Source organism: Mesorhizobium sp. B2-4-19, from assembly GCF_006441315.1.
In the GTDB taxonomy this organism is placed as follows: Bacteria; Pseudomonadota; Alphaproteobacteria; order Rhizobiales; family Rhizobiaceae; genus Mesorhizobium.
Genome location: NZ_VFUV01000009.1, coordinates 112645 through 225618, shown reverse-complemented (window position 1 = coordinate 225618; position 112974 = coordinate 112645). Strand labels below are relative to the sequence as shown.

Annotated in this window: 105 protein-coding genes, 4 tRNA genes and 2 pseudogenes (2 of these 111 cut by a window edge); 62 read left to right on the top strand and 49 right to left on the bottom strand. The window is 63.0% G+C overall.

The annotated features are described in order from the left end of the window. Positions 1–303 carry the 3' portion of a TerB family tellurite resistance protein gene (locus FJ546_RS17810; protein WP_027046940.1) on the top strand. Its footprint begins 129 nt before the window's first position, so 303 of the gene's 432 nt are visible here — the last part of the coding sequence; its start codon lies beyond the left edge, outside the window; it ends in the stop codon at positions 301–303. A 14-nt stretch (positions 304–317) separates the two neighbouring features. On the opposite strand, the gene FJ546_RS17805 is transcribed toward FJ546_RS17810, so the two are convergent. The 5 genes from FJ546_RS17805 to FJ546_RS17785 form a co-directional block, all read right to left on the bottom strand. Further along, complete coding sequence (locus tag FJ546_RS17805) at positions 318–1940, bottom strand: dipeptide ABC transporter ATP-binding protein (RefSeq protein ID WP_140890516.1); 1623 nt, start codon at positions 1938–1940, stop codon at positions 318–320. Next, positions 1937–2806 (bottom strand): ABC transporter permease, encoded by an 870-nt coding sequence (locus FJ546_RS17800; protein ID WP_140890515.1) that lies wholly within the window; start codon positions 2804–2806, stop codon positions 1937–1939. Before FJ546_RS17800 ends, FJ546_RS17805 begins: the two co-directional genes overlap by 4 nt. After that, positions 2803–3750, bottom strand: a complete 948-nt coding sequence (locus tag FJ546_RS17795; protein ID WP_140890514.1) for an ABC transporter permease — start codon at positions 3748–3750, stop codon at positions 2803–2805. Before FJ546_RS17795 ends, FJ546_RS17800 begins: the two co-directional genes overlap by 4 nt. 251 nt (positions 3751–4001) lie before the next feature. Beyond that, positions 4002–5480: an ABC transporter substrate-binding protein gene (locus tag FJ546_RS17790; protein WP_140890513.1), complete on the bottom strand. Its 1479-nt coding sequence runs from the start codon at positions 5478–5480 to the stop codon at positions 4002–4004. A 124-nt stretch (positions 5481–5604) separates the two neighbouring features. Beyond that, positions 5605–6882 carry an acetylornithine deacetylase/succinyl-diaminopimelate desuccinylase family protein gene (locus FJ546_RS17785; RefSeq protein WP_140890512.1) on the bottom strand — a complete coding sequence of 426 codons (1278 nt, stop codon included), beginning with the start codon at positions 6880–6882 and terminating at the stop codon, positions 5605–5607. A gap of 220 nt (positions 6883–7102) precedes the next feature. On the opposite strand from FJ546_RS17785, the gene FJ546_RS17780 reads away from it, so the two are divergent. The 3 genes from FJ546_RS17780 to FJ546_RS17770 all read left to right on the top strand — a co-directional run bounded on the left by FJ546_RS17780 (position 7103) and on the right by FJ546_RS17770 (position 10303). Beyond that, the gene (locus tag FJ546_RS17780; protein WP_095772917.1) at positions 7103–7534 is read left to right on the top strand and encodes a L,D-transpeptidase; all 432 of its coding nucleotides are present in this window, start codon (positions 7103–7105) and stop codon (positions 7532–7534) included. A gap of 284 nt (positions 7535–7818) precedes the next feature. Beyond that, complete coding sequence (locus FJ546_RS17775; RefSeq protein ID WP_246686875.1) at positions 7819–9084, top strand: ATP-grasp domain-containing protein; 1266 nt, start codon at positions 7819–7821, stop codon at positions 9082–9084. Between the two features lies 1 nt (position 9085). After that, entirely contained in the window at positions 9086–10303 is a 1218-nt protein-coding gene (locus FJ546_RS17770) for an NAD(P)/FAD-dependent oxidoreductase (RefSeq protein WP_140890510.1), read from the top strand. Here the strand turns inward: FJ546_RS17770 and FJ546_RS17765 are convergent. From FJ546_RS17765 to FJ546_RS17720, 10 genes are all read right to left on the bottom strand, one after another. After that, positions 10288–11121 (bottom strand): class I SAM-dependent methyltransferase, encoded by an 834-nt coding sequence (locus FJ546_RS17765; RefSeq protein WP_246686874.1) that lies wholly within the window; start codon positions 11119–11121, stop codon positions 10288–10290. The two genes, FJ546_RS17770 and FJ546_RS17765, sit on opposite strands and share 16 nt — an antisense overlap. A 151-nt stretch (positions 11122–11272) precedes the next feature. Continuing rightward, positions 11273–12259: a lipid A biosynthesis lauroyl acyltransferase gene (locus FJ546_RS17760; RefSeq protein ID WP_181167979.1), complete on the bottom strand. Its 987-nt coding sequence runs from the start codon at positions 12257–12259 to the stop codon at positions 11273–11275. A 13-nt stretch (positions 12260–12272) separates the two neighbouring features. Beyond that, the gene (locus FJ546_RS17755; protein WP_019858646.1) at positions 12273–13301 is read right to left on the bottom strand and encodes a zinc-binding dehydrogenase; all 1029 of its coding nucleotides are present in this window, start codon (positions 13299–13301) and stop codon (positions 12273–12275) included. 36 nt (positions 13302–13337) lie between these two features. Continuing rightward, on the bottom strand, positions 13338–14609 hold the full coding sequence (locus FJ546_RS17750; RefSeq protein WP_140890507.1) for a beta-ketoacyl-ACP synthase: 1272 nt from the start codon (positions 14607–14609) through the stop codon (positions 13338–13340). Positions 14610–14655: 46 nt separating this feature from the next. Beyond that, complete coding sequence (locus FJ546_RS17745; protein WP_140890506.1) at positions 14656–15846, bottom strand: beta-ketoacyl-ACP synthase; 1191 nt, start codon at positions 15844–15846, stop codon at positions 14656–14658. Between the two features lie 56 nt (positions 15847–15902). Beyond that, a complete protein-coding gene (locus tag FJ546_RS17740) occupies positions 15903–16184 on the bottom strand; it encodes an acyl carrier protein (protein WP_140890505.1) in 282 nt (93 codons plus the stop codon). 169 nt (positions 16185–16353) lie between these two features. Continuing rightward, complete coding sequence (locus tag FJ546_RS17735) at positions 16354–17499, bottom strand: slipin family protein (RefSeq protein WP_181167978.1); 1146 nt, start codon at positions 17497–17499, stop codon at positions 16354–16356. Positions 17500–17860: 361 nt separating this feature from the next. Beyond that, positions 17861–17928: transfer RNA gene (locus FJ546_RS17730), tRNA-Asn, on the bottom strand. A gap of 1 nt (position 17929) precedes the next feature. Then, positions 17930–18005 (bottom strand) — tRNA-OTHER (locus FJ546_RS17725). Between the two features lie 229 nt (positions 18006–18234). Further along, the gene (locus tag FJ546_RS17720; RefSeq protein WP_140890504.1) at positions 18235–18783 is read right to left on the bottom strand and encodes a histidine phosphatase family protein; all 549 of its coding nucleotides are present in this window, start codon (positions 18781–18783) and stop codon (positions 18235–18237) included. A gap of 316 nt (positions 18784–19099) precedes the next feature. Between FJ546_RS17720 and FJ546_RS17715 the strand changes: the two genes are divergently transcribed. From FJ546_RS17715 to FJ546_RS17705, 3 genes are all read left to right on the top strand, one after another. Then, complete coding sequence (locus FJ546_RS17715) at positions 19100–20050, top strand: AEC family transporter (protein WP_140890503.1); 951 nt, start codon at positions 19100–19102, stop codon at positions 20048–20050. A 201-nt stretch (positions 20051–20251) separates the two neighbouring features. Then, positions 20252–21709: an NAD-dependent succinate-semialdehyde dehydrogenase gene (locus tag FJ546_RS17710; RefSeq protein WP_095787463.1), complete on the top strand. Its 1458-nt coding sequence runs from the start codon at positions 20252–20254 to the stop codon at positions 21707–21709. Between the two features lie 90 nt (positions 21710–21799). Next, positions 21800–22822, top strand: coding sequence for an aldose epimerase family protein (locus FJ546_RS17705; protein WP_140890502.1), 1023 nt, complete (start codon positions 21800–21802; stop codon positions 22820–22822). A 12-nt stretch (positions 22823–22834) separates the two neighbouring features. On the opposite strand, the gene FJ546_RS17700 is transcribed toward FJ546_RS17705, so the two are convergent. Continuing rightward, the gene (locus FJ546_RS17700) at positions 22835–23755 is read right to left on the bottom strand and encodes a sugar kinase (protein ID WP_140890501.1); all 921 of its coding nucleotides are present in this window, start codon (positions 23753–23755) and stop codon (positions 22835–22837) included. A gap of 151 nt (positions 23756–23906) precedes the next feature. Here FJ546_RS17700 and FJ546_RS17695 point away from each other — a divergent pair, with 151 nt between their 5' ends. Together FJ546_RS17695 and FJ546_RS17690 are read left to right on the top strand one after the other, a co-directional pair. Then, entirely contained in the window at positions 23907–24356 is a 450-nt protein-coding gene (locus FJ546_RS17695) for a FixH family protein (RefSeq protein ID WP_140890545.1), read from the top strand. Between the two features lie 7 nt (positions 24357–24363). Continuing rightward, a complete protein-coding gene (locus tag FJ546_RS17690) occupies positions 24364–25563 on the top strand; it encodes a cytochrome-c peroxidase (protein ID WP_140890500.1) in 1200 nt (399 codons plus the stop codon). Positions 25564–25608: 45 nt separating this feature from the next. Here FJ546_RS17690 and FJ546_RS17685 read toward each other — a convergent pair whose 3' ends face one another. After that, positions 25609–26061: an Lrp/AsnC ligand binding domain-containing protein gene (locus tag FJ546_RS17685; RefSeq protein ID WP_140890499.1), complete on the bottom strand. Its 453-nt coding sequence runs from the start codon at positions 26059–26061 to the stop codon at positions 25609–25611. 163 nt (positions 26062–26224) lie between these two features. On the opposite strand from FJ546_RS17685, the gene putA reads away from it, so the two are divergent. Next, entirely contained in the window at positions 26225–29833 is a 3609-nt protein-coding gene (gene putA / locus FJ546_RS17680; protein ID WP_140890498.1) for a bifunctional proline dehydrogenase/L-glutamate gamma-semialdehyde dehydrogenase PutA, read from the top strand. A gap of 12 nt (positions 29834–29845) precedes the next feature. Here putA and FJ546_RS17675 read toward each other — a convergent pair. The 5 genes and pseudogenes from FJ546_RS17675 to FJ546_RS17660 all read right to left on the bottom strand — a co-directional run bounded on the left by FJ546_RS17675 (position 29846) and on the right by FJ546_RS17660 (position 33935). Further along, positions 29846–30126 (bottom strand): annotated as a pseudogene (locus FJ546_RS17675) (antibiotic biosynthesis monooxygenase). A gap of 59 nt (positions 30127–30185) precedes the next feature. Then, on the bottom strand, positions 30186–30719 hold the full coding sequence (locus FJ546_RS31635) for a TonB family protein (RefSeq protein WP_246686873.1): 534 nt from the start codon (positions 30717–30719) through the stop codon (positions 30186–30188). 95 nt (positions 30720–30814) lie between these two features. Further along, positions 30815–31174, bottom strand: coding sequence for a hypothetical protein (locus tag FJ546_RS31630; protein WP_246686872.1), 360 nt, complete (start codon positions 31172–31174; stop codon positions 30815–30817). A 124-nt stretch (positions 31175–31298) separates the two neighbouring features. Beyond that, positions 31299–31741: pseudogene (locus tag FJ546_RS17665) on the bottom strand (hypothetical protein). 4 nt (positions 31742–31745) lie between these two features. Continuing rightward, positions 31746–33935, bottom strand: a complete 2190-nt coding sequence (locus FJ546_RS17660; protein ID WP_140890497.1) for a TonB-dependent hemoglobin/transferrin/lactoferrin family receptor — start codon at positions 33933–33935, stop codon at positions 31746–31748. 201 nt (positions 33936–34136) lie between these two features. Here FJ546_RS17660 and hemP point away from each other — a divergent pair, with 201 nt between their 5' ends. The 5 genes from hemP to FJ546_RS17635 all read left to right on the top strand — a co-directional run bounded on the left by hemP (position 34137) and on the right by FJ546_RS17635 (position 38389). Further along, positions 34137–34343, top strand: coding sequence for a hemin uptake protein HemP (gene hemP / locus FJ546_RS17655; RefSeq protein WP_140890496.1), 207 nt, complete (start codon positions 34137–34139; stop codon positions 34341–34343). Between the two features lie 124 nt (positions 34344–34467). Further along, positions 34468–35529 (top strand): hemin-degrading factor, encoded by a 1062-nt coding sequence (locus FJ546_RS17650; RefSeq protein WP_140890495.1) that lies wholly within the window; start codon positions 34468–34470, stop codon positions 35527–35529. A gap of 11 nt (positions 35530–35540) precedes the next feature. Further along, positions 35541–36443, top strand: a complete 903-nt coding sequence (locus FJ546_RS17645; protein ID WP_140890494.1) for a hemin ABC transporter substrate-binding protein — start codon at positions 35541–35543, stop codon at positions 36441–36443. Positions 36444–36454: 11 nt separating this feature from the next. Further along, on the top strand, positions 36455–37558 hold the full coding sequence (locus tag FJ546_RS17640; RefSeq protein WP_140890493.1) for an iron ABC transporter permease: 1104 nt from the start codon (positions 36455–36457) through the stop codon (positions 37556–37558). Positions 37559–37597: 39 nt separating this feature from the next. Then, positions 37598–38389, top strand: a complete 792-nt coding sequence (locus FJ546_RS17635) for a heme ABC transporter ATP-binding protein (protein ID WP_140890492.1) — start codon at positions 37598–37600, stop codon at positions 38387–38389. Positions 38390–38448: 59 nt separating this feature from the next. Here FJ546_RS17635 and rirA read toward each other — a convergent pair whose 3' ends face one another. Continuing rightward, entirely contained in the window at positions 38449–38910 is a 462-nt protein-coding gene (rirA, locus tag FJ546_RS17630) for an iron-responsive transcriptional regulator RirA (RefSeq protein ID WP_140890491.1), read from the bottom strand. 313 nt (positions 38911–39223) lie between these two features. On the opposite strand from rirA, the gene FJ546_RS17625 reads away from it, so the two are divergent. The 3 genes from FJ546_RS17625 to FJ546_RS17615 all read left to right on the top strand — a co-directional run bounded on the left by FJ546_RS17625 (position 39224) and on the right by FJ546_RS17615 (position 41806). Next, positions 39224–40519 (top strand): DUF445 domain-containing protein, encoded by a 1296-nt coding sequence (locus FJ546_RS17625; RefSeq protein WP_140890490.1) that lies wholly within the window; start codon positions 39224–39226, stop codon positions 40517–40519. Positions 40520–40621: 102 nt separating this feature from the next. After that, positions 40622–41050 carry a phasin family protein gene (locus FJ546_RS17620; RefSeq protein ID WP_140890489.1) on the top strand — a complete coding sequence of 143 codons (429 nt, stop codon included), beginning with the start codon at positions 40622–40624 and terminating at the stop codon, positions 41048–41050. A 258-nt stretch (positions 41051–41308) separates the two neighbouring features. Beyond that, positions 41309–41806: a MaoC family dehydratase gene (locus tag FJ546_RS17615; RefSeq protein WP_095772891.1), complete on the top strand. Its 498-nt coding sequence runs from the start codon at positions 41309–41311 to the stop codon at positions 41804–41806. A gap of 138 nt (positions 41807–41944) precedes the next feature. Here the strand turns inward: FJ546_RS17615 and FJ546_RS17610 are convergent, their stop codons facing one another. Continuing rightward, on the bottom strand, positions 41945–43405 hold the full coding sequence (locus FJ546_RS17610; protein WP_140890488.1) for an MFS transporter: 1461 nt from the start codon (positions 43403–43405) through the stop codon (positions 41945–41947). Positions 43406–43533: 128 nt separating this feature from the next. Here FJ546_RS17610 and FJ546_RS17605 point away from each other — a divergent pair, with 128 nt between their 5' ends. After that, the gene (locus FJ546_RS17605; RefSeq protein ID WP_140890487.1) at positions 43534–44424 is read left to right on the top strand and encodes a LysR family transcriptional regulator; all 891 of its coding nucleotides are present in this window, start codon (positions 43534–43536) and stop codon (positions 44422–44424) included. A 2-nt stretch (positions 44425–44426) separates the two neighbouring features. On the opposite strand, the gene FJ546_RS17600 is transcribed toward FJ546_RS17605, so the two are convergent. Then, positions 44427–45845: a PLP-dependent aminotransferase family protein gene (locus FJ546_RS17600; RefSeq protein WP_140890486.1), complete on the bottom strand. Its 1419-nt coding sequence runs from the start codon at positions 45843–45845 to the stop codon at positions 44427–44429. Positions 45846–45952: 107 nt separating this feature from the next. Here FJ546_RS17600 and FJ546_RS17595 point away from each other — a divergent pair, with 107 nt between their 5' ends. Next, a complete protein-coding gene (locus FJ546_RS17595; protein ID WP_140890485.1) occupies positions 45953–46816 on the top strand; it encodes a DMT family transporter in 864 nt (287 codons plus the stop codon). A gap of 21 nt (positions 46817–46837) precedes the next feature. On the opposite strand, the gene FJ546_RS17590 is transcribed toward FJ546_RS17595, so the two are convergent. Together FJ546_RS17590 and FJ546_RS17585 are read right to left on the bottom strand one after the other, a co-directional pair. Further along, a complete protein-coding gene (locus tag FJ546_RS17590; protein ID WP_140890484.1) occupies positions 46838–47878 on the bottom strand; it encodes a zinc-dependent alcohol dehydrogenase family protein in 1041 nt (346 codons plus the stop codon). A gap of 206 nt (positions 47879–48084) precedes the next feature. Beyond that, on the bottom strand, positions 48085–48546 hold the full coding sequence (locus FJ546_RS17585) for a helix-turn-helix domain-containing protein (RefSeq protein ID WP_140890483.1): 462 nt from the start codon (positions 48544–48546) through the stop codon (positions 48085–48087). 100 nt (positions 48547–48646) lie between these two features. On the opposite strand from FJ546_RS17585, the gene FJ546_RS17580 reads away from it, so the two are divergent. Next, positions 48647–49891 carry an MFS transporter gene (locus FJ546_RS17580; RefSeq protein ID WP_140890482.1) on the top strand — a complete coding sequence of 415 codons (1245 nt, stop codon included), beginning with the start codon at positions 48647–48649 and terminating at the stop codon, positions 49889–49891. A gap of 3 nt (positions 49892–49894) precedes the next feature. Here the strand turns inward: FJ546_RS17580 and maiA are convergent, their stop codons facing one another. After that, positions 49895–50545: a maleylacetoacetate isomerase gene (gene maiA, locus FJ546_RS17575; protein WP_140890481.1), complete on the bottom strand. Its 651-nt coding sequence runs from the start codon at positions 50543–50545 to the stop codon at positions 49895–49897. Between the two features lie 11 nt (positions 50546–50556). Next, positions 50557–51255: a fumarylacetoacetate hydrolase family protein gene (locus FJ546_RS17570; protein ID WP_140890480.1), complete on the bottom strand. Its 699-nt coding sequence runs from the start codon at positions 51253–51255 to the stop codon at positions 50557–50559. Between the two features lie 228 nt (positions 51256–51483). Here FJ546_RS17570 and FJ546_RS17565 point away from each other — a divergent pair, with 228 nt between their 5' ends. Beyond that, the gene (locus FJ546_RS17565; RefSeq protein ID WP_064984109.1) at positions 51484–52167 is read left to right on the top strand and encodes a response regulator transcription factor; all 684 of its coding nucleotides are present in this window, start codon (positions 51484–51486) and stop codon (positions 52165–52167) included. 33 nt (positions 52168–52200) lie between these two features. Here FJ546_RS17565 and FJ546_RS17560 read toward each other — a convergent pair whose 3' ends face one another. Next, a complete protein-coding gene (locus FJ546_RS17560) occupies positions 52201–53541 on the bottom strand; it encodes a hybrid sensor histidine kinase/response regulator (RefSeq protein ID WP_140890479.1) in 1341 nt (446 codons plus the stop codon). A gap of 18 nt (positions 53542–53559) precedes the next feature. After that, positions 53560–54765, bottom strand: a complete 1206-nt coding sequence (locus FJ546_RS17555; RefSeq protein WP_246686871.1) for an FIST signal transduction protein — start codon at positions 54763–54765, stop codon at positions 53560–53562. 245 nt (positions 54766–55010) lie between these two features. Between FJ546_RS17555 and FJ546_RS17550 the strand changes: the two genes are divergently transcribed. The 4 genes from FJ546_RS17550 to FJ546_RS17535 all read left to right on the top strand — a co-directional run bounded on the left by FJ546_RS17550 (position 55011) and on the right by FJ546_RS17535 (position 60071). After that, positions 55011–55511, top strand: coding sequence for a (2Fe-2S)-binding protein (locus tag FJ546_RS17550; RefSeq protein ID WP_140890478.1), 501 nt, complete (start codon positions 55011–55013; stop codon positions 55509–55511). A gap of 113 nt (positions 55512–55624) precedes the next feature. Beyond that, complete coding sequence (locus tag FJ546_RS17545; RefSeq protein ID WP_140890477.1) at positions 55625–57973, top strand: xanthine dehydrogenase family protein molybdopterin-binding subunit; 2349 nt, start codon at positions 55625–55627, stop codon at positions 57971–57973. A 12-nt stretch (positions 57974–57985) separates the two neighbouring features. Beyond that, complete coding sequence (locus tag FJ546_RS17540; RefSeq protein ID WP_140890476.1) at positions 57986–58783, top strand: xanthine dehydrogenase family protein subunit M; 798 nt, start codon at positions 57986–57988, stop codon at positions 58781–58783. Between the two features lie 265 nt (positions 58784–59048). Beyond that, the gene (locus tag FJ546_RS17535) at positions 59049–60071 is read left to right on the top strand and encodes an acyltransferase (RefSeq protein ID WP_140890475.1); all 1023 of its coding nucleotides are present in this window, start codon (positions 59049–59051) and stop codon (positions 60069–60071) included. A gap of 1 nt (position 60072) precedes the next feature. Here FJ546_RS17535 and FJ546_RS17530 read toward each other — a convergent pair whose 3' ends face one another. From FJ546_RS17530 to FJ546_RS17520, 3 genes are all read right to left on the bottom strand, one after another. Beyond that, entirely contained in the window at positions 60073–60570 is a 498-nt protein-coding gene (locus FJ546_RS17530) for an SRPBCC family protein (protein ID WP_140890474.1), read from the bottom strand. A gap of 61 nt (positions 60571–60631) precedes the next feature. Continuing rightward, positions 60632–61120: a GNAT family N-acetyltransferase gene (locus FJ546_RS17525; protein ID WP_140890473.1), complete on the bottom strand. Its 489-nt coding sequence runs from the start codon at positions 61118–61120 to the stop codon at positions 60632–60634. Beyond that, on the bottom strand, positions 61117–61875 hold the full coding sequence (locus tag FJ546_RS17520; protein WP_181167977.1) for a copper homeostasis protein CutC: 759 nt from the start codon (positions 61873–61875) through the stop codon (positions 61117–61119). Before FJ546_RS17520 ends, FJ546_RS17525 begins: the two co-directional genes overlap by 4 nt. A 272-nt stretch (positions 61876–62147) precedes the next feature. Here FJ546_RS17520 and FJ546_RS17515 point away from each other — a divergent pair, with 272 nt between their 5' ends. Further along, positions 62148–62603: a carboxymuconolactone decarboxylase family protein gene (locus FJ546_RS17515; protein WP_140890471.1), complete on the top strand. Its 456-nt coding sequence runs from the start codon at positions 62148–62150 to the stop codon at positions 62601–62603. Positions 62604–62700: 97 nt separating this feature from the next. Here FJ546_RS17515 and FJ546_RS17510 read toward each other — a convergent pair whose 3' ends face one another. After that, complete coding sequence (locus FJ546_RS17510; RefSeq protein ID WP_246686870.1) at positions 62701–63186, bottom strand: cupin domain-containing protein; 486 nt, start codon at positions 63184–63186, stop codon at positions 62701–62703. Positions 63187–63392: 206 nt separating this feature from the next. Here FJ546_RS17510 and FJ546_RS17505 point away from each other — a divergent pair, with 206 nt between their 5' ends. Beyond that, positions 63393–63593: a hypothetical protein gene (locus FJ546_RS17505; protein WP_140890470.1), complete on the top strand. Its 201-nt coding sequence runs from the start codon at positions 63393–63395 to the stop codon at positions 63591–63593. 506 nt (positions 63594–64099) lie between these two features. On the opposite strand, the gene FJ546_RS17495 is transcribed toward FJ546_RS17505, so the two are convergent. Together FJ546_RS17495 and FJ546_RS17490 are read right to left on the bottom strand one after the other, a co-directional pair. Then, the gene (locus tag FJ546_RS17495) at positions 64100–64285 is read right to left on the bottom strand and encodes a hypothetical protein (RefSeq protein WP_140890468.1); all 186 of its coding nucleotides are present in this window, start codon (positions 64283–64285) and stop codon (positions 64100–64102) included. Positions 64286–64491: 206 nt separating this feature from the next. Next, complete coding sequence (locus tag FJ546_RS17490; RefSeq protein WP_140890467.1) at positions 64492–64707, bottom strand: hypothetical protein; 216 nt, start codon at positions 64705–64707, stop codon at positions 64492–64494. Between the two features lie 584 nt (positions 64708–65291). Here FJ546_RS17490 and FJ546_RS17485 point away from each other — a divergent pair. The 3 genes from FJ546_RS17485 to FJ546_RS17475 are packed head-to-tail and all read left to right on the top strand — an operon-like array spanning position 65292 to position 68487. After that, a complete protein-coding gene (locus FJ546_RS17485) occupies positions 65292–66356 on the top strand; it encodes a hypothetical protein (RefSeq protein WP_140890466.1) in 1065 nt (354 codons plus the stop codon). After that, complete coding sequence (locus FJ546_RS17480) at positions 66353–67420, top strand: serine/threonine-protein kinase (protein ID WP_140890465.1); 1068 nt, start codon at positions 66353–66355, stop codon at positions 67418–67420. Before FJ546_RS17485 ends, FJ546_RS17480 begins: the two co-directional genes overlap by 4 nt. Continuing rightward, positions 67417–68487, top strand: a complete 1071-nt coding sequence (locus FJ546_RS17475) for a serine/threonine-protein kinase (protein WP_140890464.1) — start codon at positions 67417–67419, stop codon at positions 68485–68487. Before FJ546_RS17480 ends, FJ546_RS17475 begins: the two co-directional genes overlap by 4 nt. 309 nt (positions 68488–68796) lie before the next feature. On the opposite strand, the gene FJ546_RS17470 is transcribed toward FJ546_RS17475, so the two are convergent. Together FJ546_RS17470 and FJ546_RS17465 are read right to left on the bottom strand one after the other, a co-directional pair. Further along, positions 68797–69249 carry a gamma-glutamylcyclotransferase family protein gene (locus tag FJ546_RS17470; protein ID WP_140890463.1) on the bottom strand — a complete coding sequence of 151 codons (453 nt, stop codon included), beginning with the start codon at positions 69247–69249 and terminating at the stop codon, positions 68797–68799. A 74-nt stretch (positions 69250–69323) separates the two neighbouring features. After that, positions 69324–69398 (bottom strand) — tRNA-Asn (locus tag FJ546_RS17465). 221 nt (positions 69399–69619) lie between these two features. Between FJ546_RS17465 and FJ546_RS17460 the strand changes: the two genes are divergently transcribed. From FJ546_RS17460 to FJ546_RS17440, 5 genes are all read left to right on the top strand, one after another. After that, positions 69620–69907: a hypothetical protein gene (locus tag FJ546_RS17460; protein WP_095772873.1), complete on the top strand. Its 288-nt coding sequence runs from the start codon at positions 69620–69622 to the stop codon at positions 69905–69907. Between the two features lie 483 nt (positions 69908–70390). Next, positions 70391–70464: transfer RNA gene (locus FJ546_RS17455), tRNA-Cys, on the top strand. 91 nt (positions 70465–70555) lie between these two features. Continuing rightward, the gene (locus FJ546_RS17450; RefSeq protein ID WP_140890462.1) at positions 70556–71224 is read left to right on the top strand and encodes a protein-L-isoaspartate O-methyltransferase; all 669 of its coding nucleotides are present in this window, start codon (positions 70556–70558) and stop codon (positions 71222–71224) included. A 165-nt stretch (positions 71225–71389) separates the two neighbouring features. After that, positions 71390–72790 carry a TolC family outer membrane protein gene (locus FJ546_RS17445; protein ID WP_181167976.1) on the top strand — a complete coding sequence of 467 codons (1401 nt, stop codon included), beginning with the start codon at positions 71390–71392 and terminating at the stop codon, positions 72788–72790. A gap of 304 nt (positions 72791–73094) precedes the next feature. Next, the gene (locus tag FJ546_RS17440) at positions 73095–73934 is read left to right on the top strand and encodes a PopZ family protein (RefSeq protein ID WP_140890460.1); all 840 of its coding nucleotides are present in this window, start codon (positions 73095–73097) and stop codon (positions 73932–73934) included. A gap of 59 nt (positions 73935–73993) precedes the next feature. Here the strand turns inward: FJ546_RS17440 and FJ546_RS17435 are convergent, their stop codons facing one another. Beyond that, positions 73994–74626, bottom strand: a complete 633-nt coding sequence (locus tag FJ546_RS17435; RefSeq protein ID WP_140890542.1) for a VOC family protein — start codon at positions 74624–74626, stop codon at positions 73994–73996. 264 nt (positions 74627–74890) lie between these two features. Here FJ546_RS17435 and FJ546_RS17430 point away from each other — a divergent pair, with 264 nt between their 5' ends. The 4 genes from FJ546_RS17430 to FJ546_RS17415 all read left to right on the top strand — a co-directional run bounded on the left by FJ546_RS17430 (position 74891) and on the right by FJ546_RS17415 (position 82115). Beyond that, positions 74891–77674, top strand: a complete 2784-nt coding sequence (locus FJ546_RS17430) for a valine--tRNA ligase (RefSeq protein ID WP_140890459.1) — start codon at positions 74891–74893, stop codon at positions 77672–77674. A gap of 360 nt (positions 77675–78034) precedes the next feature. Then, positions 78035–79282, top strand: a complete 1248-nt coding sequence (locus FJ546_RS17425; RefSeq protein WP_140890458.1) for an OmpP1/FadL family transporter — start codon at positions 78035–78037, stop codon at positions 79280–79282. Between the two features lie 291 nt (positions 79283–79573). Beyond that, complete coding sequence (gene ilvD, locus FJ546_RS17420) at positions 79574–81298, top strand: dihydroxy-acid dehydratase (protein WP_140890457.1); 1725 nt, start codon at positions 79574–79576, stop codon at positions 81296–81298. Next, positions 81285–82115, top strand: coding sequence for a tetratricopeptide repeat protein (locus FJ546_RS17415; RefSeq protein ID WP_095787497.1), 831 nt, complete (start codon positions 81285–81287; stop codon positions 82113–82115). Before ilvD ends, FJ546_RS17415 begins: the two co-directional genes overlap by 14 nt. 48 nt (positions 82116–82163) lie before the next feature. On the opposite strand, the gene FJ546_RS17410 is transcribed toward FJ546_RS17415, so the two are convergent. From FJ546_RS17410 to erpA, 4 genes are all read right to left on the bottom strand, one after another. After that, positions 82164–82481: a hypothetical protein gene (locus FJ546_RS17410; protein WP_181167975.1), complete on the bottom strand. Its 318-nt coding sequence runs from the start codon at positions 82479–82481 to the stop codon at positions 82164–82166. Between the two features lie 92 nt (positions 82482–82573). After that, positions 82574–83368 (bottom strand): exodeoxyribonuclease III, encoded by a 795-nt coding sequence (gene xth, locus FJ546_RS17405; RefSeq protein ID WP_140890456.1) that lies wholly within the window; start codon positions 83366–83368, stop codon positions 82574–82576. Between the two features lie 7 nt (positions 83369–83375). Continuing rightward, complete coding sequence (locus FJ546_RS17400; RefSeq protein ID WP_140890455.1) at positions 83376–83768, bottom strand: VOC family protein; 393 nt, start codon at positions 83766–83768, stop codon at positions 83376–83378. A 4-nt stretch (positions 83769–83772) separates the two neighbouring features. Beyond that, positions 83773–84120 (bottom strand): iron-sulfur cluster insertion protein ErpA, encoded by a 348-nt coding sequence (erpA, locus tag FJ546_RS17395; RefSeq protein WP_019858570.1) that lies wholly within the window; start codon positions 84118–84120, stop codon positions 83773–83775. A gap of 76 nt (positions 84121–84196) precedes the next feature. Between erpA and FJ546_RS17390 the strand changes: the two genes are divergently transcribed. From FJ546_RS17390 to FJ546_RS17330, 13 genes are all read left to right on the top strand, one after another. Next, positions 84197–85411 carry a deoxyguanosinetriphosphate triphosphohydrolase gene (locus FJ546_RS17390; RefSeq protein ID WP_140890454.1) on the top strand — a complete coding sequence of 405 codons (1215 nt, stop codon included), beginning with the start codon at positions 84197–84199 and terminating at the stop codon, positions 85409–85411. 60 nt (positions 85412–85471) lie between these two features. Continuing rightward, the gene (argS, locus tag FJ546_RS17385; protein WP_140890453.1) at positions 85472–87229 is read left to right on the top strand and encodes an arginine--tRNA ligase; all 1758 of its coding nucleotides are present in this window, start codon (positions 85472–85474) and stop codon (positions 87227–87229) included. A 103-nt stretch (positions 87230–87332) separates the two neighbouring features. Beyond that, positions 87333–90704 carry an SPOR domain-containing protein gene (locus FJ546_RS17380; RefSeq protein ID WP_140890452.1) on the top strand — a complete coding sequence of 1124 codons (3372 nt, stop codon included), beginning with the start codon at positions 87333–87335 and terminating at the stop codon, positions 90702–90704. A gap of 151 nt (positions 90705–90855) precedes the next feature. Then, the gene (nagZ, locus tag FJ546_RS17375) at positions 90856–91875 is read left to right on the top strand and encodes a beta-N-acetylhexosaminidase (RefSeq protein ID WP_140890451.1); all 1020 of its coding nucleotides are present in this window, start codon (positions 90856–90858) and stop codon (positions 91873–91875) included. A gap of 63 nt (positions 91876–91938) precedes the next feature. Further along, positions 91939–92742 (top strand): ScpA family protein, encoded by an 804-nt coding sequence (locus FJ546_RS17370; protein WP_140890540.1) that lies wholly within the window; start codon positions 91939–91941, stop codon positions 92740–92742. Next, on the top strand, positions 92739–93503 hold the full coding sequence (gene scpB / locus FJ546_RS17365; RefSeq protein WP_140890450.1) for an SMC-Scp complex subunit ScpB: 765 nt from the start codon (positions 92739–92741) through the stop codon (positions 93501–93503). Before FJ546_RS17370 ends, scpB begins: the two co-directional genes overlap by 4 nt. A 180-nt stretch (positions 93504–93683) precedes the next feature. After that, entirely contained in the window at positions 93684–93905 is a 222-nt protein-coding gene (locus FJ546_RS17360) for a twin-arginine translocase TatA/TatE family subunit (protein ID WP_140890449.1), read from the top strand. Positions 93906–93935: 30 nt separating this feature from the next. After that, the gene (gene tatB / locus FJ546_RS17355) at positions 93936–94682 is read left to right on the top strand and encodes a Sec-independent protein translocase protein TatB (RefSeq protein ID WP_140890448.1); all 747 of its coding nucleotides are present in this window, start codon (positions 93936–93938) and stop codon (positions 94680–94682) included. Further along, a complete protein-coding gene (tatC, locus tag FJ546_RS17350) occupies positions 94679–95554 on the top strand; it encodes a twin-arginine translocase subunit TatC (protein ID WP_140890447.1) in 876 nt (291 codons plus the stop codon). The genes tatB and tatC overlap by 4 nt, the downstream gene beginning before the upstream one ends. 104 nt (positions 95555–95658) lie before the next feature. After that, complete coding sequence (serS, locus tag FJ546_RS17345) at positions 95659–96963, top strand: serine--tRNA ligase (RefSeq protein WP_140890446.1); 1305 nt, start codon at positions 95659–95661, stop codon at positions 96961–96963. Next, positions 96963–97721, top strand: a complete 759-nt coding sequence (surE, locus tag FJ546_RS17340; RefSeq protein ID WP_140890445.1) for a 5'/3'-nucleotidase SurE — start codon at positions 96963–96965, stop codon at positions 97719–97721. The genes serS and surE overlap by 1 nt, the downstream gene beginning before the upstream one ends. Then, on the top strand, positions 97718–98371 hold the full coding sequence (locus tag FJ546_RS17335; RefSeq protein ID WP_140890444.1) for a protein-L-isoaspartate(D-aspartate) O-methyltransferase: 654 nt from the start codon (positions 97718–97720) through the stop codon (positions 98369–98371). Before surE ends, FJ546_RS17335 begins: the two co-directional genes overlap by 4 nt. A gap of 282 nt (positions 98372–98653) precedes the next feature. Continuing rightward, positions 98654–100201, top strand: coding sequence for a peptidoglycan DD-metalloendopeptidase family protein (locus FJ546_RS17330; RefSeq protein WP_140890443.1), 1548 nt, complete (start codon positions 98654–98656; stop codon positions 100199–100201). A 109-nt stretch (positions 100202–100310) separates the two neighbouring features. Here the strand turns inward: FJ546_RS17330 and FJ546_RS17325 are convergent, their stop codons facing one another. After that, positions 100311–101201, bottom strand: coding sequence for an NAD-dependent epimerase/dehydratase family protein (locus FJ546_RS17325; RefSeq protein WP_140890539.1), 891 nt, complete (start codon positions 101199–101201; stop codon positions 100311–100313). A 111-nt stretch (positions 101202–101312) separates the two neighbouring features. Between FJ546_RS17325 and FJ546_RS17320 the strand changes: the two genes are divergently transcribed. Continuing rightward, positions 101313–102134: an AraC family transcriptional regulator gene (locus FJ546_RS17320; protein WP_140890442.1), complete on the top strand. Its 822-nt coding sequence runs from the start codon at positions 101313–101315 to the stop codon at positions 102132–102134. Between the two features lie 27 nt (positions 102135–102161). Here FJ546_RS17320 and FJ546_RS17315 read toward each other — a convergent pair whose 3' ends face one another. Then, a complete protein-coding gene (locus tag FJ546_RS17315; protein WP_140890441.1) occupies positions 102162–103052 on the bottom strand; it encodes an ATP-binding protein in 891 nt (296 codons plus the stop codon). 288 nt (positions 103053–103340) lie between these two features. Here FJ546_RS17315 and yajC point away from each other — a divergent pair, with 288 nt between their 5' ends. The 6 genes from yajC to FJ546_RS17285 all read left to right on the top strand — a co-directional run bounded on the left by yajC (position 103341) and on the right by FJ546_RS17285 (position 109014). Continuing rightward, the gene (gene yajC / locus FJ546_RS17310) at positions 103341–103682 is read left to right on the top strand and encodes a preprotein translocase subunit YajC (protein ID WP_010909882.1); all 342 of its coding nucleotides are present in this window, start codon (positions 103341–103343) and stop codon (positions 103680–103682) included. Positions 103683–103733: 51 nt separating this feature from the next. Next, on the top strand, positions 103734–106283 hold the full coding sequence (secDF, locus tag FJ546_RS17305; RefSeq protein WP_140890440.1) for a protein translocase subunit SecDF: 2550 nt from the start codon (positions 103734–103736) through the stop codon (positions 106281–106283). 24 nt (positions 106284–106307) lie between these two features. Further along, positions 106308–106703 carry an Mth938-like domain-containing protein gene (locus FJ546_RS17300; RefSeq protein WP_181167974.1) on the top strand — a complete coding sequence of 132 codons (396 nt, stop codon included), beginning with the start codon at positions 106308–106310 and terminating at the stop codon, positions 106701–106703. Between the two features lies 1 nt (position 106704). Next, on the top strand, positions 106705–107556 hold the full coding sequence (locus FJ546_RS17295; protein WP_181167973.1) for a phytoene/squalene synthase family protein: 852 nt from the start codon (positions 106705–106707) through the stop codon (positions 107554–107556). A gap of 79 nt (positions 107557–107635) precedes the next feature. Continuing rightward, on the top strand, positions 107636–108064 hold the full coding sequence (locus FJ546_RS17290) for a hypothetical protein (RefSeq protein ID WP_140890438.1): 429 nt from the start codon (positions 107636–107638) through the stop codon (positions 108062–108064). Beyond that, a complete protein-coding gene (locus FJ546_RS17285; RefSeq protein WP_181167972.1) occupies positions 108064–109014 on the top strand; it encodes a sterol desaturase family protein in 951 nt (316 codons plus the stop codon). Before FJ546_RS17290 ends, FJ546_RS17285 begins: the two co-directional genes overlap by 1 nt. Before the next feature lie 5 nt (positions 109015–109019). On the opposite strand, the gene trmFO is transcribed toward FJ546_RS17285, so the two are convergent. The 3 genes from trmFO to FJ546_RS17270 form a co-directional block, all read right to left on the bottom strand. Next, positions 109020–110438 carry a methylenetetrahydrofolate--tRNA-(uracil(54)-C(5))-methyltransferase (FADH(2)-oxidizing) TrmFO gene (gene trmFO, locus FJ546_RS17280; protein ID WP_140890436.1) on the bottom strand — a complete coding sequence of 473 codons (1419 nt, stop codon included), beginning with the start codon at positions 110436–110438 and terminating at the stop codon, positions 109020–109022. 567 nt (positions 110439–111005) lie between these two features. After that, positions 111006–111146 (bottom strand): DUF1127 domain-containing protein, encoded by a 141-nt coding sequence (locus tag FJ546_RS17275; RefSeq protein WP_019858543.1) that lies wholly within the window; start codon positions 111144–111146, stop codon positions 111006–111008. A 49-nt stretch (positions 111147–111195) separates the two neighbouring features. Next, positions 111196–111336: a DUF1127 domain-containing protein gene (locus tag FJ546_RS17270; RefSeq protein ID WP_013531315.1), complete on the bottom strand. Its 141-nt coding sequence runs from the start codon at positions 111334–111336 to the stop codon at positions 111196–111198. A 234-nt stretch (positions 111337–111570) separates the two neighbouring features. Here FJ546_RS17270 and FJ546_RS17265 point away from each other — a divergent pair, with 234 nt between their 5' ends. Further along, positions 111571–112689, top strand: coding sequence for a DUF2157 domain-containing protein (locus FJ546_RS17265; protein ID WP_140890435.1), 1119 nt, complete (start codon positions 111571–111573; stop codon positions 112687–112689). Beyond that, a protein-coding gene (locus FJ546_RS17260) for a GDYXXLXY domain-containing protein (protein WP_140890434.1) crosses the window boundary here: on the top strand, positions 112686–112974 show its 5' end (the start). 296 nt of this gene lie beyond the right edge of the window; the window shows 289 of its 585 coding nt (coding positions 1–289); the start codon lies at positions 112686–112688; its stop codon lies beyond the right edge, outside the window. The genes FJ546_RS17265 and FJ546_RS17260 overlap by 4 nt, the downstream gene beginning before the upstream one ends.

Below are 112974 nucleotides of genomic sequence, written 5' to 3'. Positions count from 1 at the left end.
ACGGTCAGCGAGAGCGAGATGGTTGCCTTTCGGCGGATCTGCAAGGACGCCTTCGGCATTCAGGAAACCAGCATCGACGCCGTCATCGAATATCTCAACGAGTTCGGCTACGAGACCAATGGCTCGCAGGCGATTGCGCTGTTTCGCGACCTCGATGTCGAACGGCGCAAGCAACTGGCCCAGCACATGGCTGAGATCGCCAAGGCGGATTCGCAACTGGCCGAGAGCGAGGTGCGCCTCTTGCGCCGCACGCTCGACCTGCTCGACATCAGCCCGGTCGATGTGGTGAAGCCGGAAGAGTAGGTTCGTTCACGCGCTCACCCCTGCTCCTGCATCTTCCGGGCGATCGCCCGATGCAGGTCCGGCGCGGCAGCGACGAGCGCCTGTGCCGCGTCTGATTGCGGATGATCGAGCACCTCGCTCGTCTTGCCGCGCTCGACGATCTTGCCGTCGTGCATGACCAGCACCTCGTCCGTGATGGCGCGGGCGACAGTCAGGTCGTGGGTGATGAAGAGATAGGCGATGCCGAGCTTCTGGTTGAGTTCGGCGAACAGATCGAGGATTTGTGCGCGGATCGAGACATCGAGCGCCGAGACCGGCTCGTCGGCGACGATCAGCTTGGGGCGGGTGATGATGGCGCGGGCGATCGACAGGCGCTGGCGCTGGCCGCCGGAAAATTCGTGCGGGTATTTATCCATGTCGCGCTGGTCGAGGCCGACCTCGTGCAGCGCATGTGCAACGATCTCGCGGCGCTCGGCGCGCGTCGGTTTTTTCTCCAGCACGTGCAGCGGCTCGGCAACCAGTTTCTCGACCTTCTGGCGCGGATCGAAGGAGCCGTATGGGTCCTGGAAGACAACCTGCATGTCGCGCCGGGCGGGCTTCAATTCGGCTTCGCTCTTGCCGGTGATGGTCTCGCCGCGAAACCGGATCGTGCCCGAACTCGGCCGATCCAATGCCAGGATCATGCGCGCGAGTGTTGACTTGCCGCAGCCGGAGCGGCCGACCAGCGCCACCGACTGGCCCGGCTGCATCGACAGCGAGACATCGTCGACGGCGCGGATAGGGGCTGCCCGCTTGAGCAGGGAGGTGCGCCGCCCGGAATAATCGCGGGTCACGCCTTCGACCTGGATCAGGGGCTTGCCCTGACTTGTATCGTGCGTTCTGGCGCGTGCCGGCACATGCATCGAGGCCTGCGCCAGCTGGCGTGTGTAGGGGTGGAGCTGTTCGGACAGCGTGCGCGCCGTGTCGCCCGCCTCCATCACCTCGCCGCGGCGCAGGATGGTGATGCGATCGGCCATCTCGGTCACCACGGCGAGGTCGTGCGAGATCAGGAGCAGACCCATGCGGCTCTCCGCGACAAGGTCGCGCAGGAGGTCGAGGATCTGCGCCTGCAGCACCACGTCGAGCGCCGTCGTCGGCTCGTCGGCAATCAAGAGCTTCGGCTTCAGCGCGCAGGCGATGGCGATGACGACGCGCTGGCGCTGGCCACCGGAGAGTTCGTGCGGATAGCGCGACAGCGGGAATTTCGCTCGCGGCAGGCCAACGCGGTCGAGCATTTTTCGCGCCCGCTCTTCAGCCGCCGCGCGGGTAACCTTGGTGTGCCAGCGTATGCCTTCGGCGACCTGTTCGCCGATGGTCTTCACTGGATTGAGGGCTGTCATCGGCTCCTGAAACACCATGCCGATGTCGTCGCCGCGCAGCGCGCACATCTGGTCCTCGGTTGCCGCGAGGATGTCGATGCCGTCGAAGGTGACGCGCCCGGTGGCGCGCGCCGCATGCGGCAGAAGCCGCATCACCGTCAGCGCCGTCATCGATTTGCCGGAGCCGGATTCGCCGACCAGCCCCATCACCTCCCCGGGAGCGACGGAGAGTTCCATGTCTGTCAGGATCTGCGTGTCGCCGATGGTCAGCGACAGACTGTCGATTTCCAGCAGGCTCATCGCTGCCGCCGCGATTTCGGGTCGAGAATGTCGGCGATGCCGTCGCCCAGGAGATTCAGGCCGAGCACGGTGATGACGATCGCCATGCCGGGGAAGATCGCCATCCACGGCGCCACCACCATGCGCGTCTGGGCGTCGAACAGCATGCGGCCCCAACTCGGCATTGGCGGCTGCGCGCCGAGACCGAGATAGGAAAGCCCGGCTTCGGCCAGGATGCCAAGCGCGAACTGGATGGTGCCTTGCACCAGGAGCAGCGTGGCGATGTTGGGCAGCACATGTTCGATCGATATCTGTGTGCTGCTTTTTCCCGCGGCGCGCGCGGCCAGGATGAACTCGCGCGGCCAGATCGCCAGCGCTCCGGCGCGGGCGACGCGGGCAAAGACCGGGATGTTGAAGATGCCGATGGCGATGATGGCGTTGACGGCGCCCGGCCCGAAGATGGCTGTTATCATGATGGCCGACAGCAGCGCGGGGAAGGCGAACACGAGATCGTTGACGCGCATCAGCGCCTCGTCGACGAGGCCGCCGCGCGCGGCTGCAAAAGCGCCTAGCGGCACGCCGACGCCCATGCCGATGCCGACGGCGACCAGCGCCACGGCGATCGAATTGCGGGCGCCAACCATGATCATCGACAAGATGTCGCGGCCGAAATGGTCGGTGCCGAACCAGTGTGCCAGCGAGGGGCCTTGCGTCTTGTCGGCTATGATCAGCTTCGTCACATCGTAAGGCGTCCAGGCATAGGAGAGGGTCGCCATCGCCAGGATGAGCACGGTGATGACGAAGCCGGTGACAAAAGCCGTGTTCCGGAACGCCTTGGCCAGGATGCCGCTGAGCGTCTCCTCGGGGATGTCGATGTGCAGGGTCATTGCCGGCTTCTCAGGCGGGGATCGACGACCGCGTAGGAAAGGTCGACAATGAGGTTGACGGCAATGACGGCGGCGACCAGCAGCATGACGACGCTTTCGACGACGATCAGGTCGCGCTGGGTGATCGCCTGGAACACCAGCCGGCCGAGGCCTGGCAGATAAAAAACATTCTCGATGATGATGGTGCCGGCGAGCAGGAAGGCGAATTGCAGGCCAAGAATGGTCAGGACCGGGATCATGGCGTTGCGCAGCGCATGCCGCCACAGCACGGTGCGGTAGGGCAGGCCCTTGGCGCGGGCGGTGCGGATATAGTCCTCGTTCAGCACCTCGATCAGCGCCGAGCGGGTGACGCGCGCCAGGATCGCCGCCTGCGGCAAGGCAAGCGCCACCGCCGGCAGCAGCAGCGATTTCAGTGCGGGCCATATGCCGGCGCTCCAGCCGGGAAAGCCGCCGGCCGGCACCAGCCGCAGCCAGACGGCGAAGACATAGATCAGCATCAGCGCGAACCAGAAATTGGGCACGGCAACGCCAAGCTGTGCCGCGCCCATTGAAATCGTGTCGCCGGCCCGGCCGCGCCGGCTGGCGGAAAACAGGCCGACCGGAATGGCGATGATCGTGGAGAGTGCAAGGGCGATCAGCGCCAGCGGCAGCGACACGGCAAGCCGTTCACGCACGAGATCGATGACCGGCACCGAATAAGTGTAGGAGCGGCCGAAATCGAGGCTGAGCAGGCCGCCGGCCCAGTGCAGGTAGCGCAAGAGGAAGGGCGCATTCAGGCCCATCTGGTTGCGCAAGAGCTCGACCTGATCGGCGCTGGCATTCATGCCCAGCATCAGCCGCGCCGGGTCGCCCGGCAGGATTTCCAGCACGGCGAACACCACGATGGAGGCCAGCACCAGCGTGGCAAGCGAGATGGCGAGGCGCTTGAGGAGGTAGGCGGTCATGGACACGGGACGACAGATGTATCGTCATCCTGGGGCGAAGCAGGAGCGAAGCTCCATCGCGTAGACCCCAGGATCGATTCCGTGACAGAGGTCGAACAGCGCGACGGTCCAGAACCAGCCTCGCGCCTCACTGTTTCCACTGCAACGTCTCCCAGATTCTGCACCGCGAGGGCGCTCGTAAGCCTCGGAATGGATCCCGGGTCTGCACAGTCGCTGCGCGCCTGCTCCGCCCTAGGATGACGAAACGAACCTCACTCGCTCCACTTCACCTTGGTCAGGTCGTTGGCAGGTATCGGTGCGCTTTCCCACAACCCTTGCAGCTTGGCATCCCAGACTCCGACCTTGGGCAATTCGTAGAGGAAACCGACCACGGCATCGTCGGCCAGGATCTTCTGCGCCTGGGCATACAATTCCTTGCGTTTGGCCTCGTCGGAGGTCAGTTCCAGATCTGCGATCACCTTCTTGAAGGCAGGGTTGTCGTAATTGAAGTAGTAGTCCTTGCGGGCGTAGATATCGATGTCGTTCGGCTCGGTATGGGAGACGATGGTCAGGTCGTAATCCTTCTTGGTGAACACCTGGTCCAGCCACTGCGCCCACTCGACAGGGATGATCTCGAGGTTGATGCCGACGTCGCGGAGTTCCGAGGCGATGATCTCGCCGCCGAGCCGCGCATAGGACGGCGGCGGCAACTTCAACGTAGCCTTGAAGCCGTTCTCCAGTCCTGCTTCCTTCAGCAGTTCCTTGGCCTTGGCCACGTCGTGCGGATAGCGGCCGGTGAGGTCAACATAGTATTTGTTAGCCGGCGACATATGCGAGCCGATCGGCAGGCCGAGCCCGGCCGAGGCGCCGTCGATGATCGCCTTGCGGTCGAGCGCGTAGGAGATCGCTTGCCTGACCTGCAGCTTGTCGAAGGGCGGCTGTTTGTTGTTGATCGACAGGATGGTCTCGCCTTCGGTCGCGCCGACCACCACCTTGAAGCGCGGATCATCCTTGACCTGGGAGACGCTGTCGGGATCGAAGAAGGGGAAAGCCTGTATGTCGCCGGAAAGCAGCGCCGGCACCGCCGCCGCGGCATCGGGAACGATGCGGAACTCGACCTTTTCGAGGAAGACAGGGGCGCCCCAGTAGTGATCTGATTTCAGCAGCGTGATCGATGAGCCCTTGGCCCAACTCTCGAACTTGAAGGGGCCGGTACCAACAGGCTTTTCCTTGTTGGTGTCGGCGGATTTCGGCGACACCATCACCGCGTCGCCCCAGCCCATATTGTAGAGGAACGAGCCTTGCGGGTGGGTCAGCGTCACCTTCACGGTGGCGGGGTCGACCACGTCGACCTTGTCGATGGCGGCAAAGAGCTGCTTTTGCGCGTTGACGGAGTTTTCCGCGCGGGCACGGTCGAGCGAGAACTTCACGTCGTCGGCGCTGAAATCGGCGCCGTCGTGAAATTTCACGCCGGCGTGCAGCTTGAAGGTATAGACCTTGCCGTCATCGGAAATGGTCCAGCTTTCGGCGAGATCCGGCAAGACTTCGCCATTGGGGCCGATCCGGGTCAGGCCCTCGAACACATTGGCGTAGGTGACCTCCCTGATTGCCGCGGCCGCTCCCGCCGTCGGGTCGAGATGCGGGGGTTCAAGCGGAATGCCGATGACGAGATCGGTCCGGGCGGCAAACGCCGAAGTGGCGGTTGCGACCGCCAGCACGGCAGCGGCCAGAAGGGTCTTCCAAAGTTTCATCGCTGAACTCCCCATGTGCTCAAATGCTCAAGCCTGGGGATAGAAGCGTGATTTCGCACGGGAGTAAATTGCGTTTCGTGCTGCCGCGCCGCGCCTGGAGAAATGTTTTTGCGCCGCGGGCCGATCATCCGGTTGTGCCGCGCAGCAGCACGTTGAGGCCGATCGCCATCACCTTGGCCGATTCCACCATGTCCTTTATGCCGACCCACTCGTCCGGCCGGTGGGCGAGGTCGAGAATGCCGGGCCCATAGGCGATGCAGTCGTAGATGTGGCCGATGCGGGCAATGTGCTTCTGGTCGTAGGTGCCGGGCGAAATGACGTAGTCGGGCTCGCGGTCGAAGATCGCATGAATGCCTTGCGCCACCGCTTTGACCACCGGCGCGTCGCGCTCGGTCATCAGCGGCAGCACTTCCATCAGGTCGCGGAGCTCGTAATCGAATTTTTTGCGCTCACGCTTCAGCCGTTCCAGAATGCCGGTCACTTCGCCTTTGACCGTGGCGAGGTCTTCCTCGAGCAGGAAGCGGCGATCGATGGTCAGCCTGCAGGAATCGGGCACGTTGGGCGAGGGTAGGCCAGGCCGGAAATCCTCCGTCTGGCCGCCATGGATGGAATTAATGTTCATGGTCGAGCGCCTGGCGCCCTCGGGGACGACCGGCATGCGCGTCATCTTGCGGTCGAGAGCCGGGAACAGTTCGTCCTCGAAAGCTTGTAGCACGGCGCCCATATGGCGCACCGCATTGTCGCCGAGAAACGGCATCGAGCCATGCGCGATCTCGCCCTTGGTCTCGATCTCGGCCCACCAGACGCCGCGATGGCCAAGGCAGATGCGGTCCTTGTTCAACGGTTCGGGAATGATCACGTGGTCGACCCTGGGTCTCGAGAAATAGCCGAGCCTGGCCAGGTGGGCGACACCGCCAAAGCCGCCGGACTCTTCGTCGACGGTGCCGGATATCTCTATGGCGCCGGGAAAGTCGGGATAGACGTCCATGAAGGCTTCGGCGGCGATGATCGACGCGGCCAGGCCGCCCTTCATGTCGCAGGCGCCGCGTCCATAGACCCTGCCGTCCCTGACGATGCCGGCAAAGGGATCGACGGTCCAGCCGTCGCCGGCCTCGACCACGTCGATATGCGAGTTGAAGTGGACGCAGGCGCCCGGCGACCGGCCGTCGAAGCGGGCCACGACATTGACGCGCGGGTAGCGATCGGTGTCGCCGGGCGTGCCTTCGGCGCGGATGAATTCGATTTCAAAACCACGCTTCCTCAGCCGCGCGCCGACAAATTCGGCGCATGGCCGGTAGGCTTCGCCAGGCGGATTGATGGTCGGGAAACGGATCAGGTCAGCGGTCAGCGCGACGACATCGTCGCGCCTGTCATCGATTGCTTGAAGGAGTCGCTCGTTCATCAGGGGAGTTGAGCAACGAACGACGTTGCATTGCAAGCCCGCCGGCAATCAAGCCGGTGCGGCGTGTCGTTGCGGCAACTATCGCGGGAAATCGTTCAAATTCGCTGCTTTGGATTGGCGAATTGATCAAGGAGTGTGTGCTAGTTGTTCACTGCCATTAAAAAGGTGAAAAACAACGTGATGGCAAGAAGGCAAGGGGCAATCAAAGGGGTTTGATCGCATGAGGAAGTTCTTTCTCGTAGCAGCGGCGATGTTGGCAACCGCGCTGTTTGGTACACCGTCCGCAAGTTACGCGGCGATGTTGGAAGCCAATATCGACGTGTCGTCGCAGACGATGACGGTACGGTACGGGTCGGAGGTCTATCGGTGGGTCGTGTCGACTGCCCGTCCGGGCTATTTCACGCCGCGTGGCACGTATCGGCCGCAGCGGACCGCGCGGATGTGGTATTCGCGCAAATACGAAATGTCGCCGATGCCTTATTCGGTGTTCTTCCATGGCGGCTATGCCATCCATGGGACGGGCGCCGTCAGGCAACTCGGCCGTCCGGCCTCGCATGGCTGCGTGCGGCTGCACACGGCCAATGCCGCGACGTTCTATGCCATGGTGCGGGAAGTGGGCTTCGGCAACACGCGCATTGTCGTGACGAACTAGCGGCACGCGCGAATTCTCGTTGCCGGGCCGAAGCCCGGCGCGAGACATTCTACTGACGGCAACAACAGTCGGCCAAGGTTTTGCCTGTTCCGATCCGGACGGCTATTGCCGAGGGGTAAGCGGTGTGCTTTCCATGCCAGTGTCTGACCGAGGACAATCGGCAGTATCGGGCGGTTTGAGTTATTAGGATTAGCTTAAATATTGCCGGCTGATCAATCGGTTCGCCGGGAAACCTGCCATTGCGTGCCGTTTGCTGGAATTGACAGATGCATCCCCAGTCACAGATGGACGATCGTCTTCCCAGCCGGCCCGCCGGGGTGCTCATTCTTGGCGGGGCGCACGGGACGCTGGCGCTGGCCAGAAGCTTCGGCGCTCGGAAAGTGCCTGTCTGGCTGGTGAGCAACGATACGCCGTTGCCCAGCTTTTCGCGATATGCCCGGCGGACAATGACGTGGCCCGGCCCCGACGATGGTGGTGCCGTCGCCTTCCTGCTCGATCTGGCCAAGGTTCATGGGCTGGGCGGTTTTCTGCTGATCGCCGGCGGCGATCCAGAAGTTCGCTTCGTATCGCAATCGATCGACCGGTTGTCCGCCGCGTTCGACGTGGTGCTGCCGCCTTGGGAGCAACTGAAGTGGGTCTGTGAAAAGCCGCTGCTGTATCGCCGGGCGGGCGAACTGGGGCTTGCCGTTCCGCTGACCTATGCGATCAGCTCGCTCGAGCAGGCAGAGGCAGCCGAACTTCGCTTTCCCGTGATCCTGAAGCCGAATATGGGCGGGCGCAGCCGTTTTGCGCGCGCCAAGGCCGTTCTCGCCAATGACAGAGCATCGTTTTTGGCAGCCTATGGCTGGGCTGCTGAAGAGATCGGCAGCGACAATGTCGTGGTTCAGGAGATGATACCGGGCGGAGGCGAGGGCCAGTTCTCCTACGCTGCGCTTTGGAATGAGGGCGCGCCGGTGGCGGAGTTCACCGCCCGCCGTACACGGCAATATCCGGTCGATTTCGGCTACACCAGCACCTTCGTGGAGGTGGTCGACGAACCGCAATTGATCGACGCCGCGCGCCGGTTGCTTGGATCGATCGCGCATCACGGGCTGGTGGAGGTCGAATTCAAGCGCGATGCGCGCGATGGCTCGATGAAGGTGCTCGACGTCAATCCACGGCCCTGGACATGGTTTGGGCTGGGTGCTGCCGCTGGCGTCGATCTCGGCGCCATGCTTTGGGCGATCAAATCGGGCCAGCCGGCAAAGACAGCTTCAGCGCGGCCCAACACGTCGTGGATGTATCTGGTCCGGGATATTGTGGCGGCCGGCCGGTTGATCTCGAGCGGCCGGTTGGCAAAACGCGCCTATTTCAGTTCATTCGCCAAAGTACGCGCATGGGCGACATTCCAGGCGAATGACCCGATGCCGGGCCTGATCGACGTGCCGTTGACGGCCTGGAGAGTGCTGACGCGACGGATACTTTCCGCAATCTTAACCGGGAAATGTTTAGGACGGCGGCGTGACGGAGTGAGTTCCACGGCTGCAGAACCAGACAGGCGAGACCGCTGATATGACCGTTTTCACGCCCAGGGTCGACTGCGAGGTGGCCGTGATCGGCGCTGGTCCTTTTGGGCTGGCCGTGGCTTCCGCCCTCAAGCAAGCGGGCGTCGATACACTTCCCCTCGGTGGCGCGATGTCCTTCTGGCGCGACCATATGCCGAGAGGCATGAGGCTGCGCTCGCCCTGGCACGCGACCTATATCGGCCACACCAAAGGTCCGCTGTCGCTCGATTCCTATGCCAAGGTCCTTGGAATCTCGCCACGCGAACCGCTGCTGCTCGAAAACTTCGTCGACTATGGATTGTGGATCCAGGCCCTGACGGTTCCGGATCTGGATACCCGCAAGGTGGACCGCGTCGAGAAGGCGAATGGCGGATTTCGTCTGGCACTGGCCGATGGCGATGCCTTGAAGGCGCGCCGCGTCGTCGTTGCCACCGGCCTGATGAACCAGCAACTGATCCCGGCTGTCTTCAAGGGCATCCCAAAAGAACTTGTCAGCCATGCCAGTGACCATACTGGCTATGAGGCCTTCAGCGGCAAGCGCGTCGCCGTCATCGGGCGTGGGCAAAGCGCCTGCGAATCCGCCGTTCTGCTCAAACGAAACGGGGCCGAAGTCGAGCTCATCTGCCATGGCGACATCCATTGGCTGGGCTATCGGGCGCTGTCGGGAAAGCAGAGCTGGAGCCTGCGCGACTTCCTGTCGGAGCGGCTCGCATCGCCGTCCAGGGTCGGTCCGTTTCCGATTTCCTGGCTGGTCGAGGTCCCAGGCCTCGTGCACCGGTTCCCGGAGCCAGCCCGGGCAGGGCTCAACAAGCGCAGCCTCGGCGCCGGTGCGACGGGCTGGCTGAAGCCGGATTTCGACGGGATAGAGATCAGGGCCGGCAGCAGGATCATCAGCGCATCCGCCAAGGACAATGGCATCGAACTGCGGTTCGAGAAGGATGCCGCCACCTTCGATCACGTTCTGCTCGGCACGGGCTACCGGATCGATATCGCCAAGCTCGGTCTGTTCGCGCCCGACATGTTTGCCGCGATTGCGCGCCGGGAAGGGTTGCCGCTGCTTTCCGCGGGGTTCGAATCCAGCATCCCAGGCCTGCATTTCGTCGGCGCGAGCGCGGTCGGCAGCTTTGGCCCGCTGATGCGGTTCACCGCCGGCACGCCGTTTGCCGCGCGCACCGTCGCGCGGGTCATTCAGAGAGCGAAAGACAGACGTTACGCTGCTGCCTGAAGCCGGAAGACCGCATAGTCGATGGTGCGGACCGCATCGAGGAAGCCAGGCATCGCCGGCACGGACAATTCCCGGAACATACCGGTCTCGCGGATGGCCGGCCTTGCCCAATCGATGGCGCGGTGGCTCGAGCTGCCATAGACGATGAAGCAATCCCGCGGGTGGCGTTCGAGCGACGATACGAGATTCTTCAGGACGATATCGAAGACTTCCCGTGAGAAGGGATTGTAGAAATAGACCACCAGCCGCGCTTCGGGGAAATCATACGCCGCCGCATCGGCCTCGACGACGCTGAGCGTCAGGCATTGCTGCGACGGGTCGCGGAAACGCTCGATGTTGCTCCGGGCTATGTCCACCAGTTCGCGTGCGAACTCCACGCCGATGATCTCGGCGAACGGATATTGCGAGGCCAGCAGCAGCGTTCGCGACTTTCCGGAGCCGATGTCGATGAATGTATGGTCGTGGAGATCGCGGGGCAGCGACTTCATGATGAAGTCGAAGGTTCTGGGCGACGTGCAGACGGCTTCATTGCCCATGGCGCGGTGCGGCCCGACGACATTGAGGGCGCCGAGCTGGATCGAGCCGGCCGTATCGACGCCGTGCCGGCGATCCCATTTCCGGGCGAGACGGTCGGCGAGCATATGCCTGATGTTGCGCTGGACAAAGCCAAGACTTGCGCCGAGCCCATGCCGGCGGATGAGCCTTAGCGGCTCCAGCAGGCCATGCTGGCGGAGATGGGACCATGCCCGGCCAAGACGGCCGAAGGAACGATCTTCGAGGCCATCCCGATCCAGGCGCGGCATTTCGATATTCGTCATGCCACGGGCTCCATCCCAGTCGATGAACATCTCGGTGGAGTATGTGCGCCCTGGTCGTTTAAGATTCCCTGACCAGCAATGTTACGAATGTCTGGATCCCAGGCCCATCGGTACCAGAAATGGCTGGCGCCAGACACTTCAGGGGAGATGGTCAGCCGTTCGCGGCCGGCGCCTTTGCCTGCGCCTGCTTTTTACGCCGCCAGTTGCTGATCTCCCACCTTTTGTGGAACCACATCCACTGGCCGGGATCCTCGCGCACCCAGCGCTCGACCACGTCGTTCAGCATCTGGGTGGTGGCGTGGACGTCGACGCTGCCATCGGCGGTGCGCGGCAGGACCAGTCTGTCCTCGATTTCGAGGCGGAAGCGGTTGCCTGGCAATCTGATGCAACGCGCCGGATAGACGTCGCAATCATAGTGACGGGCAAGCGTGCCGAGCACACGGTTGCTCTGGCAGGGGCGGCCGAAGAAGGTCGTGTCCAGGCCGTTCGAGAATTTCTGGTCGACAAGGACGCCGATATTGCCGCCGTTTTCCAGCACTCCGGCCAATGCGAAGGAGGCGCCGGCCATCGATGGCAGCAGCGCCCCCATGGTCGAGCGCCGCGTCGAAAGGATGTAGTCGGCAAGGTAGGGGTTGTTGGGCGGACGAAACAGCGCCGTGATGTTCATGCCGAAGGTCGCCGCCGCCACCGGCAGCAGCTCGAAATTGCCGAGATGGCCGGTGAAGACGATGTGCGGTTGCTTCTCCGCGGCGATCTCGACGAAGTGTTCTATTCCCTTGACCTCGACGCGGCCGGGCTTGCTGGCGGCCGGGTCATAGTCGAACAGGGCGTCGAGGAAGATGTATTCGGCGGCAAGGCGGGCCATGTTGCCCCACATATCGGAGGCGATGGCCTGGATTTCGTCCTCGGTCATTTCCGGATAGGCCTTGCGCAGATTGTCGATGGCGACCTGGTGGCGTCCGACCCTGGGACCAATGAAGCGGGCGACACGGTCGGCGAAATTCAGCGCGCTGTCGACCGGCAGCAGGCGCAGCACCGAAATGATGATCATCGCCGCACGTGCAACCAGCCAGTAGTTCAGCTGGCGCAGTTGCCTGCCGTAGCGAAATCTGAGATCGCGGCGGAACTTCTTGAGCACCGAAGTCAAGGCCTCAGGCGACGCGCAGGATGATCTTGCCGAAGACGTCGCGGCCTTCCATGCGCTTCAGCGCTGCGTCGATATCGTCGAAGCCGACTTCGGTGTCGATGACCGGCGCGACCTGTCCCGCCGCCATTTTCTGCATGGCGTTGGCCATGTTCTCCATGCGGCAGCCGAAGGAGCCGAGCAGCTTCAATTGCTGCTGGAAGAGCTGCATCAGGTTGATCTGCGTCGACACGCCTGATGTAGAGCCGCAGGTCACCAGGCGGCCGCCGCGCTTCAGGCACAGCATCGAGCCGGCAAAGGTGTCGGCGCCGACATGTTCGAATACGACATCGACGCCCTTCTTCTTGGTCAGCTTGCGCACGACGCCTTCGAAGCGGTCTTCGCGGTAGTTGATGACGTGGTCGGCGCCGAGCGCCTTGGCCTTGTCGATCTTGTCGTTGGAACCGACCGTGGTGATGATGGTGCAGCCCATCCGCTTCGCCAGCTGGATCGCCGCCGAACCGATGCCGGAGCCGCCTGCATGGACGAGGATGGTTTCGCCGGGCTGCAATCTCGCATTGTCGAACAGCATGTGCTCGACCGTGCCGAAGGTGACGGGGGCCACCGCGGCGCCGATGTCGCTCACGCCGGGCGGGGCGGGGACCAGCAGGCGCGCCGGCAGGTTGATCTTCTCCTGGGCAAAACCGTCGAGATGGAAGCCGTGGACACCGGAAACATGTTCACAGAGATTGTCGCGGCCTTCGCGACAGGCGCGGCAAAGGCCGCAGGTGCGTGCGCCGTAGATCGACACCAATTGTCCGGGCAGCAGGCTGGACACGCCGGGACCAACCGCCTCGACCTCGCCGGAGGCTTCGGCGCCGACAACCAACGGCAGCTTGCGCTTGGCGAAGGCCATGCCGCGCCAGCCCCAGACGTCGATGTGGTTCAGCGCCACCGCCTTGATGCGCAGCGTGACTTCGCCAAGCGCGGGTGGCGGGGGAGGCGGCAGGTCCACCGTTTCAAGACGGCGGTCCTCGATAAGTTGCAATGCGCGCATTGGGCCTGTCGGTTCAGTGGGGCTGAAAAAGGTCGCTTAGACCGGTTCCCGCGCCATGACAAGGCAAGTGTTCTGGCCGCCGAAGCCGAAGGAGTTCGACAGAACGCTGCGAACCTCGGCATTGCGCTTCTTGTTCGGCACCACGTCGAGCACGATCGCCGGGTCGGGATTGTCGTAGTTGATGGTCGGCGGAATGACGCTTTCGCGCATCGTCATCAGCGAGAACGCCGCCTCGACGGCGCCCGCCGCGGACAGTGTGTGGCCGATCATCGACTTGTTCGACGACACCGGCATCGAGCCGATGCGCTCGCCGAACACGGTCGACAGCGACAGGTGCTCCATCTTGTCGTTTTCCGGCGTCGAGGTGCCATGGGCGTTGACGTAGTCGATCTCGTCCTTGCTGAGGCCCGCATCCGCAAGCGCGGCGCGAACCGCCGCGATTGCCGGCGAACCGTCAGGCTTGGAGCGGGTGCGGTGGAAATCGTCGGCCTTTTCGCCGCAGCCGCGCAGGATGCCGAGCACGGTCGCGCCACGGGCCAGGGCTGCTTCCAGCGATTCCAGCACCAGCGCGCCGGAGCCCTCTGCCAGCACGAAGCCGTCGCGGTCCTTGGAGAACGGCTTGGAAGCCTTTTCGGGAATGTCGTTGTGGGTCGACAGCGCCGACAGCAGCGAGAAACGGATCAGCGCCTCGGCGGTCGCCGAGCCGTCCGCGCCGATCGACAGCGCCCGGTCGCATTCGCCGCGGCGAATCGCCTCGACGCCGAGCTGGATGGCTGTGGCGCCCGAGGCGCAGGCGGTCGACAGCGTGATCGGCAGGCCGCGCGTGCCGAACCGGTCGGCGAGCCGGTCGGCGATCGAGCCGAACTGGGTGGTCTCGAAGATCTCGAGTTCCTTCAGTCCGCGCGCCACCCGCAGCAGCCTTTCGGCGCCGGCGTCCTGTTTGTCGGAATTGTAGAGCGAGAAGCGTTCGTGCCAGTCGAGTTCGACCGGCGGCGAGGCGAGGAAGAGAGGCCCACCGAAATCGCTGGAATCAAGGCCGGATTCGGCCACGGCTTCATGCGCGGCGGTCTCGGCCAGCTCGTAGGTGAGAGGGCTGGCGCCCTTCGAGCTTGAGTCCAGGAAGTCGACCATGCCGGAAATGCGGGTGTTGAGGTGGTCGACCGGAAAGCGGGTGATCGGGTGGATGCCCGACTTGCCCGAGGTCAGCGCCGCCCAATTGTCGGCCTTGCCGACGCCGAGCGAAGTCACCACGCCGATACCGGTGACGGCGACGATCGGCCTGCCCATGTGATCTCTGAAATTGGTCATCGGAGCCCTCGAGCGGTTTATCTCTGCAGCATGGCGAGTGCCCGCCTTACGCTGATTTGACCAGCGCCATGCCCTCGAATTGGTGATAGCCGACCGCCGTTGCAAGGACGCTTGCGGGAATGCCTTCGAACGGCTTCTCGGCCGCGGCATCAAAGACGGGATAGGCGGCCTTGCGGTCGACGGCGAGTGCCGCCAGCGCCACGGCGAACGGAAACTGCGCTTCCTTCATATGCCCGGTCAGCGTCGAGAAGCCGCGCGCGGCGATTGCCTCGACGGCATCGAGCGCTGTTTTCTCGGCAGTGGTTGCGGCATGCGCGCCGGACGCGCCCGACATGGCGAGCAGCCTGCCGTTCGGCAGCGCCGCCTGGCTGAGCAGTCCGGCGATTTCGGCGTCGAGTTCTCCGCGCGACCGCCTCGCCCGGCCGGAGACGACCGGACCGAGCTCGGCATAGATCTTGCGCTCACGGCTCATTGCGTGTTCGCGCTGTTCCAGCACCAGGAAGGCGCCGCCGGAGCCGGAGACCACGCCGCCACCCTCGGCACCCTGCCTTTGCCAGACAGGCTTCCAGGGCCCGCGATGCAGATAGCCGGCAAGCTCGTAGCCGAGCAGCATATCGGAATGTTCGGTCTGGAAGGCGCCGCCGACCAGCACATGCGTCGACTGGCCCGAGCGGATCCGCGCCGCGGCCGTCTCGACGGCGGAAACGCCGGCCCCTTCCTCGCCCATGAAGGTGCGCGAGGAGCCCGTCACCTTGTGGACGATGGAGATGTTGCCGGCGAGCAGGTTGGAAAGCTGGGCCAGGAACAAGGTCGGCCGCAGTTCGGTGGTCAGCTTCTCGTTGAGCAGCACATCGCGGTCGTTGCGGCTTTCCGAAGCGGCGAGGATGGCGGAGTCGACCGCCTCGTCGCGCTCGCCGCCGCCGGCGGCCACCACCATGTCCATGGTCGTGCAAAGCTCGTCATTGCCCTTGATGCCGGCATCGTCGAGCGCCAGGCCGGCGGCATAGGTGCCGAGCCGTTGCCATGTCTCCATCTGCCGCTGGTCGCCGCGCTTGGCGATCTGCAGGTTCCAGTCGATCTCCGGCAGCGGATGAACGGTATAGGGCGCGAAGCGCGCGGTTTCGAGCACCGGCTGCAGGCCCGGTTGCGCGAGCTTCTGCCAGTGGGCGTCAGGGCCTTCTCCCAGCGAGGAGACAAGGCCGATACCAGTGATGACGACGTCGCGGGGGCTACTCATGGGCGGCTTTGTGGGTCAGGCGGCAAAGCGCGTCAAGGTCGCGCGCTCAACTGACGTCAGGCGGTCTTGACTGCGACGAGCGCGTCGATCTTGGCGCACAGGTTCTTCATGACGAAGTAGTCGTCGGTCGAAGCCTTGCCGTCATTGACTTCCTGGGTCCACTTTTCCAACGGCACCTTGATGCCGAATTCCTTGTCGATGGCAAAGACGATGTCGAGGAAATCGAGGCTGTCGATGCCGAGATCGTCGATCGTATGGCTCTCGGGCGTGATGGTGTCGATATCGATCTCGCTGGTGTCGGCAATGATCTTGGCGACTTTGTCGAACGTGGTGGACAAGGGCTTTTCCTTCTTTGCGGGCGGAATCTGTCCGCATCCTGTTTGGGCGCTGTCTAATCGGTTTTTCCCGGCAGGAAAAGGCCTGATAGTCCGGGCGCAGATGGGAAGCGTGCCCAAGAAACGCAAGAAGGGCCGCCGTCAACCCGGCGGCCCTTCCCATTACGTCAGGTTAGTCGTTGTCACGGAGCTTGACCAGATCGTTCAGCAGCCCGCCCGTTCCGTTGTGGACGGTCAACCGCTCGACCTTGCCGGCGATGGTTTCCAGAGCCTCGAGTTCCTTCAGCCGCAGCATCACCGGGTTCTCCGCCATCACCCTGGCCGTGTTGAGCAGGGAACGCGTTGCGTTTGTCTCCTCGCGGCGGCGGATGATGTTGGCCTCGGCCTGCTTTTCGGCCGAAACCACCTGGTTGAGGATCTCGCGCATCTCGCCCGGCAGGATCACATCCTTGAGCGCGATATCGCTGACCTCGACGCCGATCTCGGCCATGTCGGCACGGACCTTGGCCACGGCTTCCTCGTCGACCGTCACCTTCTTTTCAAGAATCTGGTCGAGCGTCAGCGCGCCCAGCGTCTTGCGGAAGGCGTATTGCAGGGCGCGATAAAGGGCCTCGGAGAAGTCCTTCACGGCGCTCACCGCCTTGACCGGGTCGACGACCCGGTATTCGGCGGCGATGTTGACGCGGATCGTCACGCGATCCTTGGTCAGCACTTCCTGCCCAGCGACGTCGAGCGACTGGCGCTTGAGGTCGACGACCTTCACCTGCACCAGGCGTCCGACATTCCAGAAACCGTGCACGCCCGCGGCAAGCGTCCGGACCAGGACACCGTCCACGAACAGCAGGCCGGCCTGGCCGTCGACGACCGGATGGACGGACATCAGCTCCGCCTTCCGGGCCTGGCCGAGCCGGCGCATGACCGCCGGATCGATGGCCAGATCAGCCGAAGTGTCGACCGTCGTCACCGTCCACGGCCCGGCATCGGTCCACAGAACCAGCTTGCGGTCCGGCGCCAGAACGGCATGCAGGTTTCCGTCACGCTCAATGATGGCGACATCCGTGCGCCCGGTGCGAGCGACGGTGAAATGACGCGCGGCCACATCCGGGAGCTTGTCGAACAACGCCTTCTCGTATGCCGAAACGAATTCCGGGTTCTTCAGATCGTACCGTGACACGTCCAGGCTCCCGCGCCGGTTGGCGAGCCAGTGCTCGCCCGGCATCAGGACGGCCTTGATCTCACCCTTGTAGAGGGTGAGGGCACGTTCGTTTTCCCTTACGAGGACGCGCTCGCGTCCAAGAACCTTATCGAGAACAGTCATTGTCTTACTCCTGTCGGGCATGGCCCCATGCGAGGCGTCAACTCATGCGTCGATCTTCCCTTCGTTTCTCGTTTCACATCGTCTTCCGGGCACGAATGATCCGGAGACCGGTGGCATCGATCCGTGGCGGGCCTTCGGGAGCGGATCGTGGGGCAGCGAAGCGGGCGCCGGAGGTCGAAGCCTCCCTTGCCGGCGACACTGCGCCTTGATCGTCACCGCGGACCTGGCCGCGAACCGATGGCGTCGGACCTTTCGATACGGCCCTGGCCGAAGGCTTCGGCCGTCCGTCAGGTCTTCAGCATTCCCGGTCCCCGGACCGTTTTTGGATAACACCACCCAAAGGTGTCGGCTTATCAGGCCGTTGGAGAAGGAATCGAACCTTCGACAGTCAGATTAACAATCTGATGCTCTAACCAAACTGAGCTATCCGTGGTGCAGACAGCAGGATTCGAACCTGCGACCTCCGGATCCAAATCCGGCGCTCTCCCAGACTGAGCTACATCCGCGATCCCAACCCCCAAAGCGGCGCCGTATACAGCGCGGCAAAGCCGCCTGCACGGGCGGAGACGAAAGCTCCAACCGTTGTGCTCACTTCGGTTCTCGTGACCGGGAGCGCGGCTATAAGGCCTGCGACGGGTTGTCGCAAGCGGCATTGTCACGGCCAATTCGCGGCTTCTTTCGGCTGTGGTATTTCGGCAACATGTTCTGCCGCGCCCGGGATGGAACGCAGTGGCCTCAGAAGGTGACGCGGCCGAGCACGCGCAGACCGTCGCCCTGCGGCTCGACGACCAGGGCCTCGCCCTCGCGCGGGGAAACACCGGTCAGCGCCACGATGTCTTCCAGATGGGTGACCATGACCAGATTGTCGGAGCCGGAATAGGCGCGGATTTCCTTCATGATGGCGGCGATCTGTGCTGCCTTCTGCGCATCGTCGCCCTTCAGGAGATCAAGCGGCGCAAACAGTTTCGGCTCGGCCTCGAAGGCGATACGCGCGGTGTCGAGACAGCGGCAGTAACGGCTGGACAGCACGCGTTCGATCGGCGCGGCGCGAGCGGCAAACAAGGCGCCGATCTTGCTTGCCTGCTGCTTGCCGCGCGCCGACAGATTGATCTGGGTGGCACAGCTGTCGATGTCGAAATTGGCCGGATCGGTGGTGCCGGTGACCATGGCATGGCGCAGCAGCACCACATGGCCGCCATCGCGCAGCAGCGCCCAGCCGGCATCCGTGGCATGGGCCGCGACGGGAACGGCGAGCAGCAACAGGGCCAGGGCAAATCGGATCATCGCAGTCCTTCCAGGGGCCCGACATCGGGTTCCGGCCATTCGCATATAGGGATCGGAACGCCGGCACAAAGACAAGCGGGCGTCGCAGATGTCCCAGCCTCACTTTTTGGCGATTTGCTTTTTCACCAGATCGATCTTCTGGTCGGTAAGCGGGATGGGAATGGTGTAGCCGGAGATTGCGTCCTGAGGTTTCGACAAAGTTCATTTGCCGTTCGTGTCCGCCCTGATACTCCAACCCCCCTATAGCGTTGGCAGCATACCATGATCAAATTCGGGCGCGATTGCGCCGTGCGCATGGCTCGCCTATCCCTGAAAAATGTCACCGCTTACAGAAACCGTGCTTTTCGTCTTCAGCCTCGTGGCGCTCGGCTATCTCGCCGGGTTGACCGGCTATCTCAGACCGGCGAGCGGCGAGGGGATATCGGATTTCGCGGTCTCGGTGGCAATGCCGCTGCTTCTGTTCCAGACCATGGTGAACGCTGATTTCCACGGCGTCGCTCCGTGGCCGTTGTGGGGAGCCTATTTCACAGCGGCAGCAATCACCTGGGCTGCCGGCCATCTCGTCACCACCCGGATCTTCGGGCGCGACGCGCGCGCGGGCGTCGTCGGGGGCGTATCGTCGGCCTATTCCAATGTCGTGCTGCTCGGCGCTCCCTTCATCCTCGGCATATTCGGCCCGAGCGGCTTCGAAGTGCTGTCGCTGCTGGTCTCCGTGCATCTGCCGGTCATGATGATGGCCTCGATCGTGCTGTTCGAGATGTTCGGCCGCGGCGGTGTCGAACATGTGCATCCGCTGCGGGTGCTGCGCAGCTTCCTGCGGCGGCTGTTCATCAACCCGCTGATCATCGGCATTCTGCTCGGCCTGGCGTGGCGGCTGAGCGATGTGCCGCTGCCTGGCCTCGTCATGCGGCTGGTCGATGCGCTGGCGCACACGGCAGGGCCGGTGGCGCTGTTTGCCATGGGGCTCAGCCTGCGCCGCTTCGGCGTTTCCGGCAATGTGCGGCCGGCACTGGCGCTTTCGGCGCTGAAACTGTTCCTGATGCCGGCGCTGGTTCTTGCCTTCGTCTGGCTGCTTGGCCTGCCGCCGATGACCGCCAAGGTGGCGGTCGTGGTAGCGGCGCTGCCGTCCGGCATCAACTCCTACCTGATCGCCGTGCAGTTCAACACCGGCCAGGCGCTTGCATCGAACCAGATGACCATCGCCACCGCCTGCGCCGCCGTCACAACGGCTTTCTGGCTGACGATTGTCGTGCATGTCTTTGGCTAGGCGATGCGCAAATCCAGGCGAGGCGGCAAAGCTTGCTCTCGTCCCGGGCTGGCCCAACCCCTATATGCCATCTTGCGATTGCTTGCGGGCCTTGCCCTAGGTAAAGAGCAGTGGCTCCGGCGTGCCGGCTTCAAATCATGGCGCACGCTCACCGAAGATTTCACAGACCGGCCCGTCAGTGCGCCGAACGGAGGATAGACCATGCTTCAGAAAACCAGCCATTTCATGCGGCAGGCCAATCTCATCAATGGCGAATGGGTACAGGCCGATAGTGGCCAGACGGTCGACGTCAACAACCCCGCCACCGGCCTCAAGATCGGCACCGTGCCGAAATCAGGCAAGGCCGAGACCCGCCGCGCCATCGAGGCCGCGGACGCCGCCTTCAAGACCTGGCGCAAGACGACCGCGCTCGAGCGTTCGAAGCTCTTGCGCAAGCTGCATGACGCGATGATGGACAATCAGGACGTGCTGGCCGAGCTCTTGACCATCGAGCAGGGCAAGTCACTGTTCGAATCGAAGGGCGAGATCGGTTCGGCCGCGGCCTACATTCTGTGGTTCGCCGAGGAAGGCCGCCGCACCTATGGCGACGTCGTGCCTTCGCCATGGGCGGACCGTCGCATCCTGGTGACCAAGGAACCGGTCGGCGTCATCGCCGCCATCACACCGTGGAATTTCCCGTCCTCGATGCTGGCCCGCAAGCTCGGTCCCGCGCTCGCCGCCGGCTGCACCGCCGTCGTCAAGCCGGCCTCGCAGACGCCTTATTCGGGTCTTGCCTGGGGCGCGCTTGCCGAGGAAGTCGGCTTCCCCAAGGGCGTCGTCAACATCCTGACCGGTTCGGCCAGCGAGATCGGCGACGAGATCTGTGCCAATCCGCTGGTGTCGAAGATCACTTTCACCGGATCGACCGAAGTCGGCAAGCTCCTCATCCAGAAGTCGTCGGTCACCGTGAAGAAGGTGTCGATGGAGCTTGGCGGCAACGCGCCGTTCATCGTCTTCGACGACGCCGATATCGACCGTGCCGTCGCCGGCGCGATCACCGCCAAATACCGCAATTCCGGCCAGACCTGCGTCTGCACCAACCGCTTCCTCGTTCAGGCCGGCGTCTATGACAAGTTCGTCGAGAAGCTGGCCGCAGCCAGCAACGGGCTGAAGGTCGGTTCCGGCCTCGAGGAAGGCGTGCAGCAGGGACCGCTGATCGACGAGAAGGCGGTCGAGAAGGTCGAGGAACTGATCGCAGACGCGACCTCGAAGGGCGGCAAGATTGTCGCCGGCGGCAAGCGTCATGCGCTCGGCGGTTCGTTCTTCCAGCCGACGGTGATCGCCAACGCGACGCCCAAGATGCGCTTCATGAAGGAAGAGATTTTTGGGCCGGTCGCTCCGGTGTTCAAGTTCGAGACCGAAGCGGAAGCAATAGCGCTCGCCAACGACACCGAATTCGGCCTTGCCTGCTATTTCTACACCGGCGATCTCGGCCGCGCCTTCCGCGTCATGGAGGGGCTGAAATACGGCATGGTCGGCGTCAATGAAGGCCTCATCACCACGCCGGAGGCGCCGTTCGGCGGCGTCAAGGAATCGGGCCTCGGCAAGGAAGGCGGACATCAGGGCATCGAGGATTACCTCGATACCAAATATGTCTGTATCGGCGGCCTCGGCCTCTGATACCTTGTCCCTGAAGTCGGCGGGCCTGGCCCGCCGCCCTGGGTCGAGAAAACCAGCCGAAATCCTTTGGATCAACTGACGTTTGCGGGCATGGCGATGAGGGACGGCGAGGTTTTCGGCACGACGCAGGCGGGTGAGCCGGTACGCCGCTTCACCATCAGGGGCGGCGGCCTCACCGCCAACATCATCGGGCTCGGCGCCATCATCCAGGATTTGCGGCTGACCGGCCATGATGCGCCGCTGGTGCTCGGCTACAGCACGCTGGAAGCCTACGAAGCCGACAACGCCTTCTTCGGCGCGGTGGTCGGCCGCTACGCCAACCGCATCCGCGACGGCCGCTTCACCATCGGTGGCAACCGCTACCAGACCGAGCAAAATTTCCTCGGCAAGCATACGCTGCATGGCGGCTCGCAGGGCTATTCGCATCGGCCGTGGGCGGTTTCGCTGCACGGCCGGGACTTCGTCACGCTGACGCTGCACGATCCCGACGGCGCGATGGGATTTCCCGGTGCGCTCGACGTCACCTGCACCTACCGGCTGAAGATCCCCGGCACGCTCAGCGTCGAGCTGACGGCGACCTGCGAGGAGCCGACGCTGTGCAATCTCACCCAGCACTCCTATTTCAACCTGGATGATGGCGGCGCCGGTGACATTCTCGACCACAGGATGATGCTGAACGCCGGTGCCTATCTGCCGGTCGACAGCGACATGATCCCGACCGGCGTGGTCAAGCCGGTGGACGGCACGCCCTTCGATTTCCGCCAGGCGCGGCCGCTGCGCATGGAGACCGAGGGCGAGCAGCTCCCCTACGACCAGAATTTCTGCCTCGCCTCGGCGCGCGGGCCGCTGCGGCAAGCGGCATGGACGCAAGGGGCGAGCTCCGGCGTCGAGATGGAGGTCTGGACCACGGAGCCAGGCGTTCAGCTCTACACCGGTCAGTATGTGACGCCGCGCAAGGGGCTGGAAGGCCGCGACTACAAGGCCTTTTCCGCCTTCTGCCTGGAGCCGCAAATCTGGCCGGATGCGCCGAACCGGCCGTATTTCCCGCAGGCAACGCTCTGGCCGGGTGCGATTTATCACCACGTGACGGAATACCGTTTCCGCCTTCCATAGGTCTCCAGGCGGCTAGTTTTCGAACGCTGCCCGCAACGTCTCGAATGGCGCCAGGGCGCCGCGGACCTGGACCACGGCGGCGGCGACGCGATGCGCCCGGCTTGCCGCTTCGCGCGGGCCATGGCCGGCAAGTCGCGCCGCGAGGTAGCCGCCATTGAAGGAGTCGCCGGCGCCGGTGGTGTCGACGGCGGCCGCGACATGGATCGCCGGCACGTCATGCAATGTTCCGCTCTCGGCAATCAGCGCCGGCTGTTCGCCGTTCTTGACGACGACTTCGCCGACCCATTGCCTGAGCCGCTCGGCGGTCGCCAGCGGCGTTGCATCCTCAAACAGCATCTGCTCGTCGGGGAAGGTCGGCAGGGCGATGTCGGTGACGCCGAGGGCCTCGACGATCGCTGCCTGCGCGCTTTCGCGGCTGCGCCAAAGCCGTGGCCGATAATTGGGATCGAAGGCGATCAGCGAGCCAGCGGCGCGTGCCTTGGCCACGGCTTCCAGCAGTGTTTTGCGTGCGGCATCGTCCAGAATTGCCAAAGTGATTCCGGAAAAGTACACAAGCGCCTGATTTTCAAGATTTTTCGACAGTGCGGCGGGATCCGAGGCAAGCTGCCGGGCGGCGGCGTCGCCGCGCCAGTAGGTGAAGGAGCGCTCGGCACCTGTCAGGGTGATCGCATAGAGGCCGGGCCGCGCGCCCGGTATTATCGGACTGGAACCGATGCCGATGCCGTTTTCGGCGAAGAAGCCGATCTGGCCTTGCGAAAAGGGGTCGTCGCCGAAGGCCGAGACATAGGTCGCCGGCCGGTCCTCGCTCAACGCGTGCAGCGCCCATAGCGTGTTGAACGTGTCGCCGGCAAAACCCATGCGCCAGTTCGGCCCGGTCTGGCCCGACAGTTCGAGCATGCATTCGCCGATCGAGGCGACGCCGTTTCCCGCCATCTGCAATCCTCCACTGATTTCGGTGCTGTAGCTTTTTGCCGGCGGCAGCGCCATGCTTGGCAAGCAGGCTTTTTTGCGCCACAGCGTTTTCCCACAGGCTGGCGGGACGCGATCCGCCCGGCCGAGCGTTATCCGCAGAAGAGGAACCGGTTTGGCATCGATATGGCGTTATCTTTTGGCGGGTCTTGGTCTGGCTGCTCTGCTGGTCGGCGTCCTTGCGGTCGTCTATCTAACGGCGCCGCAAAGCGCGCAGCTTGCTGGCCCGGATGTCTCGCGGACGAAGAAAACCGACAACGGGCTTTACATGGCAAGTTTCGTACCGGAACGGGGCGTGGTGCGGCAGGGCGAACTGGAATCCTGGCTGCTGACGCTGAAAACAAAGACAGGGGCTTCGGTGGAGCGAGCTGCGATCGCCATCTCCGGCGGCATGCCGCAACACAATCACGGCCTGCCGACCAGCCCCCAGGTGACCGACTACCTCGGCGATGGCCGTTACCGCATCGAGGGGCTGAAATTCACCATGAGCGGCTGGTGGCAACTTCGGTTCGCCATCTCGTCCGGCGCCGGCTCCGATACGGTGCTGTTCAACGTGGTGCTGTGAGCGGCCGATGAAGCGCCTTTTCTGCTTTCTGGCGCTGATGATCGCCGTGATCCTCGTCGGCTGCGGCAAGCCGGATTTTTCCGACGCCGAGAAGAAGACCATCACCTCCCTGGCGTTGAACACGCTGACGTCGCTGAAGCCCGACACCACCAATCGCTTCGCCGACGTGCCGGCCGCCGCGGCCCTTGGCTCGACGCTGTTCTTCGATCTGGGCATGAGCCGCGATGGCACGGTGTCATGCTCGACCTGCCACAAGATCGACCGCCAGTTCCAGGACGACTTGCCGCAAGCCGTGGGCGTCGGCCGCACCAACCGGCGCACCATGCCGCTGGCCGGCGTGGCGCGCGATCCGTGGTTCTTCTGGGACGGCCGCCGCGACAGCCTGTGGGCGCAAGCGCTGACGCCGCTGGAAAACCCGCTGGAGCAAGCAGGAAACCGTACTGCCTACGCGCACTACATCAAGGCACGCTTCGGCGAGCGCTATGAGCGCATTTTCGGACCGCTGCCCGATTTCGCCGGCATTCCGTTGAATGCCAGTCCGCTCGGAAACGATGCCGAAAGGGCTGCTTGGAACGCGATGAGCGATGCGCAGCGCGACGCCATCAACCGCGTCTTTGCCAATATCGGCAAGGCGATCGCGGCTTTCGAACGCTCGATCGAGCCGGCGCAGACGCGCTTCGACCGGTTTGCCCTGGACCTTGCCACCGGCGCCGAACCAAAGGGCGATGCCGTCTTCACGCGGGAAGAAATCCTCGGGCTGAAACTGTTCATCGGCAAGGCCAATTGCGTGACCTGCCACAATGGCCCGCGCTTCACCGACAACGGTTTTCACAACACCGGCGTGCAGCCCGTCGCGGACCTGCCGCCGGATCGCGGGCGCGTCGACGCGGTGGCACAGGTCGAGGCCGATCCGTTCAACTGTTTTGGCGCCTATCGTGACGGCGACGTCAGCGCCTGCGGCGAGCTGCGCTTCATGGTCAAGGATGCGCCGGAATTGGTGCGCGCCTACAAAACGCCGTCGCTGCGCGGCGCGGCGACGCGGCCGCCCTATATGCATGCCGGGCAGTTTTCGTCGCTCGACGAGGTGGTGGCGCATTACGCCAAGGCGGCGGCGAGTTTGGGGGGGACAACCGAGATCCATCCGCTGCAGCTGTCGGATCGCGAACGCGCGGCGCTGGTGGCGTTTTTGAAGACGCTGTCGGAGTAAGCTCTTGTTTGACCGAAAACCGGCATCCGCTTTTCGGGATCATGGTCAGCGATCCTTCACCGTCTCCATCGCCACGAAGGTCGAGGTCTGGGCGACGTGGGGGAGCGCCGAGATGCGCTCGCCCAGCACGCGGCGATAGGCGGCGATGTCCCGGGTGCGGACCTTCAGCAGGTAATCGAAGCTTGACGCCATCATGTGGCACTGCTCGATCTCCGGCACGGCCTGCACCGAGCGATTGAAAGCGTCGAGCGCGGCGGAACGGGTATCGGACAATTTCACCTGGACGAAGGCGACATGGCCTTCGCCCATGCGCTCACGGTCGATGATCGCCTGGTAGCCCCTGATAAAACCGTCCTTCTCCAGCCGCTTGACCCGCGCCTGCACCGGCGTCTTCGAAAGACCGACCTTGGCCGCGAGTTCCGACATGGAAAGCCGGCCATTGCTCGCCAGCGCCGACAGGATGTTCCGGTCGATGCGGTCCAATTGGTCTTCTGTCATCAAAATCACAGTCCAAATTCCGAAAGATCGATAGAATGATAGATCGATCGGACTATCTTGTCGATTTCTTTGGACCGATTGGAGTCCCCGCCTGTGCTAGCTTGCGCCATTCGGCCCGGTGACCGCCGGCCCGCTCCCTGATGTTCGTTCCACGGGACCCGCCATGCCGCTCGACACCTTCCGCCAGCAGATCCGCGCCAACTATCTTCCCGACGAAGACGAGGCCGTGAAGCGATTGGCCGAGGCGACAGGGCTTTCGGCTGCGGATCGCGATACGATCTCGGCGCGAGCGGCCGATCTGGTGCGGGCGGTGCGCGGCTCGTCCGATCCCCGGCTGATGGAAGTTTTCCTCTCCGCCTATGGCCTCTCCACCAAGGAAGGCGTGGCGCTGATGTGCCTGGCCGAGGCGCTGCTGCGCGTGCCCGACACCGAGACGATGGACGATCTGATCGCCGACAAGATCGCGCCGCATGACTGGTCCGCCCATTCCGGCGGCTCAAGCTCGATCTTCGTCAACGCCTCGACCTGGGCGCTGATGCTGACCGGCCGCGTGCTGGACGAGGGCGAGGCCGGCATCGAAGGCACGCTGCGCTCCATGGTGCGCAGGCTGGGCGAGCCGGTCATTCGCAAGGCGGTGGCCGCCGCCATGCGCGAGATGGGCGAACAGTTCGTGCTCGGCCGCACCATCGCGGAAGCCGTCAAGCGCGGCCGGCCGATGACACAGAAGGGCTACCTCTATTCCTTCGACATGCTGGGCGAGGCGGCCCGCACCGAGGCTGACGCACTGCGCTACCACAAGGCCTATGCCGACGCGATTTCCTCGCTCGATGGCGGTTCCAACGGACCTGACATCAGGCAGAACCACGGCATTTCGGTGAAGCTCTCGGCACTGCACCCACGCTACGAGGTGGCGCAGAAGGACGAGATGCTGCCTGTCATGGCCGAGCGGCTGCTTTCGCTGGCGCTTGCGGCCAGACATTCGCGCATGGGCCTCAACATCGACGCCGAGGAGGCCGACCGCCTCGATCTGTCGCTCGATGTCATCGAGCGCGTGCTGGCCGAGCCGGAACTCGCCGGCTGGAACGGTTTTGGCGTGGTCGTGCAAGCATATGGGCCGCGCGCGGCCTTCGTCATCGACTGGCTCTACGCGCTGGCCAGGAAATACGACCGCACCATCATGGTCCGGCTGGTCAAGGGCGCCTATTGGGACACCGAGATCAAGCGGGCGCAGACGCTCGGACTGGCCGGCTATCCCGTCTTCACCCGCAAGGCCAACACCGACGTCTCCTACATGGCTTGCGCGAAGAAACTGCTTGGTATGACCGACCGCATCTATCCGCAATTCGCCACCCACAACGCCCACACCGTCGCCGCCATCCTGTCGATGGCCACGAACCGCGATTCCTTCGAATTCCAGCGCCTGCATGGCATGGGCGAGGCCCTGCACGAGACCGTGCGCCAGGCCGAAGGCACGCGCTGCCGCATCTATGCGCCGGTCGGCGCGCATTCGGACTTGCTGGCCTATCTGGTCCGCCGGCTGCTTGAGAACGGCGCCAACTCCTCCTTCGTGCACCAACTGACCGACGAGGATGTCGAGCCGGAAGACATCGCGCGCGATCCGCTCGAAACGGTCGAAAGCCAAGGCCCTGCCGCCAATCCGGCGATTGCCAGGCCATCACAGATTTTTGGCGCGGGCCGCCGCAATTCCAGGGGATTCGACATCACAGACACGGTGACGCTGGCGGCCATCGACAAAGCCAGGGCGGCGTTCGCCGGGCCGGACCGATGGCACGCCAAGCCGATCACGCGGGCTGCCGGCTATGGCAAGCCACGTCCGGTCGTCAATCCGGCCAAGCCCGATGAAGTGGTCGGAACGGTCCACGAGGCCGCTGCCAAGCAGGTCACGATCGCCGTGCGCATTGCTGTGGAAGCGCAGCCAGCCTGGGCAAAGCGCCCCGTTGCCGAACGCGCCGCCATCCTCAACCGCGCCGCCGACCTCTATGAGGCCAATGCGGTCGAGTTCTTCGCGCTTGCCACCCGCGAGGCCGGCAAATCGCTGGCCGACGGCGTGGCGGAAGTGCGCGAAGCCGTCGATTTCCTGCGCTACTATGCCGCCGAGGCGGCCAACGCCGAGGCGGGCACGCAGGCGCGTGGCGCCATCGTCTGCATTTCGCCGTGGAATTTTCCGCTGGCGATCTTCACCGGCCAGATCGCGGCAGCACTGGTTACCGGCAATTCGGTCATCGCCAAGCCGGCCGAACAGACGCCGCTGATTGCTTTCCGTGCCGTCGAATTGCTGCGCGAAGCCGGCGTGCCGGAAGACATCATCCAGCTGCTGCCGGGTGATGGTTCATCGGTGGGCGCGCCGCTGACCGCCGATCCGCGCATTGCCGGCGTCTGCTTCACCGGCTCGACCGAGGTCGCCAAGCTGATCGAAAAACAGCTCGCCGAGACCGCGGCTCCCGACGCCATGCTGATCGCCGAGACCGGCGGTTTGAACGCCATGATCGTCGATTCCACCGCGCTGCCCGAGCAGGCGGTGCGCGACATACTGGCCTCGGCCTTCCAGAGTGCCGGCCAGCGCTGTTCGGCGCTGCGCGTGCTCTACGTGCAGAAGGACGTCGAGAAGAAGATGCTGGAGATGCTGAAAGGCGCCATGGAGGCGCTCAACATCGGTGATCCCTGGCGGATTTCGACAGATGTCGGTCCGGTGATCGACGATGAGGCGCAAGGTGCGATCCGCGACTATTGCGTCAAGAAGGGCCTCGAGGGCCGGCTGATCGCCAAGCTCGAGGCGCCGAAGGACGGGCGCTTCGTCGCGCCGCATGTCTTCCGGGTCAAGGGCATCGAGGAGATGGACCGTGAGGTGTTCGGGCCGGTGCTGCACGTCGCCAGCTTCGACGCCGATGAGATCGATGCTGTCATCGCCGCCATCAACCGCAAGGGCTATGGCCTGACCTTCGGCCTGCACACCCGCATCGAAGGTCGCGCCCAGCATTTCGTCGACGGCATCCACGCCGGCAACATCTATGTCAACCGCAACCAGATCGGCGCCGTCGTCGGATCACAGCCTTTTGGCGGCGAGGGGCTTTCCGGCACCGGTCCGAAGGCTGGCGGCCCGCATTATCTGCGCCGCTTCCGCAAGGGGCCGGAAGCCGGCACGGAAGTTGGCGATGGCCATAAGGTGACGGCGACCGAACTGGCCGACAATCTGCCCGATCCGACCCTCGGCGGCTGGTCGACGCGCCCGGACCGGATCGCCATCCTGAGGAAGCATCTGCGCGGCAAGGGCGCTGCCGCCATCGGCGCCGCCGCTGGCATCGATTTCGGCCAGGTCGACCTGCCCGGACCGACGGGCGAGGCCAACACGCTGTCGCTGTCGCCGCGCGGGCGGGTGCTGTGCCTGGGTCCGGATGCCGACACGCTGCTGGCCCAGACGATCCAGGCGCTCGCCGCCGGCAATGCGGTGCTGGCCGTGGCGCCTGGGGCGCCGGCCGCGCTCTCGGCGTTGACCGGCAAGGGCTTGCCGCTGGCGGCAATAGATGGCCGCCCCGATCCGGTCGAAGCGCGTTCGCTGCGCGTCGATGTCGTCGCTTTCTCAGGCACAGCGGAGGCGGCGCGCATCGTGCGCAAGGTCATCGCCGACAGAACGGGTCCGATCGTGCCGCTGGTCAGCGAGGTGCTCAACCCGGCCGCCTATGCGCATGAGCGCGCGGTCTGCGTCGACACCACGGCCGCGGGCGGCAATGCCAGCCTGCTTGCCGCGGCCTAGTTCAGCCCATTCTCAGGCGCCTTCGACGACCAAAAAGCCCTCGAACTGCGGATGGCCGAGGACCTTCGTCGTGCCGAATTCCTGTGCGCGGCGCGAAAATTCTCCGACTTGGTCCAGGCGACGAAATCGTCTTGGCGCGCCCACACCCGTGTGCGAGGCAAACAGCCTTCGGTCGCGCTGACCGGGCCGCGCAGCAGATGGAATTCCCGAAAACCCTTCATCTCGGCAAGGCTGGAATCGCGGTTCTTCCACACCGATTCGAAATCGGCTTCCGAGTCGTTCTGCATGTACATGGCGTTCCTTTCTGAATTGCTCGACTGCTGCAATTGAAGGATGCGGCGAGGCATGGCTCTCAGAACGGACCGATCGCGCCGGTGAATTCCAGACTGTTGCCAACCTTTGGCGGCATCGGAGGGAAAGGGGCCGCCTTGCGAACGAAACCAAGCACGATCTGGTCGAAAGTTGCCGAGCCCGAGCTTTCGACGACACGCAGCTCGTCTATGTTGCCCTGCCTGCCGATGACGAAGGTGACAACGGTGTTGGTGCGCGCCGTCGCTTGCAACGAAGGCGGCACTGCTCGATACACGCGGCCAAGTTTGCTGATGACGTCGCTTCGGTAGCTGGATTCAGCGGTGGAGCCTGCCTCGTTCTGCCTTTTGCCCTTGCTGGCGGCCTGCGCCAGCCGGTCCTGGCCGTCTGCCGTGCCGCGCTTCTCGTCTGCTGCTTTTGAAGGAGCGGCGGCCGGAGTCGGCCTGGCGCTGGGGATCGGCGGCTGGTTCGGAACGGCGACAGGCATCTCGGCGCTCTCGGCCTGGACGCTCGGCTGTGCCGGTGTTTCGGTCCTGGCGGCCACACTCTGGTTGTCACGGCGCGGGGTCGCCGCCACCAGTATGTCCGGCGTGGCTGCTGGCTGTTTGATAACTTCCGGCAAAGGTTTGGGAAGCGGCTTGGCTGGTTCCTGTGTGGGCTGAGAAGTTCGCTTCACGGTTTGCTGCTCAGGCTGCGAGGGTTTGTCGGCGGCACCGGTCTGACCGACGGCTCCGGCTTGGTCGGCTGCGGTTTCGGCTCCAGCGTGACATCGATCGCCGCTGGATCCTTGTCCAGGGCGCTGCCAGCCACCTTGTCGCCTGTGTGATCGCTGCCTTCCGGTTGCTCCGTATTCGCGAAATCGAATGTGCCGGCGGGCGAGATCAGAAAGAATGCCGCGACAGCGGCGTGAAGCAGGCCGGAGACGACAATGGCAACGGGCCATCCGGCCACCGGCCGCGCGACTGCAAGCGGCTCTGCCGGCGCTATCGCCAGCTCGTTGCCAGCCTCGGGGAGGGGGTTGATTTCCTGCATCTCGCGGGCCGGAAATTGCAGCGGCCGGCGGGCAAAAGTCAAATCAAGATCGCTGATCCATGGCCAGCCGGCAGCCAGGCCATGGTGTCTCGCGTGAATGCGGGATGCAGTCCCAACGCCGTTCTCAGACGCCGAAAGCGATGCCGGTCTTGGTGTCCGTCTTCAGCTTGCGCATGCAGGCAGCCGGTTCGACGCCGGCGCCTGCGCATTCGGTCGCGCTGTTGATCAGCACGCGGCTGACCTTGGTGCAGTCGGTGCCGGCGAGATCAAAGCGCGTCACCTTGGTCTTGCCAGCCGGCAGGTCCTTGAAATCGAGCACGGTCAGCCGGTCGACGACGCCCGCCTCATTGAACAGCGCGATCTCGAACGCCGTCTTGGCGAGGTCGGCACCGAGATTGTTGTTGACCAGGAAGGTCGCCGGCAGCCCTTGTCGGAAGGCTGCGCGGCATTGAGCTCCAGGATCAGCGCGGGGACCGGCGCGGACCCTTCCGCCCGCGCCGGAACCATCGCAAGCGACATCGCCAGCGTCGAGGTCAGCAGACGAAGCGATGTCATCAAGCCCGTCATGCCATCAGCCTCCAAACCGCATGGTTGCCGCCAGTTTCAGCGTTATGCCCGGCTCATAAACCGCAACCGTCGTGCTGCCATTCAATGGGTTGGCGTATTTGACGTCGAACAGATTGTCGGCGCGGAAATCGACTTTCAGATTGTCGGTCGCCTGATAGCTGGCGAAAGCATTGACCAGTGTATAGTCCTCGGCCACCGCGTTGCCCTTTGGTTTGCCGTTGTACTGAACCTCACTACCAACGGTCAGCTTGTCCTCGAGGAAGCGCAGCCCGAGCTGGGCGGTGACCTGCGAGGAGGGGATGGTGGCGAGATCGGCTTCTACACCCTTGTAGGAAATGGTGTGGCCATTGGTGATCGAGGCCGAAAGCCCGGCATAGCCCCAGCCGGCTTCGTAAACGCCTTCCAGTTCAAAGCCGTCGATCTTGGCCTGGGCGAAATTCTGATACTGGAAGCAGATCGGAATGCCGGGCCCGAACGGGCAGCCGCTGCCTGGAGCGAACGGCGAAAGGGTCACGCCATCGATATAATCGTCGACATTGTTGTGGAAGTAGGCCGCCTTGACGCGAAGCGCGTCGCCGGATTCGAAGATGTCGTTCTGCTTGTAGTTGACGCCGAATTCCGTCGTCTTGCCGGTCTCGGGCCGCAGATTGGGATTGGGCAGGAACGGGAAGGTGACGCCCGCCGGATGGTTGCCGCTGATCAGCGTTTCCGTCAGCGACGGCGAGCGATAGCCTTCGGCGTAGGTGCCGTAGAATTGCAGGCCCGCAAGGCTGGCGCTTTCGAACGGCGAGACGCCGACGGTGATGCGCGGCGACAGCCGGTCGCCCGATGTCTCGCGCGTGCTGTCCTTGAGGCTGTAATTGTCGTAGCGCAGCCCGGCGATGACCTCGAGCCAGTCCCAGGTGAGCTTGTCCTGGACATAGGCGCCAGACACGTTGCGCTTGCCCGAAGGCGTGTAGAAACTGTCGCCGCCGGCCGTACCGCCGGTCTTCACATTGTCGCCGACCCAGTCGCCGCCATAGGTCAATTCGTGGGCGATCCCGCCTGTTTCGAAGCGCGATGTGTTCCAGATGTCGACACCCGTGGTGTCGACGCCGAAAGTCGATTGCGACCCCGCCGGCAGGACGGTGGGAAGACCCGTTACGGGATCAAACCGTTTTTGCGGAACAAGGCTGGTCAGGTCGAGATTGGTCTTGTTGTAGGAGGTGTTGATGTGGAGATCGAGCCAGCTCTTGTCCTCATCCGTGATGTTGTAACGGGCGGTGAAAGTGTTCGACTTCAGGTCGACATCGTTGACCGGCACGCCGCCGCTGGTTTCGTCCCAGCTGTCGCTTGAGCCGACCCAGCCCAGCTTCAACTCGCTGTTCTCCGTCGGCCGTATGCTGGTCTTGAGCAGGCCGCTCAGGACGTCGAAGCCGGTGCCGTTGACGGTGTCGCCGTCGCCATCCTTGTAGTTGCCGTAGTTGCGGTAGATGATGTTGCCGAGCGCGTCCCAGTTCTCGTTGAAACGGTAGGCGCCGGTGGCGCTGGTGGTCCAGCCCTTGCCGTTGCTCTCATAGCGTCCGGTTACCGAAGCGCCCCATGTTTCCTCCGGCTTGAGGAAGTCCGCCGCGTCCTTGGTGTCGAAGAAGACGACGCCGCCGATGGCGCCCGAACCATAGGTGTTGGCGACCGGACCGCGGATCACATCGACGGATTTGACGAGCTCGGGGTCGATGTAAAAGGTCGACTGGGTGCCATGGTCCGAACGCTGGAAATCCTGGCGCGCGCCGTCCACAATGACCGCGACGCGGCCGAAATCCTGCAGGCCGCGAATGTTGATGCTGGTGCTGACGCGCCTGGCGTCGGCCTGTGTCGCGACACCGGGCACACCCAACAGCATCTCGTTCGGCGTCGTCGCCATGCGACGGGCGAGTTGCTCCTGGTCGACGTGGCTGGCCGAGGCCAGTGATTCGATAGCCGTTTCGCCGGTACGGCTGATAACCAAAATCTTGTCGAGCAGCGTTGCGCCCGCGGGGGCGGCTTTTTCCTGGTCAGCCTGCTTCGACTGATCCGTCTGCTCGCCTGCCGACTGCGTTGCCTGTTGGGCATGCGCCGATGGCGCCGACAGGGCGATCGCTGCCACGCTCGCCAACAAAGCCGCCACACCGTTTGCCGTCGACCAGCCGCGCAATTCCCAGTTCAAAAACCCCATGCCCCAACTCCAGATTCCAGGTTTCATGCTGGCTGGCCCGGGGCTTGCTGGCATTTTTCATCGTGTCCGGGCGTCTTAAATGTTGACTCGTTTACTCCGGTATTGCACTGACTAATAAACATGATTATTCAAGTCAAGAAATGAATCGGCAATTTCACAACGCCTAGCCAGATGCCCGGCACAGGAAAGGGATCGACCCAGATGAACACGCACAATCCCAACGAGTTTCGCTATCGCGTCCGCCATTCCGATGATGCCTCCGCCCGCTTCGATCGGATCCCGCTGGCGGTGCGAACGCTCTCCAGCAACACGCTGTTCCAGGGCGAGCACGAGATCGGCATCGAGCATCACGGCGCGCTCTACCGGCTGAAGATCACCCGGCAGGGCAAGCTCATTCTCAACAAGTAAGGCAAGAGCGGTTCACCGTTTCACGGAAACGCCGAACCACTCTATCTCTTTGTTTCAACGCAATTCCGGACGGAAAACCGTTTCACACTTTTCCTGGAATTGCTCTAGGCGGTAGGGACGAGACATGGACCAGCGCGTAAAACCCGCCCCGCACGAAATCCGGCGGGCACGGACAGAAAATCTGAAAACGCGCGAGCGTGACCTGGCCGACCAACTCGGCATTTCGGAAGCCGAGTTGGTCGCCGCGCATTGCGGCGATGGCGTCGTTCGCATCGAACCGCGCGTCAACGAGCTCTTGACCGGTCTCGAGGCGGTCGGCGAGGTGATGGCGCTGACCCGCAACGAAAGCGCCGTGCACGAAAAGATCGGCGTCTATGACAAGGTCGTCACAGGCAACCACAATGCCATGGTGCTTGGCGAGAACATCGACCTGCGCATCTTCCCGAAGGTCTGGGTGCATGGCTTTGCCGTGGAAAAGCGCGACGGCGACGAGATCCGCCGCAGCCTGCAGTTCTTCGACGCGGCGGGCGAGGCGGTGCACAAGGTGCATCTGCGGCCGGCCTCGAGCCTCTATGCCTACCAGAAGCTGGTCGCCTCGCTGGAATCGCCCAACCAGGAACCGACGGCCGATATTTCAGGGCCAATCTCCGACGATCAGAGCGAGGCCGGGGCATCCAGCGCCAACCCCAACGATCTGCGCGACCGCTGGAGCCGGCTGACCGACGTGCACCAGTTCTTCGGCATGCTGAAAACGCTCAAGCTCAGCCGCCGTCAGGCGGTGCGCATGGTCGGAACAGACTATGCCTGGCTGCTCGACAATGACGCGGTCCGCGCCATGTTTCATCATGCCGCCGAAGGCGAGATGCCGATCATGTGCTTCGTCGGAAACCGCGGCTGCATCCAGATCCATTCCGGACCGGTCAAGTCGATCAAGCCGATGGGACCGTGGATCAACGTTCTCGACGAGACCTTCCACCTGCATCTGCGCACCGACCACATCCATGAAGTCTGGGCGGTGCGCAAGCCGACCAAGGATGGCCATGTCACCTCGCTCGAGGTCTATGCCGCCGATGGCGAGATGATCATCCAGTTCTTCGGCAAGCGCCATGAGGGCGAAAGCGAGCGCGACGATTGGCGGTTCCTGGCTGAGAACCTGCCGCGCGTTCCAAGCCCGACGGCAGCGTGAGGAACAGTGTGATGCGGTTTTTCCCGACTCTGCCGGCCATGCGCCGATCGATATTTGCCCCAATCGTCGGCCTTTCTCTTGCCGCGGTGCAGCCGGCCGGCGCCACCGAGGACGTCTCGGTCTTCTCCGATCCGTCGAAGATCGCCGCCATAGGTGGTTCGATCACCGAAATCGTCTATGCGCTTGGCGAGGAGAAACACCTGGTGGCGCGCGATTCCACCAGCAATTATCCGAAAGCGGCGCTTGCTTTGCCCGATGTCGGCTATATGCGCGCCCTGTCGCCGGAAGGTGTTTTGTCGGTCAATCCGACCGGCATCCTGGCGCTGCACGGCAGCGGCCCCAAGGAAGCCGTCGATGTGCTGAAGAAAACCAGCATCCCCTTCATCGAAGTGCCCGAACATTATAGCCGCGACGGCATCCTCGAGAAGGTCCGCATCGTCGGCAAGGCGCTTGGCGTCGATGCCAAGGCAGAGGTTCTGGCCAAGGAGCTCGATGCCAAGCTGACGGCCGCCGAAAAACAGACGGCCTCGATCAAGGAGCGCAAGCGCATCCTGTTCGTGCTGTCGATACAGGGCGGCAAGATCCTGGCGGCCGGCAGCGAAACCGCGGCTGACGGCATGGTCAAGCTGGCGGGCGGGGTCAACGCCGTTGGCGGTTTCTCCGGCTACAAGCAGATGTCCGACGAGGCAATCATCACCGCCGGGCCTGACGTGATCCTGATGATGAGCAATGCCGGGCCACCGGTGCCGGATGACGAATTGTTCGGCAACCCGTCGATCGCCTCGACGCCGGCCGGAACCGCGCGCAAGCTGATCCGCATCGATGGCGGCTATCTGCTCGGTTTCGGGCCGCGCACCGCCGACGCCATTCACGACCTCGCCGTCTCGCTCTATGGCGCGCAGGTCACGGACTGAGCGGGCGGATCATGGTCGATCAATCGATCGCCGGCCCGGTGAAGATGATGGCGAATGCATCCCAGGGCGACCGCTCGGGCCGCGCCCGCATCGTCATCCTGTTGCTGTGCCTCGGGCTCGCGGCCGCCATGCTTTTGTCGCTCACGTCAGGGGCATCGGATGCTTCGGCTGTCAGCGTCCTCAAGGACTGGCTGCTTGGTGCCATTCCGCGCGATGCGGCGCTGAGCGCCCGTGACGGCCTGATCATCTACGACATCCGTTTGCCGCGCATCATCCTCGGCATGCTGGTCGGCGCGGCGCTCGCGGTCTCGGGCGCTGTCATGCAGGGCCTGTTCCGCAATCCGCTGGCCGACCCCGGCCTGATCGGCGTTTCCGCCGGCTCCAGTCTCGGCGCGGTGGCCATCATCGTGCTTGGCACCACGGTGCTGGCGCCGTTGACGACCTTGCTCGGCACGCTCGCGCTGCCGCTGGCGGCCTTCTTCGGTGGCCTTGCCTCGACCTTGGTGCTTTATCAGGTCGCCACGCGACGTGGCCAAACCTCGGTCGCCACCATGCTGCTCGCCGGCATCGCGCTGGCAGCTCTTGCCATGGCGCTGACCGGCATCCTCATCTTCATGGCCGACGATCGCCAGCTGCGCGACCTGACGTTCTGGTCACTCGGATCGCTTGGTGGCGCGACATGGGCGAAGATCAGTTCCGTCGGACCGGTTATCATACTGGCGCTGGCGGCGATGCCTTTCCTGGCGCGCGGCCTCAACGCGCTGGCGCTGGGCGAGGCGACCGCCGGCCATCTCGGCATACCGGTGCAGCGGCTGAAATACACGGCGATCCTCGGCGTGTCGGCTGCGGTCGGCGCCTCCGTCGCGGTCAGTGGCGGCATCGGCTTCGTCGGCATCGTCGTGCCGCATCTGCTGCGCCTGCTGATCGGTCCGGACAACCGCTATCTCTTGCCGGCTTCGGCGCTGCTTGGCGCCTCGCTGCTGCTGTTGGCCGATGCCGTTGCGCGCACCATCGTGGCGCCGGCCGAATTGCCGATCGGCATCGTCACCGCGATCGCGGGCGCGCCGTTCTTCCTGTGGATCCTGTTGCGCAAGCGCGGCGTGATCGATCTGTGAGACGTGAGTTCGGCGAGACTTGGGACCTGTGAGGCTTTGATGATTGAGGCAAGGGATGTTTCCGTTGATATCGCCGGCAAGCGCATAATCAGTGGTGTCGATTTCGACGCGCGGCCCGGCGAAATAGCGGCGATCGTCGGCCCCAACGGTTCGGGCAAGACGACCTTCCTGAAGGCGTTGTCGGGCGAGCTCGCCTATACCGGGCGCGTCGCTGTCAACGGCCGAAACCTTTCGTCGATGAAGCCGGCCGAGAGTGCGGTGCGTCGTGCGGTGCTGCCGCAGGCGACGACGCTGTCCTTCCCGTTCACGGTGCGCGAGGTGGTCAAGCTCGGCCTTGTCGGCGGGCGCTCGGGTGCCTTGCCGGGCGAGGACGCGCGGCTGCCGGAGCGGGCGCTGGCGCGTGTCGACCTCGACGGTTTTGCCGGGCGTTTCTATCAGGCGCTTTCGGGCGGCGAGCAGCAGCGCGTCCAGCTGGCGCGCGTGCTGTGCCAGGTCTGGGCGCCGGTGCTCGACGGCAAGCCGCGCTATCTCTTTCTCGACGAGCCGGTTTCCAGCCTCGACATCAAGCATCAGCTGATCATCATGAACATCGCCCGCGACTTCGCCAAAAGGGGCGGCGGCGTGGTCGCCATTCTGCACGACCTCAATCTGACGGCCATGTATGCCGACCGGATCTTCGTCATGCATCGTGGTCGGCTCGTGGCCACCGGTTCGCCACAGGATGTGCTGAGTGATGAGCTAATCGAAAAAGTGTTCGATTGCCGGCTCAGGGTTGGTGTGCTGCCGGCCGGCAATATGACGTTCGTGTTGCCGCAATCCGCGGTCTGTTGATATTCAGGTGAGGCCTGACCTGAATCTCAACAGACCCACCCAGACTTGGGCAGACTTGCTCAGGCGGCCGGGGCGCGGCGCTCCAGCATGTCGATGCCGAGCAGGTTGCGCACATTCGGCCTTGCCGCCACCATATCGGCGACGGTGTAGCGGGCGAGCACCGCGAAGAAGGCGTTGAGGGCCTCGCGCAGCGCTGAATTCAGCGCGCAGCTGTCAACCAGCGGGCATTCGGCGGCATCGTTCTCAAAGCATTCGGCCATGGCGAAGCTTTCCTCGGTAACGCGCACGACGTCGAAGAGGCTGATCGCCTCGGCGGCGCGGCCAAGCCGGACGCCGCCATTCCTGCCGCGCACCGTCTCGACCAGTCCATTCTCAACCAACGGCTGCAGGATCTTGAACAGGAATAGTTCCGACACCGAATAGGCGGTCGCGATTTCGGGAATGCGGCTCAACCGGTCATTGTTGGCGGCGCAATACATCAAGATGCGCATGGCATAATTGGTCTGGCGTGTAAGCCGCATTTCGTCCTCACTAGGCGCCGGCGCGGTTCAACCACGCCTGATTCCTGAAACTTGGCCGCCACGGTTCTGGTCCCGGAGTTTCGGAATTCGCCGCGCTGGCCTTGACCCGAATATGGCCTATACCTTGGAACAATTCCAGACTAGCCGGACGTCATAGATGAATATTCTCGTCAACTTTATGTGCGCAGCCCCGGCAAAACGGGAGGAAAACCGGCCGCTACGGGCATTCCGGCTGATGAAACCCTAGATAGGGCCGAGATCGACCAGAGATCGACAAGAGGTCGACCAGAGATCGACAAGGAGCAGTTCATCCATGTCCCAATCGGCTTCGTCCCTGGCGCCCGCCCGTTTCGATACTGACGCGACCGCCAAGCTCTCGGCGTTGCGTCGCACCAAATTCATCGCCACGGCCGCGCTGGCGCTTTGCGTGCTGGTGTTCGCCTTGGCCAAGTCGTTCGAGAACTCCCATCCATGGCTGGGGTTTGTCGCTGCCTTCGCCGAGGCGGCGACCATTGGCGGCCTTGCCGACTGGTACGCGGTGGTGGCGCTGTTCAGGCGGCCGCTCGGATTGCCGATCCCGCACACCGCCATCATCCCGGAAAACCAGAACCGCATCGCCGACAATCTCGGCCGCTTCATCGAGGCCAACTTCCTGGCGCCGGAACCGGTGCGGGAAAAGCTTGCCGAGGTCGATTTTGCGGCACTTGTCGCCGACTGGCTGACCGATGCCGAACGCGCCGCCGGCCTGTCGCGCTTCGTCGTGCGGCTGGTGCCGCAGACACTCGCCGCCGTCGAGCAGTCCGGTCTGCGCGGCTTCGTCACCAGCCGCATGCTCGAGCAGATCGAAAAAGTGCCGCTGGCGCCGCTGGCGGCGGAACTGCTGTCGGCGCTGACCGACGACCGCCGTCATCAAAGACTGTTCGACGAGTTCATCAAGGTGGTCGGCCGCTTCCTCAACGACGAACAGGCCCTGGCGACGATGCGCGAGAAGATCCGCGAGGAGTTGCCGTCGCTGTTCAACCTGTTCCGCGCCGACGCCTATCTCCTGAAGAAGATCGTCGCCTCGGCGGGCTCCTTGCTTGACGAGGTGCGGGCCGATCCCGACCATCCGATGCGCGCCGAGTTCGATCGTTTCGCGCAAGGCTTCGTCGAACGGCTGCGGACGTCCAAGCAATATGCAAAGCGTGCCGAGAAGATGAAGCACGATTTCCTCGCTCGACCCGAAGTCAGGGCGCTGGCCGGTGACATGTGGGAGAGCCTCAGCCTGTTTATCGAGCAGGATGCCAAGGCGCCGAATTCGGTGATCCGCGCGCATCTCGCCAACATGTTCGTCGAGGTCGGCCGCCATCTCGCCGGCGATGCGCAGATCCGGGCCGACATGAACCAGGGGTTCGTCGTGGCGCTGGCCTCCTTCGTCGAAAGCCAGAAGAGCGGCGTGTCGATATTCATCGCCGATCAGGTCAAGCGCTGGGATCTGGCGCAACTGACGCGGCTGATCGAGATGAACATTGGCCGGGACCTGCAATATATCCGCTTCAACGGCATGATCATCGGCGGGCTGGCGGGTATCGTGCTCTATACGGTCGAGCTGCTGCTCCCGGTCAATTGATGCGCCTCGATCGTCAGGCCCGTCTTCGAAATGGACAGGCGGCAGCCGGGTGCTATGCTCCCTGCGAGGGTACCCGCATCCGCGGCAAAGGGAGAAGACAGCATGGCCAAGCTACCGGAATCCGATTCCTTCATGGATATGTTCGGCAGGTTCGGCCGCGACCTGAAGGTGCCCAATGTCGATGTCGAGGCGATCCTTGCCCATCACCGCAAGAACCTCGAAGCCTTGGAGAGATCGGCGCGAGCCGGTGCCGATGGCGCGACCTCGCTGTTGTCGAGGCAGCGCGAAATGCTGCAGGACACGCTGCGTGAAATTGCCGACATGGCGCAGAGCTACCGGGCGCCGGGCAACCCGCAGGACCTGATGGCCAAGCAGACGGAGTTCGCCAGGAAATCCTTCGAGGCCGCGCTCAAGAATGCCGGTGAAGTGGCTGAACTGGCTCGCAAATCCGGAACCGAATCAATCGAAATCCTGCGCGCGCGCATCAAGGAGGCGATGGAGGAAATCCGCGCCGGCTACGGGCAGAAATAGGCTTCCGCGTCCTGTCGTTTCGTCTTCGGCGGGACATGCCGGTTTGCGATTTCGCAACCCTGCGCATAGTTGCATCCGCGCCACGTTGTAAGCGTCGGCGCCCCTGGAAGGTCCGAAAATCCGAATTCGGCCTGCCATTGCGCGGCAAGGCATGGCACGGTTCAGCCGCAATTCGACGGAACCGATTCACAAGGGGTGAATTGACAGGGGCCATCCGTTCGTGGTCCGGAGGCACGGCAAGCGATCGGGAAAGCAGGAATGAACGAAGTACGGCCTAAAACGCCGCCGACCTATGAGCAGTTGAGAACGATGTCCGGGCAGGAACTCGGCGTCTCGGAATGGACCACGGTCGATCAGGACCGTATCAACCAGTTCGCCGAATGCACCGGCGACCACCAATGGATCCATGTCGACCCTGAGCGCGCACGGCGGCAAAGCCCGTTCCGCACCACGATCGCGCACGGCTATCTGACATTGTCGATCATCGGCGCGTTGGCGCTCGGCATGGGCATAGTGCCGGAAAACACCCAGGCCGCCTTCAACTATGGCTTCGACAAGGTGCGTTTCCTGGCGCCGGTCAGGGTCGGCGCCCGCATCAGGCTGCGCACCGTCCTGCTTTCCATGGAAGACAGGGGGCCCGGCCAGTATCTGATGAAGGCAGCCAATACGGTCGAGATCGAAGGCGAGGAAAAGCCGGCGCTGACGGCCGAAACGCTGGTCATGCTCTACGAGCGCCGCAAACGGGCAGGGGCCTGAGCGTTCGTCCAAGCCCGCCGCCGGTTCCCATACCGCTGCCCCAAATTGACGTTGCAGGCATCCGCCTGCGCGCCGTTCAGTAGCAGGCCGGGATCGGCCCGGCAACCTTAGGCAGTACCGGCGAACGTCCAAACCGGGTCAGGCAATCCCGGGCTGGGTACGGCCAGCAAAGCGCAGCGAGAACAGCGCGAGCAGCAGTGCTGCCAGCGCCAGGGCCGTTGCCGTCTCAAAGGTGACCTGCATGCCTCGGGCGGCCGCGGCGGCGCTCAGAACATCCTGTCCTGTTCCTTGGCGAGCGCCGTTGGATGCAACCGCGAAGATGGCGCCCATCAGGGACGCGCCGGTGACGAGGCCGAGATTGCGCGACAAATTGAGCAGGCCTGAAATGACGCCGCGCTCGCCGGCGCCGACACCGCTCATGACGGCCGCATTATTGGACGTCTGGAACAGGGCGTAGCCGAAGCAGGTGACAGTGATGGGAACGACATAGCTGGCAATGCCGAGTTTCGTCATGGCGAGCGACAGCAGGAATGTGCCCGTGGCGAGGCTGGTGAGCCCGGCGACCATCATCCGGCGGGCTCCGAAGCGATCGGAGAGCCGTCCGGCCAACAGTGCCGACAGGGTCGAGACAAGCGGCCCGGTCGAAAGCACCACGCCGACCATCGCGGCATCGAGTGCCAATCCACGCGACAGATAGAACGGAGCGACCACCAGGGTCGCCATCATCACCGTGGCGACGATGAGGCTCATGACCAGGCTGGCGCTGAGCCGCGGATCCCGGAAGCTGGCGAGTTGGACCAGGGGGTTCTTCACCCGCTTCTGGGCTATGGCGAATAGACCGATGCCGAGAGCGGTGGCGGCCAGCAGGCCGATGTTGAGTGCACCGAAATGGCCCTGGCCAAGCGTCATGGCCAATGCATAGGCGGCCAGCGTCAGCGCCAACAGGACAGTGCCCATCGCGTCGAACTTGCCTTGAGCGGCCTGCGCGTTCTTGTTGCCGGCTGGCAAGGCACGCCAGGCGAGGGCGAAGGTCAGGAGGCCCAGCGGGACATTGACCAGGAAAATCGCGCGCCACCCGAGGCCGGCGATCAGCAGGCCGCCGAGCGACGGGCCGAGCGTCGTGCCGATCGCCGACATGGCGCCCAGCAGGCCCATGGCGCTGCCGGTCCGTTCCTTGCTCACCGTCTCCGCGACAAAGGCCAGCGTCAGCGCCATCATCAGCGCCGCGCCAAGCCCCTGCACGGCCCGTGCGGCGATCAGCAGCCAAAGCGTCGGCGCCAGGCCGCAGAGCACTGATGCCGACGTGAACACAGCGATGCCGCCAAGCAGCAACGGCCGGCGCCCGAACATGTCAGCCAGCCGCCCGGCGCTGACGATCAACGTGGTGATAGCGAGGAGATAGGCCAGAACCACCCATTGCACGGCCTGGAACGACGCCCCGAACGTCTGCATCAGCGAGGGCAGCCCGACGCTGGCAATGCTGGTTCCCAGCGACGACAACAGCGTGGCGAGCGACAGGCTTGCCAGCGCCCAGCCGACGGATTGCTTCTGTTGCGAGGCTGATATCGGCCCTTCCCGATCTTGTGCGGCGAGTGCCATGCGATCTCCTTTCCGTTCGCTCCGAAAGCGGAGCCGATGGAGATCTAGTCTTGCGGCTGATATGGCGGAAGGCGCAGCATTTGCATCATATCAGTGCACCAGACGCCACATCATGCTAAGATCCGCCGATGACGACGCCCGATCTCAACCTGCTCTTTGCTCTCGACGTGCTGCTGGCGGAAGGCAGCGTGGCCCGCGCGGCACGCCGTCTGCGTCTCAGCCCCTCGGCGATGAGCCGGACACTGGCGCGGCTGCGCGAAGCAACGGGCGATCCTTTGCTGGTCCGGGCCGGCCGCGGCCTAGTGGCGACGCCGCGCGCGGAGGAATTGCGCCGCCAAGTCGGTCCTGTCGTCCAGGACGCGGAGGCGCTGCTGCGCCCTGCCGAATTGCTTGATCTTTCAAGTCTGGACAGGGTCGTGACGCTGCGCACCAACGAAGGCTTCGTCGAGGAGTTCGGGCCTCGCCTGGTCGCCCGCATCGTGGCCGAAGCGCCGGGGGTGCGGTTGCGTTTCGCGCCGAAGTCCGACAAGGATGTGATGTCGCTGCGCGACGCGGCGATCGATTTGGAAATCGGGGTTGCCGGCGAAACCGGGCCCGAAGTGCGCATCCAGGCGCTGTTTCGCGACCGCTTTATCGGCGCTGTCCGATCAGGCCATCCCTTGAGCGAAGGCACGGTGACGCCCGAGCGCTATGCGGCGGGCCGGCATATCAGTGTTTCGCGGCGCGGCCGCGAGAAAGGACCGATCGACGAGGCGCTGGACGCGCTTGGCCTGCAGCGGACGGTCGTCTGCATGGTCTCGGGTTTCTCGGCCGCGCTCGCCATGGCGCGCGCCTCGGAACTGATCGCCAGCGTGCCCGAGCGGCACACGGCCGGCGCGCGCGCCGGCATGCACAGCTTTCGGCTGCCGGTCACGACGGTGGAAGTCACCATTTCAATGCTTTGGCATCCGCGCCTCGATGCCGATCCGGCGCAACGCTGGTTGCGCGACTGCGTGCGTCAGGTCTGTGCGGGGGGCTGAGATCAGCGCGCCATCGCCGCCTCGATCACCTTGAAAATCCGCTGGTCTTCGCACTGCGCGACGTTGAAGCGCAGGAAATGGCTGGCCGTCTGCGACAGGCTGAACGCATTGCCGGGCGCCAGCACGACGTTGTCGGCAAGCGCCCGGCGGGCGACTTCGGCCGCGTCAACGCCATGGGGGAGCCTGCACCACAGAAACAGACCGGCCGGCTGGTCGATCCAGGGCGTGATGCCGATCGCCTTCAGCCGGGCGCCGGTCACGGCCATGGCGCGCGCCAGCCTGGCGCGCAGCAGATCCATATGCTTGCGATAGCTGCCATCCTTCAGCAGCGTCAGCACCAATTCGGCGGCCAGCCGTCCGCCGCCGAAAGTGGTGGCGATCTTGAGGTCGGTCAGGCCCTCGATCCAGTCGCGGGGCGCGGCGATGAAACCGCAGCGCACCGACGCCGACAGCGTCTTGGAGAAGCTGCCGATGTGGACGACGCGGTTCAGGCCATCGAAGGCCGCCAGCCTCGGGGCAGGGGCATGTTCGAAATCGGCGAAGATGTCGTCCTCGACAATGGTGAGGTCCGACTGGTCGGCGAGCTTCAGCAAACGGTGCGCGGTGACCGGCGACAGGATCGCGCCGGTCGGGTTGTGGATGGCGGAGTTGGTGATGTAGAGGCGCGGCCGGTGCTCGGCGAGCGCCTGCGCGAACAGCTCGATATCGGGTCCCGACGGCGTGTAGGGAACGCCGACCACCTTGGCGCGATGGGCGCGCAGCAAAGCGTGGAAATTGAAATAGCAGGGATCGTTGACCAGCACCGTGTCGCCAGGTTCGATCAGGAACCGGCATAGAAGATCGATGGCCTGCGTGCCCGATTCCGTCAGCATGATCTGTTCAGGCGAGACTTCGATGCCATGCCCGGCCATGCGCCGCGCCAAGAGTTGCCGCAGTGGCGGCAGCCCAAGCGGCGTGCCGTAGTCGGCAAGAGCGACATCATCGGCGCGCGCTGCCGTGCGGAGTGCGCGCCGCAGCCCGGCCTGCGGCATCCAGGAGGCCGGCAGCCAGCCGCAGCCGGGTTTCAACACCTCGTCGCCGGCGTCCAGCGACTGGCGCGAAACCCAGAGCGGATCGACGGCACGGTCGAGCCGGGGACCGATCTCGGCCAGGGACAACGGCGCCAGCGAGCCGGCGGCGTAGAAGCCCGAGCCCGGCCGGGAGCGGATCGTGCCTTCGGCGGCGAGCCGCTCATAGGCCTCGACCACGGTGGATTTGGACACCTGCATGGATTGGGCGAAGGCGCGGATCGACGGCAGCCGGGCACCCGGCGTCAGGCTGCGCGCGGCGATCCGCTGGCGAATGGCCGCCATGACGCTTTCGACCAGAGTGGGGGCACCCAGGGTTCGCGCGCTATCAGTTTCCAAGGCGAGGTCGGTCATCTGTACTGCTCAATATACCATTACAGTTTCGTAGAATTGTACCGCATTGTCTCTGGTCGCGCCATGGGAGTCTGCCCGATAGAAGGCGAAAGCAATGGGAGCCTGGAATGGACAAGACCGCGAGCGGCTGGGTGAACGGATTTATCGGCGTGCTGATCTTCAGCGGCTCGCTGCCGGCGACGCGTGTGGCGGTCATGGATTTCGATCCGACATTCGTGACATCAGCCCGGGCCGCGATTGCCGGATTGCTTGGCCTGGCAATGCTGCTGCTGTTCCGGGAGAAACGTCCGCAGCGCGGCGATCTGGTGTCGCTGGTGATCGTGGCGCTGGGCGTGGTCGTCGGCTTTCCCTTGCTGACGGCATTGGCGCTCAAGCACATCACCTCGGCCCATTCCATCATTTTCATCGGCCTGTTGCCGCTGGCGACCGCGATCTTCGGCGTGCTGCGCGGTGGCGATCGGCCTCGTCCGGCGTTCTGGCTGTTTTCGTGCGTGGGCAGCGCGCTGGTCGCCGGCTTCGCGCTGACGCAGGGCGTGACCGCGTCGCCGGTCGGTGATGGCTTGATGCTCGCCGCCGTCGTCGTCTGCGGCCTGGGCTATGCCGAGGGCGCCGCGCTGTCGCGCAGGCTTGGCGGCTGGCAAGTGATCTGCTGGGCGCTGACGCTGTCGCTGCCGATCATGCTGGTGCTGACTTTCGCGACCCTGCCGCCATCCTTTGCCGGTATCGGCTCCAACGCCTGGATCGGGCTCGCCTATGTCTCGCTGTTCAGCATGCTGATCGGCTTCGTCTTCTGGTATCGCGGCCTGGCGCAAGGCGGCATTGCCGCGGTAGGACAGTTGCAGCTGCTGCAGCCCTTCTTTGGCCTGGCGCTCGCGGCAAGCCTGCTGCACGAGCAGGTCAGCCCGCTGATGGTGGTCGTCACGCTCGGCGTGGTGGCGTGCGTGTTCGGGGCGAAGAAGTTCGCGCGGTAGTTCGGGAAGCGCCCTCCGCGCCTAGAACTTCGTCACCACCCCGATGCCAATGCCCTCGAAGCCACCCATGGCCATCAAGGCCGCGGGCGCCTCGTCGAGGCTGATCTTCTTGCCGACCAGCAGTTCGGGCTTGAGCTTGCCGTTGCGGATCATGTCCATCATCGCCTGGTAGCGATAGGCCTGCATGCCGTGGCTGCCGAGGATTTCGAGTTCGAAGGCGATGATCTTGTCCATCGGCACTTGCGGGCGTGCGTGCTCGCCCAGCATCAGGCCGACCTGCACATGGCGGCCGCGCCGGCGCAGATTGGCGATCGAGTTGAACGAAGTGGTCGGGTGGCCGAGCGCGTCCATCGACATATGCGCGCCGCCATTGGTGATCTGCTTGACCGCCTTGACCACATTAGGCGTCGACGACGCATTGATGGTCGCCACGGCGCCGATCTTTCTGGCGAACTCCAGCTTCTCGTCGGTGAGGTCGATGGCGATCACATTGGCGCCCATCGAACTGGCGATCATGATCGCCGACAGGCCGACGCCGCCGCAACCATGCACCGCCACCCATTCGCCGGGCTTGACCCGCCCCTGGTCGACAATGGCGCGAAACGAGGTGACGAAACGGCAGCCGAGGCTGGCGGCGGTGGCGTATTCCATCTCGTCGGGCAGGCGAACCAGATTGGTGTCGGCATGTTCTATGCCGACATACTCGGCGAACGAACCCCAGCCGGTGAAGCCGGGCTGCGTCTGGTGCTCGCAGACCTGATGGTTGCCCGAGCTGCATTCGAAACAGCGGCCGCAGCCGACGGCAAACGGCACCGTCACCCGGTCGCCGGCCTTCCACCGGCTGACCTGCTTGCCGGCGGCGACGACGACGCCTGCCAGCTCATGGCCCGGCACGTGCGGCAAGGTGATGCCGTCATCATGGCCCATCCAGCCATGCCAGTCGCTGCGGCACAGCCCCGTCGCCTCGACCTTGATGACGACGCCATCGGCGGCCGGTTTCGGATCGGGGACGGTCTGGATCGTCGGCGCTTCGCCGAACTTCTCGAAGACGACGGCTTTCATCGGTCACTCCACCCCTGCGCAATAGATCGGTTCATCGTTTCATGGAAACGAAGAACCACTCTATCTCATTGTTTTGACGCAATCCCAGACGGGAAACCGCATCGCACTTCTCCTGGAATTGCTCCGGGGAAACGATAGCCGATTCCCTGGCCGGGCAAGCGGAAATCGATTCCGCCAGCCTGACCAGTCTGCTGAACCGGCCGGGATCAGCCGTTTTCCCGGTTGCGGAAATCCGCGAGCCTTGTGTCGCCGGGCGCCAGCAGCCGCCCGTCCTCGGCATGCACCTCCAGGCGCCTGATCGGCCGGCCGCTCTGCGTGTCGACCATGAAAGTGTAGGGCTCGCCCGGCCCGGAGAAATAGGTTTCGCCCCATTGCCGCAAGGCGACCAGGACATAGAACAGGCCGCGCCCCTTTTGCGTCAGCACATATTCGTGGTGCGCGCTGCCGTCGGGCGCGGGAACCGTTTCCAGTATGCCGTGCGCGACCAGATTGCGCAGCCGCGCCGACAGGATGTTCTTGGCGACGCCGAGGCTCTTCTGGAACTCGCCGAAGCGCCGCAAGCCGTCGAAGGCATCGCGCACGATCAGCAGCGACCACCAGTCGCCGATCGCGTCCAGCGGCCGCGCGATCAGGCAATCCGCTTCGTGATGGCTCGTTCGTTTCACCATGGGAATTGTTGGTCCAGATCCGTCATTTTGGTTGCAAGATAAAACTGTTCTGTCTATCCAGCAAGTGGTTTCAAGTTGAAACCTTCTTGCGGAGAGCGACATGAACATGCAGGTGGTGAACGGTACGGCGGCAGGCACGCAGCGGTCCGACGGGCCGTCGCGGGTCGTGGCAGCGTCACCGCCGGGATTGTCGGGAATGACGGCGCTGGTCTTCGCCATTGCCTGCGGGCTGAGCGTCGCCAACGTCTATTTCGCCCATCCGCTGCTCGACGCCATGGCGCATGATTTCGCCATCGCGCCAGCATCTGTCGGCATCGTGGTGACGGTCACGCAGATCGGCTACGCGATCGGCCTGTTCTTCATCGTGCCGCTGGGCGACCTGTTCGACCGCCGCAAGCTGATCGCCGTTCAGGCGATTCTCTCCGCCGTGGCGCTGAGCGCGGTCGGGATAGCACCGAGCGCTGCGGCGCTGCTGGCAAGCCTTGCAATCGTCGGGCTGCTTGCCGTTGTGGTGCAAGTGCTGGTGGCCTACGCCGCCGACCTCGCCGTGCCGTCCGAGCGGGGGCGGGCGGTCGGCACCGTCACCAGCGGCGTCATCCTTGGTATCCTGCTTGCCCGTTTCGTTGCCGGCGTCGTCGCCGACTTCGCCGGCTGGCGCTGGGTCTATCTGGTCTCGGCGGCGCTGACGCTCCTCATGGCGCTGGTTCTCTTCATCGTCCTGCCGCGCCACGAGACAGAGCGGCCACGCACGTCCTATCCGCGCCTGCTGGGTTCGGTGGTGCTGCTGTTCGTGCAGGAGCCGTTGCTGCGCGTGCGCGCGGTTCTCGCCATGCTGATCTTTGCCAGCTTCAACGTGCTATGGGCGCCGCTGGTGCTGCCGCTGAGTGCCGCGCCATTTTCACTCTCGCATACCGAGATCGGGCTGTTTGGCCTTGCCGGTGTGGCGGGTGCTCTCGGTGCTCGCTGGACAGGCGGCCTCGTCGATCGCGGGCGCGGGCAGCTCGTCACCGGTCTCAGCCTGCTTTTGATGATTGCGGCCTGGCTGCCGATCGCCTTGATGGGCGTGTCGCTGTGGCTGCTGGTCGCCGGCATCGTCATGCTGGATCTGGCGATCCAGGCCGTCCACGTCACCAATCAGAGCCTGATTTTTTCGCGCCGGCCGGATGCGCGCAGCCGGCTGGTCGGCGGCTACATGATCTTCTATTCGCTCGGCAGCGCGCTCGGCTCCATCGCCTCGACCATGACCTATGGCGCCTTTGGCTGGAGCGGCGTCTGTATGCTGGGTGCCGGCATCGGCCTGCTGGCGTCGCTGGTCTGGGCGCTGACCCTGCGCGTCGGTCAGTAGACCTTACTCCGCATCGATCTGGTTCTGCGGAGCGGCTTTCTGGAAGGCCGGCAGCGCCATGCAGGCGGCGTTGATGCGGGTGATCGTCGGGTAAGGCGTCAGGTCGACGCCGAAACGAGCGTTGCTGGTGATCTGTGCCGCCAGGCAGATATCGGCCAGCCCCGCCGCCTCGCCGTGGCAGAATGTTCCGGTCTGAGGCGAGGAAGCCAGAATCTTTTCAAGCGGCTGAAAGCCTTCGTTCACCCAGTGGCGGAACCAGTTGGTGATGTCCTGGTCGCCGGCACCGAACAAGGTGCGCAGCGAGGTCAGCACGCGCAGATTGTTCACCGGGTGGATGTCGCAGGCGATCATCTGCGCCAGCATTCGCACGCGCGCCCGGCCAAGCGGGTCCTTCGGCAGCAGCGGCGGCGCGGGCTGGATCTCGTCGAGATATTCGACGATCGCCAGCGACTGCGTCAAAAGCGTGCCGTCGTCGAACACCACTGCCGGCACCAGCCCCTGCGGATTGACCGCGAGATAGGCCGGCTCCAGATGCTCGCCATGGCGCAGATGATGCGGGACATAGTCATAGCTCAGCCCCTTCATCTCCAGCGCGATCCGCACCCGGTAGGAGGTGGAGGAACGGTAATAATTGTGCAGGACGATGTCGCTCATGGCTTTGTCGTTCACGACTGCGGCTGGCCGATCGTCACTTCGATCGTGCCGATGCCGTCGACGCCGCCGGTCATCGTCTCACCCGGCTTGACCGCGCCGACGCCGGCCGGCGTGCCGGTGAAGATCAGGTCGCCAGCCTGCAATTCTACGCCCTCGCTGCAGATCGAGACAATGTCGGCGATTGGCCAGATCAACTCGGTCAGATCGGCGTCCTGCCGGACCTTGCCATCGACGGCGAGCCAGATGCGCCCTTTCGTTGGATGGCCGGTCTTTTGTGCAGGAACCAGCGGGCCGCAAGGGGCGGAACGGTCGAAGGCCTTCGACCAGTCCCAGGGCCGCGTCGCCTTCTTGGCCTCATCCTGGAGATCGCGGCGGGTGAGGTCGATGCCGACGGCGTAGCCCCAGACGTGGTCGAGCGCCTTGTCGCGGGGAATGCGGAAACCGGCTTTACCGATCGCGGCCACCAGCTCGATCTCGTGGTGCAGATTGGTCGTCAGCGGCGGGTAGGGGATGACGGTGCCGGAATCGACTACCGCGTCGGCCGGCTTGGTGAAGAAGAAAGGTGGATCGCGCTCGTCATTGCCGAATTCGCGCGCATGCGCCGCATAGTTGCGGCCGACGCAGAAGATGCGCCGCACGGCAAAGCGCTCGGCCGAGCCGCTGATGGCGACGGAAGGCGTTGGCGGCACGGGAAGGACGAAGGCTGTCATGGCGGTCTCTGCGTTGGATATCAGGATGATGGCGGCACCTTCGGCCGATTTCCGAGACCGGGCAAGGCGTCGTTTTTTCATAAGGCACGGGCTTGGCCGGGGCCGCATAAGGAATTCAGGGTCCCCATCACCCTTTGCAGCGGCCTTTCAACCGGCGATAGACTATTTGCTAATAATCCGGCCATGGTCGCGGGACTATGGTGTGGCAGGTAAACCGGAACGAGCCACATGACAGTACCCAACGATCGCGCCCGGTTCCTGATCATCGACGACCATCCGCTGTTTCGCGAGGCGCTGCACAGCGCCGTTCAGATGGCCTATCCGGAGGTCGACACGGTCGAGGCACGCTCGATCGCAGAGGCGCTCGATCTCCTGGCCGACGCCAAGCCTTTCGACCTTGCGTTGCTGGACCTCAGCATGCCCGACGTGCACGGCTTCGACGGGCTGCTGCAACTCAGAACCCGCTATCCGCGCCTGCCGGTGGTGATCGTCTCCGGCTACGAGGAGCCGAGGATCATCTCCGAGGCGTTGTCTTACGGCGCGGCCGGCTTCATCCCGAAATCGGCGCGCAAGAGCGATCTGGCTGCCGCCATCCGTTCGGTGATGGACGGCGCGATCTATGTGCCGGAAACCTATGAAGGCCAGCCGGCGGACGCCGACAGCGTCGATCGCGCCGACATGGTCCAGCGCCTGTCCAAGCTGACGCCGCAGCAGCTGCGCGTGCTGCAGATGCTGCGCCAGGGCCTGCTCAACAAGCAGATCGCCTACGAGTTGCAAGTCGGCGAGACCACGGTGAAGGCGCATGTCTCGGAGATCCTGCGCAAGCTCAACGTCTACAGCCGCACGCAAGCGGTGATCGAGGTTTCGAAGCTGGATAATGCGGAGCTTTTCAGGGATCAGGCCGGGTTCTGATCTTTTACCTCCATGTCAGGGGAGGGTATGGAGCTAAGCCAGCAAATGCGCCAGCAGTGCCCGCAACTGCGCCGGCTTCAGCGGTTTGCGCATCAGTTCGATACCGTCGGCGCGCGCGGCCTTGGCGACGGCTTCGGAACTGTCGGCGGTGACGATCAGCGCCGGAACGGCGCGGCCGAGATAGTCGCGGACTTCCGATATGGTGGCGGTGCCGAGGTCGCCGCCGTCGAGATGCTGGTCGGCAATGACGATGTCAGGCACCCAGTCGGTGTCGCCGAGCAGGTCAAGCGCATCGTCGGTCGAGGTCGCTGCCCGCACTAGGCAATGCCAGCGCTCGAGCAGGAAGGTCATGGCCTCCAGCACCTCGGCGTCGTTCTCGACCAGCAGAACCTTGGTGCCGAACAGGCCGTAGCCGCGCGACCGCTCCAGGCTGGTGGCGCTGGCGATGGCGTCGGCGGGGGCGCCGATGCCGACGGGGACATCGATATGGAAGATCGTGCCGCGCCCGACCTTCGACGAGAAGGTCACGGGGTGGCCGAGGGCGCCGGCCATGCGGCGGACGATGGCAAGCCCGAGCCCAAGGCCGCCGCCGTCGAGCCCGGCGTTGGCGGGCAAGGTGCCACGATGGAATTCCTCGAACACCGCCTCGCGCTGGTCGTCGGGGATGCCGCAGCCGGTATCGGCGACATCGATGCGGATCGTGTCGCCGCGATGCCTGGTGCCGACCAGGACGCCGCCCGAGCGGGTATAGCCCAACGCATTGGAGAGGATGTTCTGCAGGATGCGGCGCAGCAGCGTCCGGTCGGAGCGGACCACGGCATTGACCGGCCGGAATTTCAGCGACAGCTGCTTCATTTCCGCGACCGGCTGGAAATCCGAGCGCAGCGACGAGAACAGCGCCTCCAGGTTGACGTCGCCGATGTCGGGGTGCACCACGCCGGCATCGAGCTTGGAAATGTCGAGCAGGGTGCGCAGCAGGTCCTCCATCGTCTCCAGCGAGCGCTCGACTTGCCGCACCAGCTTCCTGCCTTCGTCGCTGGTCTGCACCTCGGCGAGCGCCGAGACGGACAGATGAGCCGCGTTCAGCGGCTGCAGCACATCATGGCTGGCGGCGGCGAGGAACCTCGTCTTGGACAGGTTCGCGAACTCGGCGTTTTCCTTGGCGGCGCTGAGGTCGATGTTGGACTGTTCCAGCCGCCGCAAGGTCGAGTGCAACTCCTCGGTGCGCATGCGCACCCGGTTTTCGAGCGAGATGGCGGTCTGGAACAGCGAGAAGGCATTGCCTTGCTGGTCCATCGAGCGCTCGACGCGGCTGACCAGGGCGGCGTTGATCTTCTTCAGTTTTTCGAGGTCGTTTATATCCTTGAGCGGCATGTTGTTACTCTGCGGCCCCTATTCCGCCGCTTGCCGTTCGCCAAAGGCAATGCCGGTGAAGGTCTGGTTCAAATGCATCGACCGGTACTGTTCGCCATAGGTGCCGAAGCCGACGACATTGTTGACCCGGTAGAGTTCCGAAATATCACGAAAGACCTGCCGGTTGCGCGCATCGAGCCGGCGCAGCACGCAGTCGAAGCCGAGGATCAGGTCGATGCCGCCAAGCCTCGCCTCGACCTCGCGCAGGGCCGCGCGTGTCGATTCCACCATGTCCTTGGGCTGGGCGATCGACAGCACGACGCCGTCGTCGATGGCGCAGAAGAACGACAGCGAGCCGTCCGCGTGCATCCTCTGGATCGAGCGGCAATAATATTCACCGCCCACCTTCACCACCACCGGGTGCGAGGCGAAGCTCAGCGGCGTCAGGGTCTGCGGGACGATACCGACGGAAGCGGCATATTCTTCCGCCGCGTTGGTGGCGTTGAACTCGCGTACGATGCGGTGATCGGCATCGGACGCCGTGACCACCAGTTTTTCGTCGGTCGGAACGAAATTGTCGGTCTTGAAGACGTGGAACGGAATTTCCGTGGCGATCAGCACGATGATGGCGCTGTCCGAGGTGACCCTGCCGTTCGAGATCAGGCGCGTCGTCTCGAATTTCAGATCGTCGCCGGCAGAGCCGCCGAGCAGGGGTATGTCGTCAAGACCCCAATGAATGGCGGAGCTGACCGCTTCCTCGGCGTAGGACAGTCCGTCGATGAAGCAGAGCGCGAAGGTGTTCCTGGTCCGCTCGCCGCCCACCCGGACGCGCAGCGTGCGCCGCAAGGCCTCGACCTCGCCGGTGATCCTGTCCATGCCCGACGAGGATAGATTGTCCACCATGGCGCTGACCGCGGTGAACGACGCCGAGGGAAGCAGCATAGCCAGCATGTGGCCTTCCTCGAGCCCCTGCGGCGTGATCTCGCCGGCGGTGGAGCAGCCAGCATGGTGGAGCCCCGGCGCATACGCCGAGAGTGCCCGCGACAGGGCACCGGCCTCGACAAGGCTCTGGGAGAAGAACACGAGGGCAAAGCCGGCGTCGATTGCCGCGGCCTCGGTGGCCACCGCGCGAGCGAAAGCAACCGGGTCGGGCTCGTCCGTGGTCAGCGCCGACAAGCCGCAGGCGTAGCGCGTCCGTGAACTGGTCAGCGGCGTTCTCCTGCATTTCCTCCGACGCTCTTTCATACGCGGCTGTTTTTACAGGCTTCTGGCGCGCAGGCGTCGAAGGATATTGTTGCTTCCAATCGGTGTTTTGGCAATGGGACGAGAGGAATGCGCCTCCGGCCTTGGCCATGACCGAAAGTACAATGATCCGCCTTTTCCGTCGCGCTGTTTTTTGTACGTTGTGCGGTGTACGAATAAACGCATGGCCGAAGTGCCAGCGGCGCGTCGGCAGCGTGATGACCAAGGTTGATACCCAGGGAGGATTCATGTCGGACGTTTCGTTGATGGTGAACGGCAGGCGGGTCAGCGGAGCCGCCGAGGATCGAACGCTGCTGGTTCACTTCCTGCGCGAGAATCTCGGCCTGACCGGCACGCATGTCGGCTGCGACACCTCGCAATGCGGGGCCTGCGTCGTCCATGTCGACGGCAAGGCGGTGAAGTCCTGCACCATGCTCGCGGTACAGGCGTCCGGCTCGAGCGTTGTAACGATCGAAGGTCTCGCCAACGGCGCCGACCTGCATCCCGTGCAGGCCGCCTTCAAGGAACATCACGGCCTGCAATGCGGTTTCTGCACGCCTGGCATGATCATGGCGGCAACCGACATGATCAACCGCCATCCCGAAGGCCTCGACGAGGCGACGGTGCGAGCCGAACTGGAAGGCAATATCTGCCGCTGCACCGGCTACCACAACATCGTCAAGGCGATCCTCGCCGCATCGAAGACGATGTCGAAGGGGACCAAGGGCAGGGCCAAGCAAGCGGCGTGATGAACAAGGCGGTAGGCAGTAGGGCACTAAGGCAGTAGGGAACCAGGAGAAAAATTTCCCTGCTGCCTTAGTGCCCTACTCACCTACTCCCCTAAATTCGGGAGGAATTTCTGATGGGTATTGAAGGTGTTGGCGCTCGGGTGGCGCGTAAGGAAGACAAAAGGTTCATCACCGGCGCCGGCCGCTATGTCGACGATATGGTGGTTCCCGGCATGAAGCATGCGGCTTTCGTGCGCAGCCCGCACGCGCATGCGCAGATCAAGAAGATCGACGTCAAACGAGCGCAAGCCATGCCCGGCGTCATCGGCGTGCTGACCGGCAAGGAGCTCAAGGCCGACGGCATCGGCAACCTCATCTGCGGCTGGATGATCCATTCCAAGGACGGTTCGCCGATGAAGATGGGCGCCTGGTCGCCGCTGGCCGTCGACAAGGTGCGCTATGTCGGTGACGCCGTCGTCATCGTCGTGGCCGAGACCAAGGGGCAGGCCCGCGATGCGGCCGAGGCGGTCGAGATCACCTACAAGGAATTGAAGGCCGTCGTCGAAGCCACCAAGGCGCTCGAAAAGGGCGCGCCGCAGATCCATGCCGAGGCCGAGAACAACCTGATCTTCGACTGGGAGATCGGCGATGCCAAGGCGACCGACGCGGCGATCAAGGCCGCGGCGCATGTCACCCGCATGAAGATCGTCAACAACCGGCTGGTGCCGAATGCCATGGAGCCGCGCGCGGCTCTCGGCTACTACGACAAGGCCGAGGACCATTACACCTGCTGGACGACATCGCAGAACCCGCATGTCGCGCGGCTGGTGATGAGCGCCTTCTACAATGTCGCGCCTGAAAACAAGCTGCGCGTCATCGCGCCGGATGTCGGCGGCGGCTTCGGCTCCAAGATCTACATCTATCCCGAAGAGATCGTCTGCCTGTGGGCTTCCAAGAAAACCGGCGTGCCGGTCAAATGGGTCGCCGACCGCACCGAAAGTTTTCTCTCGGACGCGCATGGCCGCGACCATGTCTCGACGGTGGAAATGGCTTTCGACAAGAACAACAGGATCACCGGGCTGAAGGTCGACACGATCGCCAATCTCGGCGCCTACATGTCGCTGTTCTCGTCCTGCGTGCCGACCTATCTCTATGCGACGCTCTTGTCGGGCCAGTACGACATCCCGGCCATCCACGCCAATGTGCGCACGGTCTACACCAACACGGCTCCTGTCGATGCCTATCGCGGGGCAGGGCGGCCGGAAGCCACCTATCTCCTGGAACGCACGATGGAAGCGGCGGCGCGCGAGCTTGGCGTGTCGCCCGCCGAATTGCGGCGCAAGAACTTCATCACCTCCTTCCCGCACCAGACACCGGTGATCATGAACTATGACGCTGGCGACTATGGCGCCTCGCTCGACGCGGCCATGAAAGCTTCGGATTATGACGGCTTTGCCAAGCGCAAGGCGGCGGCCGCCAAGAAGGGCTTGCTGCGCGGCATCGGCATGAGCTGCTACATCGAGGCGTGCGGCATCGCGCCGTCGGCGGCGGTCGGCTCGCTCGGCGCCGGCGTCGGCCTTTGGGAATCGGCCGAAGTGCGGGTCAATGCCGTCGGCACGATCGAGGTGCTGACCGGCTCGCACAGCCATGGCCAGGGCCACGAGACGACCTTCGCGCAACTGGTCAACCAGCGTTTTGGCGTGCCGATCGATTCGGTTTCGATCGTCCATGGCGACACCGACAAGGTGCAGATGGGCATGGGCACTTACGGTTCGCGCTCGGGCGCGGTCGGCATGTCGGCGATATCAAAGGCACTCGACAAGGTCGAGGCCAAGGCCAAGAAGATCGCCGCCCACCTGCTCGAAGCCGACGAAGGCGACATCGTCATCGAGAACGGTGCGCTGAAGGTTGCCGGTACCGACAAGAACGTGCCGTGGTTCCAGGTGGCGCTGGCCGCCTATACCGCCCACAATCTGCCGGCAGGGATGGAGCCTGGATTGAAGGAAACGGCCTTTTACGATCCGTCGAACTTCACCTTCCCGGCGGGCTGCTACGTCTGCGAGGTCGAGATCGAACCGGAGACCGGGACGACAGAGATCGTCCAATTCGTGGCCGCTGACGATTTCGGCAACATTATCAATCCGATGATCGTCGAGGGCCAGGTGCATGGCGGCATCGCGCAAGGGATCGGCCAGGCGCTGCTGGAGGGCGCCCACTACGACGCCAGCGGACAGCTGCTGACCGCGAGTTACATGGACTATACGATGCCCCGCGCGGGCGACCTGCCGTCGTTCAAGGTCTCGACCTCGAACACGCCATGCCCGGGCAACCCGCTCGGCATCAAGGGTTGCGGCGAGGCCGGCGCCATCGGCTCGCCGCCGGCGGTGATCAACGCCATCACCGATGCCATCGGCATCGCCGACATTGCCATGCCCGCCTCGCCGCCCACCGTGTGGGCCGCAATCCGCGCCGCGAAGCACTGAGGAGGAACAACCATGTATTCGGTCAACTACCATCGCGCCGCCTCGGTCGCGGATGCCGCCAAGCTGGTGAAGAGCGGCGACGCCAAGCTGCTGTCCGGCGGCATGACGCTGATACCTGCCATGAAGACGCGGCTGGCGGCCCCTTCCGATCTCGTCGATCTGTCGCGCATCAAGGAGATGCAGGGCGTCAAGGTGTCGGGAAAGACGGTTACCATCGGCGCGGCCACCACGCATTTCGACGTCTCCAACGACGAGAAGCTCAAGAAGGCCTGCCCGGCGTTTGCCCATCTGGCATCGCTGATCGGCGATCCGGCGGTGCGCTACAAGGGCACGATCGGCGGTTCGATCGCCAACAACGATCCGGCGGCCGACTATCCGGCGGCCCTTCTGGCATTGGGCGCCACCATCGTCACCAACAAGCGCGAGATATCGGCCGACAAGTTCTTCAAAGGGCTGTTCGAAACGACCTTGAAGGATGGCGAGATCATCACGGCGGTCTCCTTCACCGCCCCGGCAAAGGCGGCCTACGAAAAATTCCGCAACCCGGCCTCACGCTACGCGATCGTCGGCGTGTTCGTTGCCAAGGGCAAGGACGGCGTCAGCGTCGCGGTTACCGGCGCCGGTGACGACGGCGTGTTCCGCTCGAAGGAGATCGAGGCAGCCCTTGCGAAGAATTTCGACGCCGCATCGCTCGCCGGCGTGAAAGTGCCGGCGAAGAACCTGATGAGCGACATCCACGCTTCCGCCGACTACCGCGCCAACCTGATTGCGGTCATGGCCAAGCGCGCTGTGGCAGCGGCTAACGCCTGACAGCATCGGTTGCCGACATGAAAGGGGCCATCTTGGTCCCTTTTGTATGCGATGGTGTAGCCGTGCGGCTCGTGAAGGAATTCCGCCACGCGACTGGTCTTTTGCTTGAAGCAATTCCGGCAGCCTGCTGCTTAAGGAACTGCGTCGCTGCCAATCTCGCACTTGCACAAACCTATATTGCACTGCAGTATGGGTTGGGGCGGGAATGCGAGCCGGGTTCGGATGTACCGCCGTACCCTTTCGCATGCCAATGCGAAGGATCGGCATGTCCGAAATTACCGCGACCCAGATCGTTCCGTCCCGATCCGCCGTCGACAGATCGGCCAGAACAAGATTGGCCTATCTCGATGGCTGGCGCGGCCTGTCGATTGCCCTGGTGCTGATCGGGCATTTTTTTCCGGTTCCGGGAATCAATCTGGGGGTGCTGGGCGTCGAGTTCTTCTTCGTGCTCAGCGGCCGGCTGATGGGCGAGATCCTGTTCATCGAACGCTACCCGCTGAAGAAGTTCTTCAAACGCCGCTTCTCGCGCATCTACCCGGCGCTGCTGGTCTTCGTCGTCATCGCCATAATCGCGCTTTCCGGCACGTTCATCGCTTTCAAGTGGAAGGCGGCGCTGACGGCGCTGACATTCACCTACAATTACGCCGGAATTCTCGTCACCCGCGCCGGAGCGCTCGACCATATCTGGTCGCTTTGTGTCGAGGAGCATGCCTACATCATCCTGGCGTTGATCAGCGCGCTCGTCTCCAGCCGCAATCGCGTCATCCCTTTGCTGGTGACGCTCGCCTTGCTCGCAATGGCCAACGGCGCGGTGTCGTACTGGGTGTTCAGGCTGGATTACGAAGCTACCTACTGGCGCACCGATGTGCACATCGCCTCGATCCTGCTGTCGGCTTCGATCTGCCTGCTCAAGGCCGAAGGCCGGCTGTCGGCGGTGCTGAAGGGTCCTTACATCGCCCTGGCAGCGGCGGCGGTCGCGGTTTTGCTGTTCATGGACCCGGTGCCGACGCCGATCCACTATCTCCTGGCGGTGCCGCTGCTGGCGCTGGCCGTCAATGCGCTCGATTTCAGCACGCCAATCTTTTCCAAATTGCTCTCGTCCTGGCCCATGGCGACGTTGGGCCTGTGGTCATACTCACTCTATCTGTGGCAGCAGCCCTTCTACAAATTCGTCTACGAGCAAGGCAGCAGTCCATGGCCGATGCTGGCCGGGGTCTTTGCCTGCGCGCTCTGCAGCTATTACCTCATCGAGCGGCCGACGCGTGAATGGTTGAACCGCAATTGGTGATTCAGGCGTCATCGCGCCGAGGCACTGTTGTTGCGAGCCTGAGATAGCGCCGCAGGCCGGCTTCGCCGCGCGGCGTTGTCCAGCGATGGTTCCAGGCGAAGGCCAGCCGCAGCAGGGGTGCCAGGAATTTGAGGATCGGCCTCTCGACAGTGACCTGCCAGGTCAGTTGGACATGGGTGCCGCTGCCCGACGGCGACAGTTCGGCCCGCCACAGACCGTCGAAGTCGCCAAAGGTTTTCACGACGACCAGCCGGCCCGGCTCGAATTCGGCGGCCTCGATGATGAAGTTCAACTCATAGGGCAGGGCGCCGCGCGCCCGCGCCCTTGCCCGCGAGCCGACTGACGCCTTGCCCTTGCGGTCGAGCGGAACCACTTCCTTGTAGACCTCGCCCCACCAGAGCGGCAGCAGTTCAGCGTCGGAGAGCACATCCCATACTTGCTGCGGCGTGCCTTCGGGAATGTCCCAGCTTTCGTCGAAGCGGAAGACGTTGCTTGGCATCGCGGTTCCTCCATTTGGTGGAACGCTTATATTAGGAGTGTCTTCTTTATGTGGCCAGCAATCAAGTGACGATCTGCTTGACGTAATACCGCACCGCTTTCTTGCCGCCGTGGATCACCGCTTCGCCGACCTCGGTAAAGCCCAGCGCGGCGTGGAAGGCGTCCGAGGCGGGGTTGGGCGGATCGGCGTTGACCTCGCAGGTGACCAGCGTGTGGCCGGCGCGTTCGGCATGTTCGAACAGGTCCCGATAGAGCCGGCGCGCATGGCCGCGGCCCCTTGCATGCGCCGCCACCACGACGCGGTCGACATAGATGAAGCGTTCGTAGCGTTCGCGGAACCAGATGAAGTTCGGGCTGTCGTAGTTGGCTTCCTGGTCGAAGGTCATGATGAAGGCTTCGAGATCGCCGATGCGCCGTGCGTAGAACGCCTCGCCGAGCAGGAACGACAGCCGCTCGGCTTCGAGCCAGGACAGTTCGGCGGCATGCTCGTTGTTGAGCGCCAGTATGTCCGCTTCGTCGCCTTGCGCTATGCGGTCTATCGGGGTGGTCATGTCTTGGCCGCCGCGATCGTCGCCGCCACCTGCGGTGTGTCGGTCACCGTGTTGCGGTATTCGCGATCGAGATCGGAGCCGCCCATGCCAACCTTGGGATTGCGGTAGTGCATGGCGCTTGGCACGTCCTTCAGCGCTGCAAAGTGCATTTCGGCCAGTCCGGTTTTTTGGCGCACCTCGGTGATGTTGCCGAGATCGAGCCCGCCGCAACCGAGGATGATGATGCGGTCGCCGGCCTGGCGCACCAGATCCGCCAGCAAGGACAGTCCTTCGATCGCGGTGTCGCGTTGGCCGCTGGTCAGCACGCGGCCGACCTTGCAGCGAATCAGCGCCTCCAGCGCCTCGGCCGGGTCGCGTGTCATGTCGAAGGCGCGATGGCAGGTGACGTTCAGGGAGCCGGCGGCCTCCGTCAATTCGCTCATGCGCTTCTCGTCGATGGTGCCGTCGGCGTTCAGGCAGCCGAACACCACGCCCGGCACGCCGAGATCGCGCAGCGCCGCGACATCGGCGAGCATCGAGCGGTATTCGGTCTCGCTGTAGAGAAAATCGCCGCCGCGCGGCCGCACCATGACGTGAAACGGCACGGTCGCCCGGTCGAGAGCCGCGCGCACCGTGCCGAGGCTCGGCGTGATGCCGCCTTCGACCAGGCTGGCGCACAATTCGACCCGGTCGGCGCCGGCAGCCTGCGCGGCGAGCAGGCCATCGATGCCTTCGACACAGATTTCGATCAGCGGCAGCCGGGTTTTCGTGGTCAAGGGGCGATCCAGTCCATGATGTTGCGCAAAGCCCTAGCACCCGGGCGGCTGCCGCGAAAGCGTGAACGGCGCACCGCCATTTGGACCAGCCGACATTTCCCGGCTTGACAGTCCTATAACTGTGTAGTTATGAATAACCCATAGCTACACGGTTATGGATTGACCGGTGACCGTGCGGCGGCAGCCGAAATCCCATCTGCTGAAATCCCGGATGCGTTGCTTCCGGGCTCGGCAAAACACGTCCTGACGAAACGCTTCAAAAGGAGAAGACCATGCAAGCCAGACTCAAGAATCCCGTGATGCTCATCCCAGGCGCCCTGCAGGCGCTGCTGGCGTTGGACAAGTCGACCGAGGCGGCCGACATACCCTATGTGACGCGCAAGCTCATTCATCTGCGCGCCAGCCAGATCAATGCCTGCAGCCTCTGCGTCGACATGCACGCGCGCGAACTGAAGAAGGCCGGCGAGAAGGACGAGCGCATTTTTGCGCTGGCGGCATGGCGCGAGACGCCCTACTTCACCGACGCCGAACGGGCCGCCCTGGCGCTGGCCGAGGCCGGCACCAGGCTCGCCGACCGGCCCGACGCCGTGCCGGACGATGTCTGGGACGAAGCCGCCCGCCACTATGATGAAAAAGCCCTTGCCGCGCTGGTTGTCCAGATCGCCCTGATCAACGCCTTCAACCGGCTGAATGCGACGACACGACAGACGGTCGGCAGCTGGGGCTGAGCACTGGTCCTGCGCTGCAGGATGGTTATCCGATACGGAGCGGGAAGGCGGGCGGCGTGTTGCCTCCCGCCTTTCGCCACATGAGCGTGACGCTTGGCTACTGCCGCAGTTCCGTGTTCTTGGCGCCTTGCTCGACCTGGTCAATCACCAGGAGCTTGACCGGGCCATCGCCGATGTTGGTGGCCTGATGCCACTGGCCGATCATCTCGATGATGAAATCGCCTGTGTCGTAGGTGTTGCTGTTGCCGGTCTCGACATTGGTGACCTTCAGCGTTCCGGCCTCGACATAGGCATAGCGCGGGAAGGGGTGCCGGTGCACCGGCAAGGTCGCGCCCGGTGCGATGTCATAGCTCGACACCAGCACCTGCACGTTCTTCTGCGGCAGCGTGATCGGCTGGCCGGAAGCGGTGGTCGTGCGTGATGCGAGCGGGGTGACGACGATAGGCGTGCTGGTGCTGTCCAGTGCCAGAGCGCAATTCGCGTAAAGCGCAACCGCGGCCAGCAGAACCGAAACCAGGATTCTTGCGTGAGGGGGCACCGTGGGATGGCTCCGCAGGCTTCCTCGCCGTTCCACGTAATCCATCGCAAACTCCTTGGAAAGCAATGGTGAAGCGGCGATTTTTATAGCGCTCGCCTCGGGTCGCTCTCTGGTCTCCGCCGGCTTTGATCTAGCGCGCGATCGAAGATGGGTCCGCTTCATTTAATTGACGGATGAGGCATAATATGAGCAAGTGCTAATAGACACTCACGTCCTATGTTTTGCAGAGGCTCGCTGGTGGGTGGCCCAATATGACCAAGACGACACTCATTGCTATCGCTGTCCTTGCCATCAGCATCGGCTATGCCGAGGCCAAGGACAATGACCGGCCGGTTTGCACCGCGTCGAGCCCACTCTTCAAAGTTCTCGGTAACAGATGTTTGCTCGTCAAGGGTTCGATGATCTATGGCGACATTGATGAGCTTTCCCAGATAGTCCGCTTGGCCTGGTAGCCAAGGCGGCGGCATGTTTCGCCATCCTCTTTGCCCCTTAAGGTCGAGCACCGCGCCGGTCGACCACAAACGCAAGCCGGCTGCCTTTCGGAAGTGCTGGACGATTTTGGGGTGATGGCGCCGCGAACTCGCCTTCGTGGAAAAGTCTGATTGCCAGTTTGATCTGATTTGACGCGGCCTCTTTGCGCGTCATCGCAGGAGCTTGCCAAAGCGAGTATGGTTTTCCACCGTTAACTCTTTGGATCGAGTTTTCTTGCTGGCGCTTCGGTGATTCGTTTATTAGAGACTCCTTATGGATCGACGGCACGCAATCCGAAGAGTCAATGATGGGCTCTGGGAGGTCTACGACATAGACAACAACAAGGTTGTGCGCGTGGGTGGAGTGCCCTTGACAAACTTGTTGGATGAAGACGCGCTCGACGCGTTGGACCTGATAAGGGATGGTTTCCTGACCCTGGGCCAGTCCAGGAGGACAAAGGCCTAAGCAAGGTGCCGGTTCAGGGCGACTAATCGGGCGGCGGAAGTTGCAATCCCAGATGCAAACGCTGATCGACAGCGAAAGCGACGGCATCGGATTCACGTTCGAAGGCTCTAGAATAGGTGTTGCCGTCCGTTGTTACGATCGCAACGACCCACTCGCCCAAGGATTGGCTGATTTCTACAGTTGGGGGCGACGGTTTGGTGTCGGCCATGCTCCTGCTTCAAAGACTGACGGTTTCGGAATGTCTCACGAAGTCGGTCGCCCATCGTATTAGCGTTCCCGAATGTAATGACATAGGTGGCTGTGATTCTCCAAATCATGCGCAAGCCGACTTTCGAAAACGCCAAGCGAGCGACCTGGCAGTGGCCCAGCGCGGCTTATTGGAGCAAGCCGGCTATTGCTTTCGTCGGGCCACGCTCATCGTCCGGGGCGCGTCGGCGGGTAGGGTGCTGATCGGCCGTGTTGCCTGACATCACCTTTTAGACCCTGCGCAGCTTTGATCACGGCCTTACGGCTGTTGCCGTGTTTTAGGATCAACTCCCAGACCAGGTCCGCAGTCAAACCGTTCTCCGAAGCGAAACTTTCGACCTGATGGTCGTGAATAGCATCATGCCAGGCCTTATAGCCGCCCATCTGGGTCTCCGCTCCAGGCGCCGCATGGCAATTATATGCGTCAATGCTAATATAGTAGAAACATGCGAATGAAGGATGTAATCAGGCCCATGGCGCGGTCCAGGAGGCCGTTCAGACGCTTCTCGACTGACTGGCGCCACGCAATTATTGCCCCAGACATAGCCCCAAAGGCAAAAGCGCAATTTCGCGCTCACGCAGACATCATAGCTAAGTATCTGAAAATGTTTGGCTCCCCGGGGCCGGGCAAACCGAACGAAATCGAACCGAGGCAGAAAGCCGAATTACCTAAATAATTTCAGTAGCTTGGGAAGCGACCCTTCACCTACCGCATTCCTTAGTTTTGTACCTCATGCGGCGCATTTGTGTACCGCAAGGACGACAATATGACAGCGCATGTGAGTTGCCAAGCTAGCCGATTGCTCGTCGTAGGAAATTTACCAATCCGGTGCGCTTCCCTTTGGTGTGGGGATTCCAGCGCAAAAAGCCAATGCCCGCGCGGTGAAACGTTCATACAGTTGTAGAGCGCCGTCTTTGTGGGATACTACCTACGAAGAAATGGATTCCCGCACCAAATTGGAGCACTTGTGAGAACGGGACTGATCGAACGCATAGAGTTCTTCCTGTCGAGAGAACTCCCCGGAAGAAGTACGCAAGCAAGTGCTGGCTTAGCTATAGGCACGCTACAGGGTCCTGTTCGCCACGATAATCAAGACCGGGCAGCCGTAGCTACAGTCTCGATGCCATCCGGTCAGAAATTTCTTATCGCTCTCGTTTGCGATGGAATGGGGGGTATGACTGCAGGAGGGGAGGCCGCGGCGTGCGCCGCCAGCAATTTCATCGGCCAGTTCGTCACGGCATCGCGGCAACCTATCGAAAAGAAACTTTATGAAGCGGTCTCTGCGGCAAACCGAGAGGTCCACCGGCGCTTTAGAGGCAGCGGCGGAACCACTCTCACTGCCATCGTAGCGACCGGCACGAGGGACGCTTGGGCAGTTCATGTGGGCGACAGTCGCCTCTATGAATGCAGCGTATCTGACGGGCTTAGTTTGATCACCCGAGATGATACGATAGGAGGACAGCTACGCCCTCCTAGCGGTGCTGATGAAGACATTCTCGACAATAGACTGCTTCAGTTTGTCGGGATTGGCGCAACTATCGAGCCACATGTTTTTCGCCTCCCAAATGGCATGAGGACGACCTATCTTTTGACATCTGATGGCGCTCACAGCATCGGAAGAAAGACGCTTGACGGGATAGCAAGGCACTCTCTTAGTCCCAATGAGCTGGTTCGCAAAGTCATGTACGTTGCAGAAGCTATTGGCATTGAGGACAACTCTACAGCAGTTTCGATAATCGGTTCTGAAGTTGGTTGGACGCCAAAGTTCGGTGAAGGGGTCGAACTGACGCTTTGGGGACAAGGCGATAAGCTTGAGATCTGGTTGGATGAACCCCAAACTTCGTCGGGATTGGAATTACCTAAAAACAAATTGCCAGCAACGGAAGCTCCAAAACAGAAGAAACCCCCACGTGTTCGGCAGAGGTCGAGCAAAAAAAACCAAAGCACACTTGCCAAAAATAGCGATGAAGAAGTAGTTGCTAAGCCCCAGCTCAACATTGAATTTGGAAGCCAGGATAGCGAAGAATCATGATCAACCTGCCAAGTCGCTACGCTGTGGTGATACAGACTTTATCGGGCGGGGGAATGTCAGACACGTTGGTCTGTCGCGACGAGAATCTCCAGCGTAAGGTCGTAGTCAAGTCGCTAAAGGCTGGTATCGAAAAACACCGGCTAATGGACGAACTGTCGGCACTGGCAGACATACGATCAAAATATGTCGTGCAGGTCTTAGACGTTTTGCGAGATGGGTCCGATATAGTAGGATTTGTGGAGGAGTTTATTGAAGGATCTCCGTTGAAGCCACTCGATCCCGCAACAAGCGAAACGAAAGCTCTTGGACTCCTTTACTCGATTATTTCGGGGATCAATGACATTCATCTGGCTAACCGCGTTCATCGAGATATAAAGCCGGATAATATGAAGATTGATAGTTCCGGTGTTTTGAAGATATTCGACTTTGGTTTAGCTAAGATGCAGTCAGACGCAAAGACGAAGCAGTTGTATTATACTGCGTTTTATACTGCGCCTGAGGTTTTCAAACCAGACAAAGACGGGAACCATAATTTTAATGCTTCGGTTGACGTTTTTGCATTCGGTGCAACCGCCTTGTGGCTTTTTAACGGAGGCAATCTTCCTCCAGAACTTGGTTATACGCCTCCAATTGTTCCGGCGGTCCCATCGAATTTCGACAATATCCCGCTGAAGCTTTCTGTTGGTGCCACCGTGCTGCTAAATCGTTGCCTCAGTAGCAATCCATCTTCGAGACCGTCCGCAGCTGACTTAAAAGCAGCACTTGGAAAGCAGTTGCTCTATGGGAAGCACCGCATGCTCCTCACACATAACGGAACAGATCATGTGGTGGATAGCGCTAAGAAACAGGTGAAATTGAGCTCTGGGTCGGACACGGTTACGATAAGTTATAACGGGTTGGACTTTGTAGTGACTGCGTTCTCGGGCCATGTGCGCCATAACAATAAACAAGTGATGATGGGGTACGTTTTGCAAGGATCATCCGTCATTGTATTGGGCGATCCCTCGCTGCGCGGGCGAACATCGATTACTGCGGACGTATCTCATCCGGAGGTTATGAATTGAAGGGACCGATTTCAACAGGTGCGCCAACGCTGGCAGAGCGCTACGTGCCCAAGCATTGGATTGGCGCAGGGGGAATGCAGCACGTTTATGTCGCTTTTGACGTTCTGTTCGAGCGAAATGTTGCCTTGAAGACACCGAAAGATGACGCTGGGGTGAAGCGATTTAAGCAGTCGGCTGTAGTCAGTGCGCGGGTCAATCATCAAAACGTAGCGAAGACACTTGACTACTTTGAGGAGGGCGACAGACCGTATCTTGTAGAGGAGTTGGTTCCCGACAAGGACCTATTCGCTGTGATGGCCGGCAATCTTCCGTATTTGCCCCCATCCACTTGTGCTCGCATTTTCCATCAATTGGCGAAAGGTCTGGCCGCTTCGCATGCGGCTGACGTGGTCCATCGCGATTTGAAGCCTAGCAATATCATGGTCGTTGGAGGTGCATTGTTCCATGACGTGAAGATCACAGACTTCGGAATTGCTAAGATGGCCGAGGAGGAGATCGGGCAATGGGCTGAAGTCGGAGGCGCAACATCCTCGAAGACTGTGCTCGGCGCAATACCGTATATGTCGCCGGAGGCGATCAATGATTTCAAGGTGGCGAAGAAATCCTCCGACGTGTGGGCAATTGCAGCCATAATCTACGAGCTTCTTTCTGGTGAGTTACCCTTTGGAACTGGCCTGAAATCAATTCCGAAGATTGTTGATGCTGTTCCTCCTAAAAAACCCAGCCTGTTGAATGGCGCACAGTTCAAGACACTCGGCGGTCAGCTATATGACATCATTCTGCAATGCCTAGATAAGGACGTCACCAAACGTCCAACAGCTAAGGAGTTAGTTGGGCTGTGCGAAATCCTGTGTTACGGAACTACAACGTATAGCTTTGGCACGGTGACTCATATACCGGGCGTAACGGGTCGCATCTTAGATGAGAAAGGTTCCGTCTTGATGTGGCACCCAAAATGCTTTTACGGATCGGGATCGGTAACCGTAGGCTCGCGAGTGTGGTTTGGGCGCGATTCTGGTCAGCCTTGGGATCGAGCTTTTCCGATCGTCAAGGCAATTATCTCTTAGTTTAATCTGTTATTCGAGCGTAACAGCGGGACATTTCGGCCGCCCAATCGGGCATTGGAGTGATTTCAGAAATGCCGATGAATTTATGATCCCGAGCTAGAGCAAATCCAGCGCTCTCAGGCTCTCTTGACTATGTTGTATCGCTCGACGGATCGCCTCTGTCGTCGTGGCGCTCCCGTGCAGAACCTGGCCCATAGCGCATCCCTTGATTCGGAAGACAAGGATGCCCCATCAAAGCCTGGGATCAAACATCTAGTTCGGTGGAGAAACTGCGATATCCCCGGGAAGCCTCCCTTGGTCGCCGCGTATTTACAGCTTTGCAAGCCACTCCCGATAGCTGTCCGGTAGGTTATGCTGTTGCGCGCCATTTCGAATGTGCGTGAGATACTGAATGTTAGGTGCCGGGGGATTTTTCGTGGCGACTGCGATGTAGGTTTGGACTTCAATGAGGGAGCCCTTGAGTTCCACGGTGATGGATATTCGATTGTAGCCGTTGGCCTCTGCACCACGGCCCGGCCGAAGGCCCTCGCTTTTGTCGAGGGATCTCAAATCAGCCTCGTTTAGACGGTGCACTACTCCCCAAACCTCGCCGCCGGCCGCTGGCTCAACCGAGCTAACACCACAGCCGCGATTTTGTGAGAGACGTGGGAAGCAGAGACGATAGTTACGCAAGACCGCTATTCCAATCTTTTCACGATTCGGACAGCGAGTGTCCATCTGGCCGTCGTCCATGTTAGAGCCGTATCCGAAGACAAGCGTCATTTTGGGTCCCGCTAGACCGGAGGGAGCGCCTAGATACTGAAACTATTGAGAAATATGGCTTTACACAAGCGAATTGGCTCCCCGGGCCGGATTCGAACCAGCGACCAACCGGTTAACAGCCGGTTGCTCTACCACTGAGCTACCGGGGAACGGATGCTCTTCAGCAAGTGGCGCAGCCTATAGCAAACACCTTTCGGCTTTGCAAAGAAGCATTTCGCTTTTTTCCGAGACTTTTTCGCGCGGCGGTTTCTCGCAATCGGCGGCGTCCGCCCTCATATTAGCCGTCTTGGCGATAGGCGCGGAACCGAAACGGTGGTCGCGGCTTTCCTAAACAGGCTTCTTCGAGCGACCAGACGGGCAGCCATTGGCGATGACGGCAGCAGACGAAAACCGGATACCGGCACGAAAGATCTCGATTTTCGGGCGCGAATTCACCATGCCGCAATCGCGTGGCCTCAGAATCACGATCGGCATTCTTTTGACCATTGGCGGCATTCTCGGCTTTCTGCCGATCCTTGGCTTCTGGATGGTTCCGATCGGATTGCTGGTGCTCTCCTATGAATTCGCCATGGTGCGACGCCACCGGCGTCGCTTCGTCGTCTGGTGGGAGCGGCGGCGTCGGCCGGATGGAACGACGGGCACCAAGCCGGGCCTTTGACCGTGCCATCCTTCTGCCCTTGTTCGTGTTTCGGATTTTGGCGGATCCGCTTTTCGGTTCCCATCTCTCTCCAAATCCTCGCGGATTTCCCTGAGAACGGCGGCAGCCGAGGCGAGACGCGCGCGGTCGCGCGGCGAAAGCCTCGCGGTGCCATCTATCGCAAGGCAGTCGATGGCATGGCGCAGCAATGCCTCGCATGCTGATCGCGACAAACCGTCCGAGGCGTTCGTTCCGGTGTTCGGCGTTGCCGGTCGCATGGCGAAGTCCTCCTCGTTTCTCAACGGTGGCGTGGGCGTGGAGTTTCTCGGGATCCTCCTGCTATGCTTAATGATCGTCTAATATGCGCCGTGACCCACCGTGGCCGCGACGCTCGATGTGGAGGGTCGGATTCTTGCAGAGGAAACCGCGCGGAATGCGTGGTGGCCGCTTGACGCCATTTTCGCCGCAACCTATTGGAACCGGGTGGAACGCCGGGAGCAACGAGGCCTCGTGGCGGAGTGGTTACGCAGAGGACTGCAAATCCTTGCACCCCGGTTCGATTCCGGGCGAGGCCTCCAATACCCGGGCTCCCGCGCGCTCAGCGCCGGAGCCTGACGTTCCCATCGAAATGAACCGCGGTTCTGGCGCGGCAAGCGGAATGGTTGGAACATGAGCGCTGATTTCTCCGAGCTTCGCATCAAGATGGTCGACGGTCAGGTTCGCACCACCGACGTGACCAGCGCCCCGCTGCTGGAGGCCATGCTTACCGTGCCGCGCGAGGTTTTCGTCGGCGACCCCCAGCGCGATCTCGCCTATATCGACGAGGACATCCGCATTGCCGACGGCGCCGATGGTGCGCGCTATCTCATGGAAGCATCGCCGCTGGCCAAGCTGATGCAGTTGGCCGAGATCAATGCGACCGATTCGGCGCTCGATGTCGGCTGTGGCACCGGCTATGCATCGGCCATCCTGTCGCGGCTGGCGAGGTCGGTGGTGGCGCTCGAAAGCGATTCGGCGCTGGCGCAAACCGCGGCGTCGACTCTTTCCGGTCTTGGCTGCGGCAATGTGACCGTGGTTCAAGGCGTGCTGGCGCAGGGTCATGCGGCCAAGGCCCCCTATGACGTCATCTTCATCGGCGGCAGTGTCGAGAAAGTGCCGGCGCCGCTGCTCGATCAGCTCGCCGACGGCGGCCGACTCGTCGCGGTCGAAGGGCGCGGCAATTCCGGCGTGGCGCGACTTTTTTTCAAGGCTGGGGGGGTTGTAACCGGGAGAAGGGCATTTAATGCGGCAATTAAGCCACTACCGGGCTTCGAACGTGAGCATGCTTTTGAATTCTGAATGATTTAGCCTTGCAGCAGAGGCTTTGTCATGGTCGCTTACATTTGAACAATCGTTGCTAATCCCGGACTGGGGGCACTTTGGGACCGAGTGACAGGGAACGAAACACGCCACTCCGGCTGCTCTGACGAGAAGCTGGCGCGGCGAAGTTCCCATGGAAAACGAATGAGGGATATATCCGTGCCGTCTGTATCCAAGACCCTTTTTGCCGCCGTCCTCGTCTCCGCGACCGCGCTGTCCCCACTAACCGCGTCGGCGGAAACCATCACTGGCGCGCTCGCCAAGGCCTATCAATACAATTCCACGCTGAATTCATCCCGCGCCGGCGTGCGCGTCACCGACGAAGGCGTGGCGATTGCCAAGTCGACCGGGCGCCCGACGATCACTGGATCGGCCTCGATCGACTACACAAACACGCGCCAGGCAAATGGCGGCGGCAACTCGAAGCTGACGTCCGGTAGCTACGGCATTCAGATCAACCAGTCGCTGTTTGACGGCTTTCAGACGAAAAACAACGTGGCGGCGGCGGAATCCCAGGTGAAGGCGTCGGTGGAGAGCCTGCGCAACACCGAGGAAAACACGCTGTTCAGCGCGGCCACGGCCTATATGGACGTGATCCGCGACCGGCAGATCGCGGTGCTGACCGAGCAGAACCTGCAGTTCCTGACCGAGCAGGCGCGTGCTGCAAGGTCACGTTTCGAAGTTGGCGAAGGTACCCGCACCGACGTCGCGCAGGCCGATGCGTCGCGCGCCTCGGCGGTGGCCTCGCTGAGTGCCGCCCGCGCGCAGGCATTGGCCGCCGCCGCGACCTATCACCAGGTGATCGGCGACGAGCCGGGCAAGCTCAAGCCCGCTTCGCCATTGGCCAAACTGTTGCCGTCGAGCCTCGACGCGGCGATTGCGATCGGGGCGAATGAACATCCGGCCATTCTCGCTACCCAGCACCTCGTCGACGCGGCGGCGTTTTCGGTGAAGTCGGCGGAAGGCGCGCTGTTGCCGCAACTGTCGGCGTCGGCCGGTGTCTCGGAGAACTATCGCAACGCCATTCCAAACATCTCGGGCACCAACGGCAATTCGACCTCGGCGAATATCGGTGCGACGCTGACCATTCCGATCTATTCTGGCGGTCGGACCCCAGCGCTCGTGCGCCAGAGCAAGGAATCGCTTGGTGAGGCCCGCATCCAGGTCGACGTCAGCCGCGACCAGGTTCGCCAGGCAGTGGCCACCGCATGGTCGCAATACACCGCCGCGCAGCAGAGCGTCTCGGCCAACAAGCAGGTGATCGACGCCGCTCAACTGGCGCTGAACGGCGTCATCGAAGAGCGCAATGTCGGCCAGAGGACCACGCTCGACGTGCTCAACGCGCAGGCCGCAGTCATCACCGCGAAGATCAACCAGGCCAATTCCGAACACGATGTGGTGGTGGCGAGCTATGCCATCCTGTCGGCGATGGGTCGCCTGTCGGTCGACCGGCTTGCCTTGCAGGTTACCAAGTACAAGCCCGAAGAGCACTACAACGCCGTCAAGGACAAGTGGTTCGGCCTGCGTACGCCGGACGGCCGCTAACGCCGGCGGCTCGACTTGCGTCGGGTCCGTCTGAGCGGAACCTGGCTTGAAAGCCGGTTCCGCTTCGGAATTGTGCCTGTCTCTTTGCACTGGCGCGATTCCGAAGTGAGCGCGCGGCGCGCTTTCCCCCGGAAACCCGTTTTCACGCTTTTTCCGGAATCGCTTCTAATCTGTTGAAATCCCACATGTCCCCAGATTGGGGATTCTCGTGCCGCGATCCGTCGGTTACGCTGTCGCCATGATTCGAATCCGGCTTCTGCCGGAGCGGAAGAACTAACAGGTCACAAGGGCGGCGGATGTGACGATGGCAACGGCAAGCAGCGCACAGCGCGAACCTTCCATGGAAGAGATACTGGCTTCCATCAGGAGGATCATCGAGGACAGCGACAACGGCCGCAAGCAGCCGGGCGAGACCGAAGAGCTGCGGCAGGATCTGGAGCCATCGCCGGGCGAGGCTCCCGCCACGGCTGTCGATGCGTTTCGCGCCGAGCTGCATGCCGCCCCCGAAACCAGGAAGCCGGTCGCGCGAGCGGAAGTCCAGGCGCCTTCGCCCGAGCCGGTGATCGCGCGCGTGGAATCGCAGACGCGCGCCGATTCCGTGCCGCTCAAGCCGTCGATGACGCTGGCTGAGGTCAGCGCCAGGATCGCCGCCGAGCCGGCGCCCGCCGCCACGACCGAAGCGCCGGCCGCCCCGCAGGCCAGCGCGACAAGCGATGCCATCGTTGCTGATTGGCGGCGCGAGATCGCGGCGGTCGGAGAGCAGGCGAAAGCGATACCTGACAGGAGCATCCGCAAGCCGGTCGCCCAGCCCGAGGCGCTGACGAGCGAACCGGTGGAGGAGGCTGCGTTCGAACGGCCGTCTTCAAGCGAAGCTCCTGCAGACACCGCTCAGGCGCGGGCGGCGGCAAGCGATGGGCCCGCGGCGCGCCCGGCAATCCTTTCCGAACATACGGGCCGGCAGGTCGCGGCGGCCTTCGGCGAGTTGTCCGATGCCTTTGCCAGCCGCAGCAAGAAGACATTCGACGAGATGGCCGAGGAGATGCTGCGGCCGATGCTGCAGGATTGGCTGGACAACAATCTGCCGACGCTGGTCGAACGCCTGGTGCGCGAGGAGATCGAGCGCGTCGCGCGCGGCGCGCAGTAATCTCCTCCAACGATCACTCTCGAAACGCCGCCGATGAGGCGGCGTTTTTGTCGATGAGGTCAGCCCGCGCTGGTCGCGAAGCAGATGAGGTTGCCGTCGGGGTCTTTGACGATGAAGGTGCGGGCGCCCCAGGGTTCGGTCCGCAATGTCTGGTGGAACGGGGCCTTGGCCGCCTGATACTCCAGAAACAGAGCCTTGATGTTGTCGACAACGATCGTCGCCGCCAGCAGGTCATCGGTCGAATTGGCGGCGAATGGAGGCTTGTCGACATGGCGCAGGTTGAGCCGTGCGCCATCGCGGATGATTTGGGCGTAGAAGGGCGGCTCGCCATAGGTGAAGCGCGTCTCGAAGCCGAGCTTTTGCCGGTAGAAATTACAGGCCGCTACGATGCCGCAGACAAACAGCTGTGGCTCGGCAAAGGCGAGATGCGGTTTTGCGGCGTCTGTTGATACATGATCGGTCACGGTTTGAAGGCCTTCCTTCAGCGCCTGCCAGCTCTCGAAACCTGACTTCCTGGCGACGAGTTCCTGGGCATCGGCAAGCTTGAAGCCGTGATCGAGGATCTGGCTGTCGCTGAGATGGTGAAAACGCGGCAAGAGCCATCCAATCACAGCGGCGACGGGATAATACCGTTCGCGATGCCACTTCAGATAGAGCTTGGCCTGTTTCTTGTGGTGTTCGATGATCGGCATGGGCGCATTGTGGGTTGAGGTGGCGTAGGCGGGCAATGCCCCTCCGGCTGGAAGCCGATGCGCCCTACTGCAGCGTCCGCACGGTATGGCTGCGACGCCTGGCGGTCAAGGCACGAGTGCCGAGCGCCACGACCTTCCGTTGAAATGAACGCGGACACACCTATCTGCTTCTCATGAACCGAGGCGCCCTTGCGGTTGACTTGGCCAAGACCTTCCGATTTACACCGAACCAGCAAAAATCCCGACAGCGCGGACCGTTTCCCCATGCTTGAAAAGACCTACGACGCAAAGACCGTCGAGCCGAAGATCGCCAAAGTGTGGGAAGAGGCGGACGCCTTCCGCGCCGGCGCCGGGGCGGAGGAGGGGGCCGAAGCCTTCACCATCGTCATTCCCCCGCCCAACGTCACGGGCTCGCTGCATATGGGCCATGCGCTCAACAACACGCTGCAGGACATTCTGGTGCGCTTCGAGCGCATGCGCGGCAAGAACGTGCTGTGGCAGCCTGGCATGGACCATGCCGGCATCGCCACGCAGATGGTGGTCGAGCGGCAACTGATGGAGAAGCAGATCCACCGCCGCGACCTCACGCGCGAACAGTTCATCGAGAAAGTGTGGGAGTGGAAGGCCGAATCCGGCGGCACCATCTTCAACCAGCTGAAGCGGCTCGGCGCCTCGGCCGATTGGTCGCGCGAACGCTTCACCATGGATGAAGGCCTGTCCAAGGCCGTGCTCGAGGTCTTTGTCACGCTCTACAAGGAAGGGCTGATCTACAAGGACAAGCGCCTTGTGAACTGGGACCCGAAACTTTTGACCGCGATCTCGGATCTCGAGGTCGAGCAGCAGGAGGTCAACGGCAATCTCTGGCACTTCCGCTATCCCTTGGAGGGCGAGACCTTCGACCCGGAAAATCCGAAAACCTTCATCACGGTCGCAACCACGCGTCCGGAAACGATGCTGGGCGATACGGCGGTGGCCGTGCATCCGGATGACGAGCGGTACCGGCATCTGGTCGGCAAGAACGTCCTGCTGCCGATCGTCGGCAGAAAAATTCCAGTGGTGGCGGACGAGTATTCAAACCCCGAAAAGGGTTCGGGCGCCGTCAAGATCACGCCGGCGCATGATTTCAACGACTTCGAGGTCGGCAAGCGCCACAAGCTGCCGGCGATCAACATCCTGACCATCGAAGCCGCCATCAAGCTGAAGGACAATGAGGATTTCCTCGCCGGTCTCGATGCGACACCGGAGCGCCAGGCCGTCTGGGACGAGCTTGATGGGCTCGACCGCTTCGTCGCGCGCAAGAAGATCGTCGAACTGATGGACGCCGGCGGCTTCCTCGACAAGGTCGAGCCGCATCGCCATGCCGTGCCGCATGGCGACCGCGGCGGCGTGCCGATCGAGCCGTTCCTGACCGAGCAGTGGTACGCCAATGCGGCGGAACTGGCCAGGCCGGCGATCGCCTCGGTGCGCGAAGGCCGCACCAACTTCGTGCCGAAGAATTGGGAAAAGACCTATTTCGACTGGATGGAGAACATCCAGCCCTGGTGCATCTCGCGCCAGCTGTGGTGGGGCCACCAGATCCCGGCCTGGTACGGGCCTGACGGGCGTGTCTTTGTCGAGAAGACCGAAGAAGAGGCGCTGAGCGCGGCGATCGAATATTATCTGGCGCTCGAAGGTCCGTGGAAGGCCTGGGTCGAGGACAAGCTGGAAAACTTCCAGCCGGGCGAGATACTGACCCGCGACGAGGACGTGCTCGACACCTGGTTCTCCTCGGCGCTGTGGCCGTTCTCGACTTTGGGCTGGCCGGACCAGACGCCGGAACTGAAGACCTATTACCAGACCGATGTGCTGGTGACCGGCTTCGACATCATCTTCTTCTGGGTTGCCCGCATGATGATGATGGGCCTGCATTTCATGGACGAGGAGCCGTTTCACACCGTCTATGTGCACGCCTTGGTGCGCGACAAGAACGGTGCCAAGATGTCGAAGTCGAAAGGCAACGTCATCGATCCGCTCGACCTTATCGATGAATATGGCGCCGATGCGTTGCGCTTCACCTTGACCGTGATGGCGGCGCAAGGCCGCGACGTGAAGCTCGACCCGGCGCGCATCGCCGGCTACCGCAATTTCGGCACCAAGCTGTGGAACGCGACGCGCTTCGCCGAAATGAACGAAGTCGCCCGCAATGACGATTTCTGGCTGAATGATGCCAAGCTGGCGGTCAACCGCTGGATCCTGACCGAGTTGACGCGGGCCGCGCGCGAGATCACCGACGGCATCACCTCTTACCGCTTCAACGAGGCGGCAGGAGCCGCCTACCGTTTCGTCTGGAACCTGTTCTGCGACTGGTATCTGGAACTCTTGAAGCCGGTGTTCATGGGCACGGACGAGGCGGCCAAGGCCGAGAGCCGCGCCTGCGTCGCCTTCGTGCTCGACGAAATCTACAAGCTCCTGCATCCGATGATGCCGTTCATGACGGAAGAGCTGTGGGCGCAGACGGCGGGCGAGGGCAAGGAGCGCGATTCGCTGTTGTGTCACGCCGCCTGGCCGTCGCCGGACTTCGAGGACGCGGATGCCGCCGCCGACATCAACTGGCTGGTCGACCTGGTCTCCGGCATCCGCTCGGTGCGCTCCGAGATGAACGTGCCGCCGGCGGCGATCGCGCCGCTGGTCGTGGTCGGCGCCAATGATGTGACGCGCGAGCGGCTGGTTCGCGAGGACTCGGCGATCAAGCGGCTGGCCCGCGTCGGCGACATCTCGTTGGCCGACGCGGCGCCCAAGGGCGCGGCGCAGATCGTCCTCAACGAGGCGACGATCTGCTTGCCGCTCGGCAGCCTGATCGATCTCGCCGCCGAGGCTGCCCGGCTGCAGAAGGAACTGGCCAAGGTGACCGAGGAGATCGCGCGCCTGCACAAGAAGCTGTCGAATGAAAGATTCGTCGCCAGCGCGCCGGCCGAGATCGTCGACGCCGAGCGCGAAAAGCTCGCCGAATATCGCGACGCGCAGGACAAGCTCTCGGTGGCGTTGACCAGGGTTCGCGATGCCGGTTGAGGATAGATTCGCTTAACCTTAAGTCGTCTCTAAAAAGATGACCCCTTTTGCCTCGAAAGTAGGCATTCCGTTGCGTTATTTTTGACGTAAACGGAAGTTTTAGCCCCATTGTTGCCATAATGTAACAATGGGGGCGAAAGCCCCTGAAAATGGCTATTTTTGAGCCTTTTGGAACGAATTTTCCTCATTTTCCTGCCGGATAGGTCGGCGTCGGGCCGTTTTTCGGCCTTACGGTGCCGATCCGCATTTTGTCGAAAATGCGTTTGGCAAGCATGTACATGTACGCGCCAAGAATTCGTTATTGCACCGTTAACCCGAATTGGCTCTAGCTTGATGCACTCGAATTCGGGGAGGACATTCATGAACAATTTGCGTCTGAAAGCACTGCTGGGGGCAGGGTGCTTTTCGCTGGCTTTGATCGGTACCGCAATGAACTCGGCGCATGCCGGCGGCATTGAGCGTGGCGGCTACGATATCGATCTTCTGTTCGATCCGGCGCCGTTCGCAACGGAAGCGGAATCGACTTACGTTATGCCGCAACGCAAGCTCAAGAATGCGGTGGATACCAACCCGCTCGACGGCAATTTGACATTCCTGGGCAGCACGGCGAAGGACAGCGAGAGCTACTGGGTGCCGCGCATCGGCGTCAAGGCACAGATCGTTCAGGGTGTCGACTGTATGTTCGACTATTCCCAGCCTTGGGGCGCGCACACCAACCCGGGTCTGTGGGCCGGTGCCGAATCCAACATGGAAACCGATATCAAGAGCAACAATTACGCGACGACTTGCTCCTACAAGATGGATGCCGGCAAAGGCCAGATTCGCTTTATCGGCGGCGTGTATTACCAGGAAGTCTATGGTTTCAAGAAAGACCTGGTCTCGCCGTTGGTACCGGGTTTCCAGGGCACCGGTCAGGTTGATCTCAAAGGAACCGGCTGGGGCTGGCGCGCCGGCCTTGCCTATGAAATTCCTGACATCGCGCTGCGCGCCAGCCTCGTCTACAATTCGCGGGTCAAGCTCGACAATATCTCGGGCACGCTGGACCTGACGCATGTCGGCAGTGTCGTGCTGCCGATCTATGGCTCGACACAATACATGCCGGATACGGTCGAGTTTAAGTTGCAATCGGGCATTGCTCCCGGCTGGCTTGCCTTCGGCTCGCTGAAGTGGGTCAATTGGAGCCTGCTGCAGAGTGTTCCGATTTGCGTGGTCGGCACTCCTTCGGCGGCCTGCGTTACGGGTGATGCTCTGCATTCAGGCCAGATCACCTCGCTGGATCTGATGTATCGCGACGGCTGGACTGTCACGGGCGGCATCGGCCACAAGTTCAACGATCAGTGGAGTGCGGCCGGCCAGCTTTCATGGGATCGCGGCACGTCACACGGCTATGGCTCACAGACCGATACCTGGACCATGGGTGGCGGCGTCGCCTATACGCCCCAGCCCAATATCGAGGTTCGTCTGGCCGGTGCGATCGGCGTGCTGACCAGCGGCCATTCTGGGACAGTGAATGGCCAAAACGGCTATGTGGCCGGCAATGAGGTCAGCTACGACTTCGGCAACGATCTGGTCACGGCGATTTCCGGCGGCGTCAAGATCAAGTTCTAACCTATTGACAATTCGACAAAAAGGCCGGGCAATGCCCGGCCTTTTTCGCTTGGGGCCGGCATCGTCGGAGCTTCCGGCATCCAAGCTGCGTTGCATATAAGCCGCACTGGGATCGCCTCTTGCGATTGTGACGTTTTGGCAACACTTTCTGAACAACCCCTGCGCTAGAAGTCAGGCCGGGGAAATTGCCCATTTCCCGCCATAAACCCGGCGCACCTCGAACCTGTCTCGGGACACGCGCCAAAAGGCTCGGCGATGGGGCAGGCCGCACCGCCCGCGGCAAGGATGAGAATGGACGCCAAGGTCATTTCAAAGGCTAAGCTCCCTAGCCGCTATGTGACTGTCGGTCCGGCGCGTGCGCCGCACCGGTCCTATCTCTATGCCATGGGGCTTTCCGCCGCCGAGATCGCGCAGCCGCTGGTCGGCGTGGCCTCCTGCTGGAACGAAGCCGCACCCTGCAACATCTCGCTGATGCGCCAGGCGCAAGTGGTCAAGAAGGGCGTCGCCGCCGCCAATGGGACGCCGCGCGAATTCTGCACCATCACCGTCACCGACGGCATCGCCATGGGCCACCAGGGCATGAAGTCGTCGCTGGTATCGCGCGAGGTCATCGCCGATTCGGTCGAGCTCACCATGCGCGGCCATTGCTACGATGCGCTGGTCGGCCTCGCTGGCTGCGACAAGTCGCTGCCCGGCATGATGATGGCCATGGTGCGGCTCAACGTGCCGTCGATCTTCATCTATGGCGGTTCGATCCTGCCCGGCAGCTATCGCGGCCGGCAGATCACCGTGCAGGACGTGTTCGAGGCGGTCGGACAGCACTCGGTCGGTATGATCGGCGATGCCGAGCTGCTCGAAATCGAGCAGGCGGCCTGTCCGTCGGCCGGTTCCTGCGGCGCCCAGTTCACCGCCAACACCATGGCGACCGTCGCCGAGGCGATCGGTCTCGCGCTGCCCTATTCCTGCGGCGCGCCGGCCCCTTACGAAATGCGCGACCGCTTCAATTTCGCCTCCGGCGAAAAGATCATGGAGCTGATCGCCAAAAACATCCGGCCGCGCGACATCGTCACGCTGAAGGCGCTGGAGAACGCGGCGACCGTGGTTTCGGCCACCGGCGGCTCGACCAATGCAGCGCTGCATCTGCCGGCGATCGCGCACGAGGCGGGCATCAAATTCGATCTCTTCGACGTCGCAAGGATTTTCGAGAAGACGCCTTACATCGCCGACCTCAAGCCTGGCGGCAGATATGTCGCCAAGGACATGTTCGAGGCCGGCGGCATTCCGCTCCTGATGAAGACGCTGCTCGACCACGGCTATCTGCATGGCGACTGCCTGACGGTTACTGGCCGCACTTTGGCCGAAAACATGGAGCACGTTTCCTGGAATGAACACCAGGATGTGGTCCGCCCGGCCAACAGACCAATTACCCAAACCGGCGGTGTCGTGGGCTTGAAGGGAAACCTTGCCCCCGAAGGCGCGATCGTGAAGGTCGCGGGCATGGCGGAGTTGAAATTCTCCGGCCCGGCGCGCTGCTTCGATTCGGAAGAGGAATGTTTCGAGGCGGTGACGCATCGCAACTACAGGGAAGGCGAGGTTCTGGTCATTCGCTACGAAGGGCCGCGCGGCGGTCCCGGCATGCGCGAGATGCTGTCGACCACGGCAGCGCTCTACGGCCAGGGCATGGGCGGCAAGGTGGCGCTGATCACCGACGGCCGCTTCTCGGGCGCGACGCGCGGCTTCTGCATCGGCCATGTCGGGCCGGAAGCGGCGGTGGGCGGCCCGATCGGCCTCATCCGGGATGGTGACGTGATTTCGATCGACGCCGTGAATGGCACGATCGAGGTGGCACTGTCGGAGGCCGAACTGGCGGCGCGGGCCAAGACATGGAAGGCGCGCACGACCGACTACCAGTCGGGCGCGATATGGAAATACGCACAGACGGTCGGGTCTGCCAGGAATGGCGCGGTCACCCATCCGGGCGGTGCGGAAGAAACACACTGCTATGCGGATATCTGAGTTGTTGAGGTCATCTGTCCTTCCGGCACTGGTCGCTGCGGCGATCTTTGGCGCCGTGGGCCAGGCTTTGGCCTTCGACGACAAGGTGTTCGACGACAAGACCGGCGTGAAGCCACAGTCCAGTCCCTGGGCGGTATTCCAGTTCGGCTTCTCCGCCTACAAGAACGGCCACAAGGAACAGGCCGCCGAAGCCTATAAATACGCCGCCGAAAACGGCCAGATCGGCGCCACCTGGAAACTTGCCCGCATGTATGCCGAGGGCGACGGCGTGGCGCGCGACGACTATGAGGCGTTCAAGTTCTTCTCCGAGATCGTCGACCAGGATGTCGAGCCCGGTTCGCCGGAAGAGAGCTATGTCTCCGACGCGCTGGTGGCGCTCGGTGACTACCTGCGCAAGGGAATTCCCGGCAGCCCGGTCACCGAGAACGAGGTGGCGGCGCAGGAATACTACATGCGCGCCGCCGCCAACTACCGCAACCCGAACGCCCAGTTCGAGATGGGGCAGATGTTCCTCAAGGGCGAGGGCGGCGTGAAGGCCAGCGTCAAGCAGGCCGGGCGCTGGTTCCAGCTCGCCGCCGAGAAGGGCCATGCCGGCGCGCAGGCGACGCTTGGCCATCTCTTGTTCCAGAGCGGCAAGATCGTTCGCGGCCTGGCAATGATGACCGCCGCACTCGAACGCGCATCGCCTGCCGACCAGCCCTGGATCCGCGGCATGCAGGAAGAGGCTTTCGCCGCCGCAGGCGAAGCCGACCGGCGCACGGCGATTTCGCTGGCTGATGACATCCTGACCAAGGGCACCACAAACGCAGACCAGTAAGGTGTTCTGCCGCTCTCCTCCACGGGGGAGATTAATTAAGCGAAAAAATCAATTCTCGGTTGGCTCCGTCGGCACCATGCTTGGCGCGGGCGTCGAGATTGGCGTGACATGCAGGTGCGGCGCCATCGTGTTTCCGGGGCAGCTGTCGCCGATCTTCGTCCAGGATGTGTTGTTGAGCACCATCTCGCAGCGCGCCAGATGGCTCTGGTCGGCCACCGTCAGGCAGGTGACCTGACCGACCGGATAGGATTTTCCATTGGCGAGACATTCGGGGGCGGCAATAGCCGGTACCATGGTGGCCGTGGCAAATGCCAAGCCGATCGGACAAGCAAAAAATCGAATGGTCATGGGAACCCCGGCCGCCATGATGATTTTCCATCATGCGCCCGATTTGTGGCGATACAACGTCGTTGTGGCGATACAAGGCCGGGGCAATTCGCCGGCGGAAGGGTTCGCGGTCAAGCCGGCTGCAAGGCGAGGTCGATCGCCACCGGGACGTGATCGGATGGTTTTTCCCAGGCGCGCACATGTTTTTCGATCGAGGCCGACGAGAAGCGATTGGCGGCCTCCGGCGACAGCAGCAGGTGGTCGATGCGGATGCCGTTGTTCTTCTGCCAGGCGCCGGCCTGATAGTCCCAGAAGGTGTAGGTGTCGGGTGCATCGGTGACCGCGCGCACCGCTTCGGTGAAACCGAGGTTGAGCAGCCGCCGGAAGGCCTGCCGCGTCTGCGGCTGGAACAGCGCGTCGCCCAGCCAGTTCTCCGGAAAACGCGCGTCGATCGGCTCGGGAATGACGTTGTAGTCGCCGGCCAGCACCAGCGCCTCTTCCAGCCTTAGCCGCTCCTCGGCCCAGCGTTCCAGCCGCGCCATCCATGAGAGCTTGTAGGGGAATTTTTTATCGTCATCGATCGGATTGCCGTTCGGCAGATAGAGCGAGGCAACCCGCAGCGCGCCCTTGTCGGTCGAGAACACGCCTTCGATGAAGCGCGCCTGCTCATCGATGTCGTCGCCGGGCAGTCCTCTGATAACTTCGTCAAAGCGCAGCTTCGACAGCAGCGCCACGCCGTTAAAACCCTTCTGGCCATGGGTTTCGACATTGTAGCCCAGCGCCTCGATCTCGGCGCGCGGGAACTGGTCGTCGACCGTCTTGATCTCCTGCAGGCAGACGATGTCGGGCGCGCTCTCGGTCAGCCAGTGGGTCAGGTTGCCGATGCGGGCGCGAATGCCGTTGATGTTCCAGGTGACGATTTTCATGACGGTCTTATTCTTCCTGCGACGGGTGGCGTTCGACGAGGCCGATCGTATTGCCTGCCGGGTCCTTTAGGAAGGCCATCCACTCGCTTTCCCCCGGTGGTCCGAAGGTGCCTTCGGTATCGCGATGTACGAGCGCCGGTGGCGCGGTGAAGGGGACGCCCGCGGCTTTCGCCTCGGCATGGAAGGCTTCGATGCCCGCTATGTCGAGATAGACTATGCCGGCCGGAACGCCGTCGGTGAACAGCAGCCTCACATCGCCGGCCATGATGAAGGCGATGCCCGGCGGATCGTAGCGGGCATGAACGGCCATGCCGAGCACGTCGCGCCAGAAGGCCAGCGTCGAATCAAGATCGCGTCCGGCCGACAGCGCGACCTGACGGACCGCGCCGATGGCAGGCATGCCGCTAGACGGAGAAGCTCGTGCCGCAGCCGCAGGAGGCGACCGCGTTCGGATTGCGGATCTGGAAGGACTGGCCCATCAGATCGTCGACGAAGTCGATCACCGAGCCACCCATATAGACCAGCGACAAATCGTCGATCAGCACCGTGGCGCCGTCCTTCTCGATGGCGACGTCGTCGTCGTTGCGGGTGTCTACCAGATCGAATTTATAGGAAAATCCAGAGCAGCCGCCGCCTTCGACGGACACGCGCAGCGCCGTCTTGCCGGCCTCGCCAGAAACAATCTTGGCGATCCGCCTGGCGGCGGCCTCGGTCATGTCCACTTTCATGGCGGTCTTGGCATCAGCGCCCATAGGCGTCACCTTGCTTTCGGTTTCACATGATAGGTATGAAGCGCAAGAGGCCAAGTCAACTGCGGCAGCATCAGCCATGACCAATGAGTTGGGCGACATCGGGTTCGGCTATCGGCCGCGCGCGGCCTACGCCACCGATCCGGCGAAGTCGCGCGGGCGGCTGTTCGACGAGGTCGAAAGCCCGACCCGCACGCCGTTCCAGCGCGACCGCGACCGCATCATCCACTCGACGGCGTTCCGGCGGCTCAAGCACAAGACGCAGGTCTTCATCGCCCATGAAGGCGACCATTATCGCACAAGGCTGACTCATTCGATCGAAGTGGCGCAGATCGCGCGTGCGCTGGCGCGGGCGCTGCGCGGCGACGAGGATCTCGCCGAGGCGGTGGCGCTGGTGCATGATTTCGGCCACACGCCCTTCGGCCATACCGGCGAGGACGCGCTGAACGACAAGATGGCGGCCTGGGGCGGCTTCGACCACAACGCGCAGTCGCTGCGCATCGTGACGCGGCTGGAAGCGCGCTACGCCGAATTCGACGGGCTGAACCTGACCTGGGAGACGCTGGAGGGCCTGGTCAAGCACAATGGCCCGTTGACGGACAGCAGCGGCAAGGGCTTGAACGGGCCGGTGCCGCAAGCGATCCGCGATTATTCGCAGCTGCAGGATCTTGAACTCGACCGGTTCGCCGGCATCGAGGCGCAGTGTGCGGCGATCGCCGACGACATCGCCTACAACACGCATGACATTGACGACGGGCTGCGGGCAGGGCTGCTGACGCTCGACATGCTGAAGATCGTCTCGCTGCCGGGAAAGATCCTCGAGGACGTGCGCCAACGCTATCCCAGGCTCGACGACGTGCGCACCGGCCACGAACTGATGCGGCGGCAGATCACCGCCATGGTCGAGGATGTCATCGTCGCGGCGACCGCAAATCTGGAACGTGTCGGGCCGCAAAGCGCCGACGCGGTGAGGGCGGCGGGCGAGACGATGGTCACCTTTTCCGCCGAGATGGCCGCGGCCGAGAAGGAACTGAAGGCCTTTCTCTACAAGCACCTCTACCGGCATGAAGAGGTAATGCGGGTGCGCGCCGGCGCCGAGCAGATCGTCAGGGAGCTGTTCGACGTCTATTTCGCCGACCCGCGCGCCATGCCGGATGGCTGGCGCGAGGGGCTGGACCGGGCGGAGGATCGCATCAAGGCGCGCAGCGTCGCCGATTTCCTGGCAGGGATGACCGACACCTACGCGCTCAAGGAACACAGGCGTTTGTTTGACCGCACCCCGGATTTGAGCTAGGGCGAGCGCGATTTTGCCGGCCGACGAGCCGGATTCGCCTAAACCGCCAGAGCAATACCCATGAACATCTTCGCCGATTTCACCGCGCGAGTCACAAAGGCTGTCGAAGCGCTTGATCTGAAAGACAAGGACGGCGTTTCGCCCGACCTGTCGCGCATTGCCGTCGAACCGCCGCGCGACGCCAGCCATGGCGATCTCGCGACCAATGCGGCGATGGTGCTGGCCAAGCCCACCGGACAGAACCCGCGCGCGCTGGCTGAAAGGCTGGCGCTGGCGTTGCGCGATGACAAGGATGTCGCCGCCGCCGAGGTTGCCGGTCCTGGCTTCGTCAATCTCCGGCTCAAGGACGGCTTCTGGCAGGCGCATCTGTCGGTGCTTCTGGGCGAGGGGCGCAACTACGGCCGCTCGACGATCGGCGCCGGCCGGAAAACCAATGTCGAATATGTCTCGGCCAACCCGACGGGGCCGATGCATGTCGGTCATTGCCGGGGCGCCGTGGTCGGCGACGCGCTCGCCAACCTGATGGCGTTTGCCGGTTACGACGTGACCAAGGAATATGTCATAAACGATGCCGGCTCGCAGATCGATGTGCTCGGGCGCTCGGCCTTCCTTCGCTACCGCGAAGCGCTGGGCGACGACATCGGCGAAATACCGGCCGGGCTCTATCCCGGCGACTACCTGGTGCCGGTTGGTCAGGCGCTGGTCAAGGAGTTCGGCCGTTCGCTGATGCAGATGCCCGATGACGAGGCGCTGGCCATTGTCAAGGACCGCACCATCGATGCGATGATGGCGATGATCCGCGAGGATCTGGCGCTGCTCAATGTGCATCACGACGTGTTCTTCTCCGAACGCACGCTGCATGCCGACAATGCCAGGAAGATCCGCTCGGCGATCAACGACCTGACGCTGAAAGGCCACATCTACAAGGGCAAGCTGCCGCCGCCCAAGGGCGAGAAGCCGGACGACTGGGAAGACCGCGAGCAGACGCTTTTCCGCTCGACCGCGGTCGGCGACGACATGGACCGGGCGCTGGTCAAGTCCGACGGCGCGTTCACCTATTTCGCCGCCGATGTGGCGTATCTGAAGGACAAGGTCGATCGCGGCTTCGTCGATCTGATCTATGTGCTGGGCGCCGACCATGGCGGTTACGTCAAGCGTCTGGAGGCGCTGGCACGGGCCATTGCCGGTGACGACGTCAAACTAACCGTCCTGCTGTGCAATCTGGTCAAACTGTTTCGTGAGGGCGAGCCGGTTCGCATGTCGAAGCGGTCCGGCGATTTCGTGACGCTTCGGGAAGTCGTGGAGGAGGTTGGCCGCGACGCCATCCGTTTCATGATGCTGTATCGCAAGAGCGATGCGCCGCTTGATTTCGATTTCGCCAAGGTGACCGAACAGTCCAAGGACAATCCGGTGTTTTACGTGCAGTACGCTTCGGCGCGCTGCCATTCGGTGTTCCGGCAGGCAAGCGAGCAACTGGGCGAAGCCAATTTCGATCGCAAAAGCCTGGCTGCCGCCGCGGCTTCGCTGACCGACGAGGGCGAGATCGGCCTTATCCGCAAGCTCGCCGAATATCCACGCCTGATCGAATCCGCCGCTCTTGCGCTGGAGCCGCATAGGCTGGCATTTTACCTCTATGATCTGGCTTCCAGTTTCCACGGACACTGGAACCGGGGCACGGATAATCCGGACTTACGTTTTGTTAAGGTTAACGACCGACAATTGACGCATGCCAGACTAGGGCTGGTGCAGGCTGTTTCGGACGTTCTGACGTCCGGCCTGACGTTGATCGGAGCCGCTGCGCCCACCGAAATGCGTTAGGTTTGACTAAAAAACCTGTCACCTTTTGCCCACATTGCGCTGGTAAGGGCCAACCCTGCGCGACGTCCATGGCGTCCGAATGAGTGCGAGTTCGGGAACAATAATGGCAGACAGAACCCAGCTGAGAGTAGCCGACAACAACGACGTCGCTGACGATGATCCGTTCGCGGAACTGACCAGGATCATGGGATTCGACCCACGCCAGCCAGTCAAGCAGCAGGCGCGGGTCGAGCCGCAGGCCGCTGTTGCCAGTCAGCCTGTGCAAGAGGACGATTTCGACATCGACCTCGAAAAGGAATTGATGGGCGAGTTCGACGCTGACGACAGTGTCGCCGCTCCGGTTGTCGAGGCTCATGAGCCGGCATTCGAAACGGCCGCCACAGACGCGGCCGACGACGATCTTGCGCTGTCTCTCGACGACGATTTCCATCTGGACCTCACGGGTGCCGACGAGCAGGGGCTCGTCGCCAGCCATGCCAACCCCGGCGCTGCCGAAGCCGCGCCGTCCGTCGAACCCGCCTTCGACGCCGATTTCGACAATGCCGTCGCCAGTTCGCTCGAAGACGTTTCGCCCTTCGAGGACGACCTGCCGATCGAAGACGAGCTTGCCGCGTCGCTCGACCAGGATTTTCGCGTCGAGGACCATGCCGCCGAGATCGAGGACGAAGCCGCCGAGCCCCAGCATGCCGTTGCCGAAGTGCCGATGGCTGTCGAGCCGGCCGCCGCGCACGAATTCGACGATGAGGACGCGATTTCGCTCGAAGACGAGCTGATGCTTGACGACCATTCGGCGGATCAGCCCCATGCGGCTGCGGCCGCGGTCGACTATCCGGAGCCGGTGCTGGCCGCCGCGAATGAAGCCCAGGCGATCGCCAACGAGGATTTCGAGGGGCATTTCGACGACGCCATGGCGGATGTCGATATGGATTTTGACGTTCAGGCGGACCAGCCGGTGGCCTTTGACGCGGCGGAAGCGCACGAAGTGCCCACTCATGCCGTGGATGCGAGGGACGAGTTATCGAGCTCCGAAGCCGTTTCGGAAGATGATTTCGATCTCAACCTGGACGACTCGTTCGCCGAGCCTGCCGAAGAGCCGGTCGCCGAGGTTGCCGCTGCCGCGGTCCAGCCGATAGCTCCGGCAACTCCGGCAGCCGTCATGGCCGAGCCGGCGCCGGCCCCCGTGGCGGACGAGCGTAGCCTCGAAGACGAGTTGAACGCACTTCTGGGCGCCATGACGGCGCGCACGCCGCCGTCGGCCAAGGAGCCCGAGCCCGCCGCCGCTCAACCCGTTGCGGCTCAGCCGGCCGCTGCTCCCGTTCAGTCGTATGTTCCGGCGCCGGCAAAGGCCGCCGAGGAGCCTGCTGATCTCGACTGGGATCTCGATGAACATGCGACCGAGGATACGCATGCCTCCAGCGCGGCTCACGCCGCCGATGCCGATCCCGACAATCTGCTGCTCGATGAGCTTCAGGGCCAGGATCTGGGCGCGGACGCCGCCGATCATGGCGACATCGATTTCGACGATGATGCGTTCGACGCGACCTTGGCCGGGGATCTCGATCCGCGCGACGAGGCAGCTTGGCGGCAGGATCAGACCGATTCCCCCGATTGGCCGGCCGAACACTCCGCGCCGACCGAGCCGACCCGTTCGTGGAGCCGCGTGACACCGGTTCCCCAGCAGCCGGCCGCTTCGATGACGGCAAGGACCGCCGCGCCTGAAATGGCTCCAGCGGCGGCTGTGGTGCCGCCCTACCGCGCGCCCGAGCCGATTGCGGCCGCGCCCTATGCGGCGCCCGTATCCGCACCGCAGCCGCGACAGTCGTCGCGCTACGAAGAAGAGATGCCCGATGTCGAAACGGTCGATGTGCCGGAGCGCGTCGTGGCGCTTGCGGACGATCTCGACATCCCGGAACTGCATTTCGAGGAAGATGAACCGGCCGCATCAGGCTATGACGATCTCGACGCCGAGTTCGCCAGCCTTCTGACGGAAATGAATTCGGTGGAGGTCGCGCCTGCTCCAGCTGCAGCCGCAAGCAGCGCTGCCTATGCCGATGAATCCTTTGATGGCGGATTCAAATCGGCCTATCAGGCGCCGGCATATGAAGAACCCAAACCGGCTTATGGCGGGGTCAAACCGGCCCTTCAGCCGGAAGCGCGGACCTATGCGGCGCGGCCGGCGGAAATGCCCGCCCGTGCTGCAGCGAACACCGGCTACGCGGACGCCGCCGACGGCTTCGATCTCGACAATCTGCCCGGCAGCCAGCCGGTCTCGCAGGCGGACGATTTCACCGTCGATGAGCTCGACTATGATCCTGAACTGGACGAAGCAATGTCCGTTCCGGGTCTCGGCGAGCGGGAAGCGGCCAGGCCGTCGGGACGCCGTGGGCTGTTCATCGCGGCGATCGTCGGTGCCGTGGCGGTCGCTGGTGGTCTTGGCGCCTTTGCGCTGTCTTTCGGCGGCAAGGGCGGCAGCGAAGCGCCGGTGATCGTCAAAGCCGACAATTCGCCGATCAAGATCAAGCCGGAAAATCCGGGCGGCACCGTGGTGCCGAACCAGGACAACAAGGTTTACGACGCGGTGGTCAAGGGCGCGAAGCCCGCCGAACCAGTGCAGCAGAAGCTTGTGACCAACACCGAGGTTCCCGTGGATGTGCAGGCGAAGGATCCGGCCCGTGCCGTCGATCCTTCTGCCGGCCAGGGTGCTGTCGTCGGCGGAGCCGATGACGGCAATGCCGCGCCGACCGCCAGTGCGACGCCGGCTGGCAAAGTTGCCCCTGCCGACAATGCGGCGCCAGCGCCCAAGTCAGAGGATCGCATCGCGCAGGTGCTGCAGGATACCGACAAGGGCAACAACACCGATGTCGTCGCCGTCGCACCGCGCAAGGTGAGGACGATGGTGGTCAAATCGGACGGCTCGCTGGTGCCGCGCGACGATCCGGCGCCGGCCGCGCCGCAGGTGGCGGCCGCTGAGCCGAGCGATCCGGCGCCGCAGCACGTCGCGCCGTCCGCCGATGCCGACCCGACCGGCACCGTGGCGCCCGCCGCGGCCCAGTCGGGCGATGAGCCGGCCCTCAAGCCTGCGGCCAAACCGGCCAAGACGCAGTCGGCCAATACTCCGGCCAAGGTTGCGATCGCGCCGCAGCGTCCATCCGACCAGCCCGTCGACGTCGTCGGCGAGGTCAAGCCCGATCAGGTCGCCTCCATTGACCAGGCAACGACAGCGACCGGTAGCGGTTCGTGGTCGATGCAGGTTGCTTCGCAGCCGACGGTGGAAAGCGCCCAGTCGACCTACCAGGACCTGCAGCGCCGCTATGGCAGCGTGCTTGCCGGCCGCACCGCCAACATCGTCAAGGCCGAGATAGCCGGCAAGGGCACGTTCTACCGCGTCCGCGTCGTGGCCCAGTCACGCAACGATGCCATCAATTTGTGCACCAGCTACAAGGCCGCCGGCGGCAACTGCTTCGTGTCGCGCTAGACGCGTTCAACCAGTCAAAGCCGGCGCGGCCCAAGGTCGCGCCGGCTTTTTCATACGCCCAGCGCTTTTTCATGTGGAAGCATTTCCGGCGTCGGACCGCATGTATTTCCAGACGATTCCCTTTAGCGGCGCGAAGCCCTAGACTCCTGGTATGACCGAATCAAAATCCATGATCCTCGGCTGTGCCGGGAAATCGCTCACCCGCGAAGAAATCAATTTCTATCGCAATGAATGCCCATGGGCCTTCATCCTGTTTGCTCGCAACATCGGCGAGACCGAGCAGATCCGCGATCTGGTCGCCGAGATGCGCGACTGTATCGGGCGGCCGGACGCGCTGGTGTTCATCGACCAGGAAGGCGGCAGGGTGCAACGCCTGCGGCCGCCGCTGGCGCCGAACTACCCGGCGGGCGGGGCGCTTGGTGCGCTCTGGCGCGACGATCATGACGCCGGTGCCCGTGCTGCCTGGCTGATGGCGCGCCTGCACGCCTTCGATCTGCTGCGCTACGGCATCACCGCGGATTGCCTCCCGGTGCTCGACGTGCCGATCGAAGGCGCCAGCGACGTCATCGGCGCACGTGCCTATGGCAAGGAGCCGCGCGCGGTCATCGAACTCGGCCGTGCCGCCGCCGAAGGCCTGATGTCGGGCGGCGTGCTGCCCGTGATGAAACACATTCCGGGACATGGAAGGGCCTTTGCCGACACGCATTTCGAGCTGCCGACGGTCGACGCGTCGCTCAGCGCCCTGCAGCGGCATGACTTTGCCCCGTTCCGGGAGCTCAACGACCTGCCGATGGCGATGACGGCGCATGTCGTCTACAGCGCCATCGACCCCAAGAATCCGGCGACGACGTCCGGCAAGGTCATTGACGAGATCATCCGCCGCGACATCGGCTTCGATGGGCTCCTGATGAGCGACGACACCTCGATGAAAGCACTTTCTGGGGATTTCCCGACAAAGGCGGCGTCGATCCTTGCGGCCGGCTGCGATCTGGTCCTTCACTGCAACGGCGTTTTCGAGGAGATGGCGGGCATTGCGTCGCGCACCACGGGGCTTGAAGGCAAGTCGCTGGAGCGTGCAAAGCGGGCGCTGACCTATATAAGGAAACGCGACGCGGCAGAGGAAACCGAGATACGCGCTGAATTCGCCACCTATTTCGATGCGGTGGCCTAATCAAGGGAAGTGACAGAGGCAGTGGCGGAGACATTGGAAGGCAAGGCCGCGAAGGCCGCACCGATGGACCGCCTGTGGGCCGAGAATGACGATTCACGCGTCACCGGCGACCCGTCGCTGGTCGTCGATGTGGCCGGCTTCGAAGGCCCCCTCGATCTTCTGCTGCATCTTGCCCGCACCCAGAAGGTCGACCTGGCGCGCATCTCGATCCTGGCGCTGGTCGAGCAGTATCTGGCCTTTGTCGAGACGGCGAGGGCGCTGCGGCTCGAACTTGCGGCCGACTATCTGGTGATGGCGGCATGGCTCGCCTTCCTCAAGTCGAAGCTGTTGATCCCCAAGCAGCCGGGCGAAGAGGGCGAGAGCGGCGAGGAACTGGCGGCCGTGCTGCAGTTCCGGCTGAAGCGGCTGGAAGCGATGCGTGATGCGGCGGCCCGCCTTGTCAACCGCAATCGCCTCGGCCGCGACGTGTTCGCGCGCGGCATGCCCGAAATGGTGATCATCGAAAAGCGCAACGCCTATTCGGCGTCGCTCTACGATCTCCTGACCGCCTATGCCCAGCAGCGGCAGAAGCAGGCGATCACCAATGTAACGATAGCCAGGCGTGGCGTCTGGTCACTCAAGGATGCGCGCGATATCCTGACCCGGCTGATCGGCTCGCTGCGCGACTGGACGGCGCTGGACAGCTTCCTCATCCAATACATGACCAGCCCAGAAGAGCGGCGCACGGCGATCGCCAGCTCGTTCGCGGCGACATTGGAACTGGTGCGCGAGCGCAAGATGGATCTGCGACAGGACGAGGTGTTCGCGACAATCTATCTGCGCGATCACCGCGCACCGGCAATCAAGGCAGTCGAGGTGGCATCATGAGCGAACGCGCCAACGCTTCGGTTATCCCCTTCAAGGTGGACGATGAACTGGAAGGCGATCTCGACCAGACTTCGGCCGAGAACCCGGTGCAGAACCCGGCCGAGCGCCTGCATATTGCGGAGGCCGTGCGCATGGCGGAGGCGATTGTCTTCGCCAGCGCCGAACCCGTCAGCGAGAAGCAGCTTGCCTCGCGCCTTCCCGACGGCATCAACGTTGCCTTGGCCATGGCCGAGCTGCAGCAGGTCTATGCCCGGCGCGGCGTTAATCTGGTGCGGGTCGGCGACGCCTGGGCTTTCCGCACCGCCGGCGATCTCGCCTTCCTGATGAGCCGCGACACGGTGCAGCAGCGCAAGCTGTCGCGCGCGGCGCTCGAAGTGCTGGCGATCATCGCCTATCACCAGCCGGTGACACGCGCCGAGATCGAGGATATCCGCGGCGTCGAGACGTCGAAGGGCACGCTGGACACGCTGCTCGAGACGGAATGGGTGCGCATGCGCGGTCGCCGCAAGACACCTGGCCGTCCCGTCACCTATGGCACCACCGAAACGTTCCTCGAACATTTCGCGCTCGAGGAAATCCGCGATCTTCCCGGTATGGAAGAACTGAAGGGGGCGGGCCTGCTCTCGGGCCGCATGCCGTCGAATTTCTCCATCCCGCAGCCGCCGGCCGACCCCGACGTGCTGACGGAAGACGAGGATCCGCTGACCGATATCGATCTCGAGGAACTCGGCCTGCTGACGCCACGCGTCACGGAAGATTGACCACTGGCGCTCTGTCCAAGCGCGCCGATAGGTCGTAGATGCGCCGATTGGTAGCGGGCCAGCGAGTCGAAAAAGCGTGACATCCGTCACCCTTTCATAAACTCTGTCGCTGTTGTGTTTGAATCCCAACGCGAAAACGCATAGATCATCGCCAGGGAAAACATTCGAGAGAGATTTGCTATGGGTTCATTTTCGATTTGGCACTGGATGATCGTGCTGGTGATCGTACTGCTGGTCTTCGGCCGCGGCAAGATTCCCGAGCTGATGGGCGACATGGCCAAAGGCATCAAGAGCTTCAAGAAGGGCATGGCGGACGACGACGTCGCCGACGACAAGCGCACCGTCGAACACCGTCCCGACGAGACCGTTTCGGCCGTGAAGGAAAAAGCCAGCAAGAGCTGAGCCAAAAAGTTCTAGTCGGAACAGAGTGCCATGTTTGAAGTCGGCTGGACCGAAATGCTGGTGATCGCGATCGTCATGATCGTGGTCGTCGGGCCGAAGGATTTGCCCAATATGCTGCGCACCTTTGGCCGCACGACGGCGAAGCTGCGCGCCATGGCCGCCGACTTCCAGAAACAGTTCAACGAAGCGCTGAAGGAAGCCGAGCTCGACGACGTCAAGAAATCGGTCGACGAGCTCAGGGGCCTAAGCCCCGTTGCCGAGATCAGAAAACAGCTCAATCCGTTCGAGCAGGCGGCAGCCGATGTGCGTGCCGGCGTCGACTCGGCAATGAAGCCGAAGCCGGCGGCTGATCCGGCAACGCCGACGGCCTCAACGCCACAGGCGGCTGAGCCGGTGAAGAACGGCGCGACGGAAATGCCTGGCGTCAGCGCTGCGGGAGCCACGCCGCCAACGCCGATTTTCCCGGCCATGACCGATGATTCGGTGGCGGCATCCACGGAACCTGCCGTGGCGCCGAAGGCGTCCAAGAAAGCCGCCAAGGCCGCGCCGGCGGCAAAGGTGCCAGCCAAGGCCTCGACATCCGCGAAGCCGGTGACGGCAAAAGCCGCACCAGTGGTGACGGTAAAAGCCGCACCCGCGCCTAAGGCGTCGACAAAGGCCGTGACGAAGCCTTCTGCCGCCAAGGCGACTGCGGCAAAGACCGTGGCGAAAGCCGAACCGAAACCTGCGCCGGCGAAGAAGCCGGCGGCCAAGAAGACGGCTGGAGCCGCCAAGTGAGCGTTTCGGACAAGGAAAAGGACGAGATCGAGAAATCGTCGGCGCCGCTGATCGAGCATCTCATCGAGTTGCGCCGCCGGCTGATCTGGTCGCTCGGCGGCTTTTTCGTCGCCTTCCTGGTGTGCTTCTTCTTCGCCAAGAGGCTGTTCAACCTTCTGGTCGTCCCCTTCAAATGGGCGACGAAATGGGCGGGTCTCGACCCGCACAAGGTCGAGCTGATCTACACCGCGCCGCAGGAATTCTTCTTCACGCAGGTCAAGCTCGCCATGTTCGGCGGCATGATCATCGCCTTTCCGCTGATCGCCACGCAGATCTACAAATTCATCGCGCCCGGCCTCTACAAGAACGAGCGCAACGCCTTCCTGCCGTTCCTGATCGCGTCGCCGGTCCTATTCCTGATGGGCGCCTCGCTGGTCTATTTCTTCTTCACCCCGATGGTGATGTGGTTCTTCCTCGCCATGCAGCAGGCCGGCACGGACGAGCAGGTGCAGATTTCGCTGCTGCCGAAAGTGTCGGAATATCTCAGCCTGATCATGACGCTGATCTTCTCCTTCGGCCTGGTGTTCCAGCTGCCGGTGGTGACCAGCTTGATGACCCGCGTCGGCATGCTGTCGTCCAAGGCACTGGCCGAGAAGCGCAAATGGGCGATCGTCATCGCCTTCGTCGTCGCGGCGGTGCTGACGCCGCCCGATCCGATGAGCCAGATCGGCTTGGCCATCCCGACCATCCTGCTCTACGAGGTCGCCATCTGGTCGTCCCGGCTGATCGAGCGCAGCCAGGAGCGCGAGCGCCTGGCGCGTGAGAAGCAGGAAGCCGGGGAGACCGTGGCCGACAAGACACCGGACGAGCCTCCGGCGCCGGCTGCCTCGTAAGACCTCAGCGGCGGCGGAAAACGACAAGCGCCGCCCAGCCTCATCTTGCATCGGTCAAGGATGCGGTTTACGCCCTCGGAGCTTAGCTCAGGAGCGTTCAGACTATGCTTGACATCAAATGGATTCGCGACAACCCGAAGGCCCTTGTCGAGGCGCTGGTGAAGCGCTCGTGGTCGGCCGGCGAGGCGCAGTCCACGGTCGATGATCTGATCGCCAGGGACGAGGCGCGGCGCGAACACGTCACCGAGCTGCAGACCAAGCAGGAGCGCCGCAACGCCGCCTCGAAGGAGATCGGCAACGCCATGCGTTCGGGTGACGCCGCTCTTGCCGAAAAGCTCAAGGCCGAAGTCGGCGATATAAAAACCTTCATCCAGAATGGCGAGGCGCGTGAGCGCGAGCTCGACAAGGCGCTGACCGACGCGCTGGCGGTGCTGCCCAACGTGCCGCTCGACGATGTGCCGGTCGGCAAGGACGAACACGACAATGTCGTCAAACACATTGTCGGCAGGGTGCCAACGCGGCCGAACTGGGTGAAGGAGCATTTCGAGGTCGGCGAAGCGCTCGGCATGATGGATTTCGAGCGGGCGGCAAAGCTGTCGGGCTCGCGCTTCACCGTGCTGAAGAGCGGACTGGCGCGGATGGAACGCGCGATCGGCCAGTTCATGCTCGACCTGCACACGACCGAGCACGGCTACGAGGAAGTGATCCCGCCGCTGATGGTGCGCGACGAGGTGCTTTTCGGCACCAACCAGCTGCCGAAATTCGAAGAAGACCTATTCTTCACGCCGCATGGGGAGGGCAGGCTTGGCCTGATCCCGACTGCCGAGGTGCCGCTCACCAACCTCGTGCGCGAAGAAATCACCGCGCATGAAAAGCTGCCGCTGCGCTTCACCGCGCTGACGCCGTGCTTCCGTTCGGAAGCCGGCTCGGCCGGCCGCGACACACGCGGCATGCTGCGCCAGCACCAGTTCTACAAGGTCGAGCTGGTGTCGATCACCGACCAGGAATCCTCGCTCGCCGAGCACGAGCGGATGACGCAATGCGCCGAGGAAGTGCTGAAGCGGCTGGAACTGCCGTTCCGCACCATGGTTTTGTGCACCGGCGACATGGGCTTTGGCGCGCGCAAGACCTACGACATCGAGGTCTGGTTGCCCGGCCAGAACGCCTATCGCGAAATCTCGTCCTGTTCGGTCTGCGGCGACTTCCAGGCGCGCCGCATGGACGCGCGCTACAAGGACAAGGACGGCAAGGGCAATCGCTTCGTCCATACGCTCAACGGTTCGGGCACCGCCGTCGGCCGCGCCCTGATTGCCGTCATCGAAAACTACCAGAACGAGGATGGCAGCGTAACCATTCCTGAAGTGCTGCGGCCTTACATGGGCGGTCTGGCAAAGATCGAAGCGAAGTAATGCGCATTCTTCTGACCAATGACGACGGCATTCATGCCGAGGGCCTGGCGTCGCTCGAACGCGTCGCGCGCACGCTCTCCGACGATGTCTGGGTGGTGGCGCCGGAGCAGGACCAGTCCGGCTACGCGCATTCGCTGTCGATCTCGGAGCCGCTGCGGCTGCGCAGGATCGGCGAGAAGCATTTTGCCGTGCGCGGCACGCCGACCGATTGCGTCATCATGGGGGTGAAGAAGATCCTGCCCGGCGCGCCCGACCTGATCCTGTCCGGCATCAATTCGGGCGCCAATATCGCCGACGACGTGACCTATTCGGGAACCGTCGCCGGCGCCATGGAAGGCGCGCTGCTCGGTATCCGCTCGATCGCGCTTAGCCAGGGCTATTCCTATGTCGGCGAGGATCGCATCGTTCCCTATGAAACGACGGAGGCGCTTGCGCCGGCACTGCTGAAGAAGCTCGTCGCGACGCCGCTGCCGGACGGCGTGCTGCTCAATGTCAATTTTCCCAACTGCCTTCCCGAGGAGGTCGCCGGCACTGTAGTCACCATGCAAGGCAAACTCGTGCACAGCCTGTGGGTCGATGAGCGCCGTGACGGGCGCGGCTTGCCTTACTACTGGCTGCGCTTCGGCCGCGAGCCGGTCGAGGGCAAGCAAGGCACCGACCTCCATGCGCTGCGCAACCGTCTGGTGTCGGTGACGCCACTGCAGCTCGACCTCACCGCGCATGAGATCCGTGACCAGCTGAGCAAGGCGCTTGCATGAACCTGCCAATCGATGACCGCGAAGGATTTGCCGCTTTCCTGTTGCGCCTGCGCGGCCGGGGAACCGTGCCGAAGGCGCTGATCGCGGCTTTCGAGGCAACACCACGGCGCGGCTTCCTGGCGCCCCATTTCCACCAGATCGCCTGGTCCGACCGCATGCTGCCGATCGAATGCGGCGAGGCGATCGAAGGCGCCGACATGCAGGCGGCGGTGATCGCGGCCCTTGCCATCGAAGCGGGAAACCGCGTGCTCGAGATCGGCACCGGCTCCGGCTATACGGCGGCGGTAATGTCACGGCTGGCGGCACGGATCGTCACCATCGACCGCTACAAGACGCTTGTCGAACAGGCTAGGCAGCGTTTCGAGGCGCTTGGCATCGGCAATGTCATCGTGCGCCAGTCCGACGGCTCCGGCGGCCTGCCTGCAGAAGGCCCGTTCGACCGCATTGTTGCCTGGGCCGCCTTCGACAGCCTGCCGCGCTTCCTGCTCGACCAATTGTCGAGCGGCGGCATCGTCATCGCGCCGATCGGGCCGGAGGAGGGCGAGCAGGTGCTGGCCAAGCTCACCAAGGTCGGCAGCCGTTTCGAGCGCGAGGATATCGGCCTCGTGCGGCTGCAGCCGATCCTGCGCAGCATAGCGGCGGTCATCTAGGAGCATTGATATTCAGGTGAGACCGGCCTGCAAATGGCTGACACCTGCGCTTCCCCGTTCTACTGCGTCGCAGTAGAACTGTGCTCACGTACTGAAGTACGCTCCGCTCCGGTTCTCGCTATCAACCATTTTCGACTCGCTCTGACCTGAATCTCAACGCGCCTCCGGCGCACTCGAATGTTTTAAGAAAATTTTCGTCGGATTCTAATGGGTTAACCGACCAGTAACATTAACGCGCTTTAATCCGATCCAGTTGGTGCAGCGTTTGTGCGGGTTAGTGCGATGCAACTCAGTGTTTTGAAGACAAACAGTCGCAATCTGGCGCGGGGCTGCGCTGTTCTCATGATTGCGGGGGCGGCCGCCGGGTGCAGTTCCCAGGCTTCGCGGTTCAACAGTGTCGACGACGTCTTCACTTCCTCGACCAACAATCAGCGCGCCATCATCAACAAGCAGGATGCCGTACAGCCCTATCCGGGCGATGTCTCGGCAGCGCCGCTTGACGGCACCCACACGCAGTCGGTCAGCCGCTCGAGCCTCGAACCGGTTTCGAGCCGGCCGTTGTCGCCGCCCGTTTCAGCCCAGGCGCAACCCGCGCCGGCGCTCGCGCCCGCCGCCAATCCAGTGCGTGTCGCATCGGCGCCGGCCATGGTTCGGCCTGCTCCCCATGTTGACAGGACGACAACCGGCAACGTGGAGCCGGCCGCTAAGCCGTTCAAGAATGCTCAGCCCGACGCGCCGAAGGTAGCCGAGGCGGGCAGGCCGCACGCGACCGAGATCGTCGTCAGGGACGGCGAGACCATTTCCGGACTGGCGGCGCATTACAAAGTACCGGCCGATGTCATCATGAAGGTGAATGGCCTGAGCCCGACCAAGGGGCTGAAGACCGGCCAGAAGATCGTCATTCCGGCCTATGCCTATTCGAGCAAGGCCGAGCCGAAGGTCGCCGACGCCAAGCAGCTGAAGGACGGATCGGCGAAGGATGGCAAGCACGACCTGCCGGCCACCGCGCCGGACAAGGTCGCCGTCCTGCCGCAGCAGCCTAAGCTCAAGGAAGGCAAGTCCGCCGCGCAGGTCGATGCTTCGGCCGCCGCAAGCCAGCCCAAGGAGCCCAAGCCGGCGCAGACCGCCAAGGCAACAGGCGCCGCCAGCACCTACACGGTCCAGTCGGGTGACACGATGTCTTCGATCGCCAGGAAGACCGGCGTCGGCGTCGTTGCGCTTAAGCAGGCCAACGGCATGAAGGATGGCCTGCTCAAGATCGGCCAGACCCTGAAGGTGCCGGCCGGTGGAACCGCGACGGTCGCCAGCGCCAAGCCGGCAAAAGTCGATCCGGTGACCACCGCAACCACGCAGCCTCCGGCAAAGACAACACCGTCGGAAACGCTGGCATCCTATACGCCGCCGAAGAAGGACGCGAAGGTCATCCAGCAGGCCGAGGACGACGACGCGGTGGCGCCCGATGCCACGGGTATCGGCAAGATGCGCTGGCCGGTGCGCGGCCGGGTTATCTCCGGTTTCGGATCCGGCAAGGACGGCGTCGACATCGCCGTGCCCTCGGGCACGCCGATCAAGGCGGCCGAGAACGGCGTCGTCATCTACGCCGGCGACGGGCTCAAGGAATTCGGCAATACGGTGCTGGTGCGCCACGAGAACGGCCTGGTCACCGTCTATGGCCATGCCAGCTCGATCGAGGTGCAGCGCGGCCAGAAGGTCAAGCGCGGCCAGGAGATCGCACTCTCGGGCATGAGCGGTACGACGGACTCGCCGAAGCTGCACTTCGAAGTGCGCAAGAACTCGGCGCCGGTCGATCCCTCGACCTATCTCGAATAGAACAAAAAAAGCGATTTGCGGGCCGTCTGACCTCCAGTCCGGCCCGCCGGCTCAGCCCGTTCCGCAAGGAGCGGGCTTTTTCAGTTTGTGCAAGGCCCGCCCGCGCGGTTCACAGATGATCGCGGAGCGTGTCGGCGATCATCTCCTCGAGGCTGCTGGCCTTCACGCCCAGAAGCGCCTCTGTGTCGGAGGCATCAACCAGCAGGGGTCTCTCGAAGAGGTAGCTCATCTCGATGGCCTCATGCATGCCCTGGGATTCGATCTCGGTGGCGGAATAGGAACGTATCCCTGAAACCTCTCTTCCGAGCATCGCCGCGGTTTTCTGGATGAGCTCCCGGGGTGAGGCATATTGCGAGGGAACGTGAAACGCGTGTCCCCATTCGCCGTTGTAGCGGGCCGCCGCGACCAGCGTCCTCGCGACATCCTTGGTGAAGGTCCAGGCATGGGTTGCGTCGAGGTCTCCAATGAAGGCGGCAGGCTTGCCCTCGATGATGGAGGGCAGCGCGATCAGTGAAAAATAGCTGATCGCGCCATGCCCGAGATAGTCGCTGGAGCGTATTTCGATCGCCGGTATGTCGGCACGAACCGCCCGCTGCCACATGATCGTCCTGGCGGTTCCCTTCCTCGAAGTGGGGTCCAGGGGCAGGTCGGAGCGAAGCGGGCTATCGGCATTTTCCCCGTAGCCATAGAGGTTTCCGAGCACGATGAGTTTGGCACCGACCGCTTCGGCCGCGCGCACGGTGCCATCGATGATGGGGAAAAAGTCGGTCGGCCACCGATCATACGCGGCCATGGCACACATGAAAATGGCATCGGCACCCCGGCAGATACGCGACAGTTCCGAGGCATCCGTGGCATCGGCCTGTATGGTCCGCACGTTCGGCAGCGCGTTCGAACCGACGCCTCGGCTGGTGAGAACGACATCATGTCCTTCCTCTCCAAGAAGGCGCGCGGTCTCGCGTCCAACCGGGCCCGCGCCGACGACAACATAGAAACTCATGGCAACCTCTCTTCCAAGCTTGATGGAGAGGCGTGCGTACAGGTCCGCGGCATTGAAAGTCGCGCGGGAATTGCCAAATCTTGAACAGGTTTCGCCATGAATCGAGAGAGCATGCGTCCACAATTCGCTCCGGCCCGATCCCCATCCGACGTCGCAATGATCTCCCGGCACATCGAGGCAGGTGTCCATCGTCTGCCGCGGGCGCCGCACCATCGCGTCATGGTGCATGCCAGCGCGGCGACACGCTCCTACTGCAATCAGGTTGGGCGCTATTTCGTCAGGCGCGCCGGCGATATCGACCTGGTACCAGCTGGCGAGGAGGGCGGTTTCGAGGCCGAAACCGCGTTCGACACGATCGAGATCGTCTTGCAGCCAGCCCTGATGGAAAGGGTAGCGGCGGAACTTGGCGGCAGGGCGCTGGTGTCGCGGCTCGACACGCGCCACCTGCTTCGTGACGAGCGCATCGAACATCTCGCTCGCGCACTCCAGAGCGATCTCGATGCAGGCGCACCGAGCGGCTCTCTATTCGCCGACAGCATTGGCGCCGCTCTGGCGGTCAGGCTGCTTGGTGCCGACGATATGGACATCGAACGAACGAACCGCCTGTCGGATATCCAGCTCAAGCGCGTCCTGGAGCACATCGAGGCCGCTCTCCACGAGCCGCTCTCGATCCATCGGCTGGCCCGGGTTGCCGGCGCGAGCAGCTCGCACTTGCGGACATGGTTCAAGGTGGCGACGGGCGTCACCCTGCATCGCTACGTGTTGCGACGTCGGGTCGAACGCGCGCGTGCCCTGCTGCAGCAGGGCGATCTTAGCACCAGCGAGGTCGCGGAATTGACGGGCTTCGCGCACCAGTCACATCTGGCGCATTGGATGCGCCGCGAGATTGGCCAAACGCCGCGCGACGTGCGACGGGCGCGGCCGCCCAAGTGACATCCTGGAATTGGCGTTGGCGGCGCCTCAGTCCTTGAGCGGCTTGCCAAGCCGGCCGGCCAGATCCTGCGTGAATTGCCAGGCGACGCGGCCCGAGCGGCTGCCGCGCGTCGTCGCCCATTCCAGCGCCTCCGCGCGCAGCTGTTCGGGGTCGATGTCGAGGCCATGATGGCTGGCATAGCCGTTGATCATCTCGAGATACTCGTCCTGCGAGCATTTGTGGAAGCCGAGCCAAAGCCCGAACCGGTCGGAGAGCGAGACCTTCTCCTCGACCGCTTCGGACGGGTTGATGGCGGTCGAGCGCTCATTGTCGATCATGTCGCGCGGCAACAGATGGCGGCGGTTCGAGGTGGCGTAGAAGATGACATTGGCAGGGCGGCCTTCGACGCCGCCTTCAAGTGCCGCCTTCAGCGACTTGTAGGACGTGTCGTCATGATCGAAGGACAGATCGTCGCAAAACAGGATGACGCGGAAGGGCGCGGCCTTCAGCAGACCCATCAGCTTCGGCAGCGTATCGATGTCCTCGCGGTGGATCTCGATCAGCTTGAGCGGCAGGTCGGATTTAGCCTTTTGTGATTTGGCCCGGGCATTGATCTCGGCATGCACGGCCTTGACCAGCGACGATTTGCCCATGCCGCGCGCGCCCCACAACAGCACGTTGTTGGCGGCAAAGCCGGCGGCGAAGCGCTCGGTGTTGTCGACGAGGATGTCGCGCACGCGGTCGACGCCGCGGATCAGGCCGATGTCGACGCGGTTGACCTTGCGCACCGGCTCAAGATAGCCGGGATCCGCCTGCCAGACGAAGCAGTCGGCCTCGCCGAGGTCGGTTTCAGGCATCGGCGGCGGGGCGAGGCGGCCGACAGCCTCGATCAGGCGGTCAAGTTTCTTGTTGAGGGCGTCGATGGTGCTGTCGGTCATTTCAGGTCTTCTGGCTCGTTTCCTGGGGCAGGCAGGTGGGACACGTTCGAATCCGTCGGGTTCGAAACCTGTCCCAACCTTTTGTTCGAGCGTGATCTTTTCTGTAAACCGGCTCTCGCTTTTCGCGATCCTGCTCTAACACGGGCGAACAGGCCGGAAAAGCAGCCGATTTGGTCGGTCGCGCAGTTGCATTGACAACTTTACCGACTATATTCCGGCCAAATTTCAAGGGGCCGCCAAACTCCGCAGGACGGTTGGCGGCTGTTTTCAAAATTCAGGAGTACCTCGATGTTCGTGACACCGGCATACGCCCAAGGCATTGGCGGCGCCTCTCCCGATATGTTCATCAGCATTTTGCCGTTTGTCCTGATTTTCGTGATCATGTATTTTCTGATCATCCGCCCGCAGCGCACGCAGCTGAAGAAGCGCGGCGAGATGCTGGCGGCGGTCCGCCGCGGCGATACGGTTGTCACCGGCGGTGGTTTCGTCGGCAAGGTGACGAAGGTGATCGACGACAACGAGCTCGAGATCGACCTTGGTGGTGGCACCAAGGTGACGGCGCTGCGCTCGACGATCGCCGATGTGCGCGTCAAGGGCGAACCGGTGGCCAACCAGAACGCCAAGAAATAACCCAATTCAAGGCGGAGCGATCCGCGGACACGCTCTGACGGACGACGCCATATGCTGTATTTTTCGCGCTTCAAGATGATCCTGATCTGGATGGCCGTCGCCATCACAGTGATCCTCGCCGCGCCCAATCTGTTCCCCGCCAGCACGTTGGCCCAGCTGCCGAGCTGGGTGCCGAAGCGGCAGATGACGCTCGGCCTCGACCTGCAGGGCGGTTCGCACATCCTGCTGGAGATGAACCAGAACGATCTGATCAAGGATCGGCTGGAGACGACGCGCGACGAAATCCGCACGCTGCTGCGTGACGCCAAGATCGGCTATACCGGCCTTGCCGGCACCGGGCGGACCTTGCAGGTGCGCATCACGGATCCGGCCCAGCTCGACGCCGCGAAGAAGGCGTTGAAGACCTTGACCGATCCTGTCGCCGCTGGCCTGTTCTCCGGTGGCTCCATCCAGGAAATGTCGCTGGATGATTCCGAGCCGGGCCTGCTCAAATTCACCGTCACCGACGCTGGTATCAAATACCGCACATCGACCGCATTGGCGCAGTCGATCGAAGTGGTCGAGCGCCGCGTCAACGAACTCGGCACCACCGAGCCCATCGTGCAGCGGCAAGGCGACGACCGCATCCTTGTGCAGGTGCCAGGCCTGCAGGACCCGCAGCGGCTGAAGGAAATCCTCGGCCAGACCGCGAAGCTGACCTTCCAGATGGTCGACCAGTCGATGCCGGTGCAGGACGCGCTCAAGGGGCGCCCGCCCGCAGGCTCCTCGGTGCTTTATTCGCAGGACGATCCGCCGGTTCCGTATCTGATCGAAAACCGCGTCATCGTTTCGGGCGAAAACCTCGTCGACGCGCAGGCGACCTACAATTCGCAGAACAACGAGCCGGTGGTTTCATTCCGCTTCGATTCGAAGGGCGCCGCCCGCTTCGGCCAGGCGACCTCGCAAAATGTCGGCAAGCTATTCGCCATTATCCTCGACAACCAGGTGATCTCGGCGCCGCAGATCCGTGAACCGATCCTCGGCGGCACCGGCCAGATATCAGGCAATTTCACCGCCCAGAGCGCCAATGATCTCGCCGTGCTTTTGCGAGCCGGTGCGTTGCCGGCGACACTGACGGTCATCGAGGAACGCACTGTCGGACCGGGCCTTGGCCAGGATTCGATCCATGCCGGCAAGGTGGCCGGCATCATCGGTTCGATCCTCGTCGTTGCCTTCATGTTCGTTGCCTACGGCTTCCTCGGCTTCCTCGCCAACATCGCGCTGGCGGTGCACGTGGCGATGATCGTCGGCCTGCTGTCGCTGCTCGGCGCGACGCTGACCTTGCCGGGTATCGCCGGTATCGTGCTGACCATCGGCATGGCGGTGGATTCCAACGTGCTGATCTACGAACGCATCCGCGAGGAGCGACGCGCCGGCCGCTCGGTGATCCAGGCGATCGATACCGGGTTCTCGAAGGCGCTGGCGACGATCATTGATTCCAATGTCACTTCGCTGATCGCGACAGTGGTGCTGTTCTATCTCGGCACCGGCCCGGTCAAGGGCTTTGCCATCACCTACGCCATCGGCATCCTGACCACGGTGTTCACCGCGTTCACCTTCACCCGCATGCTGGTGTCGATCTGGCTGCGCCGCGCCCGTCCGAAGGAATTGCCGAAGGCCCCGGTGACCTTCATTCCGCCGGGCACCAAGATCCCCTTCATGGGCATCCGCCGCTGGACGTTCGCGCTGTCGAGCTTCCTGTCGGTGCTGTCCGTGGTGACGTTCATGACCGTCGGCATCAATTACGGCATCGACTTCAAGGGCGGTTCGCTGATCGAGGTGCAGGCCAAGAGCGGCAATGCGGACATCGCCGACATCAGAGGCCGGCTGTCGGATCTCAACATCGGTGAGGTCCAGGTGCAGCAGTTCGGTGCGCCGAACGACGTGCTGATCCGCGTTGGCACGCAAGATGCCGGTGAAAACGCCGAACAGACGGTCATCGACAAGGTGCGCGGCGAGCTGCAGGACAATTATGACTTCCGCCGCGTCGAAGTTGTGGGGCCAACGGTTTCCGGGGAGTTGGCCAAGCAAGGCACGATCGCAATGCTGGTCGCGCTGGTCGGCATCCTGGTCTATGTCTGGTTCCGCTTCGAATGGCAGTTCGCGGTCGGCGCCATCGTTGCGACGGTGCACGATGTGGTCATGACGCTCGGCTTCTTCGTCATCTCCGGGCTTGAATTCAACCAGTCATCGCTGGCGGCGATCCTGACCATCATCGGCTATTCGCTGAACGATACGATCGTGGTCTATGACCGCGTTCGTGAGGATTTGCGAAAATACAAGCGCATGCCGCTGCCGCAACTGTTGAACAACGCCATCAACGAGACGCTGTCGCGAACGACGCTGACCTCGGTGACGACCAGCTTGGCCCTGCTGGCGCTGGTTTTGTTCGGTGGCGAGGTGATCCGCTCGTTTACGCTGGCCATGCTGTTCGGCGTCGTCTTCGGCACCTATTCGTCGATCTTCATCGCGGCACCGCTGCTGATCCTGTTCAAGCTGCGGCCGCAGGCTTCGGCCGACGAGGAGAAGCCGGTCAACGGCGGCAAGGCGGTCGCGACCTGACGCGCGGCCCCGAAGGGGACGAAAGTGGTGACCGGCAAAGGCATCGTCATCCGCGAGGCGCACTTCCCCGGCCGCGCGCCGATCGAGGCCTATGGCAATGGCGGGTTCCGCTTTGCCGACATGTCGCATCGCGGTTCGCTGCTGTGCCTGCCATCCGGCATCCATGGCTGGGAGCCGGCGGACGCTTCAGCGCTGACAGTGGCGGATTTCGAAAAACTGCTGGCCGAGGCGGACAAGGTCGAGATCCTGCTGGTCGGCATGGGCAAGGATTTGAGGCCATTGCCCGCGGCGCTGCGGGAGGCGCTGAAGGAGGCCGGTATTGCCTCCGACCCGATGTCGACCGGGGCTGCGGTGCGGACCTACAATGTCCTCCTGGCGGAAGACCGCGCCGTGGCTGCCGCGCTCATCGCCGTCGATTGATATGTCGCAAAATGCCAAAATCGTCATGGACGCGGTGCGGGCCGCCGATCATGACCGCTATCTGACGGCACTCTACGCGCCGGCCGACAAGCGCGATGCGCTGTTTTCGCTCTACGCTTTCAATGCCGAAATCGCCGGCATCCGCGATCGCATCCATGAAGCATTGCCGGGCGAGGTGCGGCTGCAATGGTGGCGTGACCTCATCGCGGCCGACAGTGACGGCGCAGCCATCGGCCATCCTGTCGCCGACGCATTGAAGGCGACAATTTCTGGCCATCACCTGCCGAAACTGGCCTTCGACAACATGCTCGAGGCACGCATCTTCGATCTCTATGACGATCCGATGCCGTCGCGCACCGACCTGGAAGGCTATTGCGGCGAGACGGCCGCCGCACTGATCCAGCTTGCGGCGATGGTGCTCGATCCCGTCAAGGCGCCCCGCTTCGCTGAACTGGCGGGCAGGGCGGGTTGCGCGCAGGCCATGACCGGTCTCCTGCTGCTGTTGCCGCTGCACCGCAAGCGCGGGCAGTGTTTTGTCCCGGCCGACATTCTGGCGGCGGCGGGATCGACGCCGGAGGAATTTGTTGCCGGCGATGACGGGCCTGGGGCGCGGCGCGCCGTAGCGGCGATGACGGCACTGGCGCGCGAACACCTTTCCGCATTCGAGCGGGGCGCCGCCGGGCTGCCGGCGTCGTTGCGCCCGGCATTCCTGCCATTGGCGCTGTCGCGCGCCTATCTCGACAGGATGGAAGGCTCGCGCCATTCGCCGCTCGACGGCGTCGCGCGGCTATCCGCCTTGCGTCGGCATTGGCTGCTGGTGCGGCGGGCGAGCAAGGGCTGGCCGGCACTTTGACGTAAACGTCAAGCGTGCTAAGGATTCGGCCGTGCCGGGAACTGTCGCCAGAGATGACAGGTCGGCCCGGAGGAAATCCATGAACTTGCCCGTTCTGGTCGCGATCGTCGTCCTTGGCATTGCGCTGTCGGTTGCCGCGGTGCATTTCACCGGCGGCAGCAAGACGGCCACGCTGGCCGACCCCGATCAGGCGTTGCACCGTTTCGCCGAGGATTTTCCCGATGAAGCCGCGCGAGCGATCCACCTGACGGCGGATGCCAAGACGGCATTTCTGGACCTTGGACGAGGGCGCACCGGCATCGTCCACAGCATCGGCGACTGCTTCTTGACGCGGATCGTCACCGCGGCGGACGTCTCGGTGTCCAGTTCCGACGAGATGAACACAATTCAATTGCGGTTGACGGACTTCACCTGGAAGGGCGGCCGTTTCCGCTTCGCCAATGCCGGCGATGCGCAGGCCTTGCTGAAGGCTCTTGAAGCACGCCATGCCGCCAGGGAGGCCGCGTGATGGACAGCTATGATTTTCCGCAGGTTACCCAGCTGGCCATTCCGTTCTTCGTCGCCGCCATCCTGATCGAGCTCTGGCTGGTGCGCACCGGTCGTGCGAAGGGATCGTTCGAGACGCGCGACACGCTGACCAGCCTGATGATGGGCACCGGCAATGTCGTCGCCGGATTGCTGCTTGGCGTCGTCTCCTACTGGGCGCTGCTGTGGCTATGGCAGTTCCGCTTCTTCAATCTCGGCCTGTCGGCCTGGGTGTTCCTGGCCGCCTTCCTGCTCGATGATCTGCGCTACTATGTCTATCACCGTATCGCGCACCGGGTGCGCTGGGTGTGGGCGGAACACGTCAACCATCACTCAAGCCAGCATTACAATCTGTCGACGGCGCTCAGGCAGAGCTGGACGGGCCTGTTCACCTTCATGTTCGTGCTGCAGGCGCCGCTGGTGCTGCTCGGCTTTCACCCCGCGGTGATTGCCTTCACCTTCGGCTTCAACCTTGTCTGGCAGTTCTGGATCCACACCGAGACCATCGGCAAGATGTGGGGCTGGTTCGAGTTCATCTTCAACACGCCCTCGCACCACCGCGTCCACCACGCCACCAATCCACGCTATCTCGACGCCAACTATGCCGGCACGCTGATCATCTGGGACCGCATGTTCGGCAGCTTCGTCGAAGAGCTGGAGGAGGACCGGCCGCGCTACGGCATCGTCAGGAATCTCGGCACCTTCAATCCGCTGAAAGTGGCGTTCCACGAGTGGATCGGCATGTTCAGGGATGCGTTTGCACCGGGGCTTACGCTCAGCGATCGCCTGAACTACCTGATCAAGCCGCCCGGCTGGAGCCATGACGGCTCGCGTGAAACTTCGGAGAGCCTGAAGACGGCTTATGTCAGGCGCAATCCTGCCGAGGCGGGAAAGCCGGGATTGCCGAGGGTACGTGCCGACCCGGCCGAATAGGGGAATTACTCCGCCGCTTCGGCCGTTTCTGTTGGCGCCGGCAAGCCCAGCCATTGCCGGCAATCGCCCAGCGCGCGCGATGTGATGGCATGGCGCTTGGCTGATGTCTTGTCCTTGCCGCGCAGACGCTTGCCTTCGGATTTCGGCGCTTCCACCGGCGGGAACAGGCCAAAATTGACATTCATCGGCTGGAAGGAGCGCTTGCCCGGCTCGTCGTCCGAAACGATGTGGCCGCCGGTGATGTGGTTGAGCAGCGCGCCGAAAGCCGTGGTGAGCGGCGGCAGGGATGGCGCATGCCCGAGCCGCTCGGCGGCGGCGAAACGGCCGGCGAGCAGGCCGATCGCGGCACTTTCGACATAACCCTCACAACCGGTGATCTGGCCGGCGAAGCGCAGGCCCGGGCGCGATTTCAGCTGAAGCGAGGCGTCGAGCAGGGTCGGCGAATTGATGTAGGTGTTGCGGTGCAGGCCGCCGAGGCGGGCGAAGTCGGCGTTTTCCAGGCCCGGAATGGTGCGGAAAATGCGGACCTGTTCGGCATGCTTCAGCTTGGTCTGGAAGCCGACCATGTTGTAGAGCGTGCCCAGCGCATTGTCCTGCCTTAGCTGGACGACGGCGTAGGCCTTGACCGTCGGGTTGTGCGCGTTGGTCAGGCCCATCGGCTTCATGGGCCCGTAGCGCAGCGTCTCGACGCCGCGCTCGGCCATGATCTCGATCGGCAGGCAGCCGTCGAAATAGGGCGTGCCTTCCCATTGCTTGAATTCGGTTTTTTGGCCGTCGACCAGCGCCTGGACGAAGGCGAGATACTGCTCCTTGTCCATCGGACAGTTGATGTAGTCCTTGCCGGTGCCGCCCGGGCCGACCTTGTCGTAGCGCGACTGGAACCAGCATGTATCCATGTCGATCGTGTCGAAATGGACGATCGGCGCGATGGCGTCGAAGAAGGCCAGCGCATCGGCGCCGGTCGCCTCGGCGATCGACTGGGCCAGTGATGGGGCGGTGAGCGGTCCCGTGGCGATGATCGCCTGGTCCCAGTCCGCCGGCGGCAGGCCGGGCATTTCCTCGCGCTGGATGGTGATCAGCGGATGCGCCTCGAGCCTTTTCGTCACGGCCTCGGAGAAGCCGTCGCGATCGACGGCCAGTGCGCCGCCGGCCGGCACCTGGTTGGCGTCGCCGGCGCTCATGATCAGCGAGCCGGCCAGTCGCATCTCGGCGTGCAGCAGGCCGACCGCGTTGTTCTCGGCGTCGTCGGAGCGGAAGGAATTGGAACAGACGAGTTCGGCCAGGCCATCGGTCTTGTGCGCGTCCGTGCCGCGAACCGGGCGCATTTCATGCAGCACGACGGGAACACCGGCCTGCGCGGCCTGCCATGCGGCTTCGGAACCGGCGAGACCGCCGCCGACTATGTGTATGGAATTTTTGCTCATGAGCGCCGGAATAATCGCTTGGGGCGGCGATTGCAATTGCCGTGCTTGGTGCGGGCAAACCGCGGATGGTGAACCGGGCGCCGAAAACAACAACACCCGCCGGGGGAGGAGGTCCGGCGGGTGTCGTTTTGGGGGTCGATCCTCGGGAGGAGGTGAAGATCGACCGTATTCGTCATCGCCGGGGAGGAGGTCGGCTCTGACGAAATCTCTTTCGCGTTTTGAAAAGGGGCGAAACCCTTTGGAGCAGAATTCATTTTGCCCCGGGGAAACAACGCCCGCCGCGGGAGGAGGTGCGGCGGGCGCCGTTTGGTTGGCCAACCCTCGGGAGGAGGTGAAGGTTGGACCTATTCGTCATTGCCGGGGAGGAGGTCGGCTTTGACGAAATCTCTTTTGCCATCTTTTAAAAGGGGCAAAACCCTTTGGAACAAAATTCATTTGCCGTGGGAACAGCGCCCGCCGCGGGAGGAGGTGCGGCGGGCGCCGTTTTGGTGGTCAACCCTCGGGAGGAGGATAAGGGCTGACCGTTCGCTGGAGGTCGGGGAGGAGGTCGACCCCAGCGAAATTCCGTTAGATCGCCCGGCGGGCGATGATCTTGATTTCGTCGCGGACGATACCGAGATCATGCAGCTGGCGGTTCGAAAGGCGACCCAGCTCGGTAACCGTCTCGCGATATACGCGCCAGTTACGATAGTTGCGGATCAGGTTCATTGTCGTTCTCTTTTCAGAAACTTGTTCGGACCATTCGCGGTCCGAAGAATTAGACCGCCTTGCGAGCGACGTAAGGAATGTCGCTGCGGCTGATGCCGAGGTCGGTCAGTTCGCGGTTGCTCAGGCGGCTCAGCTCGGACACGGTGTCCCTGTAGCGGCGCCAGTTGCGATAGTTGCGGATCAGGTTCATGGTAGTTCTCGTTTCGTCTTTCTTGCGGATCATTCCGTTTGTGTACGAACCATAAATAGGCGGGCTCATATCGATTTAAAAGCGCTATGGCTGCATGGCAGCAATGCAAATTGTGCAATGCAACATTAACGCGCCTTCACGGACCTGACACAAAGAAGCCAGAATCGGAAAGTGCCGTGACGTCAACGGTTTGGCTGGTTCGGCTAAAAAAACGACCTAGCGGGGATGCAGGACATGGCGGGCTATTCGACACGGGTCAGATCCGACATTGCGCGGTGGCTCCAGGCAGGCCTGATCGACGTCGCGACGGCCGACGCCCTGACGCGTGACGTCGAGGCGAATACGCGCAAGTCGCTGAGCTTCGGTTCGATCCTGGCCATGATGGCGGCCCTGCTGTTCGGCGCGGCCATCCTGATCTTCGTCGCTGCCAACTGGGATGCCATTCCGCGGCTGGCGCGGGTCGCGGCGCTGTTTGCCATCATCCTTGGCGGTTATGTCGGCGGCGCAGTGCTGAAGACGCGCGACCATGCGGCGATCGCCGAAGCCGTGTGGATCGTGGCGGCGGCTGCCTTTGGCGGTTCGATCGCGCTGATCGGCCAGATGTACCATCTGTCCGGCGACGAGGCTTCCGCGCTGGTCACCTGGGGCGCCGGAACGGCGCTGGCGGCGGTCGCGCTGCGGTCGAACCCGCTGACCGTGGCGGCGGTCGGCATCGCCGACGCCTGGCTGTTCCTGAAGGGGTTCGACTATTACAGCCGCAGCGAGTTTCCGCATGCCTTCGTCGTCATGGCCATCGTGCTGTTTGCCGTATCGTTCTGGACCCGCAGCCAGGCCGCGCGGCATCTGATCATCCTGTCGCTGCTCTTCTATCTCGTGCTGTTGGCCGGCAATCACGCGACGCTGCCGGTGGCGATCCCTCTGGTCATCGTCTCCGCCGTGCTCTTCGCAGCTTCTGTCTTCGCACCGGAAGCGGTCGACAGGATCGTGCAACTCGGCGGCCGCTTGCCCCTGCATGCGCTGCTCGGCTTTCTTACCGGGCTGGCCATCATCCAGTTCGAACTGGCCGACGAAAGCACTTACAACAGCGGTTTCGCCATTGCCTCGGTCGTCGCGCTGGCCGGCATCGTCGCCGCCATCGTGCTGGCGGGACGGGAGAGCCGTGGCCTGCGCTGGCTTGCCTATCTCGGCTTCGCCTTCGAACTCGCCATGATCTATGTCGTGACTTTGCAGTCGATGCTCGACACGGCCGGCTTCTTCCTTGCCGCCGCGGTGCTGCTCGGCATCCTGGCGATCATCATCATCCGCGTCGAAAAACGCATGAAGGGTCCGGCAACGGGGGGAGCCACCGCATGATGACCGGAAAGAGGCTTGTTATCTCGGCGCTGGTGCTGGCGCTCGTCCAGATCGGGTTCCTGAGCTGGATCATCGCCGGCCGGGCGGCGATCCTGCGCAACGGCAAGGAAGTGCTGCTGAAGATCGAACCCGTCGATCCGCGCGATCTGCTGCGCGGCGACTACATCATCCTCGGCTACGCGATTTCGCGCATTCCGGTGAAAATGATCGCCAACATTCCCGCCGGCAAATTCTCCAGCGACGATACGTCGATCGTGGTCCGCCTGAAAAAGGGTGCTGACGGCT

Bases quoted from the DNA above. Each gene is read 5' to 3' on its own strand.
- FJ546_RS17805 (WP_140890516.1), bottom strand. From the start codon at position 1,940: ATGAGCCTGCTGGAAATCGACAGTCTGTCGCTGACCATCGGCGACACG.
- FJ546_RS17800 (WP_140890515.1), bottom strand. From the start codon at position 2,806: ATGACCCTGCACATCGACATCCCCGAGGAGACGCTCAGCGGCATCCTG.
- FJ546_RS17795 (WP_140890514.1), bottom strand. From the start codon at position 3,750: ATGACCGCCTACCTCCTCAAGCGCCTCGCCATCTCGCTTGCCACGCTG.
- FJ546_RS17790 (WP_140890513.1), bottom strand. From the start codon at position 5,480: ATGAAACTTTGGAAGACCCTTCTGGCCGCTGCCGTGCTGGCGGTCGCA.
- FJ546_RS17785 (WP_140890512.1), bottom strand. From the start codon at position 6,882: ATGAACGAGCGACTCCTTCAAGCAATCGATGACAGGCGCGACGATGTC.
- FJ546_RS17780 (WP_095772917.1), top strand. From the start codon at position 7,103: ATGAGGAAGTTCTTTCTCGTAGCAGCGGCGATGTTGGCAACCGCGCTG.
- FJ546_RS17775 (WP_246686875.1), top strand. From the start codon at position 7,819: ATGGACGATCGTCTTCCCAGCCGGCCCGCCGGGGTGCTCATTCTTGGC.
- FJ546_RS17770 (WP_140890510.1), top strand. From the start codon at position 9,086: ATGACCGTTTTCACGCCCAGGGTCGACTGCGAGGTGGCCGTGATCGGC.
- FJ546_RS17765 (WP_246686874.1), bottom strand. From the start codon at position 11,121: ATGACGAATATCGAAATGCCGCGCCTGGATCGGGATGGCCTCGAAGAT.
- FJ546_RS17755 (WP_019858646.1), bottom strand. From the start codon at position 13,301: ATGCGCGCATTGCAACTTATCGAGGACCGCCGTCTTGAAACGGTGGAC.
- FJ546_RS17750 (WP_140890507.1), bottom strand. From the start codon at position 14,609: ATGACCAATTTCAGAGATCACATGGGCAGGCCGATCGTCGCCGTCACC.
- FJ546_RS17745 (WP_140890506.1), bottom strand. From the start codon at position 15,846: ATGAGTAGCCCCCGCGACGTCGTCATCACTGGTATCGGCCTTGTCTCC.
- FJ546_RS17735 (WP_181167978.1), bottom strand. From the start codon at position 17,499: ATGACTGTTCTCGATAAGGTTCTTGGACGCGAGCGCGTCCTCGTAAGG.
- FJ546_RS17720 (WP_140890504.1), bottom strand. From the start codon at position 18,783: ATGATCCGATTTGCCCTGGCCCTGTTGCTGCTCGCCGTTCCCGTCGCG.
- FJ546_RS17715 (WP_140890503.1), top strand. From the start codon at position 19,100: ATGTCACCGCTTACAGAAACCGTGCTTTTCGTCTTCAGCCTCGTGGCG.
- FJ546_RS17710 (WP_095787463.1), top strand. From the start codon at position 20,252: ATGCTTCAGAAAACCAGCCATTTCATGCGGCAGGCCAATCTCATCAAT.
- FJ546_RS17705 (WP_140890502.1), top strand. From the start codon at position 21,800: ATGGCGATGAGGGACGGCGAGGTTTTCGGCACGACGCAGGCGGGTGAG.
- FJ546_RS17700 (WP_140890501.1), bottom strand. From the start codon at position 23,755: ATGGCGGGAAACGGCGTCGCCTCGATCGGCGAATGCATGCTCGAACTG.
- FJ546_RS17690 (WP_140890500.1), top strand. From the start codon at position 24,364: ATGAAGCGCCTTTTCTGCTTTCTGGCGCTGATGATCGCCGTGATCCTC.
- FJ546_RS17685 (WP_140890499.1), bottom strand. From the start codon at position 26,061: ATGACAGAAGACCAATTGGACCGCATCGACCGGAACATCCTGTCGGCG.
- putA (WP_140890498.1), top strand. From the start codon at position 26,225: ATGCCGCTCGACACCTTCCGCCAGCAGATCCGCGCCAACTATCTTCCC.
- FJ546_RS31630 (WP_246686872.1), bottom strand. From the start codon at position 31,174: ATGCAGGAAATCAACCCCCTCCCCGAGGCTGGCAACGAGCTGGCGATA.
- FJ546_RS17660 (WP_140890497.1), bottom strand. From the start codon at position 33,935: ATGGGGTTTTTGAACTGGGAATTGCGCGGCTGGTCGACGGCAAACGGT.
- hemP (WP_140890496.1), top strand. From the start codon at position 34,137: ATGAACACGCACAATCCCAACGAGTTTCGCTATCGCGTCCGCCATTCC.
- FJ546_RS17650 (WP_140890495.1), top strand. From the start codon at position 34,468: ATGGACCAGCGCGTAAAACCCGCCCCGCACGAAATCCGGCGGGCACGG.
- FJ546_RS17645 (WP_140890494.1), top strand. From the start codon at position 35,541: ATGCGGTTTTTCCCGACTCTGCCGGCCATGCGCCGATCGATATTTGCC.
- FJ546_RS17640 (WP_140890493.1), top strand. From the start codon at position 36,455: ATGGTCGATCAATCGATCGCCGGCCCGGTGAAGATGATGGCGAATGCA.
- FJ546_RS17635 (WP_140890492.1), top strand. From the start codon at position 37,598: ATGATTGAGGCAAGGGATGTTTCCGTTGATATCGCCGGCAAGCGCATA.
- rirA (WP_140890491.1), bottom strand. From the start codon at position 38,910: ATGCGGCTTACACGCCAGACCAATTATGCCATGCGCATCTTGATGTAT.
- FJ546_RS17625 (WP_140890490.1), top strand. From the start codon at position 39,224: ATGTCCCAATCGGCTTCGTCCCTGGCGCCCGCCCGTTTCGATACTGAC.
- FJ546_RS17620 (WP_140890489.1), top strand. From the start codon at position 40,622: ATGGCCAAGCTACCGGAATCCGATTCCTTCATGGATATGTTCGGCAGG.
- FJ546_RS17615 (WP_095772891.1), top strand. From the start codon at position 41,309: ATGAACGAAGTACGGCCTAAAACGCCGCCGACCTATGAGCAGTTGAGA.
- FJ546_RS17610 (WP_140890488.1), bottom strand. From the start codon at position 43,405: ATGGCACTCGCCGCACAAGATCGGGAAGGGCCGATATCAGCCTCGCAA.
- FJ546_RS17605 (WP_140890487.1), top strand. From the start codon at position 43,534: ATGACGACGCCCGATCTCAACCTGCTCTTTGCTCTCGACGTGCTGCTG.
- FJ546_RS17600 (WP_140890486.1), bottom strand. From the start codon at position 45,845: ATGACCGACCTCGCCTTGGAAACTGATAGCGCGCGAACCCTGGGTGCC.
- FJ546_RS17595 (WP_140890485.1), top strand. From the start codon at position 45,953: ATGGACAAGACCGCGAGCGGCTGGGTGAACGGATTTATCGGCGTGCTG.
- FJ546_RS17590 (WP_140890484.1), bottom strand. From the start codon at position 47,878: ATGAAAGCCGTCGTCTTCGAGAAGTTCGGCGAAGCGCCGACGATCCAG.
- FJ546_RS17585 (WP_140890483.1), bottom strand. From the start codon at position 48,546: ATGGTGAAACGAACGAGCCATCACGAAGCGGATTGCCTGATCGCGCGG.
- FJ546_RS17580 (WP_140890482.1), top strand. From the start codon at position 48,647: ATGAACATGCAGGTGGTGAACGGTACGGCGGCAGGCACGCAGCGGTCC.
- maiA (WP_140890481.1), bottom strand. From the start codon at position 50,545: ATGAGCGACATCGTCCTGCACAATTATTACCGTTCCTCCACCTCCTAC.
- FJ546_RS17570 (WP_140890480.1), bottom strand. From the start codon at position 51,255: ATGACAGCCTTCGTCCTTCCCGTGCCGCCAACGCCTTCCGTCGCCATC.
- FJ546_RS17565 (WP_064984109.1), top strand. From the start codon at position 51,484: ATGACAGTACCCAACGATCGCGCCCGGTTCCTGATCATCGACGACCAT.
- FJ546_RS17560 (WP_140890479.1), bottom strand. From the start codon at position 53,541: ATGCCGCTCAAGGATATAAACGACCTCGAAAAACTGAAGAAGATCAAC.
- FJ546_RS17555 (WP_246686871.1), bottom strand. From the start codon at position 54,765: ATGAAAGAGCGTCGGAGGAAATGCAGGAGAACGCCGCTGACCAGTTCA.
- FJ546_RS17550 (WP_140890478.1), top strand. From the start codon at position 55,011: ATGTCGGACGTTTCGTTGATGGTGAACGGCAGGCGGGTCAGCGGAGCC.
- FJ546_RS17545 (WP_140890477.1), top strand. From the start codon at position 55,625: ATGGGTATTGAAGGTGTTGGCGCTCGGGTGGCGCGTAAGGAAGACAAA.
- FJ546_RS17540 (WP_140890476.1), top strand. From the start codon at position 57,986: ATGTATTCGGTCAACTACCATCGCGCCGCCTCGGTCGCGGATGCCGCC.
- FJ546_RS17535 (WP_140890475.1), top strand. From the start codon at position 59,049: ATGTCCGAAATTACCGCGACCCAGATCGTTCCGTCCCGATCCGCCGTC.
- FJ546_RS17530 (WP_140890474.1), bottom strand. From the start codon at position 60,570: ATGCCAAGCAACGTCTTCCGCTTCGACGAAAGCTGGGACATTCCCGAA.
- FJ546_RS17525 (WP_140890473.1), bottom strand. From the start codon at position 61,120: ATGACCACCCCGATAGACCGCATAGCGCAAGGCGACGAAGCGGACATA.
- FJ546_RS17515 (WP_140890471.1), top strand. From the start codon at position 62,148: ATGCAAGCCAGACTCAAGAATCCCGTGATGCTCATCCCAGGCGCCCTG.
- FJ546_RS17510 (WP_246686870.1), bottom strand. From the start codon at position 63,186: ATGGATTACGTGGAACGGCGAGGAAGCCTGCGGAGCCATCCCACGGTG.
- FJ546_RS17505 (WP_140890470.1), top strand. From the start codon at position 63,393: ATGACCAAGACGACACTCATTGCTATCGCTGTCCTTGCCATCAGCATC.
- FJ546_RS17495 (WP_140890468.1), bottom strand. From the start codon at position 64,285: ATGGCCGACACCAAACCGTCGCCCCCAACTGTAGAAATCAGCCAATCC.
- FJ546_RS17490 (WP_140890467.1), bottom strand. From the start codon at position 64,707: ATGGGCGGCTATAAGGCCTGGCATGATGCTATTCACGACCATCAGGTC.
- FJ546_RS17480 (WP_140890465.1), top strand. From the start codon at position 66,353: ATGATCAACCTGCCAAGTCGCTACGCTGTGGTGATACAGACTTTATCG.
- FJ546_RS17470 (WP_140890463.1), bottom strand. From the start codon at position 69,249: ATGACGCTTGTCTTCGGATACGGCTCTAACATGGACGACGGCCAGATG.
- FJ546_RS17460 (WP_095772873.1), top strand. From the start codon at position 69,620: ATGACGGCAGCAGACGAAAACCGGATACCGGCACGAAAGATCTCGATT.
- FJ546_RS17450 (WP_140890462.1), top strand. From the start codon at position 70,556: ATGAGCGCTGATTTCTCCGAGCTTCGCATCAAGATGGTCGACGGTCAG.
- FJ546_RS17445 (WP_181167976.1), top strand. From the start codon at position 71,390: ATGAGGGATATATCCGTGCCGTCTGTATCCAAGACCCTTTTTGCCGCC.
- FJ546_RS17440 (WP_140890460.1), top strand. From the start codon at position 73,095: ATGGCAACGGCAAGCAGCGCACAGCGCGAACCTTCCATGGAAGAGATA.
- FJ546_RS17435 (WP_140890542.1), bottom strand. From the start codon at position 74,626: ATGCCGATCATCGAACACCACAAGAAACAGGCCAAGCTCTATCTGAAG.
- FJ546_RS17430 (WP_140890459.1), top strand. From the start codon at position 74,891: ATGCTTGAAAAGACCTACGACGCAAAGACCGTCGAGCCGAAGATCGCC.
- FJ546_RS17425 (WP_140890458.1), top strand. From the start codon at position 78,035: ATGAACAATTTGCGTCTGAAAGCACTGCTGGGGGCAGGGTGCTTTTCG.
- ilvD (WP_140890457.1), top strand. From the start codon at position 79,574: ATGGACGCCAAGGTCATTTCAAAGGCTAAGCTCCCTAGCCGCTATGTG.
- FJ546_RS17415 (WP_095787497.1), top strand. From the start codon at position 81,285: ATGCGGATATCTGAGTTGTTGAGGTCATCTGTCCTTCCGGCACTGGTC.
- FJ546_RS17410 (WP_181167975.1), bottom strand. From the start codon at position 82,481: ATGGCGGCCGGGGTTCCCATGACCATTCGATTTTTTGCTTGTCCGATC.
- xth (WP_140890456.1), bottom strand. From the start codon at position 83,368: ATGAAAATCGTCACCTGGAACATCAACGGCATTCGCGCCCGCATCGGC.
- FJ546_RS17400 (WP_140890455.1), bottom strand. From the start codon at position 83,768: ATGCCTGCCATCGGCGCGGTCCGTCAGGTCGCGCTGTCGGCCGGACGC.
- erpA (WP_019858570.1), bottom strand. From the start codon at position 84,120: ATGGGCGCTGATGCCAAGACCGCCATGAAAGTGGACATGACCGAGGCC.
- FJ546_RS17390 (WP_140890454.1), top strand. From the start codon at position 84,197: ATGACCAATGAGTTGGGCGACATCGGGTTCGGCTATCGGCCGCGCGCG.
- argS (WP_140890453.1), top strand. From the start codon at position 85,472: ATGAACATCTTCGCCGATTTCACCGCGCGAGTCACAAAGGCTGTCGAA.
- FJ546_RS17380 (WP_140890452.1), top strand. From the start codon at position 87,333: ATGGCAGACAGAACCCAGCTGAGAGTAGCCGACAACAACGACGTCGCT.
- nagZ (WP_140890451.1), top strand. From the start codon at position 90,856: ATGACCGAATCAAAATCCATGATCCTCGGCTGTGCCGGGAAATCGCTC.
- FJ546_RS17370 (WP_140890540.1), top strand. From the start codon at position 91,939: ATGGACCGCCTGTGGGCCGAGAATGACGATTCACGCGTCACCGGCGAC.
- scpB (WP_140890450.1), top strand. From the start codon at position 92,739: ATGAGCGAACGCGCCAACGCTTCGGTTATCCCCTTCAAGGTGGACGAT.
- FJ546_RS17360 (WP_140890449.1), top strand. From the start codon at position 93,684: ATGGGTTCATTTTCGATTTGGCACTGGATGATCGTGCTGGTGATCGTA.
- tatB (WP_140890448.1), top strand. From the start codon at position 93,936: ATGTTTGAAGTCGGCTGGACCGAAATGCTGGTGATCGCGATCGTCATG.
- serS (WP_140890446.1), top strand. From the start codon at position 95,659: ATGCTTGACATCAAATGGATTCGCGACAACCCGAAGGCCCTTGTCGAG.
- surE (WP_140890445.1), top strand. From the start codon at position 96,963: ATGCGCATTCTTCTGACCAATGACGACGGCATTCATGCCGAGGGCCTG.
- FJ546_RS17335 (WP_140890444.1), top strand. From the start codon at position 97,718: ATGAACCTGCCAATCGATGACCGCGAAGGATTTGCCGCTTTCCTGTTG.
- FJ546_RS17330 (WP_140890443.1), top strand. From the start codon at position 98,654: ATGCAACTCAGTGTTTTGAAGACAAACAGTCGCAATCTGGCGCGGGGC.
- FJ546_RS17325 (WP_140890539.1), bottom strand. From the start codon at position 101,201: ATGAGTTTCTATGTTGTCGTCGGCGCGGGCCCGGTTGGACGCGAGACC.
- FJ546_RS17320 (WP_140890442.1), top strand. From the start codon at position 101,313: ATGCGTCCACAATTCGCTCCGGCCCGATCCCCATCCGACGTCGCAATG.
- FJ546_RS17315 (WP_140890441.1), bottom strand. From the start codon at position 103,052: ATGACCGACAGCACCATCGACGCCCTCAACAAGAAACTTGACCGCCTG.
- yajC (WP_010909882.1), top strand. From the start codon at position 103,341: ATGTTCGTGACACCGGCATACGCCCAAGGCATTGGCGGCGCCTCTCCC.
- secDF (WP_140890440.1), top strand. From the start codon at position 103,734: ATGCTGTATTTTTCGCGCTTCAAGATGATCCTGATCTGGATGGCCGTC.
- FJ546_RS17295 (WP_181167973.1), top strand. From the start codon at position 106,705: ATGTCGCAAAATGCCAAAATCGTCATGGACGCGGTGCGGGCCGCCGAT.
- FJ546_RS17290 (WP_140890438.1), top strand. From the start codon at position 107,636: ATGAACTTGCCCGTTCTGGTCGCGATCGTCGTCCTTGGCATTGCGCTG.
- FJ546_RS17285 (WP_181167972.1), top strand. From the start codon at position 108,064: ATGGACAGCTATGATTTTCCGCAGGTTACCCAGCTGGCCATTCCGTTC.
- trmFO (WP_140890436.1), bottom strand. From the start codon at position 110,438: ATGAGCAAAAATTCCATACACATAGTCGGCGGCGGTCTCGCCGGTTCC.
- FJ546_RS17275 (WP_019858543.1), bottom strand. From the start codon at position 111,146: ATGAACCTGATCCGCAACTATCGTAACTGGCGCGTATATCGCGAGACG.
- FJ546_RS17270 (WP_013531315.1), bottom strand. From the start codon at position 111,336: ATGAACCTGATCCGCAACTATCGCAACTGGCGCCGCTACAGGGACACC.
- FJ546_RS17265 (WP_140890435.1), top strand. From the start codon at position 111,571: ATGGCGGGCTATTCGACACGGGTCAGATCCGACATTGCGCGGTGGCTC.